103 protein-coding genes, 2 pseudogenes and 1 riboswitch (1 of these 106 cut by a window edge) are annotated in these 113,329 nt (G+C 68.4%); of the genes and pseudogenes, 60 read left to right on the top strand and 45 right to left on the bottom strand.

Annotated elements, in window-relative coordinates; genetic code table 11:
• Positions 1–142: 142 nt before the first annotated feature.
• Positions 143–1,579, bottom strand: coding sequence for a sigma-54 interaction domain-containing protein (locus ACT54L_RS08755; protein ID WP_476085202.1), 1,437 nt, complete (start codon positions 1,577–1,579; stop codon positions 143–145).
• Positions 1,580–1,994: 415 nt separating this feature from the next.
• On the opposite strand from ACT54L_RS08755, the gene ACT54L_RS08760 reads away from it, so the two are divergent.
• Together ACT54L_RS08760 and ACT54L_RS08765 are read left to right on the top strand one after the other, a co-directional pair.
• Positions 1,995–2,774 carry a 3-hydroxybutyrate dehydrogenase gene (locus ACT54L_RS08760; protein ID WP_476085203.1) on the top strand — a complete coding sequence of 260 codons (780 nt, stop codon included), beginning with the start codon at positions 1,995–1,997 and terminating at the stop codon, positions 2,772–2,774.
• A gap of 60 nt (positions 2,775–2,834) precedes the next feature.
• Complete coding sequence (locus ACT54L_RS08765) at positions 2,835–4,043, top strand: ABC transporter substrate-binding protein (RefSeq protein ID WP_476085204.1); 1,209 nt, start codon at positions 2,835–2,837, stop codon at positions 4,041–4,043.
• A 96-nt stretch (positions 4,044–4,139) separates the two neighbouring features.
• Here ACT54L_RS08765 and ACT54L_RS08770 read toward each other — a convergent pair whose 3' ends face one another.
• The 6 genes from ACT54L_RS08770 to ACT54L_RS08795 form a co-directional block, all read right to left on the bottom strand.
• Complete coding sequence (locus ACT54L_RS08770) at positions 4,140–5,048, bottom strand: hydroxymethylglutaryl-CoA lyase (RefSeq protein WP_476085205.1); 909 nt, start codon at positions 5,046–5,048, stop codon at positions 4,140–4,142.
• On the bottom strand, positions 5,045–7,060 hold the full coding sequence (locus ACT54L_RS08775; protein WP_476085206.1) for an acetyl/propionyl/methylcrotonyl-CoA carboxylase subunit alpha: 2,016 nt from the start codon (positions 7,058–7,060) through the stop codon (positions 5,045–5,047). The genes ACT54L_RS08770 and ACT54L_RS08775 overlap by 4 nt, the downstream gene beginning before the upstream one ends.
• The gene (locus tag ACT54L_RS08780; RefSeq protein ID WP_476085207.1) at positions 7,057–7,833 is read right to left on the bottom strand and encodes an enoyl-CoA hydratase/isomerase family protein; all 777 of its coding nucleotides are present in this window, start codon (positions 7,831–7,833) and stop codon (positions 7,057–7,059) included. The genes ACT54L_RS08775 and ACT54L_RS08780 overlap by 4 nt, the downstream gene beginning before the upstream one ends.
• The gene (locus ACT54L_RS08785) at positions 7,833–9,440 is read right to left on the bottom strand and encodes a carboxyl transferase domain-containing protein (RefSeq protein ID WP_476085208.1); all 1,608 of its coding nucleotides are present in this window, start codon (positions 9,438–9,440) and stop codon (positions 7,833–7,835) included. The genes ACT54L_RS08780 and ACT54L_RS08785 overlap by 1 nt, the downstream gene beginning before the upstream one ends.
• A gap of 175 nt (positions 9,441–9,615) precedes the next feature.
• On the bottom strand, positions 9,616–10,272 hold the full coding sequence (locus tag ACT54L_RS08790) for a TetR/AcrR family transcriptional regulator (RefSeq protein ID WP_476085209.1): 657 nt from the start codon (positions 10,270–10,272) through the stop codon (positions 9,616–9,618).
• 264 nt (positions 10,273–10,536) lie between these two features.
• A complete protein-coding gene (locus ACT54L_RS08795; RefSeq protein WP_476085210.1) occupies positions 10,537–12,150 on the bottom strand; it encodes an AMP-binding protein in 1,614 nt (537 codons plus the stop codon).
• Positions 12,151–12,321: 171 nt separating this feature from the next.
• Here ACT54L_RS08795 and ACT54L_RS08800 point away from each other — a divergent pair, with 171 nt between their 5' ends.
• The 8 genes from ACT54L_RS08800 to ACT54L_RS08835 all read left to right on the top strand — a co-directional run bounded on the left by ACT54L_RS08800 (position 12,322) and on the right by ACT54L_RS08835 (position 21,531).
• Positions 12,322–13,185, top strand: a complete 864-nt coding sequence (locus tag ACT54L_RS08800) for an ABC transporter ATP-binding protein (RefSeq protein ID WP_476085211.1) — start codon at positions 12,322–12,324, stop codon at positions 13,183–13,185.
• A 14-nt stretch (positions 13,186–13,199) separates the two neighbouring features.
• Complete coding sequence (locus tag ACT54L_RS08805; protein WP_476085212.1) at positions 13,200–15,149, top strand: AMP-binding protein; 1,950 nt, start codon at positions 13,200–13,202, stop codon at positions 15,147–15,149.
• A 106-nt stretch (positions 15,150–15,255) separates the two neighbouring features.
• Entirely contained in the window at positions 15,256–16,149 is an 894-nt protein-coding gene (locus tag ACT54L_RS08810) for a branched-chain amino acid ABC transporter permease (RefSeq protein WP_476085213.1), read from the top strand.
• Positions 16,150–16,153: 4 nt separating this feature from the next.
• Positions 16,154–17,224 carry a branched-chain amino acid ABC transporter permease gene (locus ACT54L_RS08815; RefSeq protein WP_476085214.1) on the top strand — a complete coding sequence of 357 codons (1,071 nt, stop codon included), beginning with the start codon at positions 16,154–16,156 and terminating at the stop codon, positions 17,222–17,224.
• Between the two features lie 71 nt (positions 17,225–17,295).
• Positions 17,296–18,576 carry an ABC transporter substrate-binding protein gene (locus ACT54L_RS08820; protein WP_476085215.1) on the top strand — a complete coding sequence of 427 codons (1,281 nt, stop codon included), beginning with the start codon at positions 17,296–17,298 and terminating at the stop codon, positions 18,574–18,576.
• Positions 18,577–18,742: 166 nt separating this feature from the next.
• Positions 18,743–19,585, top strand: a complete 843-nt coding sequence (locus ACT54L_RS08825; RefSeq protein WP_476085216.1) for an ABC transporter ATP-binding protein — start codon at positions 18,743–18,745, stop codon at positions 19,583–19,585.
• Positions 19,586–19,704: 119 nt separating this feature from the next.
• Positions 19,705–20,952 carry a phenylacetate--CoA ligase family protein gene (locus tag ACT54L_RS08830; protein ID WP_476085217.1) on the top strand — a complete coding sequence of 416 codons (1,248 nt, stop codon included), beginning with the start codon at positions 19,705–19,707 and terminating at the stop codon, positions 20,950–20,952.
• A gap of 183 nt (positions 20,953–21,135) precedes the next feature.
• On the top strand, positions 21,136–21,531 hold the full coding sequence (locus tag ACT54L_RS08835; RefSeq protein ID WP_476085218.1) for a hypothetical protein: 396 nt from the start codon (positions 21,136–21,138) through the stop codon (positions 21,529–21,531).
• 21 nt (positions 21,532–21,552) lie between these two features.
• Here ACT54L_RS08835 and ACT54L_RS08840 read toward each other — a convergent pair whose 3' ends face one another.
• The 3 genes from ACT54L_RS08840 to ACT54L_RS08850 form a co-directional block, all read right to left on the bottom strand.
• Positions 21,553–22,155 (bottom strand): YceI family protein, encoded by a 603-nt coding sequence (locus ACT54L_RS08840; protein ID WP_476085219.1) that lies wholly within the window; start codon positions 22,153–22,155, stop codon positions 21,553–21,555.
• Positions 22,156–22,236: 81 nt separating this feature from the next.
• Positions 22,237–23,532 (bottom strand): flavodoxin-dependent (E)-4-hydroxy-3-methylbut-2-enyl-diphosphate synthase, encoded by a 1,296-nt coding sequence (gene ispG, locus ACT54L_RS08845; protein WP_476085220.1) that lies wholly within the window; start codon positions 23,530–23,532, stop codon positions 22,237–22,239.
• A 68-nt stretch (positions 23,533–23,600) separates the two neighbouring features.
• Positions 23,601–24,143, bottom strand: a complete 543-nt coding sequence (locus tag ACT54L_RS08850) for a Fur family transcriptional regulator (protein ID WP_476085758.1) — start codon at positions 24,141–24,143, stop codon at positions 23,601–23,603.
• Positions 24,144–24,266: 123 nt separating this feature from the next.
• Between ACT54L_RS08850 and ACT54L_RS08855 the strand changes: the two genes are divergently transcribed.
• The 3 genes from ACT54L_RS08855 (at position 24,267) to ACT54L_RS08865 (ending at position 26,740) form a co-directional block, all read left to right on the top strand.
• The gene (locus ACT54L_RS08855; RefSeq protein ID WP_476085221.1) at positions 24,267–24,734 is read left to right on the top strand and encodes a hypothetical protein; all 468 of its coding nucleotides are present in this window, start codon (positions 24,267–24,269) and stop codon (positions 24,732–24,734) included.
• A 139-nt stretch (positions 24,735–24,873) separates the two neighbouring features.
• On the top strand, positions 24,874–25,659 hold the full coding sequence (locus ACT54L_RS08860) for a 3-hydroxybutyrate dehydrogenase (RefSeq protein ID WP_476085222.1): 786 nt from the start codon (positions 24,874–24,876) through the stop codon (positions 25,657–25,659).
• Between the two features lie 28 nt (positions 25,660–25,687).
• Positions 25,688–26,740 (top strand): patatin-like phospholipase family protein, encoded by a 1,053-nt coding sequence (locus ACT54L_RS08865; protein WP_476085223.1) that lies wholly within the window; start codon positions 25,688–25,690, stop codon positions 26,738–26,740.
• Between the two features lie 122 nt (positions 26,741–26,862).
• Here ACT54L_RS08865 and ACT54L_RS08870 read toward each other — a convergent pair whose 3' ends face one another.
• Together ACT54L_RS08870 and ACT54L_RS08875 are read right to left on the bottom strand one after the other, a co-directional pair.
• Positions 26,863–27,387 carry a hypothetical protein gene (locus ACT54L_RS08870; RefSeq protein ID WP_476085224.1) on the bottom strand — a complete coding sequence of 175 codons (525 nt, stop codon included), beginning with the start codon at positions 27,385–27,387 and terminating at the stop codon, positions 26,863–26,865.
• Between the two features lie 84 nt (positions 27,388–27,471).
• Complete coding sequence (locus tag ACT54L_RS08875) at positions 27,472–28,215, bottom strand: DUF3750 domain-containing protein (RefSeq protein ID WP_476085225.1); 744 nt, start codon at positions 28,213–28,215, stop codon at positions 27,472–27,474.
• Between the two features lie 120 nt (positions 28,216–28,335).
• On the opposite strand from ACT54L_RS08875, the gene ACT54L_RS08880 reads away from it, so the two are divergent.
• Both ACT54L_RS08880 and ACT54L_RS08885 read left to right on the top strand, forming a co-directional pair.
• The gene (locus ACT54L_RS08880) at positions 28,336–28,884 is read left to right on the top strand and encodes an O-acetyl-ADP-ribose deacetylase (RefSeq protein WP_476085226.1); all 549 of its coding nucleotides are present in this window, start codon (positions 28,336–28,338) and stop codon (positions 28,882–28,884) included.
• Positions 28,853–29,623 (top strand): RluA family pseudouridine synthase, encoded by a 771-nt coding sequence (locus ACT54L_RS08885; RefSeq protein ID WP_476085227.1) that lies wholly within the window; start codon positions 28,853–28,855, stop codon positions 29,621–29,623. Before ACT54L_RS08880 ends, ACT54L_RS08885 begins: the two co-directional genes overlap by 32 nt.
• On the opposite strand, the gene ACT54L_RS08890 is transcribed toward ACT54L_RS08885, so the two are convergent.
• The gene (locus tag ACT54L_RS08890; protein ID WP_476085228.1) at positions 29,613–30,548 is read right to left on the bottom strand and encodes a DMT family transporter; all 936 of its coding nucleotides are present in this window, start codon (positions 30,546–30,548) and stop codon (positions 29,613–29,615) included. The genes ACT54L_RS08885 and ACT54L_RS08890 overlap by 11 nt on opposite strands.
• 127 nt (positions 30,549–30,675) lie before the next feature.
• Between ACT54L_RS08890 and ACT54L_RS08895 the strand changes: the two genes are divergently transcribed.
• Positions 30,676–31,548 (top strand): LysR substrate-binding domain-containing protein, encoded by an 873-nt coding sequence (locus tag ACT54L_RS08895; protein WP_476085229.1) that lies wholly within the window; start codon positions 30,676–30,678, stop codon positions 31,546–31,548.
• Positions 31,549–31,557: 9 nt separating this feature from the next.
• On the opposite strand, the gene ACT54L_RS08900 is transcribed toward ACT54L_RS08895, so the two are convergent.
• On the bottom strand, positions 31,558–32,499 hold the full coding sequence (locus tag ACT54L_RS08900; RefSeq protein ID WP_476085230.1) for a glucokinase: 942 nt from the start codon (positions 32,497–32,499) through the stop codon (positions 31,558–31,560).
• 663 nt (positions 32,500–33,162) lie between these two features.
• On the opposite strand from ACT54L_RS08900, the gene ACT54L_RS08905 reads away from it, so the two are divergent.
• From ACT54L_RS08905 to ACT54L_RS08935, 7 genes are all read left to right on the top strand, one after another.
• Positions 33,163–33,876, top strand: a complete 714-nt coding sequence (locus ACT54L_RS08905) for a Tim44/TimA family putative adaptor protein (protein ID WP_476085231.1) — start codon at positions 33,163–33,165, stop codon at positions 33,874–33,876.
• An 18-nt stretch (positions 33,877–33,894) separates the two neighbouring features.
• Positions 33,895–35,163: a murein transglycosylase A gene (gene mltA, locus ACT54L_RS08910; RefSeq protein ID WP_476085759.1), complete on the top strand. Its 1,269-nt coding sequence runs from the start codon at positions 33,895–33,897 to the stop codon at positions 35,161–35,163.
• On the top strand, positions 35,160–35,756 hold the full coding sequence (locus ACT54L_RS08915; RefSeq protein ID WP_476085232.1) for a Smr/MutS family protein: 597 nt from the start codon (positions 35,160–35,162) through the stop codon (positions 35,754–35,756). Before mltA ends, ACT54L_RS08915 begins: the two co-directional genes overlap by 4 nt.
• A complete protein-coding gene (locus tag ACT54L_RS08920) occupies positions 35,753–36,118 on the top strand; it encodes a helix-turn-helix domain-containing protein (RefSeq protein ID WP_476085233.1) in 366 nt (121 codons plus the stop codon). Before ACT54L_RS08915 ends, ACT54L_RS08920 begins: the two co-directional genes overlap by 4 nt.
• A gap of 104 nt (positions 36,119–36,222) precedes the next feature.
• Positions 36,223–38,874, top strand: coding sequence for a TIGR02302 family protein (locus tag ACT54L_RS08925; RefSeq protein ID WP_476085234.1), 2,652 nt, complete (start codon positions 36,223–36,225; stop codon positions 38,872–38,874).
• A gap of 261 nt (positions 38,875–39,135) precedes the next feature.
• Positions 39,136–40,269, top strand: coding sequence for a glycosyltransferase (locus ACT54L_RS08930; RefSeq protein WP_476085235.1), 1,134 nt, complete (start codon positions 39,136–39,138; stop codon positions 40,267–40,269).
• Positions 40,270–40,318: 49 nt separating this feature from the next.
• Positions 40,319–41,779 carry an oligosaccharide flippase family protein gene (locus ACT54L_RS08935; protein WP_476085236.1) on the top strand — a complete coding sequence of 487 codons (1,461 nt, stop codon included), beginning with the start codon at positions 40,319–40,321 and terminating at the stop codon, positions 41,777–41,779.
• Here the strand turns inward: ACT54L_RS08935 and hpt are convergent.
• On the bottom strand, positions 41,758–42,294 hold the full coding sequence (gene hpt, locus ACT54L_RS08940) for a hypoxanthine phosphoribosyltransferase (protein ID WP_476085237.1): 537 nt from the start codon (positions 42,292–42,294) through the stop codon (positions 41,758–41,760). The genes ACT54L_RS08935 and hpt overlap by 22 nt on opposite strands.
• A 153-nt stretch (positions 42,295–42,447) precedes the next feature.
• Here hpt and ftsE point away from each other — a divergent pair, with 153 nt between their 5' ends.
• From ftsE to ACT54L_RS08965, 5 genes are all read left to right on the top strand, one after another.
• The gene (gene ftsE / locus ACT54L_RS08945; protein WP_476085238.1) at positions 42,448–43,107 is read left to right on the top strand and encodes a cell division ATP-binding protein FtsE; all 660 of its coding nucleotides are present in this window, start codon (positions 42,448–42,450) and stop codon (positions 43,105–43,107) included.
• Entirely contained in the window at positions 43,100–44,053 is a 954-nt protein-coding gene (locus ACT54L_RS08950; RefSeq protein WP_476085239.1) for a cell division protein FtsX, read from the top strand. The genes ftsE and ACT54L_RS08950 overlap by 8 nt, the downstream gene beginning before the upstream one ends.
• Before the next feature lie 139 nt (positions 44,054–44,192).
• A complete protein-coding gene (locus tag ACT54L_RS08955) occupies positions 44,193–44,828 on the top strand; it encodes a YdcF family protein (RefSeq protein ID WP_476085240.1) in 636 nt (211 codons plus the stop codon).
• A gap of 31 nt (positions 44,829–44,859) precedes the next feature.
• Complete coding sequence (locus ACT54L_RS08960; protein ID WP_476085241.1) at positions 44,860–45,645, top strand: lysophospholipid acyltransferase family protein; 786 nt, start codon at positions 44,860–44,862, stop codon at positions 45,643–45,645.
• Between the two features lie 195 nt (positions 45,646–45,840).
• Complete coding sequence (locus ACT54L_RS08965; RefSeq protein ID WP_476085242.1) at positions 45,841–46,128, top strand: hypothetical protein; 288 nt, start codon at positions 45,841–45,843, stop codon at positions 46,126–46,128.
• A 158-nt stretch (positions 46,129–46,286) separates the two neighbouring features.
• On the opposite strand, the gene ACT54L_RS08970 is transcribed toward ACT54L_RS08965, so the two are convergent.
• The gene (locus tag ACT54L_RS08970; RefSeq protein WP_476085243.1) at positions 46,287–46,862 is read right to left on the bottom strand and encodes a gamma-glutamylcyclotransferase; all 576 of its coding nucleotides are present in this window, start codon (positions 46,860–46,862) and stop codon (positions 46,287–46,289) included.
• Positions 46,863–46,949: 87 nt separating this feature from the next.
• Here ACT54L_RS08970 and ACT54L_RS08975 point away from each other — a divergent pair, with 87 nt between their 5' ends.
• Positions 46,950–48,014 (top strand): DUF2125 domain-containing protein, encoded by a 1,065-nt coding sequence (locus ACT54L_RS08975; RefSeq protein ID WP_476085244.1) that lies wholly within the window; start codon positions 46,950–46,952, stop codon positions 48,012–48,014.
• Positions 48,015–48,224: 210 nt separating this feature from the next.
• Positions 48,225–49,160 carry a sulfotransferase domain-containing protein gene (locus ACT54L_RS08980; RefSeq protein ID WP_476085245.1) on the top strand — a complete coding sequence of 312 codons (936 nt, stop codon included), beginning with the start codon at positions 48,225–48,227 and terminating at the stop codon, positions 49,158–49,160.
• Between the two features lie 64 nt (positions 49,161–49,224).
• Here ACT54L_RS08980 and ACT54L_RS08985 read toward each other — a convergent pair whose 3' ends face one another.
• Positions 49,225–54,060: an NAD-glutamate dehydrogenase gene (locus ACT54L_RS08985; protein ID WP_476085246.1), complete on the bottom strand. Its 4,836-nt coding sequence runs from the start codon at positions 54,058–54,060 to the stop codon at positions 49,225–49,227.
• A gap of 286 nt (positions 54,061–54,346) precedes the next feature.
• Here ACT54L_RS08985 and ACT54L_RS08990 point away from each other — a divergent pair.
• From ACT54L_RS08990 to ACT54L_RS09020, 7 genes and pseudogenes are all read left to right on the top strand, one after another.
• Positions 54,347–54,892 (top strand): annotated as a pseudogene (locus ACT54L_RS08990) (peroxidase-related enzyme); the annotation flags it as partial.
• A 489-nt stretch (positions 54,893–55,381) separates the two neighbouring features.
• A complete protein-coding gene (locus tag ACT54L_RS08995; RefSeq protein WP_476085247.1) occupies positions 55,382–56,155 on the top strand; it encodes an ABC transporter ATP-binding protein in 774 nt (257 codons plus the stop codon).
• Between the two features lies 1 nt (position 56,156).
• Positions 56,157–56,870: an ABC transporter ATP-binding protein gene (locus ACT54L_RS09000; RefSeq protein WP_476085248.1), complete on the top strand. Its 714-nt coding sequence runs from the start codon at positions 56,157–56,159 to the stop codon at positions 56,868–56,870.
• Positions 56,871–56,923: 53 nt separating this feature from the next.
• On the top strand, positions 56,924–58,135 hold the full coding sequence (locus tag ACT54L_RS09005) for an ABC transporter substrate-binding protein (RefSeq protein WP_476085249.1): 1,212 nt from the start codon (positions 56,924–56,926) through the stop codon (positions 58,133–58,135).
• A gap of 61 nt (positions 58,136–58,196) precedes the next feature.
• On the top strand, positions 58,197–59,078 hold the full coding sequence (locus ACT54L_RS09010) for a branched-chain amino acid ABC transporter permease (protein ID WP_476085250.1): 882 nt from the start codon (positions 58,197–58,199) through the stop codon (positions 59,076–59,078).
• 7 nt (positions 59,079–59,085) lie between these two features.
• Positions 59,086–60,069: a branched-chain amino acid ABC transporter permease gene (locus ACT54L_RS09015; RefSeq protein WP_476085251.1), complete on the top strand. Its 984-nt coding sequence runs from the start codon at positions 59,086–59,088 to the stop codon at positions 60,067–60,069.
• A gap of 226 nt (positions 60,070–60,295) precedes the next feature.
• The gene (locus tag ACT54L_RS09020) at positions 60,296–61,165 is read left to right on the top strand and encodes an alpha/beta fold hydrolase (RefSeq protein WP_476085760.1); all 870 of its coding nucleotides are present in this window, start codon (positions 60,296–60,298) and stop codon (positions 61,163–61,165) included.
• A 9-nt stretch (positions 61,166–61,174) separates the two neighbouring features.
• Here the strand turns inward: ACT54L_RS09020 and ACT54L_RS09025 are convergent, their stop codons facing one another.
• On the bottom strand, positions 61,175–62,026 hold the full coding sequence (locus ACT54L_RS09025) for a class I SAM-dependent methyltransferase (protein WP_476085252.1): 852 nt from the start codon (positions 62,024–62,026) through the stop codon (positions 61,175–61,177).
• A gap of 141 nt (positions 62,027–62,167) precedes the next feature.
• On the opposite strand from ACT54L_RS09025, the gene ACT54L_RS09030 reads away from it, so the two are divergent.
• Complete coding sequence (locus tag ACT54L_RS09030) at positions 62,168–63,127, top strand: glycosyltransferase family 2 protein (RefSeq protein WP_476085253.1); 960 nt, start codon at positions 62,168–62,170, stop codon at positions 63,125–63,127.
• On the opposite strand, the gene ACT54L_RS09035 is transcribed toward ACT54L_RS09030, so the two are convergent.
• Positions 63,117–63,968, bottom strand: a complete 852-nt coding sequence (locus ACT54L_RS09035) for an alpha-1,2-fucosyltransferase (protein WP_476085254.1) — start codon at positions 63,966–63,968, stop codon at positions 63,117–63,119. The genes ACT54L_RS09030 and ACT54L_RS09035 overlap by 11 nt on opposite strands.
• A 128-nt stretch (positions 63,969–64,096) precedes the next feature.
• Positions 64,097–65,161 carry a tartrate dehydrogenase gene (locus ACT54L_RS09040; RefSeq protein WP_476085255.1) on the bottom strand — a complete coding sequence of 355 codons (1,065 nt, stop codon included), beginning with the start codon at positions 65,159–65,161 and terminating at the stop codon, positions 64,097–64,099.
• Between the two features lie 141 nt (positions 65,162–65,302).
• Between ACT54L_RS09040 and ACT54L_RS09045 the strand changes: the two genes are divergently transcribed.
• Positions 65,303–66,214 carry a LysR family transcriptional regulator gene (locus ACT54L_RS09045; protein WP_476085256.1) on the top strand — a complete coding sequence of 304 codons (912 nt, stop codon included), beginning with the start codon at positions 65,303–65,305 and terminating at the stop codon, positions 66,212–66,214.
• 3 nt (positions 66,215–66,217) lie between these two features.
• On the opposite strand, the gene pap is transcribed toward ACT54L_RS09045, so the two are convergent.
• Entirely contained in the window at positions 66,218–67,711 is a 1,494-nt protein-coding gene (gene pap, locus ACT54L_RS09050) for a polyphosphate:AMP phosphotransferase (protein ID WP_476085257.1), read from the bottom strand.
• A gap of 84 nt (positions 67,712–67,795) precedes the next feature.
• Here pap and ACT54L_RS09055 point away from each other — a divergent pair, with 84 nt between their 5' ends.
• The 13 genes and pseudogenes from ACT54L_RS09055 (at position 67,796) to ACT54L_RS09115 (ending at position 82,263) form a co-directional block, all read left to right on the top strand.
• A complete protein-coding gene (locus tag ACT54L_RS09055) occupies positions 67,796–68,899 on the top strand; it encodes an asparaginase (protein WP_476085258.1) in 1,104 nt (367 codons plus the stop codon).
• A gap of 154 nt (positions 68,900–69,053) precedes the next feature.
• A riboswitch (guanidine-I (ykkC/yxkD leader) is annotated at positions 69,054–69,160 on the top strand.
• Between the two features lie 76 nt (positions 69,161–69,236).
• The gene (locus ACT54L_RS09060; RefSeq protein WP_476085259.1) at positions 69,237–70,367 is read left to right on the top strand and encodes a putative urea ABC transporter substrate-binding protein; all 1,131 of its coding nucleotides are present in this window, start codon (positions 69,237–69,239) and stop codon (positions 70,365–70,367) included.
• Between the two features lie 30 nt (positions 70,368–70,397).
• Positions 70,398–71,210 carry an ABC transporter permease gene (locus ACT54L_RS09065; RefSeq protein ID WP_476085260.1) on the top strand — a complete coding sequence of 271 codons (813 nt, stop codon included), beginning with the start codon at positions 70,398–70,400 and terminating at the stop codon, positions 71,208–71,210.
• On the top strand, positions 71,207–72,022 hold the full coding sequence (locus ACT54L_RS09070; RefSeq protein ID WP_476085261.1) for an ABC transporter ATP-binding protein: 816 nt from the start codon (positions 71,207–71,209) through the stop codon (positions 72,020–72,022). The genes ACT54L_RS09065 and ACT54L_RS09070 overlap by 4 nt, the downstream gene beginning before the upstream one ends.
• Before the next feature lie 11 nt (positions 72,023–72,033).
• Positions 72,034–72,843: an urea amidolyase associated protein UAAP1 gene (locus ACT54L_RS09075; RefSeq protein WP_476085262.1), complete on the top strand. Its 810-nt coding sequence runs from the start codon at positions 72,034–72,036 to the stop codon at positions 72,841–72,843.
• Positions 72,844–72,853: 10 nt separating this feature from the next.
• The gene (locus tag ACT54L_RS09080) at positions 72,854–73,516 is read left to right on the top strand and encodes an urea amidolyase associated protein UAAP2 (RefSeq protein ID WP_476085263.1); all 663 of its coding nucleotides are present in this window, start codon (positions 72,854–72,856) and stop codon (positions 73,514–73,516) included.
• Positions 73,517–73,519: 3 nt separating this feature from the next.
• The gene (gene uca, locus ACT54L_RS09085) at positions 73,520–77,065 is read left to right on the top strand and encodes an urea carboxylase (RefSeq protein WP_476085264.1); all 3,546 of its coding nucleotides are present in this window, start codon (positions 73,520–73,522) and stop codon (positions 77,063–77,065) included.
• 32 nt (positions 77,066–77,097) lie between these two features.
• Positions 77,098–77,487 (top strand): annotated as a pseudogene (locus tag ACT54L_RS09090) (allophanate hydrolase-related protein); the annotation flags it as partial.
• A gap of 474 nt (positions 77,488–77,961) precedes the next feature.
• Positions 77,962–79,176 carry a LacI family DNA-binding transcriptional regulator gene (locus ACT54L_RS09095; RefSeq protein WP_476085265.1) on the top strand — a complete coding sequence of 405 codons (1,215 nt, stop codon included), beginning with the start codon at positions 77,962–77,964 and terminating at the stop codon, positions 79,174–79,176.
• On the top strand, positions 79,173–79,847 hold the full coding sequence (locus ACT54L_RS09100; RefSeq protein ID WP_476085266.1) for an amino acid ABC transporter permease: 675 nt from the start codon (positions 79,173–79,175) through the stop codon (positions 79,845–79,847). The genes ACT54L_RS09095 and ACT54L_RS09100 overlap by 4 nt, the downstream gene beginning before the upstream one ends.
• A 10-nt stretch (positions 79,848–79,857) precedes the next feature.
• A complete protein-coding gene (locus tag ACT54L_RS09105) occupies positions 79,858–80,511 on the top strand; it encodes an amino acid ABC transporter permease (RefSeq protein ID WP_476085267.1) in 654 nt (217 codons plus the stop codon).
• A 56-nt stretch (positions 80,512–80,567) separates the two neighbouring features.
• Positions 80,568–81,392, top strand: a complete 825-nt coding sequence (locus ACT54L_RS09110; RefSeq protein ID WP_476085268.1) for a transporter substrate-binding domain-containing protein — start codon at positions 80,568–80,570, stop codon at positions 81,390–81,392.
• 79 nt (positions 81,393–81,471) lie between these two features.
• A complete protein-coding gene (locus tag ACT54L_RS09115; RefSeq protein ID WP_476085269.1) occupies positions 81,472–82,263 on the top strand; it encodes an amino acid ABC transporter ATP-binding protein in 792 nt (263 codons plus the stop codon).
• Between the two features lie 51 nt (positions 82,264–82,314).
• Here the strand turns inward: ACT54L_RS09115 and ACT54L_RS09120 are convergent, their stop codons facing one another.
• The 15 genes from ACT54L_RS09120 to ACT54L_RS09190 form a co-directional block, all read right to left on the bottom strand.
• On the bottom strand, positions 82,315–84,633 hold the full coding sequence (locus ACT54L_RS09120; RefSeq protein WP_476085270.1) for a putative bifunctional diguanylate cyclase/phosphodiesterase: 2,319 nt from the start codon (positions 84,631–84,633) through the stop codon (positions 82,315–82,317).
• A gap of 289 nt (positions 84,634–84,922) precedes the next feature.
• A complete protein-coding gene (locus ACT54L_RS09125) occupies positions 84,923–85,684 on the bottom strand; it encodes an SDR family oxidoreductase (RefSeq protein ID WP_476085271.1) in 762 nt (253 codons plus the stop codon).
• Between the two features lie 64 nt (positions 85,685–85,748).
• Positions 85,749–86,873, bottom strand: a complete 1,125-nt coding sequence (locus ACT54L_RS09130; protein WP_476085272.1) for a hypothetical protein — start codon at positions 86,871–86,873, stop codon at positions 85,749–85,751.
• Complete coding sequence (gene ccoS / locus ACT54L_RS09135) at positions 86,870–87,031, bottom strand: cbb3-type cytochrome oxidase assembly protein CcoS (protein ID WP_476085273.1); 162 nt, start codon at positions 87,029–87,031, stop codon at positions 86,870–86,872. Before ccoS ends, ACT54L_RS09130 begins: the two co-directional genes overlap by 4 nt.
• Positions 87,028–89,250, bottom strand: a complete 2,223-nt coding sequence (locus ACT54L_RS09140; protein ID WP_476085274.1) for a heavy metal translocating P-type ATPase — start codon at positions 89,248–89,250, stop codon at positions 87,028–87,030. Before ACT54L_RS09140 ends, ccoS begins: the two co-directional genes overlap by 4 nt.
• A gap of 38 nt (positions 89,251–89,288) precedes the next feature.
• The gene (locus ACT54L_RS09145; RefSeq protein WP_476085275.1) at positions 89,289–89,819 is read right to left on the bottom strand and encodes a FixH family protein; all 531 of its coding nucleotides are present in this window, start codon (positions 89,817–89,819) and stop codon (positions 89,289–89,291) included.
• Positions 89,820–89,836: 17 nt separating this feature from the next.
• Positions 89,837–91,303: a cytochrome c oxidase accessory protein CcoG gene (gene ccoG / locus ACT54L_RS09150; protein ID WP_476085276.1), complete on the bottom strand. Its 1,467-nt coding sequence runs from the start codon at positions 91,301–91,303 to the stop codon at positions 89,837–89,839.
• A 180-nt stretch (positions 91,304–91,483) separates the two neighbouring features.
• Positions 91,484–92,365 carry a cytochrome-c oxidase, cbb3-type subunit III gene (gene ccoP / locus ACT54L_RS09155; RefSeq protein ID WP_476085277.1) on the bottom strand — a complete coding sequence of 294 codons (882 nt, stop codon included), beginning with the start codon at positions 92,363–92,365 and terminating at the stop codon, positions 91,484–91,486.
• A gap of 4 nt (positions 92,366–92,369) precedes the next feature.
• Positions 92,370–92,531: a cbb3-type cytochrome c oxidase subunit 3 gene (locus tag ACT54L_RS09160; RefSeq protein WP_209104400.1), complete on the bottom strand. Its 162-nt coding sequence runs from the start codon at positions 92,529–92,531 to the stop codon at positions 92,370–92,372.
• A 5-nt stretch (positions 92,532–92,536) separates the two neighbouring features.
• Positions 92,537–93,286, bottom strand: coding sequence for a cytochrome-c oxidase, cbb3-type subunit II (gene ccoO / locus ACT54L_RS09165; protein ID WP_476085278.1), 750 nt, complete (start codon positions 93,284–93,286; stop codon positions 92,537–92,539).
• Between the two features lie 11 nt (positions 93,287–93,297).
• A complete protein-coding gene (gene ccoN, locus ACT54L_RS09170) occupies positions 93,298–94,953 on the bottom strand; it encodes a cytochrome-c oxidase, cbb3-type subunit I (RefSeq protein ID WP_476085279.1) in 1,656 nt (551 codons plus the stop codon).
• Between the two features lie 296 nt (positions 94,954–95,249).
• Positions 95,250–96,377, bottom strand: coding sequence for an ABC transporter permease (locus tag ACT54L_RS09175; protein WP_476085280.1), 1,128 nt, complete (start codon positions 96,375–96,377; stop codon positions 95,250–95,252).
• Entirely contained in the window at positions 96,377–97,354 is a 978-nt protein-coding gene (locus ACT54L_RS09180) for an ABC transporter ATP-binding protein (RefSeq protein WP_476085281.1), read from the bottom strand. The genes ACT54L_RS09175 and ACT54L_RS09180 overlap by 1 nt, the downstream gene beginning before the upstream one ends.
• The gene (locus ACT54L_RS09185; RefSeq protein WP_476085282.1) at positions 97,351–98,340 is read right to left on the bottom strand and encodes an HlyD family secretion protein; all 990 of its coding nucleotides are present in this window, start codon (positions 98,338–98,340) and stop codon (positions 97,351–97,353) included. Before ACT54L_RS09185 ends, ACT54L_RS09180 begins: the two co-directional genes overlap by 4 nt.
• A complete protein-coding gene (locus ACT54L_RS09190; RefSeq protein WP_476085283.1) occupies positions 98,337–99,035 on the bottom strand; it encodes a TetR/AcrR family transcriptional regulator in 699 nt (232 codons plus the stop codon). Before ACT54L_RS09190 ends, ACT54L_RS09185 begins: the two co-directional genes overlap by 4 nt.
• Positions 99,036–99,242: 207 nt before the next feature.
• On the opposite strand from ACT54L_RS09190, the gene ACT54L_RS09195 reads away from it, so the two are divergent.
• The 4 genes from ACT54L_RS09195 (at position 99,243) to ACT54L_RS09210 (ending at position 104,268) form a co-directional block, all read left to right on the top strand.
• Positions 99,243–99,560, top strand: a complete 318-nt coding sequence (locus ACT54L_RS09195; protein WP_476085284.1) for a hypothetical protein — start codon at positions 99,243–99,245, stop codon at positions 99,558–99,560.
• A 239-nt stretch (positions 99,561–99,799) separates the two neighbouring features.
• Positions 99,800–100,810 carry a GDP-mannose 4,6-dehydratase gene (gene gmd / locus ACT54L_RS09200; protein WP_476085285.1) on the top strand — a complete coding sequence of 337 codons (1,011 nt, stop codon included), beginning with the start codon at positions 99,800–99,802 and terminating at the stop codon, positions 100,808–100,810.
• A gap of 121 nt (positions 100,811–100,931) precedes the next feature.
• Positions 100,932–103,205 carry a hypothetical protein gene (locus ACT54L_RS09205; RefSeq protein ID WP_476085286.1) on the top strand — a complete coding sequence of 758 codons (2,274 nt, stop codon included), beginning with the start codon at positions 100,932–100,934 and terminating at the stop codon, positions 103,203–103,205.
• 10 nt (positions 103,206–103,215) lie between these two features.
• Positions 103,216–104,268, top strand: coding sequence for a glycosyltransferase (locus tag ACT54L_RS09210; protein ID WP_476085287.1), 1,053 nt, complete (start codon positions 103,216–103,218; stop codon positions 104,266–104,268).
• Between the two features lie 6 nt (positions 104,269–104,274).
• On the opposite strand, the gene ACT54L_RS09215 is transcribed toward ACT54L_RS09210, so the two are convergent.
• From ACT54L_RS09215 to ACT54L_RS09235, 5 genes are all read right to left on the bottom strand, one after another.
• Positions 104,275–105,132 (bottom strand): GntR family transcriptional regulator, encoded by an 858-nt coding sequence (locus ACT54L_RS09215; RefSeq protein WP_476085288.1) that lies wholly within the window; start codon positions 105,130–105,132, stop codon positions 104,275–104,277.
• 143 nt (positions 105,133–105,275) lie between these two features.
• Positions 105,276–106,283 carry an ABC transporter substrate-binding protein gene (locus ACT54L_RS09220; RefSeq protein WP_476085289.1) on the bottom strand — a complete coding sequence of 336 codons (1,008 nt, stop codon included), beginning with the start codon at positions 106,281–106,283 and terminating at the stop codon, positions 105,276–105,278.
• A 65-nt stretch (positions 106,284–106,348) separates the two neighbouring features.
• Positions 106,349–107,233 (bottom strand): MBL fold metallo-hydrolase, encoded by an 885-nt coding sequence (locus ACT54L_RS09225; protein ID WP_476085290.1) that lies wholly within the window; start codon positions 107,231–107,233, stop codon positions 106,349–106,351.
• Between the two features lie 41 nt (positions 107,234–107,274).
• Positions 107,275–108,177, bottom strand: coding sequence for an ABC transporter permease (locus ACT54L_RS09230; RefSeq protein ID WP_476085291.1), 903 nt, complete (start codon positions 108,175–108,177; stop codon positions 107,275–107,277).
• A complete protein-coding gene (locus tag ACT54L_RS09235; RefSeq protein ID WP_476085292.1) occupies positions 108,170–109,012 on the bottom strand; it encodes an ABC transporter ATP-binding protein in 843 nt (280 codons plus the stop codon). The genes ACT54L_RS09230 and ACT54L_RS09235 overlap by 8 nt, the downstream gene beginning before the upstream one ends.
• Before the next feature lie 373 nt (positions 109,013–109,385).
• Here ACT54L_RS09235 and ACT54L_RS09240 point away from each other — a divergent pair, with 373 nt between their 5' ends.
• Positions 109,386–109,805 (top strand): hypothetical protein, encoded by a 420-nt coding sequence (locus ACT54L_RS09240; protein WP_476085293.1) that lies wholly within the window; start codon positions 109,386–109,388, stop codon positions 109,803–109,805.
• A 38-nt stretch (positions 109,806–109,843) separates the two neighbouring features.
• Entirely contained in the window at positions 109,844–110,437 is a 594-nt protein-coding gene (locus tag ACT54L_RS09245; RefSeq protein WP_476085294.1) for an OmpA family protein, read from the top strand.
• A 99-nt stretch (positions 110,438–110,536) separates the two neighbouring features.
• On the opposite strand, the gene ACT54L_RS09250 is transcribed toward ACT54L_RS09245, so the two are convergent.
• Positions 110,537–110,992, bottom strand: a complete 456-nt coding sequence (locus ACT54L_RS09250) for a YbjN domain-containing protein (protein WP_476085295.1) — start codon at positions 110,990–110,992, stop codon at positions 110,537–110,539.
• Between the two features lie 263 nt (positions 110,993–111,255).
• On the opposite strand from ACT54L_RS09250, the gene ACT54L_RS09255 reads away from it, so the two are divergent.
• Positions 111,256–111,723 (top strand): MaoC family dehydratase, encoded by a 468-nt coding sequence (locus ACT54L_RS09255; RefSeq protein WP_209104382.1) that lies wholly within the window; start codon positions 111,256–111,258, stop codon positions 111,721–111,723.
• Positions 111,724–111,741: 18 nt separating this feature from the next.
• Here ACT54L_RS09255 and ACT54L_RS09260 read toward each other — a convergent pair whose 3' ends face one another.
• From ACT54L_RS09260 to ACT54L_RS09270, 3 genes are all read right to left on the bottom strand, one after another.
• Complete coding sequence (locus ACT54L_RS09260; RefSeq protein ID WP_476085296.1) at positions 111,742–112,326, bottom strand: cob(I)yrinic acid a,c-diamide adenosyltransferase; 585 nt, start codon at positions 112,324–112,326, stop codon at positions 111,742–111,744.
• Positions 112,327–112,329: 3 nt separating this feature from the next.
• The gene (locus ACT54L_RS09265; RefSeq protein ID WP_476085297.1) at positions 112,330–112,524 is read right to left on the bottom strand and encodes a twin transmembrane helix small protein; all 195 of its coding nucleotides are present in this window, start codon (positions 112,522–112,524) and stop codon (positions 112,330–112,332) included.
• A 116-nt stretch (positions 112,525–112,640) separates the two neighbouring features.
• Entirely contained in the window at positions 112,641–113,156 is a 516-nt protein-coding gene (locus tag ACT54L_RS09270; protein WP_476085298.1) for a TspO/MBR family protein, read from the bottom strand.
• A gap of 136 nt (positions 113,157–113,292) precedes the next feature.
• Here ACT54L_RS09270 and ACT54L_RS09275 point away from each other — a divergent pair, with 136 nt between their 5' ends.
• On the top strand, positions 113,293–113,329 hold the start of the coding sequence (locus ACT54L_RS09275) for an MFS transporter (protein WP_476085299.1). The gene runs 1,265 nt beyond the window's last position; the window shows 37 of its 1,302 coding nt (coding positions 1–37); the start codon lies at positions 113,293–113,295; its stop codon lies off the right edge, out of view.

Consider the following 113,329-nt stretch of genomic DNA (forward strand, 5'->3'; position numbering starts at 1 on the left):
ACAACATCAAGTCGTGAGAGACATCTAAAGACGACGAACCAGCCGCTGAACTCGCGGCCGCAGCCCGTCGTTGATGGCCGGGTTATAGGCCCGGCGATTTTTCGCGTCAATACCGATTTGGAACTTTCCACGACAAAGGCGGTCACGCCCCGCCGGACCGCGCTTCGCGGTCCGCGGGACGGCTGGCCGCCTGGAGACCATACCGCTGCATCTTGGCATAAAGGGCGCTGCGCGACAGGCCGAGCGCGCGGGCCGCAGCCTCCCGGTTGTCGCTGGTGGCCAGAGCCTGCGCAATCAGCTTGCGCTCCAGCTCCGCCACGGCGGCGGCAAGGGTCTGCCCCTGCCCCTTGGACGCATCTTCCACCGGTTCCAGATCAAGGCCGAGGGTCTGCGCCACATCCCCCGCCGCGATGTGGGCGCCGTCGGTGCGCACATAGATCTGCTCGATCACATTGGCGAGTTCGCGCACATTGCCGGGCCAAGAATAGCGCTCCAGCAGGACGAGCGCGTCCGCGGTGCAGGGGCGCGGGGCGGTGGCAAAGCTTTGGGCGATGCGCTCCGTGAACTTGGCGGCCAGCAGGCCGATGTCCCCGGTGCGTTCGCGCAGGGGCGGCAAGCGGATGGAGAGCACATTGATGCGATAATAAAGGTCGCGCCGGAACGTGCCGGCCGCCACCATCTCCTCCAGGGGCCGGCTGGTGGCGGCGATGATGCGCACGTCGACCCGCGCGAGCTGGTTGGAGCCCACCGGCTCCACCTCGCCCTCCTGCAACGCACGCAAGAGCTTGGCCTGGAGTGCGAGCGGCATGTCGCCGATCTCGTCGAGAAACAGGGTGCCCTCGTGGGCGACCTGGAACTTCCCCGGCCGAGGCTGTCGCGCGGCGCCGGTGAAGGCCCCCGGCGCCACGCCAAAGAACTCGGCTTCCAGGAGGTTTTCCGGCACCGCCGCCACATTGAGGGCGACGAAGGGCCGGTTCATGCGCGCGGACGCGGCATGGATGGCATGGGCGGCCATCTCCTTTCCCGTCCCCGTCTCGCCCAGCAACAGGACGGGCGAGCGCACCTCACCCGCGCGCCGCAGGAGGCGGCCCACCTCGCGCATGGCCGGGCTGGCCCCGAGGATATGTTCGCTGGTGTAGCGATGGGTGCGGTTGGTGGAAAGCGCCTGTTCCATGCGCGCCAGACGCGCCTGGAGCTGGTGGACCCGCTCGGCGATGGGCCGCAATTGCGGAATGCTGTTCTTCAGGGCGAAGGCGAAGGCGCCAATGATCTCGCCCCCGTCACCACGCAGGGGCAGGCGCGTCACCAGCAGCGTCTTGTCGCCGTATTGGATGACGTCGAGCGGCTGGGGGCGGCCGGTTTCCACCACCTCCCGCAGGCGGCTATGGGGAATGACGCGCTCGATCTCCTGACCCACCACCTCGCTCAGGGCAACGCCACCCAGAAGCGCCAGCTGGCCGGGATTGAACCAGACCACGCGAGACCGCTCATCGACGATGGTGGCGCCGTCGATCATCTCCTCCACCATCTCAAGGAGGGAGCGCACCGCCATGAGCCGGGACAGGGCGGAACCGGGCATGGCCGTCTCCTCTGGAGTGTCTTTGTTTTCGGACTGTTGTCCAGATTTCTGGACTCAGCAAGAGACGGCCATAACCCAGGCATCTGACCTACACCGCCGCTGAGTTCTCACGCCCACCGTCCCGCGATCTGGACGGCGAGGGGGCGCCCCCTCCGCGGAGCGCCCGGAGGCGAGCCTTGTGCGCGCTGGCCTTCGCTCGGTTCGCACCAGGTGGCATGCGCCTTGCTGGAATAAGGCCCAGAAGCGCCCGGCGGCTGTCCCTCTCGCCCGAGAGCGAGCGCCGCACGCAAAGACCCGCGCCCGCCTTCGGAAGGGAGATGCCGCCCCCGCTCGACGCACGCCCCCGCCCGTCCGTTCACCCCTGTGCGGGCGCGCAGGGCCGACATCTTCCCCCTTCCCACACGAGGACACACGCATGAAGGGACGTACTGCCGTTGTCACGGGCTCCACCTCCGGGATTGGCCATGCCATTGCCAGCGCCCTGGCGGCTGCGGGCTGCAACGTGATGCTCAACGGTCTCGGCGACCCCGGAGAGATCGAGGCGGCGCGGCGCCAGATGGCCGAAGAGTCCGGCCGCATCATCGCCTTCAACGGGGCGGACATGTCCCGCCCGTCCGAGGTTCGCGCCCTCCTGGAGACGGCCGCGCAGACGCTGGGTCCCGTGGACATTCTCGTGAACAATGCCGGCATCCAGCATGTGGCGCCGCTGGCGGATTTTCCCGAGGAGAAGTGGGACCAGGTGCTGGCGATCAATCTGTCCGCCGCCTTCCATGCCAGCAAGGCCGCCGTGCCGGGCATGGCCGCGCGCGGGTTTGGCCGGATCGTGAACATCGCCTCTGCGCTGGGTCTCGTGGGAGCGCCGCACAAGCCGGCCTATGTGGCGGCCAAGCACGGCCTGGTGGGCCTCACGCGCTCCATCGCCCTGGAAGTGGCCCAGACCGGTGTCACCTGCAACGTGGTATGCCCGGGCATGGTGATGACGCCCATCATCGAGATGCAGGTGGCCGATCAGGCGCGGGTGACGGGGCTGGAACCCGAAGCGGTGATCCAGGGCGTGTTCCTGGAGAACCAGCCCATCCGCCGCCCCGTCACCCCGCAGGAGATTGCGGCGGCGGTGGTGTTCCTGTGCTCGGACGCCGCTGGCGGTGTCACCGGGGCCGTCCTTCCGGTGGACGGAGGCTACACCGCGCGGTGAGACCGGCGGCGCCAGATCCAACAACCCGATCCAACAATAAGCAAGGCAGGGAGAAGACACATGAAGGGTCAGATGCTCGCGGTCGCGCTCGGCGCCGCGTTGATTGGTGTGGCTGGGCCTGTTCATGCCCAGATGTCCGAGGGCAAGATCAAGATCGGCGTCCTGTCGGATCTGACCGGCGTCTATTCGGACATCAACGGCGAGGGATCAGCCTTCGCCGCGCGCCTGGCGGCGGAAGAGTTCGGCAATGCCATCAACGGCGCGCCCATCGAGATCGTGGTGGCCGACCATCAGAACAAGGCCGATGTCGCCGCCGGCATCGCCCGCAAGTGGCTCGATACCGAACAGGTGGACGTGATCGCGGACGTGCCGAACTCGGCGGCAGCCCTGGCGGTGCAGGGCATCACGAAGGAGCGCAAGCGCATCTTCCTCATGTCCGGCCCCGGCGCCGTGGACCTCACAGGCAAGGCCTGCAGCCCCTATGGCTTCATGTGGACGTGGGACACCCATTCGGTCTCCGCCGCCACCGCGCGGGCGCTGGTGGCCAAAGGCGACAAGACCTGGTTCTTCATCACCGCCGACTATGCCTTCGGTCATTCGCTGGAAGAGGAAGCCAGCAAGACCGTCAAGGCGCTGGGCGGCACGGTGAAGGGTGGGGTCCGGGTGCCGCTGGCGACCTCCGACTTCTCCTCCTTCCTGGTCCAGGCCCAGGGCTCCGGCGCGAAGGTGGTCGCGCTCGCCAATGCCGGCGGCGACACCATCAATTCGGTGAAGCAGGCCAATGAATTCGGCTTGCCCCAGGGCGGCCAGACGCTGGCCGGGCTGCTCCTGAACATCAACGACGTCCACGCCCTGACCTTGCCGGTGGCGCAGGGGCTTACCCTGGCCAATTCCTTCTATTGGGACATGAATGACGGCACGCGAGCCTGGTCGAAGACGTTCGAGGCCAAGACGGGGCGCAAGCCCTCCATGAACCAGGCCGGCGTCTATTCCGCCGTTCGTCACTATCTCCAGGCGGTGAAGGACACGGGCACCGACGATGCCGACAAGGTCGCGGAGAAGATGCGCGCCACGCCCGTCAACGACATGATGATGAAGAACGCCCGGATCGGGAAGAATGGCCGCGTGTTCGGCGACATGTACCTGTTCGAGGTCAAGAAGCCCAGCCAGTCGAAGGGGCCGTGGGACTATCTGACCCTCGTCGAGACGATTCCCGGGAACGAGGCCTATATTCCCGAAGCGGAAAGCGGCTGCCCGCTGGTGAAGTGACGGACGGGAGAACACAGGTGCCCTCCCCCCGCCCTGCGGCGGGTCGGAGGGCTTGTCCGGCAGATCCCGGTTCCACCCCCGCGCGCCGTCCGTCCGTCAGGCGGCGCAGCGGGCGGCCAGCGCCTGGGCCACGCGGGATGTGGGCTCGCGGCCGAGCGCGGCCGTGATGGCGCGGCCGGCGGCGGCGAGCTTGTCCAGGTCGACCCCCGTGGAAACGCCGAGGCCGTCCAGCATATAGACGAGATCTTCGGTGGCGAGATTGCCGGAAGCCCCCTTGGCATAGGGGCAGCCGCCAAGGCCGGCGACCGAGCTGTCCACCACATGAATGCCGGCGTCCAGGCACGCGAGCACATTGCCCAGCGCCTGGCCGTAGGTGTCGTGGAAATGCACGGCGGTGCGCGCGACGCCGATGGCGGAGGCAACCGCCGAGGCCATCACCCTGGCCTTGTCGGGCGTGCCGACGCCGATGGTGTCGCCCAGCGAGACCTCATAGCAGCCCATGGCCGCCAGGGCTTCGGACACTTCCACCACCTTGGCCACGGGCACCTCGCCCCGATAGGGGCAGCCGAGCACGCAGCTCACATAGCCGCGCACCAGGATGCCGGCCTCCAGCGCCGCCGCCACCACCGGGCGGAAGCGGTCCAGGCTCTCGGCGATGGAGCAATTGATGTTTTTCTGGCTGAAGGCTTCCGACGCGGCGCCGAAGACCGCCACCTCGTCCACCTGGCAGGCGAGCGCGGCCTCCAGGCCCTTCATATTGGGCACCAGGACGGGATAGCGCACGCCCGGCTTGCGGGTGATGGCGGCCATCACCTCCGCCGTATCCGCCATTTGCGGCACCCATTTGGGCGAGACGAAGCTGCCGCTTTCCACCACGGTCAGGCCTGCATCAGCCAGAGCATCGATGAGCGCCACCTTGGCGGCCAGCGGCACGATGCCCTTTTCGTTCTGGAGCCCGTCGCGCGGGCCAACCTCGACGATACGCACTTCAGCGGGACGGCTCATGCCGGATCCTCCAGAACCAGGAGCTCGGTGCCATCGTCCACCAGGTCGCCGACGGCGAAGCGGACGGACTTGACGCGCCCGGCGCGGGGCGCGGCCACCGTATGCTCCATCTTCATGGCTTCCACCACCACCAGGGCGGCACCCTTTTCAACCCGGTCGCCCGGCGCCACCGCGATGCGGGTGATGGTGCCCGGCATGGGCGCCACCAGGCGTCCGGCGGTGCCGGTGGCCTCGATGCTGGCGAGGCGCGGGTCCACATGGTCGAGGCTGCGCTCGGCGCCCGCCGCGAAGACGGTGAGCCGCGCGCCGGAGCGCACCACGCGGGCGGTGAGCCGCACGCCGGCGAGGCGCGCGATGAGCGTGCCGTCCTCGGAGAGCGTACCCTCCACGGCCAGACGCCCGCCCGGCAGGTCCAGCTGGAAACCATCGGCCGCATAATGGGCGCGCACCGCGATGCGGCTGTCCCGGTCGGCGAAGGTCAGGTCCACGAAGGCCGAGCGATTGAGCCGCCAGCCCGGTGCGAGGCCCCAGGGCGACCAGGGGTCGGCCGGGTCCGCCGCGGCGGCAGAAGCGCGGGCCTCGTCCAGCAGCACATAGAGGGCAGCCAGCGCGAGGGAGCGCTCGTCCACCGGAGCGGGCGGTGGCAGAAGCGTGTCGCGGTGGCGCTCGATGAAGCCGGTGTCGAGGTCGGCGGCGGCGAAGGCCGGCTCCGCGAGGATGGATTGCAGGAATGCGCGATTGGTGGACAGGCCCACCACCTGCGTCGCCGCAAGCGCCGCCCGCAGCCGGCCCAGCGCCTCCGCCCGGTCGGCGCCCTCCGCGATGATCTTGGCGATCATCGGATCATAATGGATGGAGACCGTATCGCCTGCCCGCACGCCGGAATCCACGCGCACGCCGGAGATGGTCTCCGGCAGGACCAGATGGTCGAGCCGGCCCACCTGGGGCAGGAAGTCCTTCTCGGGGTCTTCCGCATAGAGGCGCACCTCAATGGCGTGGCCGATGAGCGGAATATCCGCCTGGGCCAGCGGCAGCGCCTCGCCGCGCGCCACCCGGATCTGCCATTCCACCAGGTCCTGGCGGGTGATGGCCTCGGTGACGGGATGCTCCACCTGGAGGCGGGTGTTCATCTCCATGAAGAAGAAGTCGTCGCCCTCGGCGATGAATTCCACCGTGCCGGCGCCCACATAACCCACCGCGCGGGCGGCATCCACTGCCGCCTGGCCCATGGCCGCCCGCCGTTCCGGGCTCATGCCGGGGGCGGGGGCCTCTTCCACCACCTTCTGGTGGCGGCGCTGGATGGAGCAGTCGCGCTCGTGGAGATAGACCACATTGCCGTGGGTATCGGCGAAGACCTGCACTTCGATGTGGCGCGGGCGGGTGAGATACTTCTCCACCAGCACCCGGTCATCGCCGAAGGCATTGCGGGCCTCGCGCTGGGCGGAGGCGAGCGCATCGGTGAACTCCTCCGCCGAACGCACCACCTTCATGCCCTTGCCGCCGCCGCCAGCGGAGGCCTTGATGAGGACGGGATAGCCGATGCGCGCCGCCTCCCGCGCCAGAAGCGCGGGGTCCTGGTCGACCCCGTGATAGCCCGGCACCAGCGGCACGCCGGCCTTTTCCATCAGGGCCTTGGCCGCGCTTTTGGAACCCATGGCCTCGATGGCGGAGGCCGGCGGGCCGACAAAGACGATGCCCGCCTCGGCGCAAGCCTTGGCGAAGGTGGCATTCTCGGAGAGGAAGCCATAGCCGGGGTGGATGGCATCCGCGCCCGAGGCCTGGGCGGCCTCAAGGATGGCGTCGATGCGCAGATAGCTCTCGCGGGCGGGCGCCGGGCCGATGGGATAGGCCTCGTCGGCGCTCGCCACATGGAGCGCACGGGCGTCGGCGTCCGAATAGACGGCGATGGTCTTCAGGCCCATGGCGCGGGCGGTGCGCATGACGCGCACGGCGATCTCGCCGCGATTGGCAACGAGAAGGGTGCGGATGGGCCGCGGGTGGGTTCCGGTCATGCCTGCCCCCATTGTGGCTTGCGCTTTTCCAGGAAGGCGGTGAGCCCCTCGCGACCGTCGGCGCTGGCGCGCTGGTCGGCGATGCGGGCGGCGGTGTCGGCGATGACCTCGGCGCTGAGGGGGCGATCCACCGCCGCGACGAGATCCTTGGTGGCGGCCTGCGCCGCCGGGCTGCCGGCGGACAGGGCTTTGAGATGGCGAGCGATGGCGCCATCCAGCTCCTCGGCGGGCACCACCTCATGCACGAGGCCCAGCGCCAGGGCGGTCTCCGCCGAGAAGCGCTCGGCGGTGAGGAAATAGCGCCGCGCCTGCCGGGCGCCCATGGCCCGCACCAGATAGGGGCTGATGACCGCCGGGATGAGCCCGATCCGCACCTCGGTGACGGCGAACAGCGCCTCCGGCACCGCCACCGCGATGTCCGAGCAGGCGATGAGGCCGATGGCGCCGGCAAAGGCGGAACCGTGCACCCGCGCCAAGGTGGGCTTGGGGCAGGTGTCGATGGTGCGCATGAGCTCGCCCAGCGCACCGGCATCCGCCAAATTCTCGTCGCGGGAATAGGCCGCCATGCGGCGCATCCAGTTGAGATCGGCCCCGGCGCAGAAGGAGGGACCATTCGCCCGCAGCAGGATGGCCTTGACGGTCGGATCGGCCCCGGCTTCCCGGTAGGCGACAGTAAGGGCGGCGATCAGCGCATCGTCAAAGGCGTTGTGCAGTTCGGGCCGGTTGAGGGTGAGGACAGCGACCCCGTCCTCTCGGGAAACGAGCAGGCTCATCACATGCGGAACACGCCGAAGCGCGTGTCCTTCTCAGGGGCGTTGAGGGAGGCGGACAGAGCCAGCGCCAGAACCATGCGGGTATCCGCCGGATCGATGACGCCGTCGTCCCACAGGCGGGCCGAGGAATAATAAGGATGGCCCTGGCGCTCATATTGCGCCTGGATGGGCGCCTTGAAGGCCGCCTCGTCCTCCGCCGACCAGCTGCCGCCCTTGCCCTCGATGCCGTCGCGCTTGACCTGGGCGAGCACGTTGGCGGCCTGCTCGCCGCCCATCACGGAGATGCGGGCATTGGGCCACATCCACAGGAAGCGCGGCTCGAAGGCGCGGCCGCACATGCCGTAATTACCGGCGCCGAAGGAATTGCCGATCACCACCGTGAACTTGGGCACGGCCGCGCAAGACACCGCATTGACCAGCTTGGCGCCATCCTTGGCGATGCCGCCGGACTCGTATTTGCGGCCCACCATGAAGCCGGTGATGTTCTGCAAGAACACCAGCGGGATATTGCGCTGGCAGCACAATTCCACGAAGTGCGCGCCCTTCAGCGCGCTTTCCGAGAACAGGATGCCATTGTTGGCGATGATGCCCACCGGATAGCCGAAGATGCGGGCAAAGCCGGTCACCAAAGTGGTGCCGTAAAGCGGCTTGAACTCGTCAAACTCCGAGCCGTCCACGATGCGGGCGATGATCTGGCGCACATCGAAGGGCTTCTTGGGGTCCTGGGAGACGATGCCATAGATGTCCTCGGCATCATAAAGCGGCGCCTTGGGCGGGCGGATGTCGAGGCCGTGGCCCTTCACCCGGTTGAGGTCGGCCACGATGGTGCGGGCGATGCCCAAGGCGTGGGCATCATTCTCGGCCATGTGGTCGGCAACGCCGGAGGTGCGGGTGTGCACGTCCGCTCCGCCCAGTTCTTCCGCCGTGACCACCTCGCCGGTGGCGGCCTTCACCAGAGGCGGGCCGCCGAGGAAGATGGTGGCCTGGTTCTTCACCATGATGGACTGGTCGGCCATGGCGGGCACATAGGCGCCGCCGGCGGTGCACGAGCCCATCACCACCGCGATCTGGGCGATGCCCTCCGAGGACATGTTGGCCTGGTTGAAGAAGATGCGGCCGAAATGCTCGCGGTCGGGGAAGACCTCGTCCTGGTTCGGCAGATTGGCGCCGCCGGAATCCACCAGATAAAGGCACGGCAGGTGATTTTCCCGCGCGATGGCCTGGGCGCGCAGGTGCTTCTTCACCGTCATGGGGAAGTAGGTGCCGCCCTTCACCGTGGCGTCGTTCGCCACGATCATGCATTCACGCCCCGACACCCGGCCGATGCCAGTGATGATGCCGGCGGCGGGAATGTCGTCGTCATACATGCCGTAGGCGGCAAGCTGGGAGAGCTCCAGGAAGGGCGAGCCGGTGTCCAGAAGGGTGCGGATGCGGTCCCGCGGCAGAAGCTTGCCGCGCTTCAGATGCCGCTCGCGCGCCACCTGGCCGCCGCCTTCGGCGATCCGCTCCACATGGCCCCTCAGGTCCGCGACGCTCGCGGCCAGTGCCTCACGGTTCAGGCGGAAAGCCTCCGACCGCCGGTCGACCGCGTCCTCGATGATCGCCATGCGCGCCTCACCCTTGAATGTTGCGGGAGCCGAACTTTCGCGCCGCTTAGCACACGGTCATGACAGCCATGACCGAACTTCGCGCACGCCGTCTTCCTCCCGTGCCGATCCTGGTCGGCTTGGAAACGATCGTACGTTTTTTTATGCAGGCTGCAAGCGAATTCGCCGGCTGGTCTCAGGCTTTCAGGCGGCGGCGGGCGGCTGGAGGCGCGGGCAAGGCGCCGGCCCGCTTGCCGGCCTCAGGCGGGGCGACACCTTCCACCACCAAGTCGGTATAGATGCGCACCAACTCGTCCTGGCTCAGCCGGCCGTCGGCGCGGTACCACATGCAGATGCCGGTGAGCATGGAGATGATGGCATAGGTGGCCACCCGTGGCTCGGGCACGCGGAACACACCCTCCGCCGCGCCGGCCCGGAGCGCGTCTTCCAGCATGGCCTCGTAGCGCTGGCGCATGCCCACCACCACCGCCCGATGCTCCTCGTCCAGGGAGCGGATCTCCATGTTGGCGATGAAGACATGGGCATTGCGCGTCATGTGATAGCGCAGGTGAAAATCGACAAAGACCTTCAGCCTGTCGAGAGGCGCCTCCACATCCCCGAGCGCAGCCTCCGCGCGCATGATGAGGTCTTCCATGTGATCGCGCACGATGTCGAACAGGAGGCTCTGCTTGTTGTCGAAATACTTGTAGAGCGAGCCCGACTGCAGCCCCACCTCGGCGGCCAGCTGCCGCAGGCTCATGGCTTCATAGCCGTGCTTATAGATGAGCTGCACGCCCGCCTGCCGAATGGCCTGGGCCGTGCGCGCCCCGTTGGAACCGACCGTGCGCGCCATCTCTTTCGACCGGAGGCCCCTTTGACCGGCTGGTGTGACGGTATGACCATCCAAGGGATGATCAAGCGATAATGATCGGGCGATAGAGTGAGCGCGACCGCCCGGACACGCAAGCCGCAGGGACGCAAAAAAGAGCCTTGACGCTCATAAAAAAAGAACGTTCGATTGTTTCTGCAACCGGCAGAAGACCGATGCACCCGGCGCGACGCCAAAGCACATCGCCGCCGACATGGGAGAGAAGCATGACCAGGCCAGGCCCCGGCTTCAGTCTTTCTGCATCAAGATGGCGTGGGACGCCCGCCCGCTATAGTGGACCCAGCCGTCCTCATCGATGAAGCCGGTATCGCCAAGCACATAATAGTCGGCGCCGAACTGGAACCTCATCCGGGTATGGGTTTCGTCCTTGAAATACGAGCGAAACCAGAACAGGGGCGAGCGTTTCACATCGACGGCGAGCAACCCTTCGGTGCCGGCGGGCAATTGGGCGCCCTGCTTGTCCAGCACCGCCAGGGCGAAGCCCGGCATGATGCGGCCCACCGAGGCGCGCCGGGACGACGAGGGATCGCGGGGATCATAGGTCATGCCCACGATCATGCCGGTTTCCCGGTGGCCATATTGATTGATGAGCGGCACTTCCAGCTTCTGGGTCACCCAGGAGACCACGTCCGGCGGCAAGGGCTCGCCGCCCACCGTCACCTGGCGGATGGCAAAGGGAGAGGCGCCGTCATGGGGATCGCCCCGCCGCCAGGCCTTGATCTGGGAGGGCGCGGCCGTGAGGTTGGTGACGCGGAACTTGGACAGGACGCGATAGCCCTGCGAGACATCGTAAGGCCCATCGCAAAACAAAATCGAGCATCCGATGAGGAGCGGACCGATGAGGCCATAATAAATGCCGTATTCCCACCCCTGGTCAGCCATGTTCCAATAGACGTCCTCGTCGCGGACATCCATGCTGACCCGCATATATTGCTCGATGCCCGCCAAGGCGCGCACCGGGGTGAGGAGCCCTAGCTTGGCCTCCACGAAGCTCGGCGCATAGGTCATGGTGAAGGGGTCGTTCTCCCCATAGGTCTCCACGGTTTCCAGTGGCTCGGAGGCATAGATGGAGGACCAGAACTGCGTCACCTTGCTGTCGAGGCGATTGATCTGATCGCCCTCAATGAGGCAGACGAAGGTCTTGCCGGTGATGTAGCGGGACGCCCGCTCGATGAGGAAGCGGTTGGCCACGATGGCCTTGACGCCGCTGGCTTTCAGCCGAGCCTCCACCGCCGCCGGAGAATAGGTGGAAAAGAGCGGCATGTAGACCGCCCCGATCCGCCAGATGGCCAAGGCGGTGATGACCAGTTCGACGCCCTTGGGCAGGAGCACGGCAACCCGATCGCCCTTGCGCACCCCCGCCTCGGCGAGGACGCGGGCAAAGCGGGCGGAATATTCGGCAAGCTTGCCGAAGCTCAGTTCAGAGGTCTGGCCGGAAACGGTTTCGTGGATCATGGCGGGCTGGGCCCGCTTCACCGCCAGATGCCGGTCGCACAGGAGATGGGCCAGTGGAATCTTGGGACCGCTATATCTGGAAGGATGGGACGGCGGCGTGGGCGCCTCCTCCGTCACCGCTTGCGTCGGATCGGCCGGGCCGAACCGATCGAAGAAGGCGCCCAGCCCATAGCTGCGGCGGTCGCCGTCATAGGCCAGCAAGGTCTCGTGCACGAGGGTGGTGGCGAGGCGATGGGCGGTGGCCTTGGACAGGCCGGTGGACTGCATCAGATCGGCCAGACGCACCGGCCGCGGCGCGGCATCGGCCACCACCCGCAACAGCGCCATGGCCCGGCCCAGACTCTGCGCCCCCCGCGGGCCGCCATTTTCTTGTTCGTGCTCGTCCATGTCTTACAATGTGAGACAGAATCGTCGGTCACGCAATAATTCCCGCAGGCGAGCGGCATTGCCCTTGAAAGAACCGAACGCCCGCTAGATAATCGCCTCAACATCATCTCACAATGTGAGACACGGCCAAAGAAGCCACCCCCGCCAATGAGCGGGTCTCGGGAGGGAAATATGTCGACTGCCAATGCCTCTGGCGCATCGGCCGACAACGCGTCGCTGTTGCATGTGGATGGCGTCTCGCTGCGCTTCGGCGGCCTCCGGGCGCTGAGCGATGTGCAATTCTCCGTCGACAAGGGCGAGTTGTTCTCCATCATCGGCCCCAACGGCGCCGGCAAGACCTCGCTGCTCAACTGCATTTCGGGGCGCTATTCGCCCACCGAGGGGCGGGTGCTGTTCGAGGGCCGCGACGTGACGCGGCTCAAGCCCAACCGGCGCGCCGCCATCGGCATCGGCCGCACGTTCCAGAATCTCGCCCTGTTCCACCACATGAGCGTGCTCGACAACATCATGGTCGGCCGCCACCATCTGCTGAAGAACAACTGGTTCACCGGCGCCCTCTACTGGGTGGGCGGCGCGCAGAAGGAAGAATTGGAGCACCGGCGCAAGGTCGAGGACATCATCGACTTCCTCGACATCCAGCATGTGCGCAAGGCCACCGCCGGCACCCTCTCCTATGGCCTGCGCAAGCGCGTGGAACTGGCCCGCGCCGTGGCGCTGGAGCCCAAGCTCATCCTGCTCGACGAGCCCATGGCGGGCATGAACCTCGAAGAAAAGGAGGACATGGCCCGCTACATCGTTGATCTCAACGAGGAATGGGGCATGACCATCATCATGATCGAGCACGACATGGGCGTGGTGATGGACATTTCCCACCGCGTCATGGTGCTCGATTTCGGCCGCAAGATCGCCGAGGGCCTGCCCGCCGACGTGCTCGCCAACGAGCATGTGCGCAAGGCCTATCTGGGCGAGGAGGACCCCGAGCTCGAGGACGAGCAGGACGCCCCGCCCCCTTCGCCCCAGGCTTTGTCCGCGTGAGAGAGGCGCTCCCCATGAGCCAGGCGACCCTGCCGGACGTTTCCGTCCACGACACTCTTCCCAAGCTGCTGGCCCTGAACGCAAGCAACCATGGCAACGACATCTGGCTGCGCGAGAAGGACCTCGGCATCTGGAACGCCTATACGTGGCGTCAGGTGTCCGAGCGCGTGCAGCGCATGGCGCTGGGCCTTGCCGATCTCGGCACCAAAAGGGGCGATGTCATCGCCCTCATCGGCGACAACCGGCCGGAATGGCTGATGGGCGAGATCGCCGCCCATGCGGTGGGCGGCATGTCGCTGGGCATCTATCGCGATGCCCTGGCCGAAGAGGTCGCCTATCTCATCACCTATGCGGATGTGAAGGTGATCTTCGCGGAGGACGAGGAGCAGGTGGACAAGCTGCTCCAGCTGGAAGACCGCATCCCCACCGTCCGCCACATCGTCTATGCGGACCCGCGCGGCCTGCGCAAATATGACGATCCGCGCCTCATCGCGCTGTCCGCGGTGGAAGCCGCCGGCGCCGCCCGCGCGGCCGGCGATCCCGGCCTCTACGACCGGCTGGTGGCCGAGGGCAAGGGATCGGACGTGGCCATCCTGTGCACCACGTCGGGCACCACCTCCCATCCCAAGCTGGCCATGCTCACCTCCGGCGCATTGCTGCGCCACTGCGCGGCCTATCTCGCCGCCGACCCGCGCGGGCCGCAGGACGAATATGTCAGCGTGCTCCAGATGCCCTGGATCATGGAGCAGATTTACGCCTTCGGTCAGGCGCTCATCTCCCGCATGAAGGTCAATTTCGTGGAGGAGACCGAGACCACCATGGCCGACATGCGGGAGATCGGCCCCACCTTCGTGCTGTTCGCCCCCCGCGTGTGGGAGCAGATCGCGGCGGACGTGCGCGCCCGCATCATGGACGCCTCGCCCTTCAAGCGCGCCATGTTCGACTATGGCATGAAGCTGGGCCTCAAAGCGCTGGAGACCGGCAAGCGCTCGCCGGTGGCGGACTTCATCCTGTTCCGCGCCCTGCGCGACCGGCTGGGCTTTTCCAACCTGAAGTCCGCCGCCACGGGCGGCGCGGCGCTGGGGCCGGATACCTTCCGCTTCTTCCTGGCGCTCGGCGTGCCCATGCGCCAGCTCTACGGCCAGACGGAGCTTCTGGGCGCCTATACCATCCACACCGCCGACGACGTCGACTTCGACACAGTCGGCGTGCCCATGGCCGGCGTGGAGCTGCGCATCGACAATCCCGATCCCAACGGCCTGGGCGAGATCGTCACCCGCCACGGGAACGCGTTTGCCGGCTATTACCGCAACGAGGAAGAGACCCGCAAATCCTTCGCCGAAGGCGGTTGGATGCAGACGGGGGACGCCGGCTTCATCAATCCGCGCGGCCATTTGGTGGTCATCGACCGCGTGCGCGACATGGCCTCCACCGCCCATGGCGATCGTTTCTCGCCGCAATATATCGAGAACAAGCTGAAGTTCTCGCCCTATGTGGCCGAGGCGGTGATCCTGGGCGATGGGCGCGACCATCTGGCGGCGATGATCTGCATCCGCTTCTCCATCGTCTCCAAATGGGCGGAGAAGAACCGCATCGCCTTCACCACCTATACGGACCTCGCCTCCCGCCGCGAAGTCATCGACCTCCTGCGCCGGGAAGTGGAGCAGGTGAACAAGACGCTGGCCGAGAAGCAGCGCATCTCCCGCTTCCTGCTGCTCTATAAGGAACTGGACGCGGACGATGGTGAACTGACCCGCACCCGCAAGGTGCGCCGCGGCGTCATCAACGAGCGCTATGGCGACATCATCGACGCCATGTATCGGGGCGATCCCAAGATCGCGGTGGACACCACCATCACCTTCCAGGACGGCACCAAGCAGCGCATCAAGACGGTGCTGGAGGTGGTGGACATGGCCACGGGCTCCGGCGCCGCCGCGCCCGGTGCCAAGAGGAGGGCGGCATGAGCGCCTTCCCGCGGCCCGCGCCTAGCGCGCGCGCCCTCTTAATCCTGCCCCTTTCCCCCCTCTCCCCCTCCCCCGCCATCGGGCGCGGGTCTTCGCGGGCACCCCGATGACCGGCCAACTCCTTCTCCAACTCATCATCAACGGGCTCATCATCGGCACGCTCTATGGCGTGGTCGGCATGTGCTTCGTGCTGATCTACAAGGCGAGCCAGGTGGTGAACTTCGCCCAGGGCGAATTCCTGCTCATCGGCGCCTGGACCTGCTGGTGGCTGCTCACCTATTGGCAGATCCCCTTCATCTGGGGCTTCCTGATCGCGCTCGCCTTCATGATGCTGTTCGGCTTCGCCCTGCAGGTCATCGTGCTGCGGCCGCTCATCGGCGAACCCATCATCTCGGTCATCATGGTGACCATCGGCCTGTCCATCTTCTTCCAGGCCCTGATGAAGTGGATGTTCGGCACCTTCGCCCAGCCCTTCCCGCCCATCTTCTCGGTGGCGAAGGTCAACATATTGGGGCTTCAGGTGCAGACCGCCTATCTCATGTCGACCGGCGTCTCGCTGGCGATCATGGCGGGCTTTGCCTGGTTCTTCAAATATTCCCGCATGGGACTTGCCATGCGCGCCACGGCCTTCAACCAGCAGGTGGCCCAGTCGCTCGGCATCTCCGTCCGCCAGGTCTTCGCCCTGTCCTGGGGCATCTCGGCGGCGGTGTCTGCTGTGGCCGGCGTGGTGGTGGGCATCGTGAACGGCGTGTCCGCCTCGCTCTCCTTCTTCGGCATCAAGGTCTTCCCGGCGGTGATCCTGGGCGGCCTCGACTCGATCCTCGGCGCGGTGGTGGGCGGGCTCATCATCGGCGTCCTGGAGAACGTGGCGCACTTCTTCGACAGCCAGTTCCTCAACTGGGGCAACCTCTATGAGATCGTGCCCTTCTACGTCCTCATCATCATCCTGATGATCAAGCCGTACGGTCTGTTCGGCACCCGCGACATCGAGAGAGTGTGACGCCATGGCCATCTCCACCATGCGCCCGTGCGGCGACTTCCGCACCTCCTACCGGGCCGACCAGACCATCTTCGCCACCCGGCTCACCATGCTGTTCTGCGTCGCAGCCGTCGTGGTGCTGTGCTTCGCCCCGCTGTTCCTGTCCCGCTACATGCTCTCCTTGATGATCCAGATCGGCTATCTGGGCATTGCGGCGCTGGGCCTGAACATCCTGGTGGGGTTTTCGGGGCAGATCTCCATCGGCCACGCGGTGTTCTTCGGCTTCGGCGGCTTTGCCTCCGCTTTCCTGGCCAACAAGGGCGTGCCGGTGCCCATCGCCATCGTGCTGGCCGGCGTGTGGACCACCTTCGTGGGCTTGCTGTTCGGCCTGCCGGCGGCGCGGGTGAAGGGGCTTTACCTCGCCATCGCCACGCTGGCCGCCCAGTTCATCCTTCAGGACTTCTTCGTGCGGGCGGAATGGTTCACCGGCGGCACGCACGGCGCCATGGCGCCCCCGTTCGAGCTGTTCGGCTACGACCTGTCGGGCGACACGCGCTATTTCTACGTGGTGCTGGTGTTCGTGGTGGTGATGTATCTCTTCGCCACCAACCTGATGCGCACCCGCGACGGGCGGGCGCTGATCGCGGTGCGCGACCATTATCTCTCCGCCGAGATGATGGGCGTGAACCTCACCAAGTACCGGACCATGGCCTTCGGCATCTCGTCCTTCTATGCCGGCATCGGCGGGGCGCTTTATGCCCACTATATCGGCTTCATGTCGGTGGAAGGCCTCGACATCCTGTTCTCGATCCAGTTCCTGGCCATGATTATCATCGGCGGGCTGGGTTCGGTGATGGGCTCGCTGCTGGGCACCATCTTCATGGTGCTACTGCCGGAACTGACCGGGGCGCTCGCCTCCGCGCTCCAGGGTAGCGCCATCGACAAGGCGCTGCACCTGAAGGACGGCATCACCTACATGCGCGAGATGCTGATCGGCGCCACCATCATCCTGTTCCTGATCTTCGAGCCGGACGGGCTTGCCCACCGCTGGCGCCAGATCAAGGCCTATTGGAAACTCTATCCGTTCTCGTACTGACGACGCCGGGGCCAAGGGCGGCACCAGACCGCCCGGATGCCCGCAGAGGAAAGATCCCAAGGAGAAGCCAGATGACCAAGTTCGCACTGCCTCTCGTTTCCGCACTTGCGCTCGCGGCGGCCAGCCCCGCCCTCGCTCAGTCCATCAATATCGGCCACCTCGCCGACTATTCCGGCGGCACGTCGGACGTGGGCAAGCCCTATGGCCAGGGCGTCCAGGACACCATCGCCTGGATCAACAAGAATGGCGGGGTGAACGGCAAGCAGATCAATTCCGACTTCAACGAATATGGCTACCAGGTGCCGCGCGCGCTGGCCGCCTTCAAGAAGTGGGTGGGCACCGACAAGGTGGTGGCGATCCAGGGCTGGGGCACCGCCGACACCGAGGCGCTGGTGGCCATGGTGACCAAGGAGGAGATTCCCTATTATTCGGGCTCCTACGCCGCCACCCTCACCGATCCCAAGGGCAAGGTGAACGAGAAGAGCGAGCGCGCCGCGCCGTTCAACTTCTTCTACGGCCCGTCCTATTCCGACGCCGCCCGCGCCATGGTGCAGTGGGCCGCCGACGACTGGAAGGCCAAGGGCGGCCAGGGCAAGCCCAAATGGGTGCACATGGGCGCCAACCACCCCTTCCCCAACTCGCCCAAGGCGGCCGCCGAGGCCTATGCCAAGGAGCTGGGCTTTGAGGTGCTGGAGCCCATCACCTTCGCCCTCACCCCCGGCGACTACACCGCCCAGTGCCTGACGCTGAAGCAGTCGGGCGCCAATTACGCCTATCTCGGCAACACCGCCGGCTCCAACATCTCGGTGCTCAAGGCCTGCGAGGCGGCCGGCGTGAAGGCGCAGTTCTTCGGCAATGTGTGGGGCATGGACGAGAATGCCGCCAAGGCGGCCGGCTCGGCCGCCAATGGCGTCATCTTCCCGGTGCGCACCGCCGTCACCTGGACCGGCTCGGCCCCGGGCCTTGCCACCTTCAAGGCCATCTCCAAGGTCTCGGACCCGGACGGGAAGGAATACCGGCCGGTGCACTATCTCGCCGCCGTGTGCACCGTCATGTACATGAAGGAAGCCATGGAGTGGGCCGACAAGAATGGCGGCATCAATGGCGTGAAGATCCGCGACGGCATGTACCAGAAGACCGACTGGGTGCCGAAGGGCACGGAGGGCGTCTGCAATCCCTCCACCTGGACCGCCAGCGACCATCGACCCACCACCACGGTTGACCTCTATCGCGCCGTGGTGAACGGCCCGACCGAGGGCTCGGTGACCGATCTCGTCGACAAGGGCATCATCAAGCTCGACAAGGTCGCCACCATCAACCTGCCCCGCAAGACCGAGCTGCAGGGCTGGTGATTGCCTCGTCCGGTGCCTCCTGATCCCCAGCAGGGACAGAGGGGGCCGGACACCCGAGGGGCCGGACATTCGCCCGGCCCCGTTCGGACCCTTCCCATTTGCATGAAGCATGGCCGTCGACGCCCGGGCGCACCGGTCGGAACGGCCCAAGCCCGAAGGTCCCGCCATGGCAGAGGCCGCGCTGAAGATCGACCCCTCGCCCGCCCTCGACACGGCGGCGCCCATGTTGAACGTCAACAATATCGAGGTGGTCTATAACGACGTCATCCTGGTGCTGCGCGGCCTCTCGCTCAAGGTCCCGCAGGGCAAGATCGTCGCGCTGCTGGGCTCCAACGGCGCCGGCAAGTCCACCACGCTCAAAGCCATATCGGGTCTGCTGAAGTCCGAGGACGGCGAGATCACGCGCGGCGACGTCTCCTTCCTGGGCGAGCGCATCAACGGCATCGAGCCGGACCAGATCGTCCGGCGCGGCATCTTCCAGGTGATGGAGGGGCGCCGCATCGTCGCCGACATGACCATCCTGGAGAATCTGCGCCTTGGCGCCTTCACCCGCCGGGACAATGAGGTCAAAAGCGACATCGAGCGCGTCTACCAGTATTTCCCGCGCCTACGGGAGCGCACCGGCCTCGCCGGTTATCTCTCCGGCGGCGAGCAGCAGATGCTGGCCATCGGCCGTGCCATGATGGCCCGCCCCAAGCTGATTCTCATGGACGAGCCGTCCATGGGCCTCTCGCCCCTCCTGGTGAAGGAGGTGTTCGCCATCATCAAGCAGCTCAACCGGGATCTGGGCGTCACCATCCTGCTGGTGGAGCAGAATGCCCGCGTGGCGCTCTCGGTGGCGGACTACGGCTACATCATGGAGCAGGGCAAGATCGTGCTGGACGGCACGGCCGAGCAGCTCTCCACCAATGAGGACGTGAAGGAATTCTATCTGGGCCAGGGCGGCGGCGAGGAGCGCAAGTCGTTCAAGAACCTGAAGTCCTTCAAGCGCCGCAAGCGCTGGCTGTAGGCCGGCCCGCCAGGCCATCGCCCGAGACGCATGGCGACCCGGTCGCGCACCGGGGCGGACGGACGCGACCAACCGACGACAACCGCACCAAGACGGCTCAGACGATGAGCGAGGGCGAGATGACCAACACCGACCGCTTCTTTGACGCCCTTGAGACCCGCGACCCGCAGCAGCGCGAGGCCGCGCTCATGACCGCGCTCGCCGCCCAGGTGGCCACCGCCAAGACGCGGTCGGCCTATTTCGCGGCGCTCTTGAAGGATGTGGACGCGGAAACGGTGACCAGCCGCGCGGCTCTCGCCCGCCTGCCGGTCACCCGCAAGTCCGACCTGCCCTATCTCCAGCCCAAAAGCCTGCCCTTCGGCGGGCTGAACGGCACCCCGCCCGGCGATCTCGCCCGCATCTTCATGTCGCCCGGCCCCATTTATGATCCCGAAGGCCGGCGGCCCGATTACTGGCGCTTCGCCCGCGCCCTTCATGCCTGCGGCTTTCGCAAGGGCGAGATCCTGCACAACACCTTCTCCTATCACCTGACCCCTGCCGGCTCGATGATGGAGAGCGGGGCCCATGCACTGGGCTGCGCCGTGGTGCCCGCCGGCGTCGGCCAGACCGACCTGCAATTGCGCGCCATCGCCGACATCCGGCCCCACGGCTATGCCGGCACCCCTTCCTTCCTGAAGATCCTGGTGGACAAGGCCCGCCAAGAGGGCACCGACATTTCCTCCCTCACCAAGGCGCTGGTGACGGGCGAGGCCTTCCTGCCGGCCATGCGGGCGGCGCTTCGGGACGCCGGCATCACCGCCCGCCAGGCCTATGGCTCCGCCGATCTCGGCCTCGTCGCCTATGAGAGCGAGGCGGAGGACGGCATGATCCTGGAAGAGCATGTGATCGTGGAGATCGTGCGCCCGGGCACCGGCGATCCGGTGGAGGCCGAGGGCGAGGTGGGCGAGGTGGTCGTGACCTTGCTGGAGCCCGATTATCCCCTCATCCGCTTCGCCACCGGCGACCTCTCCGCCCTCATGCCCGGCATGAGCGCCTGCGGGCGCACCAATGGCCGGCTGCGCGGCTGGCTGGGGCGGGCCGACCAGGTGACCAAGATCCGGGGCATGTTCGTGCATCCCATCCAGGTGACCTCCGCCGTGAAGAAGCACCCGGCCATCACCAAGGCGCGGCTGGTGGTGGACCATAACGGCACCAGCGACGACATGCTGCTGGAGGTGGAGCTGGCCGAAGGCGCTGCGCTGGCTGAGGAGGCGCTGCTGGACGATCTGCGCGCCTCAACCAAGCTGCGCTGCCGCCTCGCATTTCTGGCGCGGGGCACGCTGCCGGACGACGCCAAGACCATCGAGGACCGCCGCAAGGTGGGGTGAGGGGTCCGCCTCCGGGGCCGTGCGCCCTCTGGCGCGCCGTGGACGTGGGGATCTGGCGCGAGCGCCCTCTCCAGATGGGCGGTACGGATGCGCATGCCCCGTACGGCTCCGCCGGCCCCGCACGCGCCTGGACAGACGCGGCGATCCGTTTAGGGTGCGAGGTGGAAACCGAGGCGTTTGCTCATGAAAATCCGTTCCGCCCTGCTGGTGGCCCCGCTCATGGCCGCGCTCGGGCTCGCCGCCGCCGGCTGCTCCACCACGGCGCAGGAGAAAGAGGACGCCCTGGCCACCGCCGGCTTCCATAAGCGCCTGGCGGACACGCCGGCCAAGGTCGCATCCATGAAGGCGCTGCCGCCCAACACCTTCGTCACCCAGGTCCAGAAGGGGCGCACCGTCTATCTCTATGCCGACCCCGCCGGCTGCAACTGCATCTATTACGGCACCGAGGACAATTACGGCCTCTACCAGCAGGCCCGCTACCAGCAGCGCATGGCCGACGAAGCCGCCCGCGCGCCCCTCCCGGACGACAATTTCGACTTCGACTATGGGCTGTGGGGCGGGCCGTTCTTTCCGTATTGAGGGGGCCGCGGGACGTGGGCGCTATTTCTTCTTGAATTCCGCCTCGATCCGAAGCTCCACCTCGTCACCGACCATGGGCAGGAAGGCGGTCATGCCGAAATCGGACCGCTTGATCTTCGCCTTGGCGTCAAAACCCACCGTGTAGGTCTTGTCGGTTGGCGCGACGCCCGCCTGATTGAACTCTGCCTCCAAGGTCACAGGCCGCGTGATGCCGCGCAGGGTCAGTTCGCCCGTGATGCGCGCATCGTCGCCATGCGCCTCGACCCGCGTGGACCTGAAGGTCGCAATCGGGAAGTTGGCCACGTCAAAGAAATCCCCTGCCCGCAGATGTGCGTCCAGCGCCGGATCGAGGGTGCCCACTTGGTCAACCGGGATGGTCACCTCCACGCGGCTGGCATTAGGGTTTTTGGGGTCGAGCACCAGAGTGCCGGTGATGGCCGGGACGATGCCGCTATAGGTGGAGAAGCCCAGATGCTTGATCGTCCAGGTCACGCGGGTGTGGCCCGGGTCCGCCTCATAAGTGCCGGCGGACACATCGCGAGGGTTCTTCGTGGTCTCCTGGGCCGAAAGCGGGGAGGCAAGGCAGAGAGCGGCGGCGAAGGCAGCGATCGGAAAATGCTTCATGGGAGCCTCTCCTTACGTCAGGTGAGGCCCTTATGCCCACGCCACGAGGCGAGAGGAAGGCGCCTCAGGCGCCAATGGCCCTCACTCCGCCGCATCCACCTTCGCGTCGTCCGCCTTTGCAGTCACGCCGAAGCGCTTGGCCACATAATCCTCCACCAGCGCCCGGAACTCTTCCTGGATGTTGGCACCGCGCAAGGTGACGGCCTTCTTGCCGTCGATGAAGACGGGGGCGGAGGGGGTTTCGCCGGTGCCGGGGAGGGAGATGCCGATGTCGGCGTGCTTGCTTTCACCCGGCCCGTTCACGATGCAGCCCATCACCGCCACGTTCAGCGCCTCGACGCCGGGATAGGACTTCTTCCATTCCGGCATGCGCTCGCGGATCATGTCCTGCACGCTCTGCGCCAGTTCCTGGAATACGGTGGAGGTGGTGCGCCCGCAGCCGGGGCAGGCGGCGACCAAGGGCACGAAGGTGCGCAGGCCCATGGTCTGGAGGATTTCCTGCGCCACCTGCACCTCGCGGGTGCGGTCGCCATTGGGCTCGGGGGTCAAGGACACGCGGATGGTGTCGCCGATGCCGGCCTGGAGCACCACGCCCATGGCGGCGGTGGAGGCGACGATGCCCTTCGAGCCCATGCCCGCCTCGGTCAGCCCCAGATGCAGGGCATAGTCGGAGCGGCGGGAGAGTTCGGAATAGACGGCGATGAGATCCTGCACCGCCGAGACCTTGGCGGAAAGGATGATGCGGTTGCGGGGAAGGCCGATCTCCTCGGCCAGCGCCGCCGAAAGCAGCGCCGAGCGCACGAGCGCCTCGCGCGTCACCGCCCGCGCCTCGGCGGGGCGGGGGAGCGCGGCGTTCTCGTCCATGAGCCGGGTCAGAAGCTCGCCATCCAGCGAGCCCCAATTGGCGCCGATGCGCACCGGCTTGTCGTGGCGGATGGCGGTCTCGACGATGGCGGCGAACTGCCGGTCCTTCTTGTCGCCGAAACCCACATTGCCGGGATTGATGCGGTATTTGTCCAGCGCCTCGGCGCAGGCGGGATGGTCGGCGAGCAGCTTGTGGCCGATATAATGGAAGTCGCCCACCAGCGGGGCGTCGATGCCCATGGCCAGCAGCTTGTCCTTGATATGAGGCACGGCGGCGGCGGCCTCGTCCCGGTCCACCGTGATGCGCACGATCTCCGACCCCGCCCGCGCCAGCGCCGCCACCTGGCGCACCGTGCCGGCAATGTCGGCGGTGTCCGTGTTGGTCATGGACTGGACCACCACCGGCGCGCCGCCACCCACCATCACGCGCCCCACCGGCACGCCCACGGTGGCCTTGCGCCGGGCCGGGCCGGCTTCCAGGAGTTCGTCGGGAACGACCGGGGACTGGGTCATGATAGGCCTCGCATTCGCCCCATCGGTTAGGCCCGCCGGGCAGCAACGTCAATCATGGGGCACGCGGCTCAAGGTTCCGTGACATCCGCCCGGATCGGCGCCGCCCCTTGCCCCCCGTCGCCCTTCCCCTTGCACCCGGCGCACCGCCCCGCCACTTCCAGCACCCGCTGGCGCGGCTCGAAGCCGGCGGCGCGCGCGGCCCAGGACAGGTCGCGGCCCAGCGCATGGGACGCCACCTCCTGCGCTGCCCCGCACTGCTCGCAGATGAGGAACACCGCCACGTCGGTGGCGCCGTGGGTGTGCCCGCAGGCCAGGAAGGCGTTGCGGCTCTCGATGCGGTGGGCCAAGCCCTCCGCCACCAGGAAGTCCAGCACCCGATAGACCGACATGGGCGCCGGGCGCTCGCCCTCGCGCCCCAGGCGCTCCACCAGTTCGTAGGCGCCCAGTGGCACGTGGCTCTGGGCGAGGGCGGCCATCACCCGGCGGCGCAAGGGGGTCAGCCGCAGCCCCCGTTCCGCGCACCGCGCCTCGAAGCGCGCCACCGCATCGGCCACGCAGGCGGCGTGGTCGTGGTCATGATCGTGGGAGGAGCCGGAGTGGGAGGACGCCATGGCGCCAATGTAATGGCTCCAGCGTCCGCGCGCCACGGCGCGCCGATCACCAAACCACCTTGTTCCCCAGGGTCACGAACGGCAGGATGCCGCCGCCGGGCAGACCGGCGTTAGGGGGCTTCCATGCGGATGTTCAAGTTCCTGTTGGTTGCGGCCATCGCCCTGCCTCTGGCGGGCTGTTTCGAGGGCCAGCCCGGCCCGAAGGGGGATGCCGGGCCCGCCGGCGCGGCCGGTGCTGCCGGTCCCATCGGTCCTCCCGGGCCCGCCGGGGTGGCAGGCCCTGCCGGCCCCATGGGCCCCGCCGGTCCCGCCGGCCCCACCGGCCCGCAAGGTCCCATCGGCCCGGCAGGCCCCGCAGGCCCCGCAGGCGCCACCGCCGCGAGCCTCATCACGCTGCGCACCGCGGCCTGTCCGCAGGCGGGGTGCACGGTGAGCTGCGCCGACGGCGAGGCGCTGATGGGGGGCTATTGCGTGAACCATCAGCGCGGCTTCCAGCACGTCGCCGTCTTTTCGGCGGAAGGTGGTAAGACAGTGGTGGAATGCCTGCACCCGGTGAAGGAGGTCGTGGCCGCCTGCCTCAAGCAGCCTTGATCCAGCACGGTTGCGCGCGCCGATTTTGCGGCGCAAGGTCTGCGCGCGATGGAACGTGACGCCAGCGTCACAGCTTCGCTCTAAACCTCGGGCGAGCGGCCCCCGCGGCCGCCCGCATCGCATAGAATGGGGATCAGACATGTCCTTGAAGGGTAAGGTCGCCGTCGTCACGGGTTCCACCAGCGGAATCGGGCTGGCTTATGCCCGCGCCTTCGCCGCCGAGGGTGCGAACGTGGTCATCAACGGCCTGGGCGACGCCGCCGCGATCGAGGCCGAGCGCTCCAAGATCGAGGCCGATTTCGGCGTCAAGGCGCTCTATTCCGACGCCAACATGCTCGACCCCGAGGAAATCGCCGGCATGGTCAAGCTCGCCGAGACCGAACTCGGCGCCTGCGACATCCTGGTGAACAATGCCGGCATCCAGCATGTGGCCCCGGTCGAGGAATTCCCGATCGACACCTGGAACAAGATCATCGCCATCAACCTGTCCGCCGCCTTCTTCGCCAGCCGCGCCGCCATTCCCGGCATGAAGGCCAAGAAGTGGGGCCGCATCATCAACACCGCCTCGGCCCATGCGCTGGTGGCCTCGCCCTTCAAGTCCGCCTATGTCTCGGCCAAGCACGGCATTGCCGGCCTGACCAAGACCATCGCCCTTGAGACCGCCACCTTCGGCATCACCTGCAACGCCATTTGCCCCGGCTATGTCTGGACGCCCCTGGTGGAGAAGCAGATTCCCGATACCGCCAAGGCGCGCGGCATCACGGAAGAGCAGGTCAAGCGGGACGTGATCCTGGCCGCCCAGCCCACCAAGGAATTCATCACGGTGGAAGAAGTGGCGGCGCTGGCGGTGTTCCTGGCGTCCGACAATGCCCGGTCCATCACCGGTTCCATGCAGCAGATCGACGGCGGCTGGGTCGCTGAGTGAGATCCCTGCGGCCGGAAAGGCCGACGCCATGAGTGCCTCCGGCACGAAGCGCTCCCCCCGGAAGGCGATTTCCCTCGCCCTCCAGGGCGGGGGCGCCCATGGCGCCTTCACCTGGGGGGTGGTGGATCGCCTCCTCCAGGAGGAGAGCATCTCCATCTCCGGCATTTCCGGCACCAGTGCCGGGGCCATGAACGCGGTTGTCATGGCCTCCGGCCTCGCCAAGGGCGGGCCGGACGAGGCGCGGGCGGCGCTCACCCTGTTCTGGCGGGACGTCTCGCGGGACGGGCGGCTCTCGCCGCTCCAACGCACCGCGTTCGACCGGCTGCTGGGCAATTGGTCGCTGGCGCGCAACCCGGCTTATCTGGCCTTCGAGGTGGCGAGCCGCTTCCTGTCGCCCTACGACTTCAACCCGCTCAACATCAATCCGCTGCGCGAGATCCTGAACGTTCACGTGGATTTCGAGGCCATCCGCGCCTCCAGCGTGAAGGTCTTCATCTCCGCCACCAATGTGCACACCGGCCGCGCCCGCATCTTCGGCCATGAGGACATGACCGCCGATGCGGTGATGGCCTCCGCCTGCCTGCCCTTCATCTTCCAGGCGGTGGAAATCGACGGCGTGCCCTATTGGGACGGCGGCTATATGGGCAACCCGCCCCTCTTCCCCCTCTATGAGAAGGTGGAGGCGGACGACATCCTGCTGGTGCAGATCAATCCGATCCTGCGCGAGGAGACGCCCCGGACCTCAGCCGAGATCCAGAACCGCATCAACGAGATCACCTTCAACGCCTCGCTGCTGTCCCAGCTGCGCGCCATCGACCAGGTGACGCAGCTCATCGAGCAGGGCCTGCTGACGCGATGGACGCTGGGCGGCTCGGGCTTCCGGCGGGTGCGCCTGCACCGCATCGGCGGCGCCGACCAGCTGGTGAACCTGGACGTGACCTCCAAGATGAACGCCGAATGGGCCTTCCTGCAGCATTTGCGGGATGTGGGCCGGCAGGCGGCGGAGGATTTCCTCTCCGCCCATTATGACGACATCGGCAAGCGCTCCACCCTGGACCTGCGGCTGGAACTGGCCGAATAGGCCGGTCCCCGCCGCGAGAGCGGGATCCGATCATGTCCGAGCGAAGCGGGACCCGCCTCGCGTGACAGGGAGATAGAGCGTTTCAGCGTCTCCACGAAACGCTGAAACGCTCTAGGGATCGCTCAGCGCGAATCCTTCTTGGCCTGCGCCACCGCCACGAACTTGGTGACACGGCCCGCCTCGCCGGACCGGCTGCCGATGCGCTCCAGCCGGCGCTTCTGCTTCGGCCGCATGCCGGTATTGGCATGGTCGCCCGCCTCGGGATGGTGGGGTACATCCGCCGCACGCTTCAGCTCGAGCGCCCGGCGGGCATTGGCCACCAGTTCCAGATGGGCCAGGAAATCGGCCCGGCGCTTCAACTCCCGGCGGACGCGGGTGAGCGCGTCGGTGAGCACGGCGGCCTTCTGGCGGTTGCCGGAATCGGCCTTGTCATAGGTCACCTCGCCCCGCCCCCCCTTGCCGCGCAGGCTGCGGCGCTGGTCGTTGGCGATGGCCTGGGCACGGTCCCGACGCTCCCGCAGATTGTGAACCAGCGCCACCAGATCCGCATGCACCATGCCGGCCAGAGTGGGGTGGCGCGCCTTCTCCACGAACTCCATCTCGTTCGCGGTCAGAAGGCGGCGTTCGGTCTTTCGCGTATGGGCCATTGGCGGCTCTCCGGTCTTGGCTAACTGAACCTCAGCACCCCCTGCCACATTCAAGACGACACGGGCGTGACGACACGATGGCGCTCAGTCCACCGCGGCCATGCCCAGCCGACCGAGGGCCGGCAGCTTGAGCGCGGGGCGGCGCAGGTCGAGCCCGGCCACGGCGCCGAGAATGTTCAGCTCCAGCCCCTCCACCCAGCCGATGGTGAGCCCGGCATATCCGCCAAGACTGGCGCGCAGGCCCGTGCCGGAGGGCGTGCGGGCGAGCCAGCGGCCGTCAACCGGGAAATCCTTGCCGATGGCAGTGGGCGGCAGAACAGCGTCAATCCCGGGCACGGACGCCAGGATGGCGGCGACAAAGGTGTTGGAATTGGGCCCCGGCCAGGCGGAGTAATCGCCGAGCCGCCGGGGCCCGTAGTCCGCGATGGCCCGGCGCAGGGCCGGGATGAGGCGGGCGGCATCCGGCCCATCGGCGGCATAGACGAGGTCCGGCACTTGCCCGAACCACCGCCCGTCGGCGACGAAGCCGTTGACGCGAATGGGCTCGCCCCAGGCGGTGTAGTCATAACGCTCGTACCGGTCCGCCCCCGCCTCCTTCATCACGATCCAGGAATGAACCGCGAAAATGCCCCGCCAGCGCACCGTGCGCGCGGCGAAGACGCGCACCACGGCCGGCTCATGGGCTTCGGCGGGCGGCAATAGGCCGGCGCTGGAGCGGTCCGCCGACCAGAAGTCGCGCGGCGAATCCCCCGCCAGCCACAGCCCGGCGGCGATGAGGACCGGCAGGAGATAGAGGCCGCAAAACCCCAAGAGGAGGAGTTTCAGCATGCGGCGCAAGGACATGGAGGAACAATGACACGGCACATGACAGTTCATATAGGAGGCATGGCGCGCGGCGGCCTGCCCGCCGGGATCACGCTTCGGCGAGCGCATGGGAAGGAAAAGGCCTTGGTTCCACTGCATCATGCCTTGGTCGGGTCGGCGCGGCTCGACATCTTCGTGGGCGACATCACCACCCTGTCCACCGATGCCATCGTCAATGCCGCCAATGCTTCGCTGCTGGGCGGCGGCGGCGTGGACGGCGCCATTCACCGGGCTGCCGGCCCCGGCCTGCTGGCCGAATGCCGGACGCTGGGCGGCTGCGAGACCGGAGACGCCAAGATGACCGGCGGCCATGACCTGCCCGCCCGGCACGTGATCCACACGGTGGGCCCGGTCTGGCGGGGTGGCGGCTGGGGAGAGGACCAGCTTCTCGCCTCCTGCTACGGCCGGTCCATGGCCCTGGCGGCGGACGCGGGCCTCACTTCCCTTGCCTTTCCCGCCATTTCCACGGGCGTCTATGGCTTCCCGGCGGAGCGGGCGGCGCCCATCGCCGTCGGCGCGGTGCGCGCGGCGCTGGACGGCGGCGGCGGCGTGGCGCATGTGATCTTCTGCTGCTTCTCGGATGCTTCCGCCCGCCACCACCATGACGCCTTCCGCACCCACGGCCTCCTCTGAGGCCCTCGCCGCCCGACTGCTCCATCGCGACGGGATGATGCTGGTCCTCGACAAGCCCGCCGGCCTGCCCGTCCATCCCGGCCCCAAGGGCGGGGAGACCTTGCACGACCATCTGGACGACCTGCGCTTCGGCCTGCCCAAGCGCCCGGAACTGGCCCATCGCCTGGACAAGGACACGTCGGGCTGCCTGGTGCTGGGCCGCCATCCCAAGGCGCTGGCCTTGCTCAACCGGCTGTTCGCCGAAGGCAAGGTGGACAAGACCTATGTGGCCGTCACCCGCGGGGCACCTCAGGACGCGCAGGGGCGTATCGACCAGCCGCTGGCCAAGCGCTCGCCCCACCGGGGCTGGTGGATGCAGGCGGTGCCCAAGGGCACGCCGGGCGCACTGGAAGCCATCACCGACTGGCGCGTGCTCTATCGGGGCGAGGGGCTGGCGGTGATGGCGCTCTCGCCCATCACCGGCCGCACCCACCAGTTGCGCGCCCATCTGGCGCATTTGGGCTATCCGATCCTGGGCGATGCCATCTATGGCGGCGCCTCCCGCCTGCCGGGCGGGCCGATGCTGCATCTTCATTCCCGCCGGGTGGTGATCCCGCTGGCAAAGAGCGGCCCGCCCATCGCGGCCTGCGCGCCCTTCCCCGAGCATATGCGGGCGACCGTGGCGGCGCTCGGGGCGGATGTGGCGGCGCTGGAAGCCGCCGCCGATGCTGCCTTTTCGGAGCCCCCCGTCAGCGGGTGACGAGGCGGATGCCGAGCGCGATGGGAATGATGCCGAGGAAATCCAGCGGCGGTACCGCCTCGCCCAGGAGCAGCCACCCGAAGGCAAGGCCCAGCGGCGGCATGAGGAAGTGCAGCGCGCTCGCCTTGGTGGCGGTGCTGCGGGAGAGGATGGCGTACCACAGGCTATAGCCGCCCACCGACACGCCCAGCGTGAGATAGGCAAAGCAAGCCGCCAGGGTGGGCGTGATCTGGATGGCGTGCACGGGCTCCATCATCAGCGCCACCGGCATGAGGCTGAGACCCGCCGCCAGGGACTGCACGCCGCTCGCCATGAACAGGCTGGCCGGCGTGCGCAGGCGCTTGAACAGAACTGTGCCGCAGGACAGAGCGAGCAGACCTCCCAGCGCCAGGAGCGTGCCGAACAGATCCTCATGCCCGCCCGCGAGGCGTGAGCGCAGGACGATGACCACGCCGGCAAGTCCCAGCAGCAGGCCCACCACCTTCATGGGCCGCAGCCGCTCGCCGAGCACCGGCCCGGCCAGAAGCGCCGTAATCAGCGGGTTGGCGCTGATGATGACCGCAACGAAGCCCGACGAGATGGTCACCACCGCGCAATAAGCGAGCCCCAGATAGAGGGCATTGTTCAGCACCCCGGCAAGGCACAGGGCCAAAAAATCCCGCACCGGCAGCCGTACCAGCCCGCCGAACAGGGCGCACGGCACCAGCATGGCCACCCCCGCTGCCAGGAAGCGCGTCGCCAGAAGCAGGAGCGGCGGCGCCTCCGCCACCGCGATCTTGGAGACCGCGAAGGCCGAGCTCCAGAGCAGGCAGAACACCACCAGCAGGGCCAGCGTCCCGTCGAAGCGGCGGGCGGGGACGGCAACCGCCAGATCGCCGACCAGATCGCCGGAGGGGGATGAGGTGCCGGAGGGAGAAGAGGTCATGGGCGTTTCCTTTCCTCTTCAGAACCACATTTTCTCAGCATTTGAAAATGAGATGTTTCGATGCGATACAGTTGAAAAATGAATGGACCGGTCCTGCGCCCCGCGGACCGCCCCTGGAATGGCCGCCATGCTGGATCTCGACCTGTTGCGCGCCTTTGTGAGCGTGGTGGATGCCGGCGGCTTCACCCGCGCCGGCGAGCGCGTGCATCGTTCCCAATCCACGGTCAGCCAGCAGATCCGCCGGCTGGAGGCGGCCGCGGGCTGCCCCCTCCTCAACCGCGACGGACGCAAGGTCGCGCCCACGGAAGAGGGAGAGCGGCTACTGGGCTATGCCCGGCGCATCCTCGCTTTGAGCGCGGAGGCCAAGGCGGCGCTTGCGGGCGATGCCACGCCGGCCATGGTGCGCCTGGGCATTCCCGACGACTTCGCCCTCATCCCCCTCACCCAGACGGTGGCCGCCTTCGCCGCGACCCGCCCGGGGGTGCGGCTTCATGTGCGTTGCGGCCTGTCGTGTGACCTGTCCTCGGACCTCGCGCGGGGGGAACTGGACGTGGCGCTGTTCAAGCGCGAGCCGGGGCTCGGCGGGGTGCGGGCGGCCTGGCCCGAGCGGCCGGTCTGGATTGCCGGAGCCAATCAGCCAGTGCCGGAGGGCGCCCCGGTGCCGCTGGTGGCCTTTCCGCAAGGCTGCATCTACCGCAACCGCGCCGTGCACAGCCTGGAACAGGCCGGCCTTGCCTGGCGCATCGCCTATGAGAGCCCGAACATCCTCGGGCTCCAGGCGGCCTTGTCCTGCGGCCTCGGGATCGCCCTTCTGGAGCAGCGGGTGGTGACCGCCGAGCACCGGGTGCTCGACCGGCGGCATGGGCTGCCGCCCATTCCACCCACCGAGCTGGTCCTGGCGCTGGCGGACGGCGCCAGCGGCGCCGCCAAGGACCTGGCCGACGCGCTGGCGCAGTTCTGCACGGATCTGATGGCGCGTGACGCCGCCGGGGCCGCCTGAGCGGCGATGTCAGAGCCCGGCCAGCAGGCGGCGCCCCACCTCGCCGGCCCCCGACAGGCCGGGGGTGGGGTGCACCACCACATGCACCGGCACCTGGCCGAGCATGTCCTGATAGGGCGGATGCTCCTCGAAGGCGGTGCGGAAGGGAGAGGCCGCAAACAGCGTGGCCAGCGCCGCCCCCACGCCGCCGGCGATATAGACGCCCCCCTTGGCCTGAACCAGCAGGCAGAAATCGCCGACGATGCGCCCGAGCAGGCGCAGGAAGACGTGGCAGGTGTCGCGTTCCGCCGGCTGGCCGGCCAAGGCCGCCTGGATGATGGCGTGCGAGGTGAGGATGTCCCCGGACAGGATGCGATGGAGCCGCACCAGGCCCGGGCCGGACAGCACATGTTCCACACTCACCGGGCCGAGGTCCCGCACCAGATGGGCCACCACCCGGGCCTCGTCCGCCGTCACGGCGCCGAGCCGGGCGCGCCCGCCTTCGCCCGGCAGCACGTCATAGCCATCGGCGCGGGGCACCAGGACCGCCGTGCCGAAGCCGGTGCCCGGACCGCAGACGAGGACGGGCCATTGCGCCAGCGGATGTCCCGCGCCCACCTGCACCAGATCGGACCGGCCGAGAATGGGAATGCTCTGCGACAAAGCGGCGAAGTCATTGAGGACGGTGAGCGCTTCCAGGCCCAGGGCCCGCGCCAGCGCCGGCCGGGAGAAGCTCCAGGACCGGTTGGTCATCTGGATGTCGTCCCCGGACACGGGTCCGGCAACGGCGAGGACACCCGCCCGGGGCTTCTCGGCGCCGCAGACGGCCAGATAGGCGCCCAGAAGATCCTCGAGGCTGTCATAGCCGTCATTGGCCTCCACCCGCACGTCGAACGGACGCCCGTCGGGCCCGGCGCGGGCGACGCGCGTGGTGGTTCCGCCGATGTCCGCAAGCAGGATGGTCGATGCCATAAGGGTCCGCCGAGCTTTCATGCTGAGTGGGGCCACGCCGCGCGGGGGCGCGGTGGCGCTAAAGGTCCCTTCCTAAGACCTCGGAGTCCGCCATTTGTTCCCGCCTCCCCCTTTCGGGGCCTGCGAGTCTGCGGCACACCCGGAAGGAATCGCGGACAATGGGGCAAGAATCAAGGCGCTCGGTGCGGCCCCTGCGCGCGTCTTTCGACCAAGGTCACCGCATCCAAGGCACCCTGACACCTCTCCCAAATACGGGGCCTCCGGCCAAAAGGGACCAGAGGTCCGCCCGTCCGGCCTCCGGCGTCGCGGTGGCGCCCGCGGCGGGGATGACGTAAGGTCGGGTAGAAAGACATGCGCGACGCATCGCGGTCTGGAATCCTGTAAAACGCTCCGTACATTAGGGGCAGGTTCTGCGCGGCACCCGGAAAAGGTCGGACGCGGCGCAGCGCCGGGCGGTATTGTGCCACGATCTTGTGGTGTGATGGGCCGTGGGTTCAAAGTGCGGGAAAAGCGCACGCCGGGGGCTGGCGCGCCGGACCGCGGGGGACGAAAACGGGAAGAGGGATCCGAGAGGCGCATCGCGCCGGGCGGGGCCTTGTTCCGCATCAACGCAATCGAGGCGCACGCGGCCCTGCCGTGTCGCCGGAGGCATGGCGAAGCGCAGTGCTCGACATTTACACCATCATCTTCCTGGCCCTGGCGGTGTTCATCTTCATCCGCCTGCGCAGCGTCCTCGGCCAGCGGACGGGGCGGGAGCGGCCGCCTTATGATCCCTATTCCCGCGATGCCGCCCGGCCGACGCCCGCCTCCGACAAGGTGGTGAAGCTGCCGGAGCGCAATGTGGAGGGGCCTGGCCGGGTTCAGCCTGACGAAGAGGCCGAGCCCGCCACCTATCGCTGGGAGGGCGTCGCCGAGGAGGGCACCCCGCTCGCCAATGCGCTCGACCAGATCGCCGCCCGCGAGCCGGACTTCGACGCCAAGCATTTCCTCATCGGCGCCAAGTCCGCCTATGAGATGATCGTGCTCGCCTTTGCCAATGGCGACCGGCGCCTGCTGAAGGATCTTCTCGCCAAGGAAGTCTATGACGGCTTCGTCCAGGCCATCTCCGATCGGGAGGGCCGCGGCGAGACGATGGAATCCCGCTTCGTCTCCATCGAGAAGGCCGACCTGCTGGATGCCAGCCTGAAGGCCAGCACCGCGCAGGTGACCGTGCGCTTCGTCTCCAAGCTCATCTCCTGCACCCGCGCCAAGGATGGCACGGTGGTGGATGGCAGCCCGGACACGGTGGCCGATGTGACGGACGTGTGGACCTTCGCCCGCGAGCTGGGGGCCCGCGATCCCAATTGGAAGCTGGTGGCGACCGAAGCCGCGCAGTGAGGACGGCGCGTGACGAGAATGGCGCGGGACGGGGTGCGGCGTCCGAAGGGGCGCGAGGCGGGCAGCCCCCCGCAGGCCGGCTGGCGCGCGCGGGTTACGCTCGCCCTGCTCTGTCTTCTGGCGGCGCCGGCCCACGCTGCTGACGGGCCCGCTCCCGCCCTCGCGCCGCCGCCCGAGGTGACCGGGGCCCGGCTTGTGCCCGCCGCCTATGGCGACCTTCCCGGCTGGCAACAGGACCAGGCGGGAGACGCCTTCCGCACCTTCCTGGCCAGCTGCGCGGCCCTGCGGGCACCGCCGCCGGAGCGCGGCCCCACCTCGAACCCGGCGCTGCGCCCCGGCCTGAAGCGCGCCTGCGCCGCCGCACGGGCGCTGGGCACGCGCACCCCCTCCGATGCCGTGGCCCGGCTCTTCTTCGCCGCCAATTTCCGGCCCTATCGCATCGTGCCCGATGCCAATCCCCCGGGCTTCCTGACGGGCTATTATGAGGTGGAGGTGGAAGGCTCGCGCGTGCCCACCGCCGACTTCACCGTGCCCGTCTATGCCCGCCCCAAGGACCTCATCCCCACCGCCCCACCGGCGGAGAGCAACCGGGGCGGCGCTCTGCGCAAGACGGCGGAGGGTCTTGTCCCCTATTACGACCGAGCCGCCATCGAGGATGGCGCGCTGAAGGACCAGGGCCTGGAAATCTGCTATCTGCGTCATCCGGTGGACCTGTTCTTCATGCAGATCCAAGGCTCCGGGCGCATCCGCCTCACCGATGGCGGGGTGCTCCGGCTCAATTATGACGGCCACAACGGCTATCCCTATCTGCCCGTCGGCCGCCTCCTGATCCAGCGTGGCCTGGTGCCCCGGGACGAGATGAGCATGGAGCGCATCCGCGCCTATATCGAGGCCGATCCCGCGGCCGGGCGGGCGCTGATGCGGGAGAACCGCTCCTTTGTGTTCTTCAAGGCCGTGAACCTGCCCTCCGACGCGGGCGCGCTGGGCGCCGAGGGGGTACCGCTGACGCCGCTGCGGTCCATCGCGGTGGACCGCGCGCGGCACGGCTATGGCACGCCCTTCTTCATTTCCGCCCCCTTGCCCCTGGGGGGGCCCGCCCCCGCGCCGTTCCAGCGCCTGATGATCGCGCAGGACACCGGCTCGGCCATTGTCGGCCCGGCGCGGGCGGACCTTTATTTTGGCGCGGGCGCGCAAGCCGGGCGCATTGCCGGCGCCATCCGCCACCCCGGCGACTTCTTCCTCCTGGCCCCCCGTTGGACAGAGGCTTCGGCCGGAGCCAAGCCATGACCCGCCGGCGCCGCATCCGCCTGCTCAAGCCGGACGAGAAGGCCCTTTGGCACCATGTGATGCGCCAGGTCACGCCCCTCAAGGGCCGCGCCGTGGTGGAGATGCCGCCGCCCGCCCCGCCGCCCGAGACAATGGAGGCCCCCGCCGGCCCGGTGCGGAAGGCCGAGGCGAAGGGCCCTCCGGCCCGGCCCGTGCCGCCCGTCACCGCCCTTGCGCCCCTGGAGCCGCGCCTCCGGCGCCGCCTCAACCGCGGGGCGGACGTGGATGCGCGGCTCGACCTCCACGGCCTGACCCAGGCGGCCGCCCATCGGCGCCTCACCTTGTTCCTGCTGGAGGCCCATGCGGCCGGTTTCGCCCTGGTGCTGGTCATCACCGGCAAGGGCGACGCGGACGGCGCGCCTCTGCCCGGCGAGGAACGCCGGGGGGTGCTGCGCCGCGCGGTGCCGCTCTGGCTCTCGGAGCCGGGCCTGCGGCCCTATGTGGTGGGATTTGAGGCCGCCAGCCGTCGCCATGGTGGGGACGGCGCCCTTTATGTGCGGGTCCGCCGCCGCCGGGAGGGGGCGGACCGGGGCTGGGGGCCGGACGGGCCGTGACGCCATTCGGTCGCCGCATCCGGGACCTGCGCGCCCAGCGCGGCGTCACCCTCACCGCCATGGCGGACGCCATCGGCGTGACCCCCACCTATCTGTCGGCGCTGGAGAACGGCAAGCGCGGCCAGCCCACCTGGGCCATGGTCCAGCGCATCATCGCCTATTTCAACGTCATCTGGGACGAGGCGGAGGACCTCCAGCGCCTGGCCGAGCTTTCCCACCCCCGCGTGGTGGTGGACACGGCGGGCCTCACGCCGGAGGCCACCGAGCTGGCCAACCTGCTGGCCAAGGAAATCGCCCTGCTGCCGCCGGAAGCGGTGGCGGAGTTGCTGGGCCGGCTGAAAATCCTGCGCCGGCGCGGCTGAGGCGGGCCGCAGGCGGGCACCTGAACCAGTCGTGACCGACAACGGCTGCGCCGCCGCTGGCGTCGTCCGTACGTCATGCTAGACTTGATGGCTTGGACGGGCTGGTGTTCGGAGGGTTCGTGGCCGCCACACCGGAATCACATCATATCCGCACCGCGGAGCAGGAGGCGACGGCACATCTGGCGCGGGCGGTGGCCCGGGCGCAGCGCGTCATCCTGTGGGAGCGGATCTGGCCGGCGCTGGTGGGGGCCGGCATGGTCGCCGCACTCTTCCTGGCGGTGTCGTGGACCGGACTGTGGCTGAACCTGCCCCCCATCGGGCGCATGGCGGGGGTTGGCGTGTTCGCGGTGCTGCTGGCCTGGCGGCTGTGGCCGCTCGCCAAGGTGCGCCCCGCCAGCCGCGCCGAGGCGCTGGCCCGGCTCGACCGTGCGAGCCATCTCTCCCACCGCCCCGCCACCGCCATGGCGGACGACCTGGCCAGCCGGCCGGACGATCCCGTCAGCGCCGCCTTATGGCGGGCGCACATGGCCCGCACGCTCTCCCGCGTGCGCCGGCTGAAAGCGGGCCTGCCCACCCCCGGCATGGCCGCCCGCGACCCGCGCGCCTTCCGGGCCCTTGCGCTGCTGATCCTGGTGCCGAGCTTCTTCCTGGCCGGATCGGAGCATGTCTCGCGCATCCTCTCCGCCTTCAACTGGAAGGGGGCGGTGGTCCATGCCCCCTATCGCCTCGATGCCTGGGTGGACCCGCCCGGCTATACCGGCCGCGCGCCGGTGGTTCTGCCCGGCATGCGGTCGGATGAGGTGACGCAGACCCAGGGCACCGCCATCTCCGTGCCCGCCGGCAGCGTCCTGGTGGTGCGCACGGTTGGCCTTGATGCCAATGCCCTGCGCATCGACCCCGGCATCGTCGAGGTGAAGCCCGCCGACGCACCCGCCGCCGACGGCGCCCCCGCCAAGGCCAGCGAGCCGGCGCGGGCGGGCGCGGCCACGGAACGGCGGTTCACCATCTCCCAATCGGGCGGGGTGACCTTCTCCGGGCCCGACCAGCGGGCGCTGGTGTGGCGCTTCCAGGCCCAGCCGGACAGCATGCCCACCATCCGCTTCGTCAAGGAGCCGGAAGCCGGCGCGCGCAATGCCTTGGTGCTGACCTATCGCATCGAGGACGATTACGGGGCCAAGGAGGCCAGCGCCCATTTCGCGCCCGCGCCGCCCGAGCGGCCCTTCTTCGCCCGTCCCGACCGCCCCGCCCCTGCCGTCGGCAAGCCCCTGGTGGCCGGCCCCGACTTCGCGCTCACCTTGCCCAGCGGCGGCAAGAGCGGCGCCCAGACCACCAAGGATCTGGTGGCCCATCCCTGGGCCGGCGCCAATGTGATGATCACGCTGAAGGTCAAGGACGAAGCGGGCAACGAGGCCACCAGCGAGACCAAGACGGCCCGCCTGCCCTCCCGCTCCTTCTCCAATCCCCTCGCCCGCGCCCTCATCGAGGAGCGGCGCACCCTCGCCCTCAATGTGGAGGCCCGCAGCCGGGTGGAGACGGTGCTCTCCGCCCTCACGCTCGCCCCCGACAAGTTCGGCATGGAGGCCGGCACCTTCCTCGGCCTGCGCTCAGCCTATTGGCGGCTGCAGAATGCCCGCAGCGAGGACGATCTGCGGGGCGTGGTGGATTATTTGTGGGAAATGGCCCTCGCCATCGAGGACGGCAATCTCTCCGACGCCCAGCGCGACCTGCGCGCCGCCCAGCAGGCACTGCGCGAGGCGCTGGAACGGGGCGCCAGCGACGAGGAGATCCAGCGCCTGATGCAGGATCTGCGCGCCGCCATGGACAAGATGATGCGCCAACTGGCCGAGGAGGCCAAGCGCGACGGCGGCACCGATGCCCGGCCGCTGGACCAGAATGCGCGGGTGCTGCGCCCGCAAGACCTACAGCGCATGATGGATCGCATCGAGAATCTCGCCCGCTCCGGCTCGCGCGATGCGGCCCGCCAGATGCTCGATGAATTGCAGGCCATGATGGACAATCTGCGCCCCGGCAACCGCCAGGCCGGCCGGCAGCAGGGACAGCAGGGCGAGCTGGGCAACATGATCCAGGAGCAGCAGCGGCTGCGCGACCGCACCTTCCGCCAGGGACAGCAGGGGCAACAGGGTCAGCAGGGCCAACGCGGCCAGAGGGGCCAGCAGGGACAGCCTGGCCAGCAAGGCGAGCCGGGCGAATATGGCGACCTGCAGCAGGGCCAGCAGGAGCTGCGCCGGCGCCTCGGCAAGATGCTGGACGATCTCCGCCGCATGCAGGAAGGGCAAGGCCAGCAGGGCCAAGGTCAAGGCCAGCAGGGGGAGGGCGAAGGCCAGGGCGACGGCGCCATGGGGCGGGCGGGCGATGCGTTCGGCCGCGCCGAGCAGGCCATGCGCGACGCCGAGGGCGCTCTGGGCCAAGGCGACGGCCAGGGCGCGCTGGATTCCCAGGGCCGCGCGCTCCAGGCCCTGCGCCAGGGGGCCCAGGCCCTCGCCGAGGCCCAGCAGGGCAATTCCGATGGTCCCGGCCCTGGCGGTCCCTCGGGCGAGCAGGCCATGCGCACCGACCCCTTGGGCCGCCAATTGCGCAACCAGGATTATGGCGACGACTTCACCGTGAAGGTGCCCAACGAGGTGGACGTGCAGCGCGCCCGCCAGGTGCTGGAAGAGCTGCGTCGCCGCCTGGAGCAGACCAACCGACCCCAGCTGGAACTGGACTATATCGAGCGCCTGCTGGAAAATTTCTGACCCGGGGCATGGGATGGCCCTGACGGGCCGCCCGGTCCGGCCTCTTGCGCCGATCGCCCGTCCGCGTGGGGGGCAGCGCATTGGCAAGCGCGCGCCGCCGGGATATGGCGGGGAGCGGCATTCGCCTGAATGCCTCGGAGGCGCCTTCGGCCCGGCACACCCGCCGCCCGGCGGCTTGACCTCCCGCATGTCTTGACCGTCGCCTGCGGCGCGCCCCAAAAGGCGCGTCCGCGCAACGGCCACTCCGGGGGCGGGGCCAGTATGGCAAGACGCGTCATTGCTCATATCCTGCCCTGGGCCAATGTGGGGGGCACGGAGGTGGCGACCCTGCGCCTGGCCGCCGCGCTGCGCGACCACGGCTATGCCAACATCCTCTACGTGCCCGACCTGCCCGACGCCGCGGACGTGGCGGACCTGGTGCGCGACCACGGCTTCGCCCTCGCCCGTTACGCCCAGGTGGCGCCGCGCCGCGCCTTTCCCCTGCCCTTTCTTGCCAATGTCGCGCGCCTCGCGGCCGGCTTCCGCCGGCGGGGCGTTGGACTCGTTCATGGGGCGGACATTGCGGGCGCCTGCTTCACGGCGCTCGCCGCCCGCACGGCCGGCGCCCGCGCCACCAGCCATGTGCGCTGCGCCCATCCCGGCATGACCGACATCGACCGCTGGCTCCTGAAGCCGGTGGAGCGCTTCCTGTTCGTCTCCCGCGCCACGGAAGGCGACCAGGACTTTCGCTGCTCCCCCGACCGGGCCGAGGTACTCTATGATGCCGCCGTGCCGCCGGCCGCCCTCGTTCCCCGCAGCGCGGCGCGGGCCCATTATGGCCTGCCCGATGACGCCCTGGTGCTGGGCATGGCGGCGCGCATCCATCCCCAGAAGGACCATGCCAGCCTCATCCGCGCCGCCGGCCTGTTGCGCGCCACCCATCCCGGCCTGCGTTTCCTGATGGTGGGCGATTTCAGCGAAGAGGCCTCCCACCGCGCCCAGTTCGCGCAGCTGGAGGCGCTGATGGCGGAGACCGGGACGCGCGACATGTTCGTGTTTCCCGGCTTCGAGGGGAACATGGCCCGCTTCTATGGCGCCCTCGACGTGGCGCTGCTGGCGAGCCACACGGAGGGCTTCCCGCTGGGCATCCTGGAAGCCATGGGCGCGGGGCTCCCGGTCATTGCCAGCGCGGTGGGCGGGGTACCCGAGGCGGTGGAGGAGGGACGCACCGGCTTCCTGGCGCCCGATGGCCATGCCGCCGCCTTCGCCGCCGCCATGGCCCGCCTTGCGGACGATGACGGGCTGCGCCGGCGCATGGGCGAGGCGGCGCGGGGCGAGGCCCTCACCCGCTTCGGCCCGGAGCGCTTCGCCAAGCAGGCCGCCGATTTTGCCCGCCGCATGATCGGGCCGCCCTGATGTCCCCCACCTTATGCCCGGCCTTCCCCGCCCTGCGAGACCCTTGCCGATGCTCTCCCGCCTGATCGCCCGCGCCAGCGTGTTCTGGAAACCCGGGCCTTTGCGCGAGAGCCTCTATTATGCGCTCGGCCTCATCGCCATGCGCGCCATCGGCCTCGCCCTGCTGCCGGTCAATACCCATTTCCTGCCACTCAGCGAATATGGCCGGCTGGAAGTGCTGATGGCGCTGGCGGACGTGGGCGGCGTGGTCTTTTCCCTGGCCCTGCCCACCACACTGTCGCGCTTCGTGGGCCTCCATGACGATTGGGAGAAGCGCCGGGAGGTGTGCGCCCACATCTTCGCCGTGGCCATCCTCACTTCGGCGGTGCTGGGGGTGCTCGGGCTCGTCATGGCCGGCGAGATCGCGCGGCTCATGCCCGGCAATCCCAGCGCCAACGAGGTGCGGCTCCTGGTGGTGTCGCTGTCCATGGAAGGCCTTCTGGGCGTGGCGCTCACCTGGCTGCGCATCCGGGGCGCCGCCGGCACCTTCCTCGTCCTGTCAGTGGGCCGCTCGGTGATCTTCGCCACCTTGTCGGTGGCGCTGCTCATGGCCGGCTACGGCCTCATGGGCGTGCTCAGCGCCATGGCGCTGGCGGCGGTATTCCAGGGGCTGGCCACCGCTTTCGTGGTGCTGCGGGAGACTGGGGTGCGCATCCGCGGCATCGATTGGTGGCCGCTGACCCTCTATTCCGGCCCCCTCCTCGTCTCGGCGCTGGCCATGTTCGCCCTGGGCAGCCTCGACCGCTGGTTCCTGGCCGATGACGTAGGCACGGCGGAGCTTGCGCTTTATGGCGTCGCGGTGCGCCTCGGGGCGATCACGGCGGTGCTGCTGCAACCCTTTCACATGTGGTGGTTCCCCAAGCGCTTCATCGTGCTGCGCGAGCCCTTTGGGGTGGAGCGCAGCGCCCATGTGGTGGGCATCGGCATCGTCATCACCATCCTGGGCGGGGTCATTGTGGGCCTCGGTGGGCCGCTGGTCATCCATGTGATGACGCCGCCGGCCTATCATGCGGCCGCGCTTTTCGTACCGTGGCTCGCCATGGTCTATGTGGTGCAGGAGATGGGCAGCCTGCTGGAGCTCGGCTCCTACCTGCGCAAGGACGGCTTCATCCCGCTCTTCACCAATCTGTTGGGGGCCGCCATCGTGGTGGGGCTCTATCTGGTGCTGATCCCCCGCTATGGCGTGGCCGGCGCCATTGCCTCGACGCTGGTGGCGCAGAGCGTGCGCACCATCGTCATCCACTTGATCTCGCAATATTATATCCGCCTGCCCTACCAGATGGGGCGGCTGGCGCTGGTGGCCCTGGTGGCGGCGGGCGGCACCGCCTTGTCCTTCTGGCTGCTGCCGCCGGCCTTCGTGGTGCTCGGCGGGGTGGTGACGGTGCCCGCCACCACGCTGGTCGCCTATATGCTCGGCCTGCTGCGGCCCTACCGGCCGCCGGCGGAAGCCTATTCCAGCCCCTCGATGTGACCGATGAAGGGCAATTGCCGGAAGGCGTGGGCCACGTCCATGCCATAGCCCACCACGAACACATCGGGGCACTCGAAGCCCACCAGGTCCGCGTCGATATGCACCGCGCGCTTGCCCGGCTTTTCCAGCAGCACGCACACGATGACCCGGTTGGCGCCGCGCGCCATCAGCAGGTCCTTGGCGAAAGCGAGCGTACGGCCGGATTCCAGGATGTCGTCGATGAGCAGCACGTCCCGCCCGCGCACATCGCTTTCCACGTCGCGCAGGATCTCCACCTGGCCGGACGAGACCGTGGCCTTGCGGTAGGAGGACAGGTGCATGAACTCCATTTCCGGGTTGAGGCCGGCGGAATGGATCGCCCGGATCAGGTCGGCGGCGAACATGAACGATCCCTTGAGGATCGCGACCGCCAGCATCTTCTCCAGGTTCAGGCCCGCAATCTCACGCGCCAGCTCCTGGTTGCGCGCGGCGATGCGATGCTCGTCATAAAGAACTTTGACCGGTGGCAAGGACATGGCTTCCCTCGAATAGGGGGGCGAGAATGGACCGGGCGGCCGCCGGCGTAAAGCTTTGCGGGCAAAGGCGTGCGCAGCCATGTCCTCAAGCGGGCACACTCGGGCTATGCTTCACCGCATGCAGCGCGGCGCGATTCGCTGAAGGTGGAGACGTTGGTCCGTTTCGAGAATGTCGGCCTGAGATACGGCATGGGCCCTGAAGTGCTGAAGGATGTGACCTTCGGCATCGAGCCCAATTCGTTCCAGTTCCTGACCGGGCCGTCCGGCGCCGGCAAGACCACGCTTATGCGCCTGCTTTTCCTCCAGCTGAAGCCCACGCGCGGCCTCATCACCTTGTTCGGGCGGGATGTCTCCTCCCTCGACCCGGACGAGGTGGCGGTGCTGCGCCGGCGCATCGGCGTGGTGTTCCAGGACTTCCGCCTGCTGGACCACCTGACCACCTATGAGAACGTCGCCCTGCCCTTGCGCGTGCTGGGCAAGGACGAGGCCTCCTATCGGGGAGAGGTGACGGAACTGCTGCACTGGGTGGGCCTCGGCGACCGCATGCATGTGCTGCCCCCCGTGCTCTCGGGCGGGGAGAAGCAGCGGGCCGCCATCGCGCGCGCCCTCATCGGGCGGCCGGAATTTCTGCTGGCGGACGAGCCCACCGGCAATGTGGACCCGACGCTGGCGCGGCGCCTGCTGCGCCTGTTCGTGGAACTGAACAAATCGGGCACTTCGGTGCTGCTGGCCACCCATGACATCGCGCTCATGGACCAGTTCGACGCCCGTCGTCTCGTGATCGCCGACGGACGGCTCTATGTCTATGACTGAGCCATCGCGCCCCGAAACCGAGGATGGCGCCGAGCGCGCCCGGGGCAGCCGGGCCCGGCCGCAGGCCTCCATCGTGCCCCGCGCCACGGTGGCGGGGCGCGCCTTGGTGGCGGTGGTGGCCATCATGACCTTCCTCGCCAGCCTCACGGTCGGCACGGTCATGGCGGTGCGCACCACCGCCCAGACCTGGCGGGGCGATGTGAGCCGGGAGGTCACCATCCAGATCCGCGCCGGCGATCCCGCCGCCGTGGACGCCCAGGTGAAGGCCGCCCAGGAGCTGGCCAGCCGCACGCCGGGTATTGCCAGCGTCCATGTGCTGACCACCGACGAGACCAGCCGCCTGCTGGAACCCTGGCTCGGCACCGGCCTGAATTATTCCGATCTGCCGGTGCCGCGCATCCTGGTGCTGCGCATCGACGGCTCAAGCCCGCCAGACCTTGCGCGCCTGCGGCGCACGCTCACGGATCGCATCCCCACCGCCACGCTGGACGACCACCGCTCCTGGTCGCGCCGCCTGTCGGCCATGGCGGAAGGGGTCATGATTACCGGCTTCGGCATTCTGGTGCTGGTGGCGACGGCCACCATCCTCTCGGTGGTGTTCGCCACGCGGGCCGCGGTGGCCACCAACCGCGCGGTGGTGGAGGTGCTGCATTTCGTCGGCGCGCGCGATCGGTTCATCGCCGCCCAGTTCCAGCGCCACTTCCTGAAGATCGGCGCGCTGGGCGGGCTGATCGGCGGGCTGGGCGCCACCGTCCTGTTCCTGGCCATTGCCAGCCTGCCCACCTTCGGCCTCGGCGGCGAGCCGGAAAGCCCGTCCATCCTGACCTGGCTGGCGCCGGGTGTGTGGGGCTTTGGCGGCATAGCGCTCGCGATGATTCTGGTGGCGGCGGTGACCGCGCTGACGTCACGGGTGACCGTCTACCGGACGCTGCGGGCCATCCAATGACCGCAAGCGCCTGCCTTTCCCCGGCTTTGCCGCATTCGGCCTCCATTTTCCGCGGATGACATCGCCTCAGGGAGCCCCTGCCGATCCTGGCCGCCCGAACCGCGAAGCCCCGCCCCGCCGGCGGCATCGGCGGCTGCGGGTGGCCGCGCTGGCGCTCGGATCGGTGCTCGGCATGCTCACCCTGGCCTTCATCGCCGGCTTCATGGTGTTCGTGACCCGCATTTCGGGACGCGAGCCGGTGGCCCTGCACGCCGCCGATGCCATCGTGGTGCTGACCGGCGGCGCCTCGCGGCTCAATGATGGCGTGCAATTGCTGGCCGATGGCTATGGCAAGCGCCTGCTCATCACCGGCGTGAACCGCACCACCACTGCCGACGAACTGCGCCGCACCTTGCCGGCCACGCCCGCCCTCATGGAATGCTGCGTGGACATCGGCCACAAGGCCCTGAACACCTGGGGCAATGCCATCGAGGCGGCGGAATGGGCGCGGGCCCGCAGCTTCCGTTCGCTGCTGGTGGTGACCTCCACCTGGCACATGCCCCGCGCCTTGTTCGAGATGGGCCGGATGCTGCCGGATGTGGAGCTCATCGCCTATCCCGTGGTCACCGACCGCATGCTCGACGCCCAATGGTGGACCGAGCCGCAGACCGCAAAGCTCCTCCTCAAGGAATATTTGAAGTACATGATGGCGCAGGCGAAGATCCGTCCTGCCCAGGCGGTCGCGCCGGCCGCTCCGCCGCGCCCGGAAGGACCGCAGGCATCGGCCACACGCTGAAACCTCTCCTTCGGGCACGGGGGCCCATGCCTTGAACCGTCTGCGGTCGTACCTGTTTCACCTGGCGTTTTTCACCAGCACCTTCCTCTACATGCTGGTGATGGTTCCGTTCCTGCCGTTGATGCCCCGTCGCCTGATGTGGAAGCTCATCGTGCTGGTCTGGGCGCACACCACCACCTTCCTGCTGCGGACGGTGGCCGGGGTGCGCATGGAGGTGAAGGGGCGTGAGAACATTCCCCCCGGCCCGCTGCTGATCGCCGCCAAGCACCAGTCCGCCTGGGAAACCATCGCCCTCCTGCCGCTGTTCACCGACCCCGCGTTCATCCTGAAGCGCGAATTGATGTGGATCCCGCTCTTCGGCTGGTACGTGGCCAAGGCGCGTTTCATTCCCATCGACCGGGGCGCACGCTCGGCGGCGCTGAAGGCCATGACCGACCGCGCCCAGCTGGAAATCGCCAAGGGCCGCCAGATCCTGATCTTTCCGGAAGGCACCCGCCGCCCGGTGGGAGCGCCGCCCTCCTACAAGTTCGGCGTCGCCCACCTCTATGGCAGCCTCGGCGCGCCCTGCCTGCCGGTGGCGCTGAATTCCGGCCTCTATTGGCCGCGCAAGGGTCCCCTGCGGCCGGGCACCGTGCGGGTGGAGATCCTGCCCGCCATTCCCGCCCACTTGCCCCGTGGCGTGTTCATGGCCCGCGTGGAACGGGAGATCGAGGCCGCCACCGCGCGCCTCGTGGCGGTCGGCCGCGCGGAGCTGGGGGAGGATGGGGCGGGCGGTCCCGCCGAGCCCCCGCTGAGCCAGGGAAACCCGGCCGCTTAAGCCAAAATTATCCCCGTTTTCCCGGCCTGTGGAAAAGTCTTGATCGGCGAATCACGTCGTTCTAGTTTCGTTCTCATGAACGCGACTGATTCGCTCCTCGTGCCTCTTGTGGATGCCGGTCGGCTCTCCGGACTGAAGGAGGGACCGCTTGGTCCGCGTTTCCGTTTTTGGCGGGACGCAGACGGCCAGCGCCACGTGTTTTCGGTCTATGCGACCCATGAGGCGCCGGACTATCCGGACGCCATCGCGGTGGTCGCGCGCCGCACTCCGGCCGGTCCCATCGCCCTGTGGGCGGGCCCGGCGGGCGAGCCCGCGCGCGAGGCCGCGCGCCGTTTCCTGGCGGAAGAAATCCACATCCATGTGTTCGGCGAGGCGCCGCCGGCGGGGCTCCAGCCCTTTCTGTCGCCCCAGCCTGCCTTTCCCGATTTTAGGCCTGCTGCCGCCCCCCGCCCCCGCGAACTCAGCCGCCGCCACGCCGCCTGACGGCGATCTGCCGCTTGAGGACGGCCGCGCGGCCGTCTGAGGGTCGAGAGCGGCCCGACGCCCCGGAAGCGGGGCGCCATGGACGCGGCCACAAGACCGGGCCGCCTGTCGGGATGCCACGTCACCGCACCCTTGGGATGACACCCCCGGCCATGCCCTCAGCCGGGCACCTGGTGGCGCAGGTGCTGGGCGATCCATTCCAGCCCCGCATCCCGCAATCCCATGCCTTCCAGCGCCTCGCAGGTGGCCAGCACATAGTCCCGATTCGGCCCCGACTTGCCATGCGCCCGCCGCACCAGATGCAATTGCGCGTCGCGGTCGAGCCCCTTGGCATATTGGGGATGGGCGCGGTTCACCAGATAGACCACGGCCGGGGCCCGGCGCTCGGAACCATCCAGAAGCATCACCCGCCGCGTCGCCTCGCGATAAACGCCGGAAATCTGCTCGCGGGCCGTGAGATAGGCATGGGTCTCCGGCCAGTGGGCCTCCGCCACCCGATAGGCAATGCCCCGGCAGGAGCCGCCCAGATCCAACCCCAGCACCAGGCCGGGCTGCTCCGCCGTGCCCCGGTGATGGGTGGAATAGATGCACAGCGAACGGTGCGCGCCGAGCAACCGGGCCTCCGCCCGCTCCACGAAGTCAAAGCCCGGATTCCACATCAGGGAACCATAGGCGAACACCCAGCGATCATCGGAGGTGAGGTCGGTTTGAACGGAAGTCGCCATGGCGTGCATTGACAAAGGGGCCGCACCGTCGCCTAACAGCGCCTTCCCCCGCCCGCAAGCCCCAAGCACACACGTGCCATGCACAGAGGAAGGCGAATGACCTCGACGCAAGCCGCGCCCCGCCGCCGCAAGCCCTGGATCGTCGCCGTGCCGCTCGGCCTGTTTCTGTTGCTGGCGGCCATCTGGTGCGGCCTGTGGTTCTATGCGGCGCACCGGGCGGAAGCGGAAATCGAGGCCTGGCTGAAGCGCGAGGCGCTGGTGGGCCGCAACTGGGCCTGCGCGGAGCGCAGCCTCGCTGGCTTCCCCTTCCGGTTCGAGCTGGTCTGCCGCTCCCCCTCGCTGGAGATTCGCGGCGGCGATCCGCTGAAGATCACGGCCGGCCGCGCCCATGCGGTGGCGCAGGTGTGGGCGCCCAACCATATCGTGGCCGAATTCGCCTCCCCCGCCCGGGTGGAGGATCTGGCCACCGGCCGCGTCTTCGACGCCTCCTGGTCGCTGCTCCAGATGAGCGGCGTCGGCGATACCAGTGGCCGGCCCCAACGCATGTCCGTGGTGAGCGAGAACCCCAAACTGGATCTGGTGCTGGCGGCGGGGGCCGCGCCCAGCCCCGGCTTTTCCGCCAGCCATCTGGAAGTCCATGCCCGCCGCACCCCGGCCAGCGGGGCCGGGCGCGACGGCGTGGATTTTGCCGCCAGCCTGAAGGGCGCGGAAAGCGCCACCCTCACCGCCGCCGGCGCGCCCGGCCCGCTGGACATGAAGCTCCAGGGCAATGTCAGCGCGGCCGACGACATGCGCCCCATGCCCATAGCCGACCGGCTGCGGGCCTGGGCGGAAGCCGGCGGCGCCTTCCGCTTGGACACCTTCGAGGTGACCACTCCGAAGGCCGCGCTGTCGGCAAGCGGCGCCCTGTCGGTGGACCCCCAGGGGCGGCTCAATGGGGCGGTCAATCTGGGCTTTGCCGGGGTAGAGGAGATCCTGAAGAATCTCTCCCGCAGCGGCGTGGTGGCGCCCGAAATCGCCCCCATCGTGGGCGCCCTGGCCCTGGCGGGCAAGTCCGGCGACGTGGCGGGCCGCAAGGGCTCGACCTTCGCCATCACCTTCCGCCAGGGCGTGCTGCAACTGGGCAAGTTCCCGGTGGGCATCGTGCCCCCGCTCTTCTAGAGCGCCATGCGATGCTGCGCGGCGGGCAATAATGCCCCGCGCGCCCATGGGCATCCGCTTGTGTTGCTCGCGTGTAACCGGGAAATGAAACGATTCCCTTTTGTTTCCCGCCCAGTCCTTACGCCAGAAGAGCCCATGGGCTAGCCTTCAAGACATCACGGCGCCGGGGGGCGTGCGGCTGTCCTTAAGCCCTCTTCTTGGAATAGAGCCATGGTGTCTTTCACGCGGAAGGTTCATCGCGCGTGGTCGGCGGTGAAATGGGGCTACAGCCGCCAGCACGAGGCAGGAAACAAGGGCGCGTTCCTGGGCGGGGTTGGCGACTGCGGCGAGAGCGGCCTTCTGCCAGCCATCGTCGTGCACTCCCACCGCCGGTCCGGCACCCATTTCCTCATCGATACCCTGCTGCAGAACTTCGGTGTCGCCCGCGACTGGTTTCACCTGGAGGAGGATTATTTCTCCCGCCTCGGCCAGACGCCGGTGGTGCTGAAAAGCCATGAGCGCTATTTCGGCGAGAAGGCGCTCAGCCGCGAGCCCTGGCATTCCTACCTGCATTGGGTGGCGGCGACCGCCTGCTATTCCAGCGGCTACCACCTGCACATCGTGCGCGATCCCCGGGCTGTGCTGAAGTCGCATTATTATTTTGACCGCAAAGGCCATGAGCCCGGCCACCAGATCCCGCCGGACCTCAGCTTCGGCGATTATCTCGCCCGCCCCAGCAGCCGCGACCCGGAGGGGAAGCTGACGCCCGCTCAATTCTGGTGCGCCCATGTCTCCGCCTGGAGCCGGCGGCCGGAGGTGCTGCACCTGCGCTATGAGGATTTGTGCCTCGACATGCCCGGACAGCTGGCGCGCATCTCGGACTTCACCGGACTGCCGGTGCAGAGGCGGCGGTGGCTGCCGTCCACCGCCATCGGGCGCGCCACCTCGGAATGCCAGGGGCGGCACCGCCCGGCGGAATGGGGGCCGGCGGAAGAGATGCAGCTTCAATCGGCCGCCTTGGCCTACGACCTGCCGCGCCTCGGCTATGGCCTGGAGACCGAAGGCGCCATCGCCCTGCCCGTGGCGCCGCAGGCGCGGGGGCGCGCGCATGTGCCCGGCCGGGAGATCGCCCCCGCCCGGGGCTATGCGATGCCGGCCATCCTCTGACGGCTGGCGGAGCAGCACCGGCGGGCAGCGCCCGCCGGGGGAGGCACCCGCCGGGGGCTTGGCCTCAGGCCCGGGCGAGGTCCGCCAGGAGATTGGCCGCCAGCGTCAGCTTGGACAGGGTGAGCCCGGAAGCAACGATATCCTGCACGGTGGCGCGGGTGCGCTCCACCTCCTTGCGGCGGCGCGTCACCCAGGCTTCCAGCGCGGCATCGCCGGCCAGGCCGGTGGCCAGGATTTCCACCGTCACTTGCCGCACGAAGCTCTCCACTTGGCCCATGGCCCGGTCGAGGGCGAGACGGTCGTAATAGTCGGGCGCGAGAATCCCCCGCGCCGCCTGACCGATCTCGTCCACGGCGAAGTAGCGGCCCGCCGCGAAGAAGGTGGGCGCCGCGTCTGCGATGGACCGCCCGGTGGTCTGGGCCAGGAGGACAATGTCCGTTCCCGCGCCGGTGGCGCGCAGCGACACCACCTGACGGGCCAGAACCTCCGGCACCTGCTTCTCGATGAGGGCCGCCACCTCCCGGTCGCGCCAGGCGCGCCAGGCAGTGGGCAAGCTGGCATCGAGCACGCCCGCCAGCGCCGCGATGCCCGCCTCATATTCCTTCACCACCTCGGCAAGCCCCGCGGACGGATTGACGTTGCGCAGGAACCAGATGGCGCGGCTCACCAGCAATTCCTGCACCGCGCCGTAAAGACCCAGCTGCACCTTGCCGTCGATCTTGTTGTCCAGTGCGTCGATGGCCGTATAGAGCCAGGGCAAGCCGAAGCTGTGGTTGACGATGGCGAAGGCCCGCACGATGGCGGCGGAATCCGCCCCCGTCTGGTCCGCCACCCGGGCAATGGCCGCAGGTCCCCCCAGATTGATGACCGCATTGGCAAGGCCGGTGGCGATGATCTCGCGGCGCAGGCGGTGGTGGTCGATGGCGGCGGGGAAGCGCTGGCGCAGGGCCTGCGGGAAGTAGCGCACCAGATCGCCCTCGAAGAAGGCATCGTCCGGCACGTCCGAGGACAGCAGCTCGTCATAAAGCGAGAGCTTGGCATAGGCCAGGAGCACCGCCAGTTCGGGCCGGGTCAGGGCCTCCCCGCGGGAGCGGCGCTCCTGGATCTCGGCATCGGTGGGCAGATATTCCACCGCGCGATCCAGCTCGCCCCGCATCTCCAGCATCTGCATGAGGCGCTGCTGGAAGGCGAGGTCCGAGGGCCCGGCCCGCTCGGCGAGGGAGAGGGCGAGGGTCTGGGCGTAATTGTTGCGCAGAACCAGGGTGCCCACGTCATTGGTCATCTGGCCGAGCAGGGTGGCGCGGTCGGGCGCCGAGAGCGCGCCTTCCGCCACCGGGATGGAGAGGGCGATCTTGATGTTCACCTCGACGTCGGACGTGTTCACACCGGCCGAATTGTCGATGGCGTCGGTGTTGAGCCGGACGCCGCGACGCCCCGCCTCGATGCGCCCGCGCTGGGTCATGCCCAGGTTCGCGCCCTCGCCCACCACCTTCACCCGCAGTTCGGAGGCGGGGATGCGGATGGCGTCGTTGGCCTTGTCGCCCACCTGGGCGTCGGTCTCGGAGGCGGCGCGCACATAGGTGCCGATGCCGCCGAACCACAAGAGGTCCACCTGGGCGCGCAGGATGGCGCTCATCACCTCCGCCGGGGTCGCCTCCGCCTTGTCGAGGCCGATGATGGCGCGGGCCTGGGGCGAGAGGGGAATGCTCTTGGCCGAGCGCGGATAGATGCCACCGCCCTGGGAGAGGAGGGTCGCGTCATAGTCCGCCCAGCTGGAGCGCGGCAGATTGAACAGGCGCTGACGCTCCGCATGGGAGCGCGCCGGATCGGGATGGGGATCGATGAAGATGTGGCGGTGGTCGAACGCCGCCACCAGCTTCAGCGCCTTGGACAGGAGCATGCCGTTGCCGAACACGTCGCCCGACATGTCGCCGACGCCCACCACCGTGATGGGGGTGGTCTGGATGTCCACATTGATCTCGCGGAAGTGGCGCTTCACCGCCTCCCACGCGCCGCGGGCGGTGATGCCCATGGCCTTGTGGTCATAGCCCACCGAACCGCCGGAGGCGAAGGCGTCGTCCAGCCAGAAGCCGTGCTTCTGGGAGATGCCGTTGGCAATGTCGGAGAAGGTGGCCGTGCCCTTGTCGGCGGCGACCACCAGATAGGGGTCGTCGCCATCGAGCAGGGTGACCTCGGCCGGATGCACCACCGCGCCGCCCGCCAGATTGTCGGTGATGTCCAGGAGGCTGGAGACGAACAGCTCGTAGGCGGCGATGCCTTCCGCCTGGATGGCATCGCGGGTGCCGCCCACGGGCAGGCGCTTGGGCACGAAGCCGCCCTTGGCGCCCACCGGCACGATGACCGCATTCTTGACCTGCTGCGCCTTCACGAGGCCCAGCACTTCGGTTCGGAAATCCTGCGGCCGGTCGGACCAGCGCAGGCCGCCGCGCGCCACCTTGCCGAAGCGCAGGTGCACGCCCTCCACCCGGGGCGAATAGACGAACACCTCGTAAAGCGGCCGGGGCAGCGGCAGGCCATCCACCTTGCGGCTGGAATATTTGATGGCGATGACCGGCTTCACCCGGCCCTCGGCGTCGCGCTGGTAGAAGGTGGTGCGCAGCGCGGCATCGACGAGGTTCACGAAGCGCCGGAGGATGCGGTCCTCGTCGAGGGACGAGACCTCCGCAAGCCGCGCCTCGAGCGCCTCGCGCAGGGGCGCCTCGCGGGCGGCACGGGCCTCGGCTTCCTGGTCGAGGGCGGGGTCGAAGCGGGCATGGAACAAGGCGACGATCTGCGCGGCCACGTCCTTGTGGGCCACCAGGGTGGTCCACAGATAGTCCTGGCTGTAGGCGATGCCGGCCTGGCGCAGATAGCGCGCCAGCGCGCGCACCAGGGCCACTTCCCGCCAGTCGAGGCCGGTGTCCAGCACCAAGGCGTTGAAGCCGTCATTCTCCGCCTCGCCCCGCAGGGCGGCGGTGAGGAGGTCCTCCATGCGCTCGGCCGCGTCGGTCACATCAATGGTGCCGCCGTCCGTGCGCTCCAGCGACATTTCATGCAGCCAGGCCGGGGTCGTGTCGCCGCCATCCGGGGCGGTGGGGACGATGCGATAGGTGCGCTCGTTGATGGACTTGAGGCCCATGTTTTCCAGCATGGGCACGCGCACCGACAGCGGCAGCGGCTGGCCGAGGGACAGCAGGCGCAGCGAGATGCGGGTGGCCGGGTCTTCCTCCCGGCGGAAGAAGTCGAGCGCGATGGGCCGCTCGGGGGAGAGGCGTTCCAGAAGCTCGATGTCGGCGATGGCGGTGGCGATGGAGGTGGACGCCACATAGCCGGCGCCAAAGGCCGCGCAATAGCGGGCCATCAAGGCGGGCGCCGCATTGCCGTGGGCCTCGCGCAGGGCGTCGCGCAGCCGCTCGGGCCAGGAGAGCACGTCGCTCGCCACCTGGGCTTCCAGGTCGGCGCGGTTCACCACCGGCGTGCGGCCTTCACGCCGGCCGATGATATATTGCACGCGGGTCAGCGGCACATCGGCCAGGAAGGTGGGGGTGAAAGCGGCCACATGCCCGCCAAAGGCAGTGGCGAGGCGCTCGCCGATGCGCTCGCGCAGCGCGCTGTCGAAGCGATCGCGCGGCACGAAGACCAGCGCCGAGACGAAACGGTCGAACGGATCGACGCGGGGTAGGACGCGCACCCGGGGACGGTCGTAAAGCGAGAGGATTTCCAGGGCATAGCCGAGCAGCTGCTCGGTCTCGATCTGGAACAGGTCGTCGCGGGGATAGGTCTCCAGCACCGTCGCCAGCGCCTTGCCCGAATGGCTTTCCCGCTCCAGGTCCGCCTGGACCACCACGGTCTCGGCCTTGCGGCGCAGATAGGGGATCTGGCGCACGGAATGGGTGTAGGCGTTGGAGGTGAACAGGCCGATGATGCGCATCTCGCCCACGAGAGCGCCCTGCCCGTCATGCAGCTTCACGCCCACATAGTCGAGATAGGCGCGGCGATGGACGCGTGAACGCAGGCTCGACTTGGTGATGACGAGGGGCACCGCATCGCTCAGAAACTGGCGGCTTTCCGGCGAATCGCCCACCGCCGCCTCACCGAGGCTCAGCTCGCGCACATTGGCGTCCTTCAGGATGCCGAGCCCGCTGCTGGCATCGGCCTCCAGGCTGCCGTCCGCCGTGAAGCGATAGGTGCGCACGCCGATGAAGGTGAAATTGTCCAGCACCAGCCATTCGACGAAGTCGGCCGCTTCCTCGCGCTCCTCGTCCCCATAGGGCCGCGTCTCGCGGCGATAGGCCTTCGAGACCTCGTACACCGCATTGCGCATGGCCACGAAGTCGCGATTGGCAGCCCGCACGTCGTCCAGCGTCTGGTCGAGCGCGGCTTTCAGGTCGGCCAGGTCCGCCTCGGCATCGATGCGCTGCACATGAAGATGGATGAAGCTCTCATGGGGCATATGGCGCCCCTCGGCCTCGTGCAGATTGGCATCGAGCGCCGTGAGCGTGCCCGCCGCGTCGCGTTCCACCGCCAGGATGGGATGGGACACCAGCTTCAGTTCGAGGCCCCGGTCGGACAATTCGCCGGCCACCGAATCGAACAGGAAAGCCATGTCGTCATTGACCGCCTCGATGACGGTGATGGCGGGCGCGCCGGGCCAATCGGGGTTGTAGACCTTCACATCCTGGCGGCCGGCGGGGCGCTGGCGCAGATGGGCATAGGCCTCGCGCACCAGGGCGGCCAGCGCCTCCGGCATCAGGGTCGCCACGTCCTCGGGCGCGGCGCCGCCCAGCAGGGCGCGGGCGAAGGGCTCCGGCACGCTGCCTTCGAGAAGCGCAACCGCTGCGGCAATACGCTCGTTGGTCCCGAACACCGTGTTGACGGATTGATTGGCCTGGACGTTCATTGACGCACTCCCCGTTGTCCCCCGGCGCGATGAGGGCAATGGCCGTCGCCGCCCCCATCGTCATTTGCGTCTCCCGATGTGGCACACCGCCGCGATGGAACGATGACGTAACATCAAGAAGGGCCTCACCATGACCTCCCCGGCTAAGTCAGGCAAGCCGAAGACAGCCCACGCAAAACGTGCCGAAACCAAGGGCGTGCCCAAGGCGCGGGCAGCCGCGTCGACGGCCACCCCCGCCGCCCTCGCGGCCCCTGCCGCCGCCCGGGCGCGCGATGATGCGCCGGCCATCGCGCTCGGGCTCACGCGCGCCGAGCTGGACGCGCCGACTACCGCCTATTTCGACAAGTGCATCGAGAAGATCGGCTTCGTGCCGAACGTTCTGGAGGCCTATGCCTTCGATCTCGCCAAGCTTGGCGCCTTCTCCGCCATGTATAATGACCTGATGCTGGCCCCCTCCGGCCTCAGCAAGCTGGAGCGCGAGATGATCGCGGTGGCGGTCTCCAGCGTGAATCGCTGCTATTACTGCCTCACCGCCCATGGGGCGGCGGTGCGCCACTTGTCCGGCGACCCAATCCTCGGCGAGCAGATGGTGATGAATTATCGCGCCGCGCGGCTCGATGCCCGGCAGCGGGCCATGCTCGATTTCGCGGTCAAGCTGACCGAGCGCCCGTGGGAAGTGGAGGATGCCGATCGCGCCACCTTGCGCACGGCGGGCTTCAGCGAACGGGACATCTGGGACATTTCGGCGGTGACCGCCTTCTTCAACATGTCCAACCGCGTCGCCGCGGCGACGGACATGCGGCCGAACGAAGCCTATCACAGCCAGGCGCGCACACCCCGGGCCGAAGCCGCCGCCCCGCTGGCCCCCGCCTCCGTCAAGCCACCGGCGGACGGCAAGATCCCGGCCGATGCGAAGCCCCCGGCGGACGCGAAGGGCACCCCGCGGGGCAGGGCTGCGCGGCGGAAGAGCTCCGACACCAAAAAGTGAGACCTCCTCCTCCGGTGCGGGCGACGGCAGACGGCGCTATAGTGGTGCCGCAGACGCCGGCACCGGAGCATATGGCAGCAAGGGCTGGCCCCACGGCGTGACCGCCGGCAGGGGCGCGGTGTCGGCATTTGCGGACGGCATGTGGAAAAATAGAACGATCGTTCCACAGGAATCGGACGCTCGTTCAAATTCTTCATTTCCCCATATTGACCGCCGGTCTGTGCATGCTAGTTATGCGTTAAAATCATAAGCACTGTCCAAGGTGCGCGGAAATGGGAGTGTCGGGGGCGCGCCGCGCCCTGGCCGTGGAATAGCGAGGGCATTGGTAGCGATATGGTCAGCGTCTCAGACGTGCCCTACATCGTTGAGGCAACCGGTCTCACCAAGGAATTCAAGGGATTCGCTGCGGTCAAGAATGTTGACCTGCGGATCCGCCGCCACACGATTCACGCCCTCATCGGGCCGAACGGGGCGGGCAAGACCACCTGCTTCAATCTCATCACCAAGTTCCTGGAGCCGACGCGCGGTTCGATCCGCCTCAACGGGCGTGACATCACCAGCACCAAGCCCGCCGATGTGGCGCGGCTGGGCATGGTCCGCTCGTTCCAGATCTCGGCCACCTTCGGGCATCTGACCGTGCTGGAAAATGTGCGCGTCGCCCTGCAGCGCGCGCTCGGCACCTCCTTCCATTTCTGGAAGTCGGAAACTTCGCTCGATGCGCTGAACGACCGCGCGATGGAGCTGCTGAAGGAGGTGGACCTGACCTCCTATGCCCGGCACCTGGCGGTGGAACTGCCCTACGGCCGCAAGCGCGCGCTGGAGATCGCCACGACCCTGGCGCTGGATCCCGAGATGCTGCTGCTGGACGAGCCGACCTCCGGCATGGGCCGCGAGGACATCGCCCGCACCGCCGACCTCATCAAGCGCGTGTCGGAAAACCGCACCATCCTGATGGTCGAGCACAATCTGTCGGTGGTCGCCAATCTGTCGGACCAGATCACCGTGCTCGCGCGCGGCGAGATCCTCACCGAAGGTCCCTATTCCGAGGTGTCGAAGAACCCGCAGGTCGTCGAGGCCTATATGGGCACCGGGCACGGAGCGCACTGACATGGCTGAGACCTCCACCCCCCTGCTCCAGGTCCGCGATCTCCAGGGCTATTATGGCGAAAGCCATGTGCTGCACGGCATGTCGTTCGACATCCATCCCGGCGAAGTGGTGACGCTGCTCGGCCGCAATGGCGCCGGCAAGACCACCACCATGCGGGCCATCATGGGGCTTCTGCGCAAGCGCTCCGGCTCGATCCTGTATCAGGGCACCGAGACCATCGGTCTCGCCCCCAATTACATCGCCCGCCTGGGCATCGCCTATTGCCCGGAGGAGCGGGGCATCTTCTCGAGCCTCAACGTGCGCGAGAACCTGCTGCTGCCCCCGGTGGTGCTCCCCGGCGGCCTGACGCTGGACGAGGTGCACGAGCTGTTCCCGCGCCTGGAAGAGCGCAAGTACAGCCAGGGCACCAAGCTGTCGGGCGGCGAGCAGCAGATGCTGGCCATCGCGCGCATCCTGCGCACGGGTGCCAAGCTCCTCCTGCTGGACGAACCCAGCGAGGGCCTCGCCCCGGTGATCGTCCAGCACATCGGCCAGATCATCCGGGACCTCAAGAAGAAGGGCTTCACCGTTCTCCTGGTGGAGCAAAACTTCCACTTCGCCTCAACCGTGGCCGACCGTCATTACGTGGTCGAGCATGGTCGTGTCGTGGACATGGTGCCCAACGACAAGATCGCGGAGAACGCGGCGCGTCTCGAAAGTCTGCTCGGCGTCTGAACCGGGCGGCGTATCTCGACATCGCGGCCGGCCTTTGCCGGCAGGAGGAAACAATGCGTCTCGCAGCCATTTTCATGGCGGCCGCCAGCGTGTTCGCTGTCAGCGCCGCCAGCGCCCAGACCCCGGTCAAGGTCAAGATCGGCGTCCTCAACGACCAGTCCGGCCTCTACGCCGACCTCGGCGGCACGGGCTCGGTCTGGGCCGCCAAGAAGGCGGTGGAGGACTTCAACGCCGCGGCCAAGGGCCTGCAGGTGGAAGTCGTCGCCGCCGACCACCAGAACAAGGCCGACGTGGGCACCTCCATCGCCCGCCAGTGGTTCGACGTAGATGGCGTGGACGTGATCGTCGACGTGCCGAACTCCGGCGTGGCGCTCGCGGTCAACACCGTCACCAAGGAAAAGAACAAGGTCTTCATCAATTCCGGCGCGGCCACCTCGGACCTCACCGGCAAGGCCTGCACGCCCAACACCGTGCACTGGACCTATGACACCTGGGCGCTGGCCAACGGCACCGGCAAGGCCGTGACCAAGAATGGCGGCGACACCTGGTTCTTCCTGACCGCCGACTATGCCTTCGGCCACGCCCTTGAGCGCGACACCTCCGAAGTGGTGAAGGCCAATGGCGGCAAGGTGGTCGGCTCGGTGCGCGTGCCGCTGAACACCGCCGACTTCTCCTCCTTCCTGCTGCAGGCGCAGGGCTCCAAGGCCAAGGTGATCGGCCTCGCCAATGCCGGCGGCGACACCATCAACTCCATCAAGCAGGCGGCCGAATACGGCATCGTCTCCGGCGGCCAGAAGCTGGCTGGCCTGCTGATCTTCCTCACCGACGTGCATTCCATCGGCCTCAAGACGGCGCAGGGCCTGAACCTGACCTCCGCCTGGTACTGGGACCAGACCGATGCCAACCGCGCCTTCACCAAGGAATTCGCGGCGGCCAACGGCGGCAAGTATCCCACCGACGTGATGGCGGGCGTCTATTCGGGCGTCACCCACTATCTCAAGGCGGTGGAAGCCCTGAAGTCGGCCAAGGACGGCGCCGCCGTGGTGGCCGAGATGAAGAAGCTGCCCACCGACGACAAGCTCTTCGGCAAGGGTGAAGTGCGCGCCGACGGCCGCCAGATCCATCCCATGTACCTCTACGAGGTCAAGAAGCCGTCCGAGTCCAAGGGCCCGTACGACTACTACATCCTCAAGGCGACCATCCCCGCCAACGAGGCCTTCCGTCCGCTCGACCAGGGCGATTGCCCGCTGGTCAAGAAGACCTGATCTGCCGAACCGCGGGCCGGCGTCACGCCGGCCCGCCTGCCCTTCTGACAGAGACCCCTCCATGTTCGAGCTTCTCGGCGTCGCCCCACAGGCGCTTTTCGGCCAGCTGCTGCTCGGCCTGATCAACGGCGCGTTCTATGCCATGCTGAGCCTCGGGCTCGCGGTGATTTTCGGCCTGCTGAACGTCATCAACTTCACGCATGGCGCGCAGTACATGATGGGCGCCTTCGGCGCCTGGATGCTGCTGAACTATGCCGGCATTCCCTTCTGGGGCGCGCTGGTGCTGTCCCCCATCGTGGTGGCCATCGTCGGCATGATCATCGAGCGCACCTTGTTGCGGCGGCTCTATCATCTCGACCATCTCTACGGCCTGCTGCTGACCTTCGGCCTCGCCCTCATCATCGAGGGTCTGTTCCGCCGGCAGTATGGCTCTTCCGGCCTGCCCTATGACAATCCGCTGCCGGGCGGCACCAATCTGGGCTTCATGTTCCTGCCCAATTACCGCGGCTTCGTGGTGGTGGCGTCCCTCGTGGTCTGCCTGGCCACCTGGTTCATGATCGAGCGCACCAAGCTCGGCTCGTACCTGCGCGCCGCCACCGAGCGCCCCGAACTGGTGCAGGCCTTCGGCATCGACGTGCCGCGCATGATCACGCTGACCTACGGCTTCGGCGTCGGCCTTGCCGCCCTTGCCGGCGTGCTTGCCGCCCCCGCCTATCAGGTGAGCCCCACCATGGGCTCCAACCTCATCATCGTGGTGTTCGCGGTGGTGGTGATCGGCGGCATGGGCTCCATCGCCGGCGCCATCATCACCGGCTTCGGCCTCGGCGTGGTGGAGGGCCTCACCAAGGTCTTCTACCCGGAAGCCTCCTCCACCGTGATCTTCGTCATCATGGCCATCGTTCTCATGATCAAGCCCGCCGGGCTGTTCGGCACCGCGAAGTGAGGAAAGAATGACCTCCGCCTCCTCCCATCTCGCCTCCGCCGAAGGCTCCACCTCCGCCTCCACCCGCTATGTGCTGGTGGGCATCGCGCTCGCCGCGCTGCTGGTGGCGCCGTTCATGGTCTATCCCGTCTTCCTGATGAAGGTGCTGTGCTTCGCGCTGTTCGCGTGCGCCTTCAACCTGCTGCTGGGATATGTGGGCCTGCTCTCGTTCGGCCACGCCATGTTCTTCGGCGGCTCGGCCTATATCTGCGCCCATGCGGTGAAGATCATGGGCTTCTCGCCGGAGCTGGGCATTCTGCTCGGAACCGCGTTCGCCGCCCTGCTCGGCCTCATCACCGGGCTTCTGGCCATCCGCCGCCAAGGCATCTACTTCGCCATGGTGACCCTGGCCCTGTCGCAGATGTTCTTCTTCTTCTGCCTCCAGGCCCGCTTCACCGGCGGCGAGGACGGCCTGCAGGCGGTGCCGCGCCGGGCCATGTTTGGCCTCATCGACATCACCAAGGACATCAATCTTTATTATGTGGTGCTGGCCATCTTCGTGATCGGCTTCGCCATCATCTACCGCACCATCCACTCGCCCTTCGGCCAGGTGCTCAAGGCCATCCGCGAGAACGAGCCGCGCGCCATCTCCCTGGGCTATCGGGTGAACCAGTACAAGCTCCTGGCCTTCGTGCTGTCCGCCGCGCTGGCGGGGCTGGCCGGCTCCACCAAGTCCATCGTGTTCCAGCTCGCCTCCCTCACCGACGTGTCCTGGCACATGTCCGGCGAAGTCATCCTGATGACGCTGGTGGGCGGCATGGGCACCGTGCTCGGCCCGTTCGTGGGCGCGGCGGTCATCGTCACCATGCAGAACTATCTGGCCGGCTTCGGCGAGTGGGTGCTGGTGATCCAGGGCGTCATCTTCGTCATCGTGGTGTCCCTGTTCCGTCGCGGGTTTGTGGGCGAGGCCATCGCCTTCCTGAAGTCCAAGAAGGCGCCCGCCAGCCACTGACGGGACACACCTCTCTCCAACGGCGCCGGTGCACCCCACCGGCGCCGTTTTCGTTTGCGCCATCCGATGGATTGATGCCGCAATGGCATGAGACGGCAGGCGGCGGACCGTGCCAGTCTCCGGCCACCCCCGGCAGGGGAAGGCAAACAGAATGGCGCGGGAGGCCCCGGTGACTGAGGAGAACACGCAGACGGCAGGGATGGCGGCGCTCGGCCCCGCCCCGCTCATGGACGGGTTCCAGCTTTTCCACGCGCAGCTTGAGCCCGGCCTCGGCCTGCGCGTCGCCATGGCCGGCGAGGGGCCGCCCCTGCTCCTGCTGCACGGCCATCCCCAGACCCACGTCACCTGGCGCAAGATCGCCCCCCGCCTTGCCCGCCATTTCACCGTCATCGCGCCGGACCTGCGCGGCTATGGCGACAGTTCCAAGCCCGAGGGCGGGGTGGACCATGTGGCCTATTCCAAGCGGGAGATGGCGCGGGACCAGGTGCGCCTGATGGCGGCCCTGGGCTTCGACCGCTTCATGGTGGTCGGCCACGACCGGGGCGCGCGGGTGGCGCACCGCATGGCGCTCGACTGGCCCCAGGCGGTGGAAAAGATCTGCGTCATGGACATCGCGCCCACCGCGACCATGTATGCGCGCACCGACAAGGCCTTCGCCACGCGCTATTTCTGGTGGTTCTTCCTGATCCAGCCGGCGCCTTTGCCCGAGCGCCTCATCGCGGCGGACCCGGAATATTTCCTCACCCGACACCTGGCCGGCCAGACCCGCACGCCCGGCGCCACCGAGCCGGCCGCCTTCGCCGAATATCTGCGCTGCTATCTCGACCCCGCCTCTCGCCACGCCATTTGCGAGGATTATCGCGCCGCCGCGGGCATCGACCTCGTCCATGATGCGGCGGACGGCGATCGCCGCATCACCGCCCCGCTTCTGGCCCTGTGGGGCGCCAAGGGCGTGGTGGGGGAGATGTACGACGTGCTGGCCACCTGGCGGGAGAAGGCGCAGGACGTGCGCGGCGGGCCGCTGGACTGCGGCCATCTCCTGCAGGAGGAACGGCCGGACGAAACCCTTGCGGCCCTGCTGGATTTCCTGGCCTGACGCGAAGCCTCAGCCGAACACGCTCTTCAGCCACCCCCGGGGACCGGCAAGGCGCAGGTCCTTGAGCACGTCCTGGGCGCTTGCCCCCGCGCTCTCGAACCGGGTGGGCTCCCGCGCCGGCCCGGCCCGTAGCACGAACAAATGTTGATAGGTGCGCGCCTCCTCGTCGAAGGCGAGGCGGCGGAGCACGCGGGCCGGCGCCTTCAGCGCGGCGCGGTCGAATTCCACCCGGGCAAAGCTGCGCTGGAGGCGGATCACCCGCTCCACCGCCCAGCCCAGCGCCTCGAACACGGAAAGGGCCGTCTTCAGCGTGATGAAGCGCAGATGGGTGCGCTCCAGCAGGCCGGAATCCACATAGTCGAACGCCCCGTTGAGCAGCGCGAGGCGCACCGCGCCGAAGCTCACATTGGGCACCGAGAGAAAGACGGTGGCGCCCCCGCGCACCAGCGGATCGAGGGTGGCGAGGAAGGCATAGGGATCGCTCACATGCTCGATCACGTCGGCGATGGTGATCGCGTCATAGGCCGGCAGGCTCCCCTGCGCGATCAGGTCCTGCGCAAAGGCGGTGTGCACGGTGCGATAGAAGGGGCGCGCCAGGTCCGCCGCGAAGGCATTAGGCTCGATGGCATCGATGGTCACCTGCCGCCCGGCGCGCAGCAAGGTGCGCGCCAGATTGCCATTGCCGGCGCCCACGTCCAGCACCTGCGCGCCGTCCGGCACGAGGGTGGCCATCCAGGCCAGCGGCTGCGCGCGATCGGCCAGGACGGCGTCGATGACACTGTCCGGCACCACATAGCTCGCCTCGGGGCGCTGAAACAGATGGCCGCCGCCCCTTGATCCGCCGTCCATCGCGCCCGTCATGATCCGACCTGTTTCCCGCTGTTTCCGCCCAGCCATAGGCAAAAGGGCGGCGGCTGGAAAGACGCCATGCGCGCGCTGCTCTTGATCCCGCGCGGAACGGACGTTTCAATACGCCCCCCTTCACGACGCAGAGGCTTAGCCTTGCCCGCCGTTTCGATCTGCATTCCGGCCTACAGGCAGGTCGAATTCCTGGAGCTGGCGCTCGATTCGGTCGTCGAGCAGCGCTTCACGGACTATGAGGTGGTCATCACCGATGATTCGCCCGATGGCGAGGTGGAGGACCTGGTCCGCACCTACGACTTTGGCGGCCGGCTGCGCTATTTCCGCAATTCCCACGCGCTCGGCTCGCCCATGAACTGGGACGAGGCGATCAGACAGTCCCACGCCCCCCTCATCAAGATCCTGCATCACGATGACCGCTTCGCGCACAAGGACGCGCTCGGCCGCTTCGTGGCGCTGATGGAGGACAACCCCGATTGCCTGATGGGCTTTTCCGCCAGCCAGGTGGAGGACGTGGTCAACGACCGCACCTGGGTCCATCGCGCCGATGCCGCCCAATTGGAGGATCTGCGCCGCCGGCCGGAACGCCTCTTGCTGGGCAATGTGATCGGCGCGCCCAGCGCCACCATCCACCGCCGCGCGCTGGGGCTCGACTTTGATCCGCGCATGAAATGGTATGTGGACGTGGACTTCTACATGCGCGCCTTGCGCCAGAAGCCCCGTATCGCCTTCACGGACGAGCCGCTCATCGTCACCCCCACGGGCGTCGCCCACCAGGTGACCGAACTGTTCCGCGACAATGCCGTGCTGCGCATGCGCGAGGGCCTGCTCATGTTCGAGAAGGCGTTCGACCAGCTGCACGACGATCCCGACGTGGCCGTCTTCTGGTGGCGCACCTTGCGGGGGCTGCGCATGCGCACGCTGAAGCATCTGGAGCGGCAGGCGGAGGTGCCGCCGCCGCTGAAGCCCTATTTCCGGCACCTGTTCGCCCATCCCCCGCGCGGCGAGCACAAGACGCTGGCGGACTACGTGCCCTCACCCCTGCGCGAGGCGTGGCGGCCGGTGCGCGAGGCCCTGTTCCCGCGCCGGGTCAGACCCTGAGCCAGCGCTCCGGCACGATGTCGGTGGCGTCCATATGGGCGGCGGCGAACCAGCGGCTGGGCGCGATGACGAGGCCGTCCCGCGCATCAAGCCAGGCGCCCCACCAGCTTAAAGTGGAATTGGCGATGATGTGATGCCGGCAGGCGCTCATGAGGCGCAGGTCCTCATGGGGATGGTCGCCGTCATTGAAATCCACATGCACGGTCGGGAAGGGCAAGCGGATGTTCGCCCGCGCCCAGTCATGGTCGTCGGAGAAGATGAAGGCGGTGAGCCCGGTCCCCGCCCGGGCAGCCAGAAGCTCCGCCGCCTGCCGGTAATAATCGGGCGTGCAGGTGCCATGCACCGCTTGGGCGTCCGGGTTGCTCACATAATCGCCCCGCCGCACATGAACGGAGACGCTACCCTCCCCCGCCGCTTGGGCGAGGATGGCGGCATTGGCCGCGTCGGGCGGGGTAGCGACGGTAAAGTCGGCGCGGATAACGTCCCGCGCGTCGGCGAAATAGCGCTCGGACTGCCAATAGCCGTCCAGATAGGCCCCGTCCGCCGCCGCGAAGACCGCCGGATCGAAGCGCAGCGAGGCCTCCTTCACCAGATGGGTGTGGGGGCGCGGCCGCAGCAGGCGCTTGAGGAAAGAGGGGGGCCGGCTCGGGGGAATGTCGGCGGGCTGCGCGTCCGGCGCGCGCAAGGCCATGGGGCCGAGCGCATAGGGGCGCACGTCATAGGTGGCGAACGCCCCCCGGTCGATGCGCAGCTCGGTGCCGAGGCGCAGGGCGAGGGCCCGGCCGGCGGCATATTGGAACATCTGGTTGCCCAGGCCGCCAATGAGGCGGGTCACGATCATGGCGGCGGTCCCGTTCGATCCCTACGGCGCGGCGCCCCCTCCGCGAGGGGCGGCGCCGCGACCGCCTTGTGGCCCTGAACGGGCGCGGCGTCAAAGGGCAGGCCCGGACGATGCCCGGCCGCGCGCCCTCAGCCGGCCACGGCCTCAGCGATGGCGGTGCCGCATTCCACCGTGGTGGCGGTGCCGCCCAGGTCGCGGGTGCGGGCGGCGGGGTCGGCCAGGACGGTCTCGATGGCCTCCACCACCGCGTCCGCCGCATCCTTGTGGCCCAGATGCTCCAGCATCATGGCCCCCGACCAGATCTGCCCGATGGGATTGGCGATGCCCTGGCCGGCAATGTCGGGCGCCGAGCCATGCACCGGCTCGAACATGGAGGGGAAGTCCCGCTCCGGATTGATGTTGCCCGCCGGCGCGATGCCGATGGAGCCAGCCACCGCCGGGCCGAGGTCGGAGAGGATGTCACCGAACAGGTTGGAGCCCACCACCACGTCGAAGCGGTCGGGATTCATGACGAAATGGGCCGCCAGGATGTCGATGTGATACTGGTCCGCCCGGATGTCGGGATATTCAGCCTTCATGGCCGCGAAACGCTCGTCCCAGAACGGCATGGTGTGGACGATGCCGTTGGACTTGGTGGCCGAGGTCACGTGCTTCTTGGGCCGCGTGCGGGCCAGCTCGAAGGCATAGCGCAGGATCGCGTCGGTGCCCTTACGGGTGAAGATGGATTCCTGCATGGCCATCTCGTCGGCCGTGCCACGGAACATGCGCCCGCCCACTTCCGAGTATTCGCCCTCATTGTTCTCGCGCACCACGAAGAAATCGATGTCAGCGGCGGTGCGGCCGGCGAGCGGGCTGGTCATGCCGCGCAGCAGGCGCACGGGGCGCAGCGCCACATATTGGCGGAACTGGCGACGGATGGGAATGAGCAGCCCCCACAGGGACACATGGTCGGGCACGCCGGGAAAGCCGACCGCGCCGAGATAAATGGCGTCGTGGCCCTTGATCTGGTCGAGCCCATCCTCCGGCATCATGCGGCCGTGGCGGGCGAAATACTCGCAGCTCCAGTCGAAAGCATCCCAGGTGAAGGACAGGCCGAAGCGGCGGCCCACCGCATCCAGCACCTTGATGCCCTCCGGCACCACTTCCTTGCCGATGCCGTCTCCGGGAATGGCGGCGATGCGATACTGCGTCATGGGCGGTTTCCTTAAGGCTTGGGCCTGTTGCGCCGGCGACCGGCGGGGAGCGGCGCGACACTAGACGCGGGAAGGGGGAAGGCTCAAATGCCGAAGCGGCGTCGATCCATGTGACGGCGGCATGGAGCAGGGACGGGACGAATGGAAGCGGCCTGGCTGGAGGATTTCATCGCCTTGGCGGAGACGCTGAATTTTTCGCGGGCCGCCGAGCGGCGCAATGTCACGCAGCCCGCCTTCAGCCGCCGCATCCGCGCCTTGGAGGCATGGGTGGGCGCCGCCTTGGTGGATCGCGGCAGCCACCGCCTCGCCCTCACGCCGGCGGGCGAGGCCTTCCTGCCCGCCGCCAGCGGCGTGCTCCATCGCCTGGAGCGGGGGCGGCAGGAGGCGCGCGAAGCCGCCGCCGAGGACGAGGCGGGCCTGCGCTTCATCGCCACGCACGCTTTATCGCTGACCTTCTTTCCCGCCTGGCTCGGCCGGCTGGAAGGCCGCCATGCCAGCGGCCCCATCCAGCTCCTGGCCGACCATATGGTCGCCTGCGAGCGCATGATGCGGGATGGGCTCGGCCAGTTCCTCCTGTGCCACCACCATCCCGCCGCCCCGGCCCTGGACGAGCCGGACTTCATCGCGCTGACGCTGGATACGGACGTCCTCGTGCCGGTGAGCGCGAAGGACGCGGGCGGCGCGCCCCTCTTCGCCTTGCCCGGCACGGGGGAGGCGCCGCTGCCGGCGCTGACCTACAGCCCGCAATCGGGCATGGGGCGCATCCTGGAGGCGGCGCGGGCGCGGGACGGGCGACACGCCGTCCTGAAGCCGGTCTTTGCCTCGCACCTGGCCGTGGCGCTCAAGGCCATGGCGCTGGAAGGACGGGGCCTTGCCTGGTGTCCCCTGAGCCTCGTCGCCGAGGAACTCGCGCCCGGCGGCCGGCTTACCCGGGCCGGTGGGCCGGAGTGGGACGTGCCCATGGAGGTTCGCCTGGTGCGCCCCCGCGCGCGCCTCGCCCCGGCGGCGGAAGCCTTCTGGGCGGCCGCGCGGGCCGGCATCCCGGCGGGGTGAGGCTTACCCCTCTGCCAGCGCCTCCTCCAGCCGGTCGGCGATGGTGCGCAGAACCTTCACCCGGCCCCAATGCTTGTTTTCCGCCTCCACCAGCGTCCAAGGCGCGAAATAGGTGGAGGTGCGGTCCACCATGTCGGTGACCGCCCGCTCATAGAGCGGCCACTTGGCCCGGTTGCGCCAGTCTTCGTCCGTCAGCTTGAAGCGCTTATAGGCGGTGGTCTCGCGCGCCTCGAAGCGGCGGGCCTGCTCCTCCGGGCTGATGGCCAGCCAGAACTTGGCCAGCACATAGCCGGCCTCGTGCAGCTGGCGCTCGAAATCATTGATCTCGCCATAAGCCCGGTTCCAGGCGGCGGGCGCGGCGAGCCCCTCCACCCGTTCCACCAGCACCCGGCCATACCAGGAGCGGTCGAAAATGGTGGTGTGGCCGCGCGCCGGCACCTGGCGCCAGAAGCGCCAGAGATAGGGCCGCGCCAGCTCCTCGTCGGAGGGCGCGCCGATGGGCACGACGCGGAAGCAGCGGGGGTCCAGCGCCTCCCGCAGGCGCATGATGGTGGAGCTCTTGCCCGCCGCGTCCGAGCCCTCGAACACGCACACCAGCCCCCGCTTGCGGAAGGCATCGGAGGAAGCGAGGCGGGTGATGCGGGTCTGCTCGGCCTTGATCTGGACCTTGTACTCGTCCTCGCTCAACGCCTTGGTGAGGTCGAGGGCGGACAGGATGCTGACCTCGGGAAGCTGAGGGGCGGTGGCTTTCAGCGGTACGGGCGGCGGCTCGGGCGGGGCCTCGGGGGCGATGGCGCGGGCGAGCGTATCCATCAGCACCGAGCCCACCATGGCATCGCGATAATGCTTGTCCTCGGCGGAGATGACCACCCAGGGCGCAGCGACCGTGGAGGTGATGCGGAACGCCTCGGTGGCCGATTCCTCCAATTGCCGGCGCAGCTTCTTGCTGGCCACCTCATCCCATTCGCGCACCACCGGGCGATCGGCGGGGCCCTCGTTCAGCGCCTTCAGGCGGTCCTGCGCCTCCTTGGGCTCCAGATAGAGCCACAGCTTCAGGACGATGACGCCTTCGGAGGCCAGCATCTGCTCGAAGCGGTTGATGGCATGGAGCGTCTCGGTGAAGCGGGCGCCGTCCGGCTCCTCCAGCACATGGCGGGCAAGGGCGGCGTGGTACCAGGAGCCGAGCACGATGCCGATCTCGCCCGCCGCCGGCATGTCCCGCCAATAGCGCCAGATGGCGGGGCGCGCCCGCTCCTCGTCGGTGGGCGCCTCATAGGTGAGCGTGCGCAGCTTGCGGGCATCCAACCAGCCATAGAGCTGGTTGAGCACCGCGCCCTTGCCGGCGCCGTCGGCGCCGTTCAGCAGGATGAGGATGGAGCGCTTCTTCTGGGCGATCAGCTCGGACTGCAGGTCCAGCAGGCCCTCGCGGATCTTGGGCTCCATCTCCTTGAACGCCTCTTTGGTGAGGTGGCGCTCGATCTTCATGGAATCAAACATGGATGGGGCTCCTCCCGCTGGCGCCATTGTTTGCCGTCTCATATGGGGATGCCGCCTCGGCTTCGCACACAGGACCTCGGTCGCATGGGCGCGCGGTCAGGGGCAGGACCGACCTCCCGCCCGCTTGATGGAGACGCGGCGCATATTGCATGTTCGGCCAACCTCTTATTCTTCTGTCTTGTCCCGCCAGCCGGAGCCGCGTCCTTGCCCCATATTGTCATACTCGCCACGGGCGGCACCATTGCCGGCACGGCCGATTCCCGCTCGGAGGGCGGCTACAATGCGGGGCAGGTGACGCCGGACCAGCTGCTGGCCGCCGTTCCGCAGGTGGCGGATCTTGCCCGGATCAGCACCCAGCAGGTGGCAGCCATTGGCAGCCAGGACATGACTGACGAGGTCTGGTTCGCCCTGGCGCGGCGCATCGCGGCGCTGCAGGGGGATGCGGACGTGGATGGCATCGTGGTGACCCATGGCACCGACACGCTGGAAGAGACCGCTTTGTTCCTCCATCTGGTCCTGCCGCATGTGAAGCCCCTGGTGGTGGTGGGCGCCATGCGCCCCTCCACCGCCATCAGCGCTGACGGACCCATGAACCTGTTCGCGGCCATTCAGCTGGCGAGCGATGCGCGGGCGGCGGGGCGCGGCACGCTGGTGGTGCTCAACGACACCATCCATGGCGCCGTGGACGTGACCAAGACCAGCACCACGGCGGTGCAGACCTTCGTCTCCCCCAATTTCGGCCCGCTCGGGCAGGTGACGCCCAACGGCGTCCATTTCTTCCGCCCGCCGGTGCCGCCGGCGCCGCATCTGCCCTTGCCGGCGGCGGCGCCCCTTCCCCGCGTCGCCATCATCTATGCCCATGCGGGCATGGACGGGCTGGAGATCGAGGCCGCCGTGGCGGGCGGCGCCCGCGGGCTGGTCCTGGCGGGGGTGGGCGACGGCAATGCGTCCGGTTCGGCCATCGCGGCCCTCAGCCGCGCCGTGCAGGCGGGCATTCCGGTGGTGCGCTCCAGCCGGGTGGGCAGCGGGCCGGTGCTGCGCAATATCGAAGTCAGCGACGATGACCATGGCTTCGTCGCGGCCCATTTCCTCAACCCCGCCAAGGCCCGTGTGCTGCTTCAGCTGCTCCTGGCGGACGGGCTGCGCGATCCCCTCGCCCTGCAGGCGGGGTTCGACGCGGTGGCGTGACAGCGCACTGCATGCAAGAGACCTCCACATGCGCAATTCTGCCCACTTTGTCAGCAGATTGATTGATTCACGGCCATGCGGCGCCGCCGGGGCCAAAGCCAGCCCTTGATTTTGAAGGATATTTTCCTGGCACGCGCCTTGCTTTAATCAGTCCAGAGTTGGTGGCTAGGGTTCCGGCACCTTTGGTGCGCTGGTCCGAGAGCTGCCGCCGGTCCGGGAGACATCCGGCCGGGCGCACGGCGGGATAAAAGCCCGGGAGACCTCGGTGGCCAAGGAATTGGCGGCACTGGAGTCTCGCCAATTCCTCATCGTTTGAAGACAACGAAGGGGAATATCTATGCGCTCACGCCTTCCCGTGTTCAGCCTTTCCAATTTCAGCCTGCCCAGCCTCGCCGTCACGCGGCGCGGCCTGTCCAAGCTGGCCTTCGCGGCCGGCGCTGCCGCCCTCCTGGCCGGCGCCGCCCCGGCCCATGCCGCCCCGAAGAAGGACTTCAAGGTGGCCTGGTCCATCTATGTGGGCTGGATGCCGTGGGGCTATGCCGCCGATACGGGCATCGTTAAGAAATGGGCGGACAAATATGGCCTGAAGATCGAGGTCACCCAGTTCAACGACTATGTGGAGAGCATCAACCAATACACCGCTGGCGCCTTCGACGCGCTGACCGTGACCAATATGGATGCCCTCTCCGTGCCGGCCGTGGGCGGCGTGGACACCACCGCCGTCATCGTCGGCGACTTCTCCAACGGCAATGACGCCGTGATCCTGAAGAACAAGACCAAGCTCTCCGAGATCAAGGGCCAGAAGGTCAATCTGGTGGAGTTCTCGGTCTCCCACTATCTGCTGGCGCGGGCGCTGGAGAGCATCAACCTGTCCGAGCGCGACGTGAAGGTGGTCAACACCTCCGACGCCGACATGGTGGCCGCCTACAAGACCAAGGCCGTGACCTCCGTGGTCACCTGGAACCCGCTGGTCTCCGAGATCCTGACCGAAAAGAGCGCCCACAGCGTCTTCGACAGCTCCAAGATCCCCGGCGAGATCATGGACCTCCTGGTGGCCAACACCGCCGTGCTGAAGGACAATCCGGACTTCGGCAAGGCGCTGGTCGGCATCTGGTACGAGACCATGGCCATCATGACCGACCCCGGCGAGAAGGGCATCGCCGCCCGCACCGCCATGGGCAAGGCCTCCGGCACGGATCTGGCCGGCTTCGACGCCCAGCTCGCCGCCACCAAGCTGTTCGCCAAGGCGCCCGAGGCGGTGGCCTTCGTGAAGTCCGGCGACGTGGGCACCACCATGGACCGGGTGCGCAAGTTCCTGTTCGCCAAGAAGCTGCTCGGCGACAACGCCAAGTCGGCGGACGCGGTGGGCATCGAGCTGGCCGACGGCAAGGTGCTGGGCGATGCGAAGAACGTGAAGTTCCGCTTCACCGACACCTACATGGCCGCCGCCGCCGACGGCAAGCTCTGACGCGCCTTCGGGCCGGAGCGGGAGATCCCCATGCGCCTCATCAACGCCAAGCCGGATGCCGGCACGCGCGTCATCCTGGCGGCCTTGCCCTTCGTGCTGGTGGTGCTGGCCTATGTGCTGGGCTCCGCGGCGCGGCTGGCGGAAAACCCCGCCGACAAGCTGCTGCCGAGCCTGTCCACACTGGGCGATGCGGTGGTGCGGGTGGCCTTCGTGGCCGATGCCCGCACCGGGGACTATCTGCTCCTGTCCGATACGCTGGCCAGCCTCTCCCGGCTCTGGGAGGCGCTCGCCCTCTCCACCGCCATCGCCCTCGTGGTGGGCATGGCGGTGGGGCTCCTGCCGGCGGTGCGGGCGCTGCTCGCGCCCTTCGTCGCCATGGTCTCCATGGTGCCGCCGCTGGCCCTCCTGCCCATCCTGTTCATCGTCATGGGCCTGGGGGAAGCCTCGAAGGTGGCGCTGATCACCATCGGCGTCACCCCCTTCCTCATTCGCGACCTCGCCATGCGCGTGCTGGAACTGCCGCGCGAACAGCTCATCAAGGCGCAGACGCTGGGCGCCTCCACCTGGCAGATCGCGCTACGCATGGTGCTGCCGCAGATCCTGCCCCGCCTCATCGACGCGCTGCGCCTGTCGCTGGGGCCGGCCTTCCTCTTTCTCATCGCCGCCGAGGCCATCGCGGCGGATTCAGGGCTTGGCTACCGCATCTTCCTGGTGCGCCGGTATCTCGCCATGGACGTGATCCTGCCCTACGTCGCCTGGATCACGCTCCTGTCGGTGGCCATGGACTATGCCCTCGCGCGGCTTCGCGACGGCCTCTTCCCCTGGTTCGGGAGCGCCAAATGACCGCCATCCGCGTCGAGCATCTCTGGAAGGAGTATGGCGAGCAGATCGTGCTGGAGAACATCAGCCTCGATTTCGCGCCCCGCTCCTTCATCGCCCTCGTCGGCCCCTCGGGCTGTGGCAAGACCACCTTCTTGCGCATCCTCCTGTCGGAGGAGACCGCCACGCGCGGCACCATCCTCATCGACGGCAAGCCCATCGCCCGCGAGCCGGGCGCCGACCGGGGCGTCGTGTTCCAGCGCTATTCGGTGTTCCCGCATCTGACCGTGCTGGGCAATGTGCTGCTGGCGGCGGAACTGCCCGCCGCCCCCTTCACCGGCCGCCTGTTCGGCGCCGCCCGGCGCCGGGCGCAGGAGGAGGCCCGGGCGCTGATCGCTGAAGTGGGGCTAGCCGGCGCGGAGGACAAATATCCCGCGGCCCTGTCGGGCGGCATGCAGCAGCGCCTCGCGCTCGCCCAGGCGATCATGCGCAAGCCCAAGATCCTGCTCCTGGACGAGCCCTTCGGCGCCCTCGATCCGGGCATCCGAACGGACATTCACGGCCTCATGCTGCGCCTGTGGCATTCCTGCGAGATGAGCGTGGTCATGGTGACCCACGACCTGAAGGAAGCCTTCACGCTGGCCACCCGCGTGATCGCCTTCGAGCGCAAGCGCCGCCGGCCCGAGGAAGAGGGCCGCTATGGCGCCACCGTCGCCCACGACATTGAGGTCTGGCCCCGCCGCATTGCCGGCCAGCCCTCCCCCCACGGGCACCGGGACGACCCGGCCGCCCTTCCAACCCTCGGCCGGGACGACCCGGCGCTCATGACGGTCTGAGGAGAGACGACATGACCGCGCGCGAAGACAGCCTGGCCCGGATCGAACAGAACCGGCGCAATTACGAGGCGCTGAAAGCCGCCGGCCAGGGCAAGGCCCCGCTGGTCCTGCCCCCGCCCACGGAGCGAGGCACCGCTTTGCTGCCCCCCGGCAAGCTGCGGCGGGAGACCATTCCCGGCGGCTGGTATTGGACGGCGGAGCTGAAAGCCGGCGAGACCTTGCGCATTGCCCTCCTGGAAGGCGAGGCCTGCGTCTCCATGGTCGCCTGGAATGCGGCCGACACCTCCGAGCGGCTGAACTATGCCGACACCATCAAGGTCCAGTGGACCGCCGCGCTCGGCAAGGGGCGTGTTCTGTTCTCGGACATGGGGCGCGTGATGTTCTCACTCACCGAGGACACCACATGCGCCCATGACGCGCTGATGGGCGGCTCGACGCCGGCCTCCAACCGCAAGCGCTATGGCCAGGAGACCCTGCGCAACACGCGGGACAACTTCACCCTCGCCGCCCTCAAGCTGGGCCTTGAAAAGCGCGACGTGCCGCCCTGCATCTCCTTCTTCGCCCCCGTGCGCACGGACGAGGCCGGCGCCTTCGTGTGGGCCGGCACGCCCCGGGTCGCGGGAGACTTCGTGGACCTGCGCGCAGAGATGGCGGTCAAGATCGCCCTCTCCAACTGCCCCCACCCGCTCGACCCGAACCCGGCCTATGACCCCAAGCCCGTGGAGGTGATCCGCTTCACCCTCGACAAGCCCGGCCCCACGGACCTGTGCCGCAACGCCACCCCCGAAGCCCAGCGCGGCTTTGAAAACCTGAAGCGCTGAGGAGGTCACCATGTCGAACCGTCTCTCCGGCTTCTTCGCCGCCCCGGTGCGCGATCCCAAGGACGCCATCCAGGTCCACGACATTCCCGCGCAGGCGCCCTGGTCGGGCCTCGTGAAGCGCGGCCAGTCTATCCGCATCATCGATCTGGAAGGTCAGCAGGCGGTGGACACCCTGTTCTACCGCGCCGCCAATTTCGCCGAGCGCTATTCCTCCCAGGACACGCTGCGCGTCCAGGGCTCGGCCTATGTGAGCACCGGCACCCGCCTCATCTCCAATGAAGGGCGCCTGATGCTCACGGTGACCGCCGACACCTGCGGGCGGCACGACACCTCGGCGGGCGCCTGCTCGTGCGAGAGCAACACCGTGCGCTTCGGCCAGCACACCCGCTATCTCCATGCCTGCCGGGAAAACTTCGCGATCGAAGTGGCCAAGCACGGCATGTCCAAGCGGGACATCGTGCCCAACATCAACTTCTTCATGAACGTGCCGGTGGAGCCCTCGGGGAATCTGGCCATCGTCGACGGCGTGTCCAAGCCCGGCGATTATGTGGAGCTGAAAGCGGAGATGGACGTGCTGTGCGTCATCTCCAACTGCCCGCAGATCAACAATCCCTGCAATGGCTTCAATCCCACTCCCATCCGCGTCCTGGTGTTTGCGGCGGATAAGGGCTGAGCCATGTTCAAGAAGGTCCTGATTGCCAACCGGGGCGAAATCGCCGGCCGGATCACCCGAACCTTGCGCCGGATGGGCATTTCATCCGTCGCCGTCTATTCCGACGCGGACCGCTTCACGCGGCCCGTGCTCGATGCCGACGAGGCGGTGCGCCTTGGCCCGGCACCCGCCGCCCAGTCCTATCTGGACGTGGAGGCGGTGATCGCCGCCTGCCGCGCCACGGGGGCGCAGGCGGTGCATCCCGGCTATGGCTTCCTGTCCGAGAATGTGGGCTTCGCGGAGAAGCTGGCCGCGGCCGGCATCACCTTCATCGGCCCCAAGCCCGCGCACCTCACTGCCTTCGGCCTCAAGCACACCGCCCGCGAGATTGCTGAGAAGAGCGGCGTGCCGCTTCTGCCCGGCACCGGGCTGCTGGAAGACGTGGAGGCGGCCCTCGCGGGGGCCGAGGCCATCTCCTATCCGGTGATGCTCAAGAGCACGGCGGGCGGCGGTGGCATCGGCATGCAGCTGTGCGCCACGCCGGAGGAACTGGCCGAGACCTTCGCCCGCGTCCAGCGCACGGCGCGGGCGAGCTTCGGCGATGCCCGCGTCTATCTGGAGCGCTTCGTCGCCAAGGCGCGCCATGTGGAAGTGCAGATTTTCGGCGACGGCAAGGGCCGGGTGGTGGCGCTCGGCGAGCGCGACTGCTCGCTCCAGCGGCGAAACCAGAAGGTGGTGGAGGAGACCCCCGCCCCCTTGTTGCCGGATGCCACCCGGGCCCGGCTCCATGCGGCGGCGGTGCGGCTCGGCGAAGCGGTGTCCTATGCCTCCGCCGGCACGGTGGAATTCATCTATGACCCGGCGCGGGACGACTTTTACTTCCTGGAGGTGAACACCCGCCTCCAGGTGGAGCACCCCGTCACCGAGGCGGTGTTCGGCATCGACTTGGTGGAATGGATGATCCGGCAGGCGGCGGGCGAGGATGTGATCCCCGCCACCCCGCTGGTGCCGAAGGGCGCCGCCATGGAAGTGCGCCTCTATGCGGAGATCCCCCACGCCAATTTCCAGCCGAGCGCCGGCCTCCTGACGCAGGTGCGCTTCCCCGACGCGGCCCGCATCGACACCTGGGTGGAGACGGGCACGGAGGTCACCCCCTTCTACGACCCCATGCTGGCCAAGATCATCGTGGCGGGCGCCGACCGGCCGGCGGCGATCGCGGCCCTCAAGGCGGCGCTGGAGGCGACCTCGGTCTGCGGCATCGAGACGAATCTCGCCTATCTCAAGGCCATTGCCGGCTCCGACCTGCTCGCCTCCGGGGACGTGGCCACCACGGCGCTGAAGGACTTCGCCTTTGCGCCTGAAAGCATCGAGGTGCTGACCCCCGGAGCCCAGTCCTCCATCCAGGAATTGCCGGGCCGGCTGAACCTCTGGCATGTGGGCGTGCCGCCCTCCGGCCCCATGGACCCCCGCTCCTTCGCCCGCGCCAATGCATTGGTGGGCAATGGCGAGACGCTGCCGGCGCTGGAACTGACCGTCAACGGCCCCACATTGCGCTTCCACACCGGCGCGGACGTGGCGCTGGCCGGCGCGCTCATGCCGGCGACGCTCGACGGCGTGCCCGTGCCCCATGATGCCGCCTTCCCGGTGAAGGCCGGGCAGGTGCTGGCCATCGGTGCCATCTCCGGTCCCGGCCAGCGCACCTATCTCGCCGTGCGCGGCGGCTTCGATGTGCCGGAGGTGCTGGGCTCGCGCGCCACCTTTGCGCTCGGCCAGTTTGGCGGCCACGCCACCGGCACGCTGAAGGGCGGCGACGTGCTGCACCTTGTGGCGGCCGAGCGTCGTCCGCCTTTGCCTGGCACGGTGGCGGCGCCGAGGGCGGAGCTGACCTCGGACTGGGAGATCGGCGTCCTCTATGGCCCGCATGGCGCCCCGGACTTCTTCCAGGACGAAGACATAGACGACCTCTTCAGCGCGTCTTACGAGGTGCATTTTAACAGCGCCCGCACGGGCGTGCGCCTCATCGGCCCGACACCCCGCTGGGCACGGACGGACGGTGGGGAGGCGGGGCTCCACCCTTCCAACCTGCACGACAATGCCTATGCGGTGGGCGCCATCGACTTTACCGGCGACATGCCCATCATCCTCGGCCCGGACGGCCCCTCCCTGGGCGGCTTCGTCTGCCCGGCGGTGATCGCCCGGGACGAGCAGTGGAAGATGGGCCAGCTGAAGCCCGGCGACCGGGTGCGCTTCCATCCCCTCCCCCGCCCGGATGATCCCGTGGCCGGGCCGGCGGTGAAGCGGGCGGGCGCGGAGGTGGGCTCGCCCATCCTCGCGCGCCGCACGGACGGGCCGGTGGAGGTGGTCTATCGCCGCCAGGGCGACGACAATCTCCTGGTCGAGTTCGGCGACATGAAGCTGGACATCGCCCTTCGCCTGCGCGCCCATCTGCTGGCGGAGGCGGTGGCGCGGGAGAAGGTGCCGGGCCTCATCGACCTCACCCCCGGCATCCGCTCGCTCCAGCTGCACTATGACGGGCGCGCCATGACGCGCACCCGGCTCATCGGGCTTCTGGACGAGATCGAGCGGTCCCTGCCCCGCGCCGAGGACGTGGTGGTGCCGAGCCGCATCGTCCACCTGCCCCTGTCCTGGAACGACGAGGACGCGCAGCTGGCCATGCGCAAGTATCAGGAGCTGGTGCGCCCCAACGCGCCCTGGTGCCCCTCCAACATCGAGTTCATCCGCCGCATCAACGGGTTGGAGGACGAGGCGGCGGTGCGCAAGGTTGTGTTCGACGCCGCCTATCTGGTGCTGGGCCTGGGCGATGTCTATCTCGGCGCGCCCGTCGCCACCCCGGTGGATCCGCGCCATCGGCTGGTGACCACCAAGTACAATCCGGCCCGCACCTGGACGCCGGAAAACGCGGTGGGCATCGGCGGCGCCTATATGTGCATCTATGGCATGGAGGGTCCGGGCGGCTACCAGCTGTTCGGCCGCACCATCCAGGTCTGGAACACCTGGCGGGCGACGCGGCAGTTCGCGCCGGGCACGCCCTGGCTGCTGCGCTTCTTCGACCAGATCCGCTTCTTCCCCGTGGACCACAAGGAACTGAAGGAGGCCCGCGCCGCCTTCCCCCATGGCGCCTATCCCGTCTCCATCGAGGAGACCGCCTTCTCCTATGGCGACTATGCCGCGATGCTCGCGGCCAATGCCGGCGAAATCTCCGCCTTCAAGACCCGCCAGCAGGCGGCCTTCGATGCGGAGCGCGCCCATTGGAAGGAACAGGGGCTCGACAGCTTCGTGGCCGACGAGGGCGTGCTCGGCGGCGAGGAGGGGGAGATCCCCGAGGGTTGCTTTGGGGTCAGCGCCAATGTGCCGGGCAATGTGTGGAAGGTGCTGGTGGAGCCCGGCGCCGCCGTGGAGGCGGGGCAGACGCTGGCCATCATCGAATCCATGAAAATGGAAATCTCCATCACCGCCCATGCGGCGGGGCGGGTGCGGGACATCCGCATCCAGCCCGGCCGCACCGTGCGCACGGGCGACGTGGTCGCCGTCCTGGAGGGTCTGGCATGAGCGCGACGACGCACACCCAAGCGGCCGACCGCCTGCCCATCGCGGTGGTGGGCGCCCATCTCACCGGCATGCCGCTCAATGGCGAGCTGACGGGGGCGGGCGGCGAATTGCTGCGCCGCTGCCGCACGGCGCCGGACTACCGGCTCTATGTGCTGCCTGACACCACCCCACCCAAGCCCGGCCTCGTGCGCATGCCGGGCTTTGCCGGACCGGGCCTCGACGTGGAGGTCTGGGCCCTGCCGGCGGACGCCTTCGGCCGCTTCGTGGAGCGCATCCCTGCTCCGCTCGGCATCGGCAAGCTGACCCTGGAGGACGGGACGCAGGTTCCCGGCTTCCTGTGCGAGGCCTATGCCGTCTCGGGCGCGCAGGAGATCACCGACCTCGGCGGCTGGCGGGCCTATGTGACCAGCCGGGCGGGCTGAGGGCGCCGCGCAGCCGGATCACCCAACCAAGACGGCGGCCGCGCGCCGCCGTCCGGCGCGCGGAACGCCCGGCACGGCCGCCCCGCCCCTGCGCCCTGCTCCCCGAGCCGCTTGCGCTGCCTATCCGCGCCTCTGCCTCGGCGCGGATAGGCAGCTTCGGGAACCTCGCGGCGACCGGTCGCATTCGACTTATGGATCGATCCAACATTTTTGCCTCAGAGGTCGGAACGGTGGCATCGCTGCCAGGTGCAAGGCACGCGTCGCCGCCACAAAAAGTGTAAAATCCCACCTATTGGCCGATTTCCTCGCCATTTCGCACACTTCCCGCACCGCAACCAGGCCACAAGGTCCGGCAGGGCTTTAGATCGATCTAATTTTTTCGTTGACCGGCCCCGCGCGCCTTCCTAAAGACGGGTCCGCCGCATCAAGAACACAACAAGGCGGCGTCCGGAAACCCCGTCCGAGGAGCCGCCCGTGCCGCCCAGAAAGCGCAGCACGTCCAAAGCCTTGCATGCGCCCGCCGCCGATGACGCGGTGGTGGGGGCGCAGGCCCTGCGTGCCGGCCCCGGCGGCGCTCCCGCGCGCGTCACACTCAATGACATCGCCGCCTTTGCCGGCGTCTCCCGCGCCACCGTCTCCCTGGTCCTGCGCAAGAGCCCGCTGGTGAAGGACGAGACCCGCCGCAAGGTGGACGCGGCCATGGCTGAGCTCGGCTATGTCTATAACCGGCGCGCCGCCAATCTGCGCTCGGGCGCCTCCTGCACCCTCGGCCTCGTGCTGTGCGAGATCATCACCCCCAATTATTCCCAGCTCACCGCCGGCATTGACGAGGTGCTGGACGCGGAAGGCTATGTGGCCTTCATCACCAACACCGCCGAGGATGCGAACCGACAGCGGCGGGTGCTGGTGCGCATGCAGGAGCATGGCGTCGACGGCCTCATCCTGGTGCCCGCCGAGAACACGGCCGCCGACGTGCTGGAAGAGGCCCATTGCGCCGGCCTGCCCTGCGTGATGGCGCAGCGGCGGGTGGATGGCTTCCAAGGCGATTATGTGGGCCCCGATTATGCCGCCGGCATGGAGATGGTGACCGAGCACCTGATCGGCCTCGGCCATAGCCATATTGGCTTTATCGGCGGCGTGCGCCGTATCGCTCCCCTCTCCGAGCGCCTCGCCGGCTTCCGCCGGGCGCTGAAGCGGCACAAGCTCAAGCCCGGCCCCATCGTGCCCTGCGCGGTGCTGGATCGCCTGTCCGGCTATGCGGCGGCCCGTGACCTGTTCGCAGGTCCCGATCATCCCACCGCCGTGGTCTGCTACAACGACATCGTGGCGCTGGGCGTGATGCTCGCCTTGACCGAGCGGGGGCTGGAGCCGGGCGTCGACGTGGCGGTGGTGGGCTGCGACGACGTCACCGAGGCGGCCCTTCATCGCCCCGCGCTGACCACCTTCACCACCGATCCCCGGCTTGTGGGGCGGGAGGCGGCACGCCTGCTGCTGCGCCGTGTGGCGGCGCCGGACCTGCCCAGCGAAGAGATCATCGTTCCCCCGCGGCTCATCATCCGCCAGTCCTGCGGGGCGCGTGCCGCCCCGTCCCTCTCCCACGCCCCGTCCCGTCCCGCCCCCCGCGCCACCGGCAAAGGGAACGGCAAGGGCCGCAGCACGGAAAGCGCCAAGGACCGCTCCCGGCCATGACCTATGTGTTCCAGTTCGGCGAAGTCTTCAATTACTGGCCCGAGCTCCTGCTCGGCGCCTGGCTCACCATCCGCCTCTCCGCCATGGCCATGGGGCTTGGCCTGGCGGTGGCCATCGTCTGCGCGCTCGGCAAGACCGCCGGCCCCCGCCCGGTGCGCTGGCTGGTGGATGTCTATGTGGAAGTGATCCGCAACACGCCCTTCCTGGTACAGATCTTCCTCATCTTTTTCGGCCTGCCCCGGGTCGGCATCCGGCTCGACGCCAACGAGGCAGCGCTGCTGGCCATGGTGGTCAATGTGGGCGCCTATGCCACCGAGATCGTGCGGGCGGGCATCGAGACCATCCATAAGGGGCAGATCGAGGCGGGGCTCGCCTTGGGGCTGAAGCCGCTCCAGGTCTTCTCCTATGTGGTGATCTTCCCGGCGCTCAAGGCCATCTATCCCGCGCTCACCAGCCAGTTCATCCTGTTGATGCTGACCTCCAGCGTGGTCTCGGCCATCTCGGCGGAAGAATTGACCGCCATCGCCAACAACCTGCAATCCCAGACCTTTCGCTCGTTCGAGATCTACATCGTGGTCACCGCCATGTATCTCGCCATGTCCCTCATGTTTTCCGGTGCCTTCGCGCTCATCTACAAGATGGTGTTCGCGCGCACCGACGCGGCCCGGTGAGGAGGAAGCCATGATCCGTCCCTTCACCTCCGCCGAATTCCTCTTCCTGCTCATGGCGGTCCGCTGGACGCTGCTGCTCTCGGCGATCGCCTTCGTGGGCGGGGCCATCGGCGGCATCGGCGTGGCGCTCGCGCGCACCTCGCCCTGGCCGTGGCTGCGGGCCATCGCCATCGCCTATATCCAGCTGTTCCAGGGCACGCCGCTGCTGATGCAGCTCTTCCTGGTCTTCTTCGGCATCACGCTGCTGGGCGCGGCGGTGGACCCTCTGCTGGCGGCCGCCATCGGCCTGACGCTGAACGCCTCGGCCTTCCTGGGCGAGATCTGGCGCGGCTGCATCCAGGCGGTGCCCAAGGGCCAGTGGGAGGCCTCCACCGCGCTCGGCCTGCATTATTTCACCCGCCTCAAGGAGGTGATCCTGCCCCAGGCCGCCAAGATCGCGGTGGCGCCCACGGTGGGCTTCCTGGTGCTGCTGATGAAGAGCACGTCGCTCGCCTCCATCATCGGCTTCGTGGAACTGACCCGCGCCGGGCAGATCGTCAACAACGCCACCTTCAGCCCCTTCCTGGTGTTCGGCATCGTGGCCGGCATCTACTTCCTGCTGTGCTGGCCGCTCTCCCTGTATTCCCGCCACCTGGAAAAGAAATTCGGCACCGTCTCGCGCTGAGCCGGCCCCGGACCCGTGAAGCACTGCCCGCAAAAGGGCCAATCGGAGGAAAGCAGATGTCCCTGAAGTCCCTCGCCACCCTCACGCGGCGCACCTTTGCCGCGCTTGGCGTCGCGGCGCTGGCCGCCGGCGCGCTCACGGCGGGCCACGGCACCGCCGCCGCCCAGTCCATTGACGACATCATCTCCAAGAAGAAGCTGTCCGTGGGCATGCTGGTGGACCTGCCGCCCTTCGGCCTGCTCAACACCGAGGGCAAGCCGGAAGGCTATGACGCGGACGTGGCCAAGCTGATGGGCAAGTATCTCGGCGTCGAGGTGGAGATCGTGCCCGTCACCGGCCCGAACCGCATCCCCTACCTGCTCACCAACAAGGTGGACGTGCTGGTGGCGACCTTCGGCATCACGCCGGAGCGCGCCAAGCAGGTGCAGTTCTCCATTCCCTATTCGGCCATCGAGATCCAGCTGATCGGCCCCAAGAAGCTGGACGTCTCCGCCATCGAGCAGACCGCCGGCAAGAAGATCGGCGTCGCCCGCGCCTCCACCCAGGATACGGCGCTGACCGCCTCGGTGCCGAAGGGCGCCACCATCATGCGCTTCGACGACGACGCCACCGCCGCCCAGGCCTTCGTCTCCGGCCAGGTGGACCTGCTCGGCGCCAACAACATCATCGGCGCCCAGCTGGCCGCCACCTATCCGGACATGGGCATCGAGCGCAAGCTGGTGCTGCGCAGCCAGTATAACGGCATCACCGTGCGCCGCGGCTCCACGGATTTCCTCCAGTGGATCAACACCTTCCTGTATTTCGTGAAGAACAATGGCGAGCTCGACGCCATCAACCAGAAGTGGTTCAAGACCCCGCTTCCGACCCTGCCGACCTTCTGACGGCCGACCGGCCGCGGGCGCCTGCCCGCGGCCCCCTCACCTGTTGCTGACCCCCTTTGCCGCCGACGGGAGACCGCCCATGACCACCCCTCCGACTTCCGCGCCCGAAGCCCCGCGCGCCGCCGCCGGCGAGGCGCCGGTCATGATCCGCATGGAGGGCGTCGAGAAGCATTACGGCACCTATCACGCCCTGCGGAACGTCAACCTCACCGTGCGCCTCGGCGAGCGCATCGTGGTGTGCGGCCCGTCCGGCTCGGGGAAGTCCACCCTCATCCGCTGCATCAATGCGCTGGAGCATCACCAGGGCGGGCGCATCGAAGTGGGCGGGGTGGACGTGGGCTCCTCCACGCGCAATCTCGACAAGGTGCGCAGCGAAGTGGGCATGGTGTTCCAGTCCTTCAACCTGTTCCCGCATCTGACCGTGCTCCAGAACTGCACGCTCGCCCCCCGCAAGGTGCGCGGCATGTCCCAGGCCGAGGCCGAGGCGGTGGCCATGACCTATCTGGAGCGGGTGCGGATCCCTGAGCAGGCCAACAAATATCCCGGCCAGCTCTCCGGCGGCCAGCAGCAGCGCGTCGCCATCGCGCGGGCCTTGTGCATGACCCCCAAGATCATGCTGTTCGACGAGCCCACCTCCGCGCTCGACCCGGAAATGGTCAAGGAGGTGCTGGACACCATGATCTCGCTGGCCAAGGACGGCATGACCATGATCTGCGTCACCCACGAAATGGGCTTTGCCCGGCAGGTGGCGGACCGGGTCATCTTCATGGACAAGGGCGAGATCGTGGAGGAAGGCGCACCCGACGTGTTCTTCGCCAACCCGAAGAACGAGCGCACCCGCACCTTCCTCGGCCAGATCCTGCATCATTGAGGCGGTCGCGGGACACCGCGCGACCCTCCTGTTCTTTGCAGTAAGACGCCTCTACGGGCCGAGCCGGGCGAGCCGCTCGCTGGCGCGTCCCTGCCGCTCGGCGGCCAGGAAGTCGGCGAACAGCGCGGCCGGCATGGGGCGGGCATAAAGATAGCCCTGGGCATATTCGCAGCCCCGGTCCTTCAGGAAGCGCGCCTGCCCCACCGTCTCCACCCCCTCGGCGATGACGCGCAGGCCGAGATTGCGACCAAGCTCAATCACCGCGCAGACAATGGCGGCATCGAAGGTGTCGGTCTCGATGTCGGCCACGAAGCTGCGGTCAATCTTCAAGGCGTCGATGGGAAATTGCTTGAGATGGGTCAGCGCCGCATAGCCGGTGCCGAAATCATCCAACGCAATGCGCATGCCGGCGGCGTAGAGCTCGTCGAGGATGGGCGCGACGAAATCCGCGTCCTTGCCGATGACCACGGTCTCGGTCACTTCCAGATCGAAATAGTTCGGCTCCACCCCCTCGCGCGCCAGAATGCCAAGCAATTGCCCGGCCAGCCGCGGCTGGGTGAACTGGGCGGGGGCGAGATTGAAGGCGATGCGCCCGAAGGCGAGGCCCTGCGACAGCCAGTCCCGTGCGTCCACGGCAATGGCCCGCAGCATGGCATCGCCCATGGCCAGCGCCAGTTCCGCATCCTCGAAGGCAAGCGAGAACCGGTCCGGCCCCGCCACCAGGCCCGGCCCCTGCTGCCAGCGCATGAGCGCCTCCAGCCCCACGAGGCGCCCCGTGGCGAGGGAAAACTTTGGCTGGTAATAGGGCACGATCTGATCGTTGGCGACCGCCCGGGCCAGTTCGCGGCTGAGCAGGATGCGCTCATTCATGGAGCGCCGCATGGCCGGCGAATAGGACACCACCCGGTTCCGGCCTTGCGCCTTGGCGCTGTAGAGGGCGAGATCGGCGTCCTTCATCAGCTCGCCGGCCGCATAGCCGGGCGCCGGGCTCAAGGCGACGCCGACGGAGGCGCGGCTCGTCATGTGGCGCTCGCCCAGGGCCAGGGGCTGGCGGAACTCGCTGAGCACCGCTTGAGCCAAGTCCACCGCCGGCTGGACCGAGGCTTGGGCGGGCAGCAACACCACGAACTCGTCGCCGCCGAGGCGGGCCACCTGCCCCACATCCTTGGTCAGGCGTTCCAGCCGCCGCGCGGTCTCCACCAGCAGCATGTCGCCGGCATCATGGCCGAGCGTGTCATTCACGTCCTTCAGCCCGTCCAGGTCCACCATCAGCAGGGCGACGCCGCCGTTGGTCCCGCCGGACTGGCCGAGCACCGCCTCCAGCTGAGAGAGAAAGGCGGAACGGTTCATGAGCCCGGTCAGGGAATCGTGGCTGGCGGCGAAGCGGATCTTCTGTTCCGCCGCCAGCCGGTCGGTGATGTCCACCACGCCGGAAATGAGGCAGGCCCGCCCTTCCACCTCGGTGAAGGCGGCCGCCATGAGCACGGAGCGGATCTCGCCATGGCCGAGGCGGATCTTGGTCTCGAAATTGGTGATGCGCCCCTTCTTGGCGATCCGGTCCAGGAACACCCGCCGCTGGCGGGGATCGGCATAGATCTGGGCGACGGAGGTGATGCCGAAGGCCTCGGGCTCCCCCCCGAAATAGCGCATGCCCGCCTCGTTGTAGCGCACGATGCGCCCGCTCTCGATCTCGGTGATGAGCAGCGGGATGGGAACGGCCGCGAAGGTGTGCTCCAACAGATGCTGGCTCTGGATCAGGGTTTCGCGCGCCTCCCGCTCCGCCGCCACGGCGGCGGCGGCCAGACGCGCCTGCCGGTTCGCCCGCTGGACCGCCAGCGCCAGGGCCACGTTGAGCGCCAGCACCGCAATGAGCAGGCCGAGCCCCCGTTCGCCCGTGGGCGGCAGCCCGATGGCGGCCACCAGAAGCAGCAGCGAGGCCCCCACGCCGTTGAGGACGGACCAGCGGAAGGAGACGGGAACGGCCAGATAATAGACGGTGGGCAGGGCGACCACGACGAAGAGCGAGATGTCCGTGCCCGGCCGCAGCAGAAGGGCGCCGCCGATGGCGGTGAGCCACTGCCAGGCCACCAGCACCCGCTCCACATGATCGGCGTCCTGGCGCACGCGCAGCGCCACAACGCCCGCCACGGCGGTGGCGATGATGCCCAGCCGATAGATGACGGCCTGCTGGAGGTTGGGCACCCCCACCTGCCAGTCGGTGAAAAGGAAAACCAGGTTGAGCGCCACGCTAAGGGCAAAGAGCAGGAGGGCCTGACGCTCGGCCTCCGGGGCGCAGGCGTCGCGGTAGGAGCGCTCTTCCTCCCGCGAGAGGAACTCGCCCGTCCATGGATTGAGCCGTGTGTCTCTCACCGGCGCCCCCGAGCCTGCCTGTCCCTCATGGATAGGCGAGAAAGCTACGCCGTTACAATGGCTTTCGCCCGGCGCTCACCACGTTCACTTGCCTCACCGCCCGGAAAGAGCGCCCGGTCGGCTTATGCGACGACATGCGCAAGCGGACAGAACCGCATGCTCATGACGTTACCATGATCCGGCATCCCACCTTATCCGATCTCCGCCCGGCCCGGAATGCGGCACCCCATGGCCGTGCTCCGGGCCTGAACGGCGTTTCGCCGCGGCGCCCCCCGACGCGGATCACGCCCTAGAAATGAGCAAGATACCCTCCATCCACATTCAGCACATGGCCCGTGACATAGGTGGCGGCGGGTGAGGCGAGGAAGATGGCGGCTCCGGCTATCTCCTCGGGCCTGCCCCAGCGCCCTAGCGAGGTCCGCCGGGCCAGCCAGGCCCCGATATCCGGGTCGGCGACCATGCCGGCATTGGGCGCTGTGGCGAAAAAGCCGGGCGCGATGGCGTTCACGGTGATGCCGGCGGAACCAAACTCCGCCGCCAGCGCATGGGTCAAGGCCGCCAGCCCGCCCTTGGCCGCCGTATAGGCGGCATCACCGGCCCGCGCGATGGGCCCGGCGATGGAGGTGATGTTGATGATCCGCCCGTGGCCGCGCTCCGCCATGGCCGGGGCCAGCGCCCGGGCCAGGAGGGCGGGGGCCACCAGATTGGCGTCCAGCATGGCGCGGAAAGCGGTGCCGTCCAGGTCCGCCAGGGGGCGGCGATCCCGCGCGCCCACATTGTTGACGAGAATGTCGATGGCCGGGCCCTCCACCGCGAACCGGGCCACGGCGGCTTCGTCGCACACGTCGAAGGCGCCGATGCGCGCCCGCTCGGGCTCGATCCCCTCCGCCGCCAGTTGGGCGCAGGCGGCGGCGAGCGGCTCCACCCGGCGCCCGTTCAACACCACGCAAGCGCCCGCCTGGGCGAGCCCGCGGGCGATCTCGAAGCCGAGGCCGGCGGCAGCACCGGTCACCAGCGCCGTGCGACCCGACAGGGAGAAGATGGAAGCCATGGCACCCTCACGTGAAGCGGGGTCCAACTTACGGAAAAGACGGGAAAACGGGAGCCCGCTGGAGTCAGAGCAGGCGGCCGGAGGCCAGCGCCCCGAGAATGGCGGCGCCGAACAGGGCGCCATCGTGCAGCGCCAAGGCGAGACGGGAGGGCGGTCGATTGCCATAGAGCCACCCGGTGCACCCGACGGTGGCCACCGACCAGCCGGCGCCCACCATCACCAGCGCCACGGTGAGCACGAGGGTCTCGCCGCTCAGCATGAGCGGAATGGCGGCGGCCACCAGGGCGAGGCCGCCGAGCGCCAGGACGGGCGCCGGCACGCGGCCCGCCACGAAGGCGAGGCCGGCCGCCGGCACATACATGGCGGCCACATGGAGCGCCAGGAAGCCGAACACCGCCGCCTCGCCGATGCCGCAGCCCATGAGCGCCATCGGCGCATCGGCCATGACGAAGCTCATGCCCGCCCAGGCCAGCGCCCCCACCAATGTGGGAACCAAGATCGCCCGCAAGGGAGCGGGGCGGGACGGCGCCAGGCGCACGGCCGCATTGGGCGCATACCACACCGCCACCGCCAGGCCGCAGGTATGGGCGAACGCTGCCAGCAGCGCCGATCCCACCAGGAAGAAGGGCGCGAACAGCCATTCGGCCGCGCCAGCCAGGGTCGGCCCGGCCAGGGCGGCGAGCACCCCGCCCGCCAGCACGCCGGCCGCGGCCGCCGAGGGCCGGCCCGCCGAGGCGGCGGCCTCATGCCGGTAGAAGAAGGAAAAGCCCTGCGCCATGCCGAGCCACAAGGCGGCAAGGCACACCCAGACGAATTGACGCTGCATCAGCCCCAGCGCCAGCAGCAGGCCGCCGGCAATGCCCAGCGAGGCGCCCAGCGCAAAGCCCGTGCGCCGGCCGAACGTGTCGCCCAGGAAGGAGGCGGGGAAGGACGCCAGGAGCGCGCCGGCCATCATGGCCGCGAACGGCACGGGGGTCAGGGCGGGCGTTGGGGCCAGCAGCGCGCCGGCCAAGGGCAGCAGGCCGGAGGCCAGGGTCTGCGCCAGCACCGCGAAGGCGAAGCCGAACACCAGGGCCAGACGCGGCACGGGGCGGGCGCGATTGTCGTTGGCCGGCACGTCCAATTGGGGATCGCACACGCAGACCAGCATGCCGGCCCGCGGTTCGCCGATGCGGGCCGCCCGTCTCATTTGCGCGGCTCCTGCCGCAGGTCGTCGTCGGACAGGACCCGCACGGCAGCGCCATCCAGATCCTCATATTGCCCGCTGTTCAGGCTCCAGAGGAAGGCGAACAAGCCGGCAAGGCCGAGGCCAAGGGCGAGGGGAACGAGATAAAGCAGGACATTCATGCGGTCGCCTCCTCCACACCCGCCGGAACCACATCCTCGCGTGGCACGTCGATGACGGCGCGACCGAAGCGGGCGGCGCGCAGGGCATTGAGCGTGACCAGGATGGAGGAGCCGGACATGGCCAGCGCCGCCACCAGGGGCGTGACATGGCCCAGCACCGCCAGCGGGACGGCAATGAAATTGTAAAGCACGGCCAGGGCCAGATTCTGCCGCATCAGCCGGCGGGCGACGCGGGAGCCGTCCACCGCCGCCTCGACGGGAGAGAGGGCGGAGCCCAGGAACACCGCATCCGCCTGCGCCTGCGTGACCGCGGCGCCGGAAGCGGGCGAAAGGGACACATCGGCGGCGGCCAAGGCGGGGGCATCGTTGAGCCCGTCGCCCACCATCAGCACCTTGCGGCCGGCCGCCTTCAGGGCGTCCAGGGCGGCGATCTTGTCGGCCGGCTTCAGGCTGGCCGCGAAGGCGGTGATGCCCAGCCGGGCGGCCACCGGCGCCACCGCCTCGGGGCGGTCGCCGGAGAGGATGCGCACCTCGAGGCCCCGGGCCTTCAGCCCGGCCACCACGGTGGCGGCGTCCGGCCGCAATTCCTGGTCCACGCCCACCACAAGGGTGCGCGTGCCCGAGCGGAAGGCGATAAGGGAGGCGGTGGCCGGCAGGTCCGCCGGTGCCGGCGCACCGCAAAAGGCGAGGCTGCCCAGGCGTGCCTCCTCGCCCCCCATTCGCGCGCTGATGCCCTGGCCGGGCCATTCCGTCACCTCGTCCAGGGGCGCGTCGGCGGCGTGGCGGGCCAGCACCACCGCCAGCGGATGGCGGCTGGACAAGGCAAGGCGCGCGGCAGCGGCAACCAGGGCCGGATCGGCTCCGGCGGGAAGGCGCAGTTCCGGCTCCGGCAAGGTGAGGGTGCCGGTCTTGTCGAACACCACGGTGTCCACCGTGGCGAGGCGCTCCACCATGTCGCCGGAATTGATGAGCAAGCCGGCCCGGAACAGCCGCCCGGTGGCCACCACCTGCACCACCGGCACCGCCAGCGCGAGGGCGCAAGGGCAGGTGATGATGAGCACGGCCACGGCGATCATGACCGCCTGGTGCAGGCCGGCGCCCAGCAGGAGCCAGCCAATGGCCGAGACCAGGGCGGTCAGATGCACCATGGGCGCATAGAGGCGCGACACCCGGTCGGCGAGGCGCACATAGAAATTGCGGGCGCTGGTGGCGCCGTCCAGGAGGCGCTGCACCTCGTCGATGAGGGTGCCCTCGCCGCCCGCCGTCACTTGAATGGTCAGGGCGCCCGCGCCATTGAGGCTGCCGGCATAGACACGGGCACCGGGACCCACCGGGCGGGGCAAGGTCTCGCCAGTGACGAGGGCCTCGTCCACCGCCGAGACGCCGGCGGCCACCACGCCATCGGCGCCCACCCGCTCGCCGGAGGCCACCAGAATATGGTCGCCCGCCGCCAAGGCCTGCACGGGCACGCGCACCGGCACCCCGTCGGGGCCGAGGCGGTGGGCCATCTCGCCCCGAAGCGCGGCCACATTGCCGGCCACCGCGCGGGTGCGGCGGCGGGCCTCGTGGTCGAGATAGCGCCCCGCCAGCAGGAAGAAGAGCAGCATCACCGCGCTGTCGAAATAGGCGTGCTCCTGGTGGAGCGCCGTCTCCACCACCGACATGCCCAGCGCCAGGATGACGCCGATGGTGATGGGCACGTCCATGTTGAGGCGCCGGGTGCGCAGGGCGCGATAGGCGCTCTGGAAGAAGGGCTGGCCCGCATAGGCGGCGGCCGGCAAGGCGATGAGCGCGGAAATCCAGTGGAAGAGGTCGCGGGTCTCGGGCGTGATGTCGGTCACATTGCCGGACCACACCGACACCGAAAGCAGCATCACGTTCATGGCGGCAAAGCCGGCCACCCCCAGGCACCGCAACAGCCATTGGGCGTGGCGGGCCTCGCTTTCCTCCGCCCGGCCGGCGAAGGGATGGGCGCGATAGCCAAGCGCCTGCAGGCGGTCCACCACCTCGGCGGGCGCCCCCTCGCCGCTCCAGGCCACCGTGAGGCGATGGGTGGTGTAGTTGAGGCGCGCCTTCACCACGCCGGGCAAGGCGAGGATGCCGGTCTCGATGTCGCCGATGCAGGCCGCGCAGTCGATTCCATCCACGGCGAGGCTCATCTCGGCATGGCCTTGCGCATCCCGCGCGAGGAAAATGGAATAATCGACCGCCTCGGACATGTTCGCTTCGACCTTGCCGGGCCGCGCGACCCCGGCGGCTACTTCATGACAATTCTATTTTTGGACCGGAACTGCCGCTGCCCGCCTTGCGTAAGATCAAGCACCAGATCCCACTGGCCGCGGTGGGCCTCCACCTCGCCGGCATAGCGGCCCTGCCCGAGATCGGTCAGGACCAGCTCCGCATCCTGGCGGGCATCGGTGGGGTGGCTGAACTCGGCCCGCACCTCAAGGCCGGTGATGGGGCGGCCGGCGGCGTCCTTGACCTCCACCGTCAGACGGCGATCCGCGGTATCGGACGGGGCAATGGCCACGTTCACCGCCCAGTCCAGGGCGCCCTGGCGGGCGGCGGCATCCTCCTCCGAGCGGAAGGCGAGGCCCGCCTTGTAGGAGCTTTCCGTCTCCACGCCGCCGAAGGTGCTCACGGCGTAGCGGGCCATCACCACATTGACGCCGATCACCACGCCGAAGAATCCCACCAGGATGGCGAGCACCATGCGCCCGGTGAGTTCGCGGCCACCCCGGGCGGCGCGGGGATGCCGGGTTGAGGTCTGGGTCTCAGTCTTGGCCATGGCCTGCCCTCCGCCCGTCACGGGCCGATGAAATGGTCGACGGCGGTGGCGGTGGCCCCGCTCACCTGGTCGCGGATCTGGAACGTGACCGGCAGCGAGGCGCCGGGCGCGAGACGTTCCTTGGTGGTCAGCAGCACCCGCACCTCGCGGGTCTGGTCCGGCCCCACGATCACCACCTCGCCGTCCCGCCCGCCTTCGGCGCCCACCACGGACAAGGTGGCGCCGGGCACGCCGGTGACGGTGAGCACAAAGCCGCGCTCCACCAGGTTCTTGTTGATCAGGCGCAGCGTATAGGCGTTGCGCAGCGCGCCGTCGGACATCTTCACGAACAGCGGGTTGCGGTCGTGGATGGCGTTCAGGCCCTCGCTGGAGCGGTTCACCAGGGTGAACAGCATCAGCCCGGCGGCAAAGGCGATGAGGGCGGTGTAGAGGATGGTGCGCGGCCGCACGATGCGGCGCACCGGCGGCTTGCCGGCGACGCGGGCCTCCAGATTGGCTTCCGATTCATAGGCGATGAGACCGCGCGGGCGGTCCACCTTGTCCATGATGTTGTTGCAGGCGTCGATGCACAGGCCACACTGGATGCAGGCGAGCTGCAGGCCCTGGCGGATGTCGACGCCGGTGGGGCAGACATTCACGCACTGGTGGCAATCGATGCAATCACCGGCCGGCTTGCCCTCGGCGCGGGCCGCCGCCGCCTTCTTCACCGAGCCGCGCGGCTCGCCGCGATCATAGCGATAGGTGACGTTGAGGGCATATTCGTCGGTCAGCGCGGCCTGGATGCGGGGCCAGGGGCACATATAGGTGCACACCTGCTCGCGCATGTGGCCGGCCAGCGAATAGGTGGTGAAGGTCAAGGTGAGGATGGCCACATAGGCCACCGTGGGCGCCTGGAAGGTGGCCAGCTCATGCACCAGGGTCGGCGCGTCCGCGAAGTAAAGCACCCAGGCGCCGCCGGTCCACCAGGCGATCAGCAGCCAGATGGTGTGCTTCATCAGCTTGTGGGCGAACTTGTCGAGGGTCCATGGACCGGCATCCTCCACCATGCGCTGGCGCCGGTCGCCCTCGATGAGGCGCTCCACCGCCATGAAGAGGTCGGTCCACACGGTCTGCGGGCACAGATAGCCGCACCACACGCGCCCGGCGACCGCATTCATCAGGAACAGGATGAGGGCGGCGAGGATCAGCAGGCCGGCCACATAATAGAATTCCTGCGGCCAGATCTCGATGAAGAAGAAATAGAAGCGGCGGGCGGGAAAATCGATCAGCACCGCCTGGTCGGGCGCGCCGGGGCCGCGGTTCCAGCGCACGAAGGGCAGGAAATAATAGATGCCGAGCGTGACCGCGAGGACGATCCACTTGATGGTGCGCAGGCGGCCGCGCACGCTCTGGGGATAGATCTGGCGCCGGGCCTCATAGAGCGGCGCGTCGTCGGCGCTGGCCGCGACGGCGGGCTTCTTGGTCTTCACGGCGGGAGCGGTCATGGTTCAACAACCCTTTCCCACCGGATGAAGGGTGGGAGTGTCAGGGGCCGCCACCTGCGGCGCGCCCCTTCAGGGCCTTCGCCGCGAAACCGGCTGGCCCCCTTCAGGAACAGGCCGCCCCAGCCAACCGGCCGGGGCGCGCCCTTGTCTCACACCCCCCTTGCGCGGGGCTGGCGCGGCCTACTGGCCGCCGCCCAGCGTATGCACGTAGACGGTGAGCGCCTTGATGGTGTTGGGCGACAGGCGCGCCCCCCATGCCGGCATCACGCCGCCACGGCCGTTGGTGATGGTCTGCATGATGGTGGCCTTGTCGCCGCCATACAGCCAGATGCCGTCGGTGAGGTTCTTGGAGCCCAGCTCCTGCTTGCCCTTGCCGTCGGCACCGTGGCAGACCGCGCAATTGGCGGCGAACACGGCCGCCCCCTTCTTGGCGCTCGGCGTATCGGCGGGACCGGCCCCCGACAGGGACAGCACATAGTCCGCCGCCGCCGAGATGTCCGCCTTGGAGAGGACGCCGCCGAACGGGGTCATGTTGCCCTGGTGGCCTTCATCATCGCCCGAGCGAATGCCGTGGGTGATGGTCTGCTGGATGTCGGCCAGCGTGCCGCCCCACAACCAGTCGTCGTCATTGAGGTTCGGGAAGCCCTTGGCGCCGCCGCCGCCCGCCCCGTGGCAGGGCGCGCAATTGTCGGCGAAGGCCACCCGGCCCTCGGCCCGGGCCAGCGAGAGCAGATCGGGGGTCTTCTCGATCTCCTCCAGCGAGGCATTGGTGAGGCGCGCGCCGGCCTGGGCGCGGAGCGCCTGGAGGTCCTGCAATTGCACCGCCACCGCCGAGCGGGAGTTCCAGCCCAGAAGGCCGGTGGTGTGGCTGGAGATGAGGGGCCAGGCCGGGTACAGGACCCAATAGCCGATGGCCCACACGATGGTGGCGTAGAACACCCACAGCCACCAGCGCGGCAGGGGGTTGTTCAGTTCACGGATGCCGTCCCATTCGTGGCCGGTGGTGGAGACGCCCGTTGCGGTGTCCACGGCTCCGTCATGGCTGTCGTGCGCGGTGCTCACGGGATCAATCCTCTTTCAGCGGGATCTGGGCCGCTTCGTCGAAGTTCTTCTTCTGCTTCTTCGAGGGCCAGTAGGCATAGGCGATGACACCGAGGAAGCCGAAGAAGAACAGCAGCAGGCCCCAGGTCTGTGCGAAGCTCGCAAGGCTCATGTAGAGGTCGCGCATGGGTGCTACCTCACGTTGGCTTTGTTGTCGTAGAGCTTGAAGTCGACCAGCGTGCCCAGCATTTGCAGATAGGCGATCAGCGCGTCGGCCTCGGTCAGCTCGGCGGGGTTGCCGTCGAAGTCCCGCACCTGCGCCTTGGGATAGCGGGCCTGGAGGGCATCCGCGCCGTCGGCATCGGTGGTGGACTGGGTGCGCAGGTCCGCCTGGGCATTGGCGATCATGTCGTCGGTATAGGGAACGCCCTCGATGCGCAGCACCTTCATGTCGTCGGCGATGTGCTTGGCGTCCAGCGGGGTGCGGGCCAGGAAGGGGTAGCCGGGCATGATGGAGGCGGGCACCACCGAACGGGGATTGTTCAGGTGGTCCAGCTGCCACTGGTCCGAATACTTGCCGCCCACACGGGCCAGGTCCGGGCCGGTGCGCTTGGAGCCCCACTGGAAGGGGTGGTCATACATGCTCTCGGCCGCCAGCGAGTAGTGGCCGTAGCGCTCCACCTCGTCGCGCAGCGGACGGATCATCTGGCTGTGGCAGTTGTAGCAGCCTTCGCGCACATAGATGTTGCGCCCGGCCAGCTCCAGCGGGGTGTAGGGGCGGACCCCCGACACCGTCTCGATGGTGCTCTTCAGGTAGAAGAGGGGCACGATCTCCACGAGCCCACCCACGGAAATCACCAGGAGCACACCGAGAAGCAGCCAATAGCTGTGCTTCTCGAAGATGGCGTGCTTGCTCCAGATCGAAGCGGATTTGGTCGACATGGAGGTCTCCGTCATTCGGCGGGGGCAAGCGCCGCCGTGTTCGCCTCGGTGGCGAGTTCGGGGCTGCGGATGGTCATGATGACGTTCCAGGCCATGATCACGGCGCCGGCGAGGAACAGGATGCCGCCGATGGCCCGGATCACGTAGAGCGGATGCATGGCCTCGACCGTCTCGATGAACGAGTATTCGAGGAAGCCGAGGCTGGTATAGGCGCGCCACATGAGGCCCTGCAGGATGCCCGCCACCCACATGGAGCAGATGTAAAGCACGATGCCGAGCGTGGAGACCCAGAAGTGCCAGTTGATGGCCTTCACGGAATACATCTCACGCTTGTTCCAGAGCCAGGGCACCAGGCAGTAGATGGCGCCGAAGGAGATGTAGGCCACCCAGCCCAGCGCACCGGAATGCACGTGGCCGATGGTCCATTCGGTGTAGTGGCTGAGCGAGTTGACCGCCTTCACCGACATCATCGGGCCTTCAAAGGTGGACATGCCGTAGAAGGCGACCGACACCACCATCATGCGGATGACCGGGTCGGTGCGCAGCTTGTCCCAGGCGCCCGAGAGCGTCATCAGGCCGTTGATCATGCCGCCCCAGGAGGGCATCCACAGCATGATGGAGAAGGTCATGCCCAGCGTCTGCGCCCAGTCCGGCAGGGCGGTGTAGTGCAGGTGGTGCGGGCCGGCCCAGATGTAGAGGAAGATCAGCGCCCAGAAGTGCACGATGGACAGGCGGTAGGAATAGACCGGCCGCTCCGCGCGCTTGGGGATGAAGTAATACATCAGGGCCAGGAAGCCGGCGGTCAGGAAGAAGCCCACCGCATTATGGCCGTACCACCACTGGACCATGGCGTCCTGCACGCCCGACCACACGATGTAGGACTTCGGCGAGAAGATGGACACCGGAATGGTGGTGTTGTTGCCGAGGTGCAGCACCGCGATGGTGACGATGAAGGCGAGGTAGAACCAGTTGGCCACATAGATGTGCGGCTCGGAGCGCTTCAGGATCGTCAGCAGGAAGACCGCGAAATAGGTCACCCACACCACGGTCAGGAACAGGTCGGCATACCATTCCGGCTCCGCATATTCCTTGCCCTGGGTGATGCCCAGGAGATAGCCCGTGCCGGCGACGACGATGAACAGATTATAGCCGAGCACCACGAACCAGGGGGCGAGGTCGCCGGCGAGGCGGGCGCGACTGGTGCGCTGGACCACATAGAAGGAGGTCGCCAGCAGCACGTTGCCGCCGAAGGCGAAGATCACCGCCGAGGTGTGCAGCGGCCGCATGCGGCCGAACGCGGTCCAGGGCAGGTCGAAATTCAGGAAGGGGAAGGCCAGCTGGAGGGCGATGAGCACGCCCACCGTGAAGCCGGCCAGGCCCCAGAACACCGCGGCGAGGGTCGCAACCTTCACCGGGCCCATATTGTAATTGGGCTTGCCGTCGATGGTCTGCGGCGGCAGTTCCGCCGGGCGATCCATGTAGCGGTTGCCGATGGCAAACACCGCCGCGACGGAGGCCGCCGCGAAAATGAACGCGTGGAACGAATAGGCCGTCGTATGGGCCTTCGCCGCCACCACGATGGACAGGAAGCCGAGCGCCGCAAAGACGATCAGCAGGCCGAACTCGCCGGCCGTCATCCTCTTGATCGGTGTCTGCACGATGGACATTGGTCAACCCCGTTCGCGGAGCGGCACCGACCGCTCTGCTGGCTTTGGGCCAAATTGGGGCCACACCGTTCTTTGGCTTTGATGCAAATCAAAGCTAGGGAAGCCCCGGATGTGGCGGCTTTGCCGCACCCGGGACGTTGCGGAGGCCTGGGTTTCCAGGTGCCCCAAGGGGTTTGCCTTCCCCGGCACGTCAGGTGTGCAGGAATGTCGCGGGCCGCCCGAAGCCGGGCGGAAGCTGGGCCATACTGGGGCGAAAATGGGGCACCGGCCAGGGGCGGCCGTCGCCCCCCGGCCGGTCAGTCCAGGGTCTGGCGGAAGCGGGCCACCGCGATGGCCATGGCCACCCCCATGAGCACCACCAGCATGCCGGTATCAAAGGTCAGGTCGGCGGCGGTGGCGCCCTTCAGCAGGATGCCGCGCACCATGCGCAGATAATGGGTGAGCGGCAGCCCCTCGGCGATCCACTGCGCCCACACGGGCATGCCCGCGAACGGAAACATGAAGCCGGACAACAGGATGTTGGGCAGGAAGAACATGAAGGTCATCTGCACCGCCTGGAGCTGGTTCTGCGCCAGGGTGGAGAAGGTGTAGCCGATGGACAGGTTGGCGGTGATGAAGATCAGCGTCACCCCCGCCAGCAGGAGCAGCGAGCCCTCCACCGGCACGCCAAACAGCACCATGCCCGCCGCCAGGATCAGCACCGCCTGCATCACCCCCACCAGCACATAGGGGATGATCTTGCCGAGCATGATCTCCACCGGGTGAATGGGCATGGACAGGAGGCTCTCCATGGTCCCCCGCTCCACCTCCCGCGTCACCGACAGGGCGGTGAAGATGAGCATGGTCATGGTGAGGATGGTGCCGAGCAGGCCGGGCACGATGTTCAGCGGGCTGTCGCCGGCGGGATTGTAGCGCCGGTGCTGGACGATCTCGAACGGCGCGGCGCCCTGCGCGTCCACGAAGCGGGCGCGGGACAGGGCGGTGGACACGATGCCGGACAAAGCCCCCAGCGCATTGGCGGAGGCCACCGGATCGGTGGCATCCGCCGCCACCAGGAGCTGGGGCGTCTCGCCCCGGCGCAGCGCCCGCTCGAAGCCCGCCGGAATCTCCACCAGGAACAGCACCTCGCCCGCGCGGATCATCTGCTCGGCTTCCGCCTCGCTCGCCGCCTCCCGGGTGAAAGCGAAGAAGGCGGTGTTGCGGATGGCCGCGAGAATGGCGCGGGTAACCTCATTGTTCTCGTGCACCAGCACGGCGGTGGGCAGGTTGCGGGGCGTGGTGTTGATGGCATAGCCGAACAGCACCAGCTGGAGCAGCGGAATGGCGATCATGGTGGCGAACGTCACCCGGTCCCGCCGGAGCTGGATGAACTCCTTGCGCACCATGGCGGAAATGCGCCGGGGGAAGCCGAGAGCGTCTCCCATCACGCATCACCCGCATGGGAGGGGGAAACCATATTGTCCGAGGCCCGCCCCATCAGGTCGATGAACACGTCTTCCAGGGTCGGCGCGTCCGCCCGCCAGGCGAGGCCGGGCCGCTGGCGGAAGGGCGCGATGGCCGCCTCCAGCCTCTCCCGGTCGTGGCCGGAGACATGGAGCGAGGTGCCGAACGGCGCCACCATATGGACACCCGGCGCCGCCTCCAGCTCCCGCGCGAGCGCTGAGAGCGCGGCGCTGTCGATCTGCGCCCCGGTCGCCTCCACCGTGAAGGTGACGAGGCCCGAGGCGGCGATCACGTCGGACACCTTGCCCTGCGCCAGCAGGCGGCCATAGGCCACATAGGCGATCTCGTGGCAGCGCTCCGCCTCGTCCATGTAATGGGTGGAGACCAGCACGGTGAGCCCCTCCCCCGCCAGGGCATGGATCTGCGCCCAGAATTCCCGCCGCGCCTTGGGGTCGACGCCGGCGGTGGGCTCGTCCAGCAGGAGGAGCTGCGGCTGCGGCAGGATGCAGGCGCCGAGCGCCAGGCGCTGCTTCCAGCCGCCCGACAGATCCCCCGCCAATTGCCGCCCCCGGCCTTCCAGGCCGAGCCGCTCCAGCGCCGCCCGCGCCGCCGCCTCGGGGCGGGGCACGCCATAGAGCCGGGCCACGAACTCCAGATTCTCCCGCACGGAGAGGTCCGCATAAAGGGAGAAGCGCTGGGTCATGTAGCCCACATGGCTGCGGATCTCCCGCGCCTGGGTGAGAATGTCATAGCCAAGACAGGTGCCGCGCCCGGCATCGGGAGTCAGCAGGCCGCAGAGCATGCGGATGGTGGTGGTCTTGCCCGAGCCGTTGGGGCCGAGGAAGCCGTAGATCTGGCCCCGCCGCACCCGCATGGTGAGGTCGTCCACCACCCGGCGCCCGCCAAAGCTCTTGGACAGCCCCTCCACCTCGATGGCGATGGGGTCCGGCGCGCTCACGGCTTGCCCCCCGCAAGTCGCACGGTGACGGGCTGTCCGGGCCGCGCGGCGGCGGGATCGGAGGGCCGGGCCTCCACCAGATAGACGAGCTTGGCCCGCTCCTCGCGGCTATAGATGACGGGCGGAGTATATTCCGCGCTGTCGGAAATGAAGGTCACCTGGGCCGTCAGGGGCGGACAGCCGTCGCACTGGACGGCGACGTTCGCCCCGAGCGCGATCTTCGCCAATTTGGCTTGCGGCACGAAGAAGCGCACCTTCACCAGCTCCGGCGCCAGCAGGGAGACCACCGGCTTGCCCTCCGGCACCAGCTCGCCCGGGCGGAAATAGAGGGTCTGGACCGTGCCCGCCTGGGGCGCCTTGAGCACACGGCGGTCAAGACGGATCTGCGCCGCATCCAGGCTGGCCGAGGCGGAGCGCATCACCGCCTCGGCGGCGGCAATGTCCTCGTCGCGGCCGGCGATGCGGGCCACATCGATCTGCCGGCGCACCTCGTCGAGGCTCGCCACCGCCTGGTCATAGGTATGCTGGGCGGTGTCGAGGTTGGCCTGGGAGGAAGCGCCCCTGGGCACCAGGGTCTTCTGGCGGTCCAGCTCGATGCGCGCGAGGTCAAGGCCAGTGGCGAGGCGCCGCTCGCTCGCCTCCAGGATGGCGACCTCCTCGGGCCGCTGGGCGGAGGCCTTCAGGCGGGCGAGCTTGGCCTGCGCTTCGCCCTGGACCGCCCGGGCGGCGGCAAGATCGGCCGCCTGGATGTCGGATTCCAGCTCGGCCAGCACCGCGCCGGCGGCAACGCGGCTACCTTCCGCCACCGGAAGCTTCAGCACCCGCCCCGCCTCTTGCGGGCCGATGAACAGGAGATCGCCTTCCACATAGCCGGAGAACTCGCCCTCCGGTGCGCGGGAGCAGCCGGCCAAGGCGGCGAGCGCGAGGAGGAGGCCGGCGGCGAGCGCGCCGCGCCGGCGGGACGGAGCGGAATGGCGGGCGCTCATGGCTCCCCCCGCTCGCCGAGGCCGCGCAGCAACGTGTCCACATAAGCGGTGACGAAGCCGCGGGCATCGATGGGATCGAAGGCGCCGAACAGCGTGTTCCACACCAGCGCGGTCAGGGCCGGGGCGAACACCATCTGGGGAAAGCGGGCGGCGGCATCGGAGGTGATCTCCCCCCGGGCGAGGCCCCGCTCCATGACGGCGCGCACCAGCGGCAAGGTGCGCGAGACCACTTCGCGATGATGGAAGGCGGCCAGTTCCGGGAAGCGGGCCCCCTCCGCGATCATCAGGCGCAACACGCCGGCGGGCGGCCCTTCCAGCACGCGGGTCACCAGCATGTCGGCCATGAGCCGAACCAGGTCGCGGGTGGGGCCGGGAAAATGGGGAAGAAGGTCCGCCGCATCGGCCATGACCGGGGCGATATTGTCCTTCACCAGCCCCTCGAACAGCGCCTGCTTGTTGGGGAAATACAAATAGAGCGTGCCCTTGGCGACGCCGGCGGCCCGGGCCACGTCCTCCAGGCGCGCGGCGCCGAAGCCGACGCGGAGAAACTCCTCCAGAGCCGCCCTCAAGATCTCCTGGCGCCTGGCCTCGCGCTGCTCGGGGGCCAGGGCCGGCCGGGCCCTGCGGGAGACCTTGCCCCCCTCCGCGTCCGCCTGCGACATGTCGGCGCCCTCACTGACTGACTCGTCAGTCATTAACATAACAGATCCCCCGGCTCCGTCCCGCGGAACCAGCCTGCACAGCGGAAGACCGGGTTCACAATGGCGGGAATTGGCCCCAAAGCGGAACAGGATGTCGCGGCCTGCGCCCAAAGGGCCATGGACAGGGGCGCGCGGAGGGCGCACCATCGTGGGGTCATTTCTTGCGCGCCGGCGCTCTTCGGCGCGGTGGAGGAGGATGCGATGCCCCGTCTGGTGGTGTTCCTGGCCCGTCATGCTGCCATCGGCTTTGCCGTTGCGGCCGTGTTTGTCGGCGCGCTGGTGGCCCTCGACGTATACGGGCTTGGCAGTCTGATGCGCGCCTCCGCCGACGGCGCCCTGGCCCTGTCCGTCCTGACCTTTGCGGTGGGCCTGACCTTCGCCAGCGCCCAGATGGGCTTTGCCGTCATGCTCATGTCCGAGCGCGAGGACGGCGGGCGCGGGGGACGGCGGGCAACCCTGCAGCTTTCGCCGCGCCCGGTGCTCCAGCCGGTGCGCGTGGTGGCCCGTCGCGGCCGCTGAAAGGCTTTTCCTCAGGGTTCTAAAAGAGTCGCGCCCGGCTTGCCGGGGGCGACGGGATGGGCTTATGTGCCGCGCACAGATTGCACGGCAGGCATGGCCCCGAACTTCCTCAGCCCCTTACCGCCCGCTCTTTTGAGGCCCGGTAGCGCCGGACAGAACGGACGCACGCCTGTCGCTCCCCTCCCTTCATCGCAGACCGGACGCCCCCTTGCGCGCGCCGCCGTCGAGGAGCGACGCCCATGAAGAAAGCCCTCATCACGGGAATCACCGGCCAGGACGGCTCGTATCTGGCCGAGCTGCTCATCGCCAAGGGCTATGAGGTCCACGGCATCATCCGCCGGTCCTCGTCCTTCAACACCGGGCGCATCGAGCATCTCTATCGCGACTTCCACGAGGAAGGCGCGCCTATGCGGCTCCATTACGGCGACATCGCCGACGGCAGCCGGCTGGAGAAGATCATCGACATCGTCGAGCCGGACGAGGTCTATAACCTCGCCGCCCAGAGCCATGTGCGCGTGTCCTTCGACCAGCCGGTCTATACCGCTGACGTGAGCGGCGTCTCGGTGATGCGCCTCCTGGAAGCCATCCGCACGGTGGCCGGCGACGCGGCGCAGAAGATCCGCTTCTACCAGGCCTCCAGCTCGGAAATGTATGGCGCGGTGCACGCCATCCCGCAGTCGGAGACCACGCCCTTCCATCCCCGCAGCCCCTATGCCTGCGCCAAGGTCTACGGCCATTACCAGGTGCTCAATTACCGCGAGGCCTATGGGATGCATGCCTCCAACGGCATCCTGTTCAACCATGAGAGCCCGCGCCGGGGCGAGACTTTCGTCACCCGCAAGATCACCCGGGGCCTCGCCCGGATCATGGCCGGCAAGGACAAGAAGCTCTATCTCGGCAATCTCGACGCCAAGCGGGACTGGGGCTACGCGAAGGATTATGTGGAAGCCATGTGGCTGATGCTCCAGCAGGATCAGCCGGACGACTATGTGGTCGCCACCGGCGAGACCTGGAGCGTGCGCGATTTCCTCGACCGCGCCTTCCAGCGGGTCGGCCTCGACTGGACCGACTTCGTGGAATTCGATCCGCGCTACCTGCGCCCCTCCGAGGTGGACCTGCTCATCGGCGATGCCTCCAAGGCCAAGCGCCAGCTGGGCTGGGAGCCGCGGACCTCGTTCGACGAGCTGGTCAAGATCATGGTGGATGCGGACCTGGAGGCCGAGGGCCAGCTTCACCGGGTGGCGAACTGAGCCCAAAAAAGCGACAGTGAGGCTGGGACTGCCGCTGGGAGACGGCTTGAACACGGCTTCTGTTCGGCCACAATGCCCGGCCATAACAGACCCCTACAGCCAAGGTGAGGATCCGGGGGACATGACGTCGGAACCGCCAGATCCCGGCGCGGGGCGGGAGCTGCGCACGAGCGCCGCCTCGGGCGGCGCGGGCGCCTTGGTGCCCGTCGGCCGGCCGGCCGGCGGCCGCTCGGCCCGGCGCATCTGGCGCGACCTGTGCGTGCGGTTTCCGGCGCTGGGCAAGCTCGACCGGCGCATGTCCGCCCTGCGGGACATCGAGCGCCTGCGGCGCACCCGGGCCTTCGACGCGCGCTGGTATGCCGCCGCTTATCCCGACATGGCCCGCACCGGCCTGAGCCCGCTCACCCATTATGTGCGCAAGGGCGCCTGGGAAGGCCGCCGGCCCAGACCCGATTTCGACCCGCTGCGCTATCTGGCCGCACATCCTGACGTGGCCGAAAGCGGGGTGGAGCCTTTCACCCATTATCTGCTCTATGGCGGCGGCCAGGCGGCCGAAAGCGCCGCCACGCCCTATCCCGCGGACGGCTGCGGCGGCTGGTACGGCATCATGTCGCTGACGCCCGCCCAGCTTTATAACGGGCCGCGCTCGCCGGACTGCGCCCTGGCGGACGCGCCAGCCGCCCCGGCCGAGCCGGGCACAGCGGGCGCCGGCGCGGGACAGTGGTTCATGCGCTTCGGCCCGCTGGACGAGTTCCAGCAGCGCGTCGCCTCCCGCAGGCCGCCGGCCCATCTGCCGGCAAGCCCGGCGGCCCCGTCCTTCACCATCGTCACCGTCTTCGAGGGCGACGGGCCCGCGCTCAGCCGCTCGGCGGCCTGCGTTGCCGCCCTGATGGCCCAGGATGGGGACCGGCCCCGCGCGGACTGGATCGTGCTCATCGACGACCCGGCCTGCGAACCCGGCGACCTTGCCGCCCATATCCCCCCGCAGATCCGGCACGCGGTGACCCTGCTGGCCGACGGACGCCGGCTGGGGCGGCCCGCGCGCAAGACCCAGGGCGCCCGCGCCGCCGGTGGGGACTTCGTGATCTTCCTGGATGCGGGGGACCGGATCGGCCTCGATGCCACCCGCATCCTCACCCATTATGCCCGCCAGTTCCCGCAGGCCCGCGCGGTGGGCTGCGGCGCGGCGGAGATGGACGAGCGCGGCCGCGTGCTGCGGCGCACCGCCTTGCCCTTCGATTCCTCCAAGCTGCTCGCCCTGGGCATGGTCACCGGGCCGCTTCTGGCGCTCCGGCGGGACCTGCTGGCCGATCTCGGCGGCTTCGAGCCGCGCTTTGCGGGCCTTGAGGATTACGACCTGCTGCTGCGTCTGGCCCTGGAAGAACCCATCCTGGTGGTGCCGGACATCCTCATCGGCTGCGCGCCGCGCTTGGCGGAGAACGGGGCGCGGCAGGAGCAGCTCCTGGCGGCGGTCCGCATGGCCGCCATGCGCCGTCTGCTGGAAGTGGCCTGGCCCACCCCCGCCGTTCGTGCCCCGGGCCGGGGCCGCGTGGAACAGGGCCTGTGCCTGGTGCGCACCCAGGGCCGCCGGCCCGAGCTTCTGGCGGCCGCGCTCCAGTCCATCTATGGCCAGAGCGAACCGCTGGTGGCCGCCATCATCGTCCATGGCGATGCCGCCACCTTCGAGGCGGTGCGCGCCACCGCTCCCACCATGGAAGGCCGCACCGTCTTCCTGCATGCGGACGCTCCCGCCCAGCGGCGCGGCTATCCCTGGAACGTGGGGCTCGCCCATGCCCGCGCCCATGCGGACCGCTATCACTATGTCTGCTTCCTGGACGATGACGACATTTATTACCCCCTCTTCGCCCGGCGGATGCTGGAGGGCTTCCGCCTCGCCGAGGCGGACGTGGTGTTTGGCCTGACCAACAAGCGCGCGCCGGGCGCCGCCGCCGCGCCATCCCACATGCCGCTGCCCATGGCCTGCCTGGTGGCGGGCAATTTCATGCCCACCAATTCCTATGCGGTGCGCACCGAGATCCTGGCCGAGGCCCAGATCCAGGTGGCGCAGGACATGGATTATTTCGAGGACTGGGACCTGCTCATCTCGCTGCTGGCGGCGGGCGCGCGCTTCCACCTCATGCCGGAAGCGGTGGGCGAGTTCCTGCTCATTGGCGACGGCAACATTCCCCACAAGCGCGATCCGGTGCACCATGCCCAATGCCTGCGCCGGGCGCTGGCGCGGGGCGAGGAAACGGCGCGACGGCTGGGCATGGCGCAATTCTATCGCGACCTGCTGGACTTCGACTTCCACGCCGGCGCCGCGCGCCATCCCGCCCCGCTCGGCCACCTCATGCTGGCCAAGAAGCAGTTCCTGCGTGCCTTTGGTGACGCATGACGGGTGAGCGATGAGCAGCGCGGGCGCGCCAAGCCAGGACGTGACCGTCCTCCTCCCCGTCTTCTTCCGCGACGCCGCGCCCGAGCGCGTCCGCCTCTTGCGGCGGGCGCTGGAAAGCGTGCGCGACCAGGTCTTTCCCGGCGCGCTCGACCTGTTGCTGGTGGATGATGGCAGCCCGGTTCCGGTGGAGAACCACCGCGAGGCGCTGGGACCGGCGGGCGCCGAGGCGCGCATCCTGCGCCTGCCCATCAACCGGGGCGTCACCCATGCGCTCAATTGCGGCCTCGCCGCCGCCCATCACGGGTTGATCGCCCGGCTGGACGCGGACGACATCTGGCTCCCGGGCAAGATGGCGGCGCAGCTCGACCTGTTCGCCGCCGACCCTGACCTGAGCCTGTCCGCCACCGGCATGGTGCTGGTGACGCCGGAAGGCAAGCGCCTGTCCGAACATGTGCGGCCGGCGGAATGGGGGCCGATCCTGCGCTTTGCCGTGGATGTGGGCTGTCCCTTCCCCCACGGCTCGGTGGTGGCGCGGCGGGATATTTATCTGGCGCTGGGCGGCTATCCGCATTTGGCCAGCTACGACCATTGCGAGGATTTCGCCCTCTGGTCGCTGTGGATCCGCTTCTTCCGCCCCCGCATAGTGGAAAAGGTGCTCTACGAATACACCGTCTCGCCCCAGGCGGTGTCCCAGACCCATGGCGCCCAGCAGGCGCGGGCGTCCGGTTTGCTGCGCCAGGAGCTGGCCCAGCTCGACCTCGCCGACCGCCTGCCCGCGGCCATGGCTGCGTTTGCGGCGGCCTTGGGCCTGTCCGAGCTGGAAGCCGGTCTCATCGCCCTGCGCATGTGGCGCCACGCCTTGCCCGTGCGCATGCCGGAAGCCGCGCTCGACCCGCTGCGCATCCTCCTGCCGGACCGCGATGTGGACTGCCTCGCCCACCATCCCGGCGCCCTCACCCCGGCGGACATGGTGCTGGGCGAGCGGCGCATGCACGGCTCCGGCGTCATCGCCCTGGCGCGGCCGGTGCAATGGTCGGCGCCGCCGGTCCTGGCCCGGGCCTGACGCGGCTCATCCGCCGCGCGGAAAGGGCTGGGCATCGATGCGCAGCCAGAAGCGGGTCTCGGGAATGAAGATGCGCTGGAAATAGCCCTGCTGCTGGGGACTGGCGGTCATGCGCACCTCCACCACCATGCCGAGGGTGCCCGCCTTCACCCCGATCTTGCCGCACACCTCCCGGGGCAGGCGCTCCAGGCGCATATCGTAGCACAGGCCCTGGACATTCAGGTTCAGTTCGCGGCGCAGATTGATGCCTTCCAGCGGCTCGCTCTTGCCCCGCCGCGCCTGGTCATAGACCCGCGCATCGATGAAGAACTGGCTGTAGACCAGGAATTCCTGGCCGATGTCCACCACGCGGTCGATCTCAACCACCTCATCCTCCACCCAGTGGAGGTGCAGGCTCCAGGAACCACGGTCCCGGTGGCGGTGGACGCGGTCGACGCGGGGGAAGACCGAGAAGAAGCGCTCATGCCGGTCGTCGGAGAACAGGAAATGCCAGACGGTGTCCACGCTGCGGGGCTGGCGACTGACCACGCTGCCGGCCCGGCCCTGGCGGCGCTCGATGGTGCCGTCCTGGGCCAGTTCCCCATAGGCCTTCTGCACCGTGCCGAGGCTGAGGCCGGTGGCGAGCGCCAGCTCCTTTTCCGGCGGCAGGCGGTCGCCCTTGCGCCAGAAGTCCTCGCGGATGGCGGCAAGGATGCGGTCGCGCAGGAAGATGTATTTGGGGGCGCCACCCGCGCTCGCGCGGCCGAAGCGCTCCCAGAACTCCCCCGCACCGGCGGCGGGCGCCTCGCTGGAGGGTTCCGGCCCCGTCGGCGCCGGGCCCGCTTTCAGGGTGGTCGAGGGACGCGCGCCCCGCCTCTGGTCCATGCCTGCTCCCAACTGGCGGCCCTTATGGCGGGTCGCTCAGGCTGTCCGGCCGGGCCGCGCGGTGCCCGCCGGGAGGGGGCGCGCCGGCCGGCGCGCCGAGCAATCTGAGGGCAACCGCCGCCGGGGGCAACCGCGTGGCCGGCTCAATCCCCCGGCGCGTCATGTATATTAGCGAAGAACACGTCCTTCCAGGAGGCGGGACGGGTCTTCAGCAGGCCGGCCTTGGCCATATAGTCCGCGAACACCATCACCTTCTTGGGCGTGGGCGAGAAGGTCATCATGGCCGGGTCGTTGAGGATGGCCAGCACCTGATCGCGGCTGAGCTTGGAATTTTCCGCCTTCAGATAAAGGTCCGCCGCCGCGCCCGTATCGGCGGCAATGAGGGTCATCGCCTCCTTCAAGGCCTCGAAGGTCGCCTGGTAGAGCTTGGGATTGTCCTTGCGCCATTTGTCGGCGGCATAGGCGACGATGAGGGTATTGGGGCCGCCCGTCACGTCATAGGACGAGAGGATGGTGCGCACATTGGGATTGGCCAGCTCCATCTGGATGAAGGGCACGGTTGTCACATGGGTCTTCACCCCCGCCCCGCCCGAGAGCAAGGCCGCCACGCCATCGGGATGGGACATGGAGACCGCCAGCGTGTCGAAGCGGTTGCGCTGGTCGAAGCCATAGGCCTGGGCGGTCGCCATCTCCAGCACGAGAGCATGCTGGGTGCCCTTGCCGGAGGCCATGGCGATGCGGTCGGTGTCCTTGAAGTCCCGGATGGATCTGATGTTGGGATCGATGGTGTTGAAATAGATGGGGGAATCGCAGATCGCCATCATCCCCTTGATGGGCGCGAACTTCGCCGTCTTGTCCCAGACGTTCAAGAGCACGGAGGTACCGGCCATGGCCACGTCCGCGCTGCCGGAAATGAGCGCATCGGTGATGGCCGGGCCGCTGGCCAGGTGCTGGTAGGTCACGGTCACATCGGGCACGCCCAGGGCGGCGGCGCGCTTTTCGATGAGCTTCTTGTCCACCGCCACATAGGCCGGCAGGTAGCACAGGCCGAACCCGCTCACGAGTCGCACCTCGGCGGCGCGGGTGGCCCCGGCAGACAGGGAAAGCGCGGCGAAAGCGATGGCGCCGAGCCATCGGGTCGATCGTTTCATGGTCTGTTCCCCATTCTTGTCTGGACGGCGAAAGGGCCCGCCGCCCCAAGGCGGCGGGCGGTCGATCACAGCAAACGGTCGCGCACGGGTCCCTTGAGCGGGATCTCCATCTTGTCCTCGCCGAAGAAGATGTTGCCGCCATAGACGCGGGACATCTCGCTCACCACACGCTCGCGCAGGCCGGGAAAATCGAACTGCTCGGTGATGTGGGTCAGCACGAGGTTCTTGACCCCCGCCGCATGGGCCAACTCCGCCAGCTCCATATGGCCCATGCAGCTGTGGGAGAAGGCGGGGGAATAGTGGGTGCCGGTGAGATAGTGGCACATGTGCACCAGCACGTCGCAGCCCTCCGCCAGCTTGAGCATGGTCTCCGCCGGCCCGCTGTCGCCGGAATAGACGAAGCTGCCCTCGGCCGTCTCCATGCGATAGCCATAGGTGTTGAGGTAAGGCTGGAAGTGGTTGACGTTGGTGGTCTCGACGCTCCAGCCGCCCTCGCGCACCACGTCGCCGGGATAAAGCACTTGTACCTGAGGCGCCGGGCGCGGGCGGGGCAGCGTGCCGCCACGGGCCACGAACAGGTCCAGGCTGGACCCGTGGGAGGTGCGGGCGATGAGGTCCACGTCATAGACCCCGTCCTTGCCGAACAGGCGCTCGGTGATCTCGGCGATGGGCGGCGGGCCATAGACCTTGAGATCGGGAATGCGGTTGGCGCCCTGGTCCCAGCGGGTCAGCAGCAGGCGGCCATAATCGCCGCAATGGTCGTAATGCAGGTGAGTGAAGAACAGGTGCGTGACGCGGGTGGCGGGAATGCCCAGCTCCAGCAGGCGGTGATGGGCGCCAAACCCGTGATCGAAGACGATGACGTCATCGCCGGTCTCCACCACATAGCCGGAACTCATCCGCCGCAAGGACGGGGTGGGCGTGCCGGTGCCCAACAGACGGATACGCATGGGTGCCTCTTCTTGGTGCTTGAACGGGTAAAGGGGGAGGATCAGCCGGCGCGGCTCATGCCCCAGCGCTGGACGGTGCGCGCTTCGAGGGTGCGGAAGACGAGGCCTTCCACCAGGAGGCCGATGATGATGACGCAGGTGAGCCCGGCGAAGACGGCCGGCGTCTCCAGCTGGTTGCGCTTCTCGAACAGGTACCAGCCGAGGCCGCCCGAGCGGGACGAGGCGCCGAACACCAGTTCCGCCGCGATCAGGGTGCGCCAGGCGAAGGCCCAGCCGATCTTCAGCCCGGCCAGGATGGAAGGGAAGGCGGCGGGGATGAGGATGAGCGCCACATAACGCAGGCCCTTCAGTCCGTAATTCTGGCCGGCGAGGCGCTGGGTATCGGGCACAGAATGGAAGCCGGTCTGGGTGTTGAGCGCCACCGCCCAGGTCACCGAATGGACGATGACGAAGACAAGGCTCGCCGTGCCCAGCCCGAACCAGAGCAACGCCAAGGGCAGGAGGGCGATGGCGGGGAGCGGGTTGAACATGGCGGTCAACGTCGCCAGCAGGTCCGCCCCGAGGCGGAACGACACCGCCAGCGAGGTGAGCACGGCGGCGAGCGCAATGCCGATGGCATAGCCGATGAGCAGCACTTGCAGGGAGGACAGGATGCGCAGGAGCAGCGTGCCCTCCCGCAGCCCCTCCACCAGCGCGGCCAGCGTCTCGGTGAGGGTGGGGAACATCAGCGGATTGCCCAGCATCACCGCATAGGCCTGCCAGAGCGCCATCAAGGCGAGGAGGATCAGCCCCCGCCGCACCCCGTCCACATTGGCGAGGCGCTCCAGGAGGGAGAGCGGGTGGACGATCTCGCCGGGCTCCTCCACCGGCGGCAGATCGCGCTCGAATTCGGGGCGCACCGGCGGCAGCCGGCCGGGGCGCGCGGACGAGACCGCCTCAGCCATGACCGGCCTCCGCGAACAGCATGGTGTGGATGCGGCGGGTCAGGGCCGCAAATTCGGCGTCCGCATGATGCTGGTGGCCGAAATGGTGGGCGTTCAGCTCGGCCTTCACGCGGCCCGGATGGGGCGAAAGCACCAGGATGCGCGAGCCCACCACCACTGCTTCCTCGATGGAATGGGTGACGAACAGCACCGTGAAGCGGGTGTCGTCCCAAAGCGACAGAAGCTCGTCCTGCATCTGGCGGCGGGTCAGGGCATCGAGGGCCGCGAACGGCTCGTCCATGAGCAGGATGGCCGGCTCCATGGCCATGGCGCGGGCGATGGCGACGCGCTGCTTCATGCCCCCCGAAAGCATGTGGGGATAGACATCGGCGAACTTGCCGAGCTTGACCTTGCCGATGGCGGCCAGGGCGCGGTCGCGCGCCTCGGCGCGGGGAAAGCGGCCGCTGGCCAGAATGGGGAACATGACGTTCTCCACCACGCTCTTCCAGGGCATGAGCTGGTCGAAATCCTGGAACACCATCATCCGGTCCGGCCCCGGCCCGGTGACGGGCGCGCCATTGAGGTGGATGGCGCCGGCGGCGGGGCGCAGGAAGCCGGCCACCGCCTTCAGCAGGCTCGACTTGCCGCAGCCGGACGGACCCAGCAGCACGAAGCGGTCGGCCGGATAGACCTGGAAGCCCACGCCGCGGGTGGCGGTCACCTGAACGTCGCGGGTCTTGTATTGCAGCGTCACGTCCGCGACCTCCAACAGGGGCGCGGGCAAGGACGGGGACAAGGACGGGGCGTCCGGCGGGCGCACGGGCGCCGCCGCGCCCGGACCGGGCGTGGGATTCATTTCGTAACCTTTCCTCTGGACCCGGTTCAGCCGGGGCTGGGCAGGTGCGACCGCATGGATCGCCGCGCCTTTTTAAGTATGTAGCGTAAGAAAAATGCTATATAGCAAAACTGTCAAGAGACATTTTGCCGGCAGGTCGGAAACAAGCGCCGCGGAGGGCCGCGGAATGAGACGGAGCAAGGACTTGCGCCGCCCCGGCCGTACCGCAACGTCTTCCGTTACGGCCAAGATCGCGCCTTGGCGGGCCGGGCGCTGACGACCGGCCGCGCCCCCGATTGCGCCGCAGCGAAAAAAGTCCTGCATTCTTAGAGCTTTGACGAAGTTTAACCCTCTGCTAAGGCTCTCGCACTCCGCTGGGAAAGGGAGAGATGAGATGAGGGGCTTGGGAGTGATGCTGGCAGCCGCGCTGCTGGCTGGATCCGTGGCCGGCGCGCAGGCGCAGACCATGAGCTACGCACAGGCCGCCGGCCTTCTGGCCAAGAGCTGCGGCAAGGACATTACGAAGCTGTGCCCGACGGTGAACCTCGGCGACGGCAAGCTGGTGGCCTGCATGGAGAAGCAGATCTCCAAGGTCAGCCCCCAGTGCAAGGCCGACTATGCCACTGCCACCGCTTCCATCGCCAAGCGCGATGCCGCGCAGGATTCCATCGCGCAGGTCTGCGGCCGCGACGCCGCCCAGCTCTGCCCGGGCATGGTGCCCCAGGATGGCAACCTGCTCTCCTGCCTGCTGAAGGCCACCAACGTCGTCTCGGCCGCCTGCAACCAGGCGATCACCGATGCCGGCTATCGCTGATCCTGCCAACCCGAACGCCTGAAGGAAGGACGACAGACATGACGTCGCCTCTGATCCGCTTCGCGCTGGCAGCTTCGCTCGCCGCGCTTCTCGCCGCCCCCGCCAGCGCCCAGACCGCGCTGTCCGACGGCCAGATCCTGCAGGGCCTCCAGGGCCTCACCGACAATGCGCCGGTCATCACCGCCCAGCAGCTGCGGGACCAGGTGAAGCAGCACATGGTGCAATATCCCGGCGAGGCGCTCACCCGCCCCTCGCTGGCGCTGCACCTCGACAAGCTGCCGCAGATCAACGTGCAGATCCAGTTCCGCCTGGGTTCGGCGATCATCGAGCCGTCGTCCTATGCGACGCTCGGCGCCATCGCCGACGCCATGCACAATCCGGTCCTGCACGGCTACAAGTTCATCGTCACCGGCAATACCGACGTGACCGGCCCGCGCGAGGTCAACCTCAAGCTCAGCCAGGCCCGCGCCGACGCGGTGGTGAACGCGCTTGAGACCACCTTCAACGTCAATGCCAGCCGCCTGGAAGCGGTGGGCCTGGGCGAGGAAGTGCTGCTCGATCCCAAGAATCCCACCGGCGCCATCAATCGCCGGGTGCAGATCTTCACCGTCGGCCGCACCGGCAAGCAGTGAGGACGGGCGGCCGCCCCGGCCGCCATGGAAACAAGAAGGGCCGGCGGATCGCTCCGCCGGCCCTTCTTACGTCAAGCCACAGGTGCCGTCGGCGGCCGCTCAGGCGGCGCCGGCCTGCACCTCTCCCGCGCCGGCCTGCTGCATCTGGGCCGCACGCTCGCGCAAGGCGGCCAGGAGCTCGTTGAGCAGGCGGTCCCACAGGTCCAAGGTCACCGCCAGATAGCCGGGCGCAACGCCGGGACCAATGACCACGTCCATCTCGAAATTCAGGAAGCCGTCGCGGGTATAGGTGCGGCTGAAGCGGCGCGCGCGGTTCCAGTCCGCCGCGATCTCCTCCAGCGGCAGACCTTCCACGCGGAAGCTGGCGAAATAGGTGAAGTCCATGAAGCCGCCGTCCACCGCATTGCCGGGGACGATGTTGAAACCGACGCCCCCGCTGGCGCTGCGCAGGGCCTGGCGACCGCCGGGCCAATCGATGGTCTCGGCCCGGAAGCCGCGCTCCTTGAGTGCGGTCTCCAGATCCCCAAGGGTCGCCTTTTGCATGATGCCCGACATGATAATGCTCCTCACAGCGCTCCAAGGGCTGGCAGGCTGGCCCCCGCCACCGCCTGCCGGACGCCGGCATCGATCGCTCCAGCCCGGCCGGCAGGAAACCACAGGCGGGCCTCAAATCCAATGCGGGCGGCCTTTCCCGTAGCGGCAATTTTTTGACCTTACGGCAGGTGGCGCGCGACTGACCCTTGGTCGGGCTTGAATTTACGTGCGAAACCGACCTTCATGCCGGCGGGCCCGATGCCCGCGACCCATCAGGAGCGACCATGTTCCCCGAGCTTCGCCTTCTCTGCTTCGAGGATCTCTCCGTCGGCGTGACGGAGGAATTGCGCAAGACCATCGCCTCCTCGGACGTGGTAGGCTTCGCCGAGATCACGGGCGATCGCAACCCGATCCACCTGTCCGAGCATTTCGCGGCCAAGACCCCGTTCGGCACGCGCATCGCGCACGGCCTTTACACGGCAAGCCTGATTTCCGCCGTGCTGGGCACCCGCCTGCCGGGGCCGGGCGCGATCTATATTTCCCAGACGCTCAACTTCAAGGCGCCGGTGAAGATCGGTGACGAGGTGGTGGTGCGCGTGGAGGTGGCCGAGCTCATCCCCGAGCGCCGCCGCGCCCGCCTCGCCTGCACCTGCAAGGTGAAGGACGAACTGGTGCTGGAAGGGGAAGCCTGGGTGAAGGTGCCCTCCCGCGCCGAGACGCAGGATTCGCCGCTGCGCGCTTTGTCGGCCTGATCCCCCGTCCGGGGCCGGTCAGCGATTGGCCCCGGGCACCCACAGCACATCGCCGGCACCGCGCGCATTGATGAAGCGGCTGGCGACGAAAAGGAGGTCGGACAGGCGGTTGATGTAGCGCACCGCCGCCGGATTGACGACCTCGCCCTCGTGCCGGCCGAGCGCCACCATCAGGCGCTCCGCCCGCCGAGCGATGGTGCGGGCCAGGTGCAGATAGGCGGCCGCCGGCTCGCCAGCCGGCAGCACGAAGGATTTCAGCGCCGGCAGGTCCGCATTGAGGGCATCGATGTCCGCTTCCAGGCGCGTCACCTGGCTTTCCACGATGCGCAGCGGCTCATAGGGCAAGGGCGCCGCGCCCGCCCGCTCGGGGGTGCACAGATCCGCGCCGAGGTCGAACAGGTCGTTCTGCACCCGCAGGAGAATGGCCTCCACTTCCGGCGCCTCAGCCAGATGCAGGCGGGCAAGGCCGAGCGCCGCATTGGCCTCGTCTACGGTGCCATAGGCTTCCACCCGCAGATCGTCCTTGCCCACCCGCTCGCCGGTGCCGAGCCCGGTGGTGCCGTCATCGCCGGTGCGGGTGTAGATCTTGTTCAGCTTGACCATGTGTCAGCGGCCCATGGCGAAAATGGTAATCATGACGATGACGATCGCCACGAACTGGAACAGCACCCGCATCTGCATCAGCTTCTGTGAGCGCTGGGGCGAGCCGCCCGCCGCGAAGTTGAACAGGCCGAGCAGGAGCACGCCCGCCACCACGGCCAGCGCGAGCGGGATGAGCAGATAGATGGCCCAGTGCAGCATGGCGATCCCCGGACCCGCCGGCTCAAACCGGCGGCGTATGGTTGAACGGTGTTAGAGCGCGATCGCGTCGGGGACGCAAGCCGGCGCAGCTTCACCGGCCGACGTCGCCTCTCGCCTCACCGGAGCGCCAGGGCGATGGCGCCGTTGAGGGCGGTGGCAAAGGAGACCCAGGCCAGATAGGGCATCAGAAGCCAGGCCGCCAGCGCATCCGCCCGGAACGCAAAGCGGATGGTGGCCGCCAGGACCAGCACCAGCGCCGACACGATGGCCAGGGCCGCCCACACGGCATGCAGGGCGAAGAAGACCGGCGACCAGGCGAAATTGAGCGCCAGCTGCACCAGGAACAGCCCGATGGCCGTCCGCCGGGCCGGGGTCTCCGGCGCCCGGTCCCACAGCCGCCAGAGGCTGATGCCCATCATGAAGTAGAGGATGGTCCAGGCCACCGGGAAAGCCCCGTTGGGCGGGGTGAACGAGGGCTTGGGCAAGGTGGCGTACCAGGTGGGAATTTCCGGCGCCGTCACCGCACCGCCGATGGCGGCCACCGCCACCATGAGAAGGGCGCACACCGCCGCCCGCACGAAGGACAGGCCGGGCCCGCCGCGCCGGGCGGGGTGAGAAAGGCTTTGTGTCATGACGTCAGGCTCCATCCATACGACGCTAGCCCAGGACGCAGGTTCCCGGCGCTCATTTTACGCAAGGCTGCCATCCCGATCCGTTCCATTCATTTCGCTTGCACCGCAAAAACTTTAACGGCATTGCATCGCCACCATGACCCATACCTCCGCTTCTACGCTCCGCAGCTCCC

It is taken from the genome of Aquabacter sp. DMC10, assembly GCF_056314145.1.

Coding starts and splice junctions, on each gene's coding strand:
- ACT54L_RS08755 (WP_476085202.1), bottom strand. CDS start 1,579: ATGCCCGGTTCCGCCCTGTCCCGGCTCATGGCGGTGCGCTCCCTCCTT.
- ACT54L_RS08760 (WP_476085203.1), top strand. CDS start 1,995: ATGAAGGGACGTACTGCCGTTGTCACGGGCTCCACCTCCGGGATTGGC.
- ACT54L_RS08765 (WP_476085204.1), top strand. CDS start 2,835: ATGAAGGGTCAGATGCTCGCGGTCGCGCTCGGCGCCGCGTTGATTGGT.
- ACT54L_RS08770 (WP_476085205.1), bottom strand. CDS start 5,048: ATGAGCCGTCCCGCTGAAGTGCGTATCGTCGAGGTTGGCCCGCGCGAC.
- ACT54L_RS08775 (WP_476085206.1), bottom strand. CDS start 7,060: ATGACCGGAACCCACCCGCGGCCCATCCGCACCCTTCTCGTTGCCAAT.
- ACT54L_RS08780 (WP_476085207.1), bottom strand. CDS start 7,833: ATGAGCCTGCTCGTTTCCCGAGAGGACGGGGTCGCTGTCCTCACCCTC.
- ACT54L_RS08785 (WP_476085208.1), bottom strand. CDS start 9,440: ATGGCGATCATCGAGGACGCGGTCGACCGGCGGTCGGAGGCTTTCCGC.
- ACT54L_RS08790 (WP_476085209.1), bottom strand. CDS start 10,272: ATGGCGCGCACGGTCGGTTCCAACGGGGCGCGCACGGCCCAGGCCATT.
- ACT54L_RS08795 (WP_476085210.1), bottom strand. CDS start 12,150: ATGGACGAGCACGAACAAGAAAATGGCGGCCCGCGGGGGGCGCAGAGT.
- ACT54L_RS08800 (WP_476085211.1), top strand. CDS start 12,322: ATGTCGACTGCCAATGCCTCTGGCGCATCGGCCGACAACGCGTCGCTG.
- ACT54L_RS08805 (WP_476085212.1), top strand. CDS start 13,200: ATGAGCCAGGCGACCCTGCCGGACGTTTCCGTCCACGACACTCTTCCC.
- ACT54L_RS08810 (WP_476085213.1), top strand. CDS start 15,256: ATGACCGGCCAACTCCTTCTCCAACTCATCATCAACGGGCTCATCATC.
- ACT54L_RS08815 (WP_476085214.1), top strand. CDS start 16,154: ATGGCCATCTCCACCATGCGCCCGTGCGGCGACTTCCGCACCTCCTAC.
- ACT54L_RS08820 (WP_476085215.1), top strand. CDS start 17,296: ATGACCAAGTTCGCACTGCCTCTCGTTTCCGCACTTGCGCTCGCGGCG.
- ACT54L_RS08825 (WP_476085216.1), top strand. CDS start 18,743: ATGGCAGAGGCCGCGCTGAAGATCGACCCCTCGCCCGCCCTCGACACG.
- ACT54L_RS08830 (WP_476085217.1), top strand. CDS start 19,705: ATGACCAACACCGACCGCTTCTTTGACGCCCTTGAGACCCGCGACCCG.
- ACT54L_RS08835 (WP_476085218.1), top strand. CDS start 21,136: ATGAAAATCCGTTCCGCCCTGCTGGTGGCCCCGCTCATGGCCGCGCTC.
- ACT54L_RS08840 (WP_476085219.1), bottom strand. CDS start 22,155: ATGAAGCATTTTCCGATCGCTGCCTTCGCCGCCGCTCTCTGCCTTGCC.
- ispG (WP_476085220.1), bottom strand. CDS start 23,532: ATGACCCAGTCCCCGGTCGTTCCCGACGAACTCCTGGAAGCCGGCCCG.
- ACT54L_RS08850 (WP_476085758.1), bottom strand. CDS start 24,143: ATGGCGTCCTCCCACTCCGGCTCCTCCCACGATCATGACCACGACCAC.
- ACT54L_RS08855 (WP_476085221.1), top strand. CDS start 24,267: ATGCGGATGTTCAAGTTCCTGTTGGTTGCGGCCATCGCCCTGCCTCTG.
- ACT54L_RS08860 (WP_476085222.1), top strand. CDS start 24,874: ATGTCCTTGAAGGGTAAGGTCGCCGTCGTCACGGGTTCCACCAGCGGA.
- ACT54L_RS08865 (WP_476085223.1), top strand. CDS start 25,688: ATGAGTGCCTCCGGCACGAAGCGCTCCCCCCGGAAGGCGATTTCCCTC.
- ACT54L_RS08870 (WP_476085224.1), bottom strand. CDS start 27,387: ATGGCCCATACGCGAAAGACCGAACGCCGCCTTCTGACCGCGAACGAG.
- ACT54L_RS08875 (WP_476085225.1), bottom strand. CDS start 28,215: ATGCTGAAACTCCTCCTCTTGGGGTTTTGCGGCCTCTATCTCCTGCCG.
- ACT54L_RS08885 (WP_476085227.1), top strand. CDS start 28,853: ATGACGCCTTCCGCACCCACGGCCTCCTCTGAGGCCCTCGCCGCCCGA.
- ACT54L_RS08890 (WP_476085228.1), bottom strand. CDS start 30,548: ATGACCTCTTCTCCCTCCGGCACCTCATCCCCCTCCGGCGATCTGGTC.
- ACT54L_RS08895 (WP_476085229.1), top strand. CDS start 30,676: ATGCTGGATCTCGACCTGTTGCGCGCCTTTGTGAGCGTGGTGGATGCC.
- ACT54L_RS08900 (WP_476085230.1), bottom strand. CDS start 32,499: ATGGCATCGACCATCCTGCTTGCGGACATCGGCGGAACCACCACGCGC.
- mltA (WP_476085759.1), top strand. CDS start 33,895: ATGGCGCGGGACGGGGTGCGGCGTCCGAAGGGGCGCGAGGCGGGCAGC.
- ACT54L_RS08915 (WP_476085232.1), top strand. CDS start 35,160: ATGACCCGCCGGCGCCGCATCCGCCTGCTCAAGCCGGACGAGAAGGCC.
- ACT54L_RS08930 (WP_476085235.1), top strand. CDS start 39,136: ATGGCAAGACGCGTCATTGCTCATATCCTGCCCTGGGCCAATGTGGGG.
- ACT54L_RS08935 (WP_476085236.1), top strand. CDS start 40,319: ATGCTCTCCCGCCTGATCGCCCGCGCCAGCGTGTTCTGGAAACCCGGG.
- hpt (WP_476085237.1), bottom strand. CDS start 42,294: ATGTCCTTGCCACCGGTCAAAGTTCTTTATGACGAGCATCGCATCGCC.
- ACT54L_RS08950 (WP_476085239.1), top strand. CDS start 43,100: ATGACTGAGCCATCGCGCCCCGAAACCGAGGATGGCGCCGAGCGCGCC.
- ACT54L_RS08970 (WP_476085243.1), bottom strand. CDS start 46,862: ATGCACGCCATGGCGACTTCCGTTCAAACCGACCTCACCTCCGATGAT.
- ACT54L_RS08975 (WP_476085244.1), top strand. CDS start 46,950: ATGACCTCGACGCAAGCCGCGCCCCGCCGCCGCAAGCCCTGGATCGTC.
- ACT54L_RS08980 (WP_476085245.1), top strand. CDS start 48,225: ATGGTGTCTTTCACGCGGAAGGTTCATCGCGCGTGGTCGGCGGTGAAA.
- ACT54L_RS08985 (WP_476085246.1), bottom strand. CDS start 54,060: ATGAACGTCCAGGCCAATCAATCCGTCAACACGGTGTTCGGGACCAAC.
- ACT54L_RS08995 (WP_476085247.1), top strand. CDS start 55,382: ATGGTCAGCGTCTCAGACGTGCCCTACATCGTTGAGGCAACCGGTCTC.
- ACT54L_RS09000 (WP_476085248.1), top strand. CDS start 56,157: ATGGCTGAGACCTCCACCCCCCTGCTCCAGGTCCGCGATCTCCAGGGC.
- ACT54L_RS09005 (WP_476085249.1), top strand. CDS start 56,924: ATGCGTCTCGCAGCCATTTTCATGGCGGCCGCCAGCGTGTTCGCTGTC.
- ACT54L_RS09010 (WP_476085250.1), top strand. CDS start 58,197: ATGTTCGAGCTTCTCGGCGTCGCCCCACAGGCGCTTTTCGGCCAGCTG.
- ACT54L_RS09015 (WP_476085251.1), top strand. CDS start 59,086: ATGACCTCCGCCTCCTCCCATCTCGCCTCCGCCGAAGGCTCCACCTCC.
- ACT54L_RS09020 (WP_476085760.1), top strand. CDS start 60,296: ATGGACGGGTTCCAGCTTTTCCACGCGCAGCTTGAGCCCGGCCTCGGC.
- ACT54L_RS09025 (WP_476085252.1), bottom strand. CDS start 62,026: ATGACGGGCGCGATGGACGGCGGATCAAGGGGCGGCGGCCATCTGTTT.
- ACT54L_RS09035 (WP_476085254.1), bottom strand. CDS start 63,968: ATGATCGTGACCCGCCTCATTGGCGGCCTGGGCAACCAGATGTTCCAA.
- ACT54L_RS09040 (WP_476085255.1), bottom strand. CDS start 65,161: ATGACGCAGTATCGCATCGCCGCCATTCCCGGAGACGGCATCGGCAAG.
- ACT54L_RS09045 (WP_476085256.1), top strand. CDS start 65,303: ATGGAAGCGGCCTGGCTGGAGGATTTCATCGCCTTGGCGGAGACGCTG.
- pap (WP_476085257.1), bottom strand. CDS start 67,711: ATGTTTGATTCCATGAAGATCGAGCGCCACCTCACCAAAGAGGCGTTC.
- ACT54L_RS09055 (WP_476085258.1), top strand. CDS start 67,796: ATGGGCGCGCGGTCAGGGGCAGGACCGACCTCCCGCCCGCTTGATGGA.
- ACT54L_RS09060 (WP_476085259.1), top strand. CDS start 69,237: ATGCGCTCACGCCTTCCCGTGTTCAGCCTTTCCAATTTCAGCCTGCCC.
- ACT54L_RS09065 (WP_476085260.1), top strand. CDS start 70,398: ATGCGCCTCATCAACGCCAAGCCGGATGCCGGCACGCGCGTCATCCTG.
- ACT54L_RS09070 (WP_476085261.1), top strand. CDS start 71,207: ATGACCGCCATCCGCGTCGAGCATCTCTGGAAGGAGTATGGCGAGCAG.
- ACT54L_RS09075 (WP_476085262.1), top strand. CDS start 72,034: ATGACCGCGCGCGAAGACAGCCTGGCCCGGATCGAACAGAACCGGCGC.
- ACT54L_RS09080 (WP_476085263.1), top strand. CDS start 72,854: ATGTCGAACCGTCTCTCCGGCTTCTTCGCCGCCCCGGTGCGCGATCCC.
- uca (WP_476085264.1), top strand. CDS start 73,520: ATGTTCAAGAAGGTCCTGATTGCCAACCGGGGCGAAATCGCCGGCCGG.
- ACT54L_RS09100 (WP_476085266.1), top strand. CDS start 79,173: ATGACCTATGTGTTCCAGTTCGGCGAAGTCTTCAATTACTGGCCCGAG.
- ACT54L_RS09105 (WP_476085267.1), top strand. CDS start 79,858: ATGATCCGTCCCTTCACCTCCGCCGAATTCCTCTTCCTGCTCATGGCG.
- ACT54L_RS09110 (WP_476085268.1), top strand. CDS start 80,568: ATGTCCCTGAAGTCCCTCGCCACCCTCACGCGGCGCACCTTTGCCGCG.
- ACT54L_RS09115 (WP_476085269.1), top strand. CDS start 81,472: ATGACCACCCCTCCGACTTCCGCGCCCGAAGCCCCGCGCGCCGCCGCC.
- ACT54L_RS09125 (WP_476085271.1), bottom strand. CDS start 85,684: ATGGCTTCCATCTTCTCCCTGTCGGGTCGCACGGCGCTGGTGACCGGT.
- ACT54L_RS09130 (WP_476085272.1), bottom strand. CDS start 86,873: ATGAGACGGGCGGCCCGCATCGGCGAACCGCGGGCCGGCATGCTGGTC.
- ccoS (WP_476085273.1), bottom strand. CDS start 87,031: ATGAATGTCCTGCTTTATCTCGTTCCCCTCGCCCTTGGCCTCGGCCTT.
- ACT54L_RS09140 (WP_476085274.1), bottom strand. CDS start 89,250: ATGTCCGAGGCGGTCGATTATTCCATTTTCCTCGCGCGGGATGCGCAA.
- ACT54L_RS09145 (WP_476085275.1), bottom strand. CDS start 89,819: ATGGCCAAGACTGAGACCCAGACCTCAACCCGGCATCCCCGCGCCGCC.
- ccoG (WP_476085276.1), bottom strand. CDS start 91,303: ATGACCGCTCCCGCCGTGAAGACCAAGAAGCCCGCCGTCGCGGCCAGC.
- ACT54L_RS09160 (WP_209104400.1), bottom strand. CDS start 92,531: ATGCGCGACCTCTACATGAGCCTTGCGAGCTTCGCACAGACCTGGGGC.
- ccoO (WP_476085278.1), bottom strand. CDS start 93,286: ATGTCGACCAAATCCGCTTCGATCTGGAGCAAGCACGCCATCTTCGAG.
- ccoN (WP_476085279.1), bottom strand. CDS start 94,953: ATGTCCATCGTGCAGACACCGATCAAGAGGATGACGGCCGGCGAGTTC.
- ACT54L_RS09175 (WP_476085280.1), bottom strand. CDS start 96,377: ATGGGAGACGCTCTCGGCTTCCCCCGGCGCATTTCCGCCATGGTGCGC.
- ACT54L_RS09185 (WP_476085282.1), bottom strand. CDS start 98,340: ATGAGCGCCCGCCATTCCGCTCCGTCCCGCCGGCGCGGCGCGCTCGCC.
- ACT54L_RS09190 (WP_476085283.1), bottom strand. CDS start 99,035: ATGACTGACGAGTCAGTCAGTGAGGGCGCCGACATGTCGCAGGCGGAC.
- ACT54L_RS09195 (WP_476085284.1), top strand. CDS start 99,243: ATGCCCCGTCTGGTGGTGTTCCTGGCCCGTCATGCTGCCATCGGCTTT.
- gmd (WP_476085285.1), top strand. CDS start 99,800: ATGAAGAAAGCCCTCATCACGGGAATCACCGGCCAGGACGGCTCGTAT.
- ACT54L_RS09205 (WP_476085286.1), top strand. CDS start 100,932: ATGACGTCGGAACCGCCAGATCCCGGCGCGGGGCGGGAGCTGCGCACG.
- ACT54L_RS09210 (WP_476085287.1), top strand. CDS start 103,216: ATGAGCAGCGCGGGCGCGCCAAGCCAGGACGTGACCGTCCTCCTCCCC.
- ACT54L_RS09215 (WP_476085288.1), bottom strand. CDS start 105,132: ATGGACCAGAGGCGGGGCGCGCGTCCCTCGACCACCCTGAAAGCGGGC.
- ACT54L_RS09220 (WP_476085289.1), bottom strand. CDS start 106,283: ATGAAACGATCGACCCGATGGCTCGGCGCCATCGCTTTCGCCGCGCTT.
- ACT54L_RS09225 (WP_476085290.1), bottom strand. CDS start 107,233: ATGCGTATCCGTCTGTTGGGCACCGGCACGCCCACCCCGTCCTTGCGG.
- ACT54L_RS09230 (WP_476085291.1), bottom strand. CDS start 108,177: ATGGCTGAGGCGGTCTCGTCCGCGCGCCCCGGCCGGCTGCCGCCGGTG.
- ACT54L_RS09235 (WP_476085292.1), bottom strand. CDS start 109,012: ATGAATCCCACGCCCGGTCCGGGCGCGGCGGCGCCCGTGCGCCCGCCG.
- ACT54L_RS09240 (WP_476085293.1), top strand. CDS start 109,386: ATGAGGGGCTTGGGAGTGATGCTGGCAGCCGCGCTGCTGGCTGGATCC.
- ACT54L_RS09245 (WP_476085294.1), top strand. CDS start 109,844: ATGACGTCGCCTCTGATCCGCTTCGCGCTGGCAGCTTCGCTCGCCGCG.
- ACT54L_RS09250 (WP_476085295.1), bottom strand. CDS start 110,992: ATGTCGGGCATCATGCAAAAGGCGACCCTTGGGGATCTGGAGACCGCA.
- ACT54L_RS09255 (WP_209104382.1), top strand. CDS start 111,256: ATGTTCCCCGAGCTTCGCCTTCTCTGCTTCGAGGATCTCTCCGTCGGC.
- ACT54L_RS09260 (WP_476085296.1), bottom strand. CDS start 112,326: ATGGTCAAGCTGAACAAGATCTACACCCGCACCGGCGATGACGGCACC.
- ACT54L_RS09265 (WP_476085297.1), bottom strand. CDS start 112,524: ATGCTGCACTGGGCCATCTATCTGCTCATCCCGCTCGCGCTGGCCGTG.
- ACT54L_RS09270 (WP_476085298.1), bottom strand. CDS start 113,156: ATGACACAAAGCCTTTCTCACCCCGCCCGGCGCGGCGGGCCCGGCCTG.